68 protein-coding genes, 1 pseudogene and 1 riboswitch are annotated in these 82,697 nt (G+C 48.5%); of the genes and pseudogenes, 29 read left to right on the forward strand and 40 right to left on the reverse strand.

The window, feature by feature from the left end; translation table 11 throughout:
* Nucleotides 1–132: 132 nt before the first annotated feature.
* From JUF10_RS10690 to adhE, 5 genes are all read right to left on the reverse strand, one after another.
* A complete protein-coding gene (locus JUF10_RS10690; RefSeq protein WP_203642156.1) occupies nucleotides 133–480 on the reverse strand; it encodes an aggregation-promoting factor C-terminal-like domain-containing protein in 348 nt (115 codons plus the stop codon).
* A 223-nt stretch (nucleotides 481–703) separates the two neighbouring features.
* Entirely contained in the window at nucleotides 704–1,339 is a 636-nt protein-coding gene (gene apf / locus JUF10_RS10695) for an aggregation-promoting factor (protein WP_203642157.1), read from the reverse strand.
* An 828-nt stretch (nucleotides 1,340–2,167) separates the two neighbouring features.
* On the reverse strand, nucleotides 2,168–2,791 hold the full coding sequence (apf, locus tag JUF10_RS10700) for an aggregation-promoting factor (RefSeq protein WP_203642158.1): 624 nt from the start codon (nucleotides 2,789–2,791) through the stop codon (nucleotides 2,168–2,170).
* 567 nt (nucleotides 2,792–3,358) lie between these two features.
* Nucleotides 3,359–4,096, reverse strand: a complete 738-nt coding sequence (locus tag JUF10_RS10705) for an SDR family oxidoreductase (RefSeq protein ID WP_203642159.1) — start codon at nucleotides 4,094–4,096, stop codon at nucleotides 3,359–3,361.
* Nucleotides 4,097–4,243: 147 nt separating this feature from the next.
* Nucleotides 4,244–6,862: a bifunctional acetaldehyde-CoA/alcohol dehydrogenase gene (gene adhE / locus JUF10_RS10710; RefSeq protein ID WP_203642160.1), complete on the reverse strand. Its 2,619-nt coding sequence runs from the start codon at nucleotides 6,860–6,862 to the stop codon at nucleotides 4,244–4,246.
* Between the two features lie 408 nt (nucleotides 6,863–7,270).
* Between adhE and JUF10_RS10715 the strand changes: the two genes are divergently transcribed.
* Nucleotides 7,271–9,064 (forward strand): glycerophosphoryl diester phosphodiesterase membrane domain-containing protein, encoded by a 1,794-nt coding sequence (locus tag JUF10_RS10715; protein WP_203642161.1) that lies wholly within the window; start codon nucleotides 7,271–7,273, stop codon nucleotides 9,062–9,064.
* Between the two features lie 71 nt (nucleotides 9,065–9,135).
* Here JUF10_RS10715 and JUF10_RS10720 read toward each other — a convergent pair whose 3' ends face one another.
* The gene (locus JUF10_RS10720) at nucleotides 9,136–9,660 is read right to left on the reverse strand and encodes a DUF1836 domain-containing protein (protein WP_203642162.1); all 525 of its coding nucleotides are present in this window, start codon (nucleotides 9,658–9,660) and stop codon (nucleotides 9,136–9,138) included.
* Nucleotides 9,661–9,772: 112 nt separating this feature from the next.
* A complete protein-coding gene (locus JUF10_RS10725; RefSeq protein WP_203642163.1) occupies nucleotides 9,773–12,112 on the reverse strand; it encodes a cation-translocating P-type ATPase in 2,340 nt (779 codons plus the stop codon).
* 269 nt (nucleotides 12,113–12,381) lie between these two features.
* On the opposite strand from JUF10_RS10725, the gene JUF10_RS10730 reads away from it, so the two are divergent.
* Together JUF10_RS10730 and JUF10_RS10735 are read left to right on the forward strand one after the other, a co-directional pair.
* Nucleotides 12,382–12,540: a hypothetical protein gene (locus JUF10_RS10730; protein ID WP_203642164.1), complete on the forward strand. Its 159-nt coding sequence runs from the start codon at nucleotides 12,382–12,384 to the stop codon at nucleotides 12,538–12,540.
* A gap of 80 nt (nucleotides 12,541–12,620) precedes the next feature.
* Nucleotides 12,621–13,469 carry an aldo/keto reductase gene (locus tag JUF10_RS10735; RefSeq protein ID WP_203642165.1) on the forward strand — a complete coding sequence of 283 codons (849 nt, stop codon included), beginning with the start codon at nucleotides 12,621–12,623 and terminating at the stop codon, nucleotides 13,467–13,469.
* A 69-nt stretch (nucleotides 13,470–13,538) separates the two neighbouring features.
* On the opposite strand, the gene JUF10_RS10740 is transcribed toward JUF10_RS10735, so the two are convergent.
* The 8 genes from JUF10_RS10740 to JUF10_RS10775 all read right to left on the reverse strand — a co-directional run bounded on the left by JUF10_RS10740 (nucleotide 13,539) and on the right by JUF10_RS10775 (nucleotide 22,629).
* Nucleotides 13,539–13,916 carry a type II toxin-antitoxin system PemK/MazF family toxin gene (locus JUF10_RS10740; RefSeq protein ID WP_203642166.1) on the reverse strand — a complete coding sequence of 126 codons (378 nt, stop codon included), beginning with the start codon at nucleotides 13,914–13,916 and terminating at the stop codon, nucleotides 13,539–13,541.
* Nucleotides 13,916–14,137 carry a type II toxin-antitoxin system PemI/MazE family antitoxin gene (mazE, locus tag JUF10_RS10745; protein ID WP_203642167.1) on the reverse strand — a complete coding sequence of 74 codons (222 nt, stop codon included), beginning with the start codon at nucleotides 14,135–14,137 and terminating at the stop codon, nucleotides 13,916–13,918. The genes JUF10_RS10740 and mazE overlap by 1 nt, the downstream gene beginning before the upstream one ends.
* 140 nt (nucleotides 14,138–14,277) lie before the next feature.
* Entirely contained in the window at nucleotides 14,278–14,703 is a 426-nt protein-coding gene (locus JUF10_RS10750; RefSeq protein WP_203642168.1) for an Hsp20/alpha crystallin family protein, read from the reverse strand.
* A gap of 339 nt (nucleotides 14,704–15,042) precedes the next feature.
* Nucleotides 15,043–16,881, reverse strand: a complete 1,839-nt coding sequence (locus JUF10_RS10755) for an ABC transporter permease (protein ID WP_203642169.1) — start codon at nucleotides 16,879–16,881, stop codon at nucleotides 15,043–15,045.
* Nucleotides 16,882–16,911: 30 nt separating this feature from the next.
* Nucleotides 16,912–18,750 carry an ABC transporter permease gene (locus JUF10_RS10760; RefSeq protein ID WP_203642170.1) on the reverse strand — a complete coding sequence of 613 codons (1,839 nt, stop codon included), beginning with the start codon at nucleotides 18,748–18,750 and terminating at the stop codon, nucleotides 16,912–16,914.
* A 27-nt stretch (nucleotides 18,751–18,777) separates the two neighbouring features.
* Nucleotides 18,778–20,763, reverse strand: coding sequence for a glycosyltransferase family 2 protein (locus JUF10_RS10765; protein ID WP_203642171.1), 1,986 nt, complete (start codon nucleotides 20,761–20,763; stop codon nucleotides 18,778–18,780).
* Complete coding sequence (locus JUF10_RS10770; protein WP_203642172.1) at nucleotides 20,756–21,829, reverse strand: bifunctional glycosyltransferase family 2/GtrA family protein; 1,074 nt, start codon at nucleotides 21,827–21,829, stop codon at nucleotides 20,756–20,758. The genes JUF10_RS10765 and JUF10_RS10770 overlap by 8 nt, the downstream gene beginning before the upstream one ends.
* Before the next feature lie 437 nt (nucleotides 21,830–22,266).
* Nucleotides 22,267–22,629: a hypothetical protein gene (locus tag JUF10_RS10775; RefSeq protein WP_203642173.1), complete on the reverse strand. Its 363-nt coding sequence runs from the start codon at nucleotides 22,627–22,629 to the stop codon at nucleotides 22,267–22,269.
* A 210-nt stretch (nucleotides 22,630–22,839) separates the two neighbouring features.
* Between JUF10_RS10775 and JUF10_RS10780 the strand changes: the two genes are divergently transcribed.
* The gene (locus tag JUF10_RS10780) at nucleotides 22,840–24,213 is read left to right on the forward strand and encodes a hemolysin family protein (protein ID WP_203642174.1); all 1,374 of its coding nucleotides are present in this window, start codon (nucleotides 22,840–22,842) and stop codon (nucleotides 24,211–24,213) included.
* A 236-nt stretch (nucleotides 24,214–24,449) separates the two neighbouring features.
* Here JUF10_RS10780 and JUF10_RS10785 read toward each other — a convergent pair whose 3' ends face one another.
* Together JUF10_RS10785 and JUF10_RS10790 are read right to left on the reverse strand one after the other, a co-directional pair.
* Complete coding sequence (locus tag JUF10_RS10785; protein ID WP_203642175.1) at nucleotides 24,450–24,641, reverse strand: hypothetical protein; 192 nt, start codon at nucleotides 24,639–24,641, stop codon at nucleotides 24,450–24,452.
* Nucleotides 24,631–24,846 (reverse strand): hypothetical protein, encoded by a 216-nt coding sequence (locus tag JUF10_RS10790; protein ID WP_203642176.1) that lies wholly within the window; start codon nucleotides 24,844–24,846, stop codon nucleotides 24,631–24,633. The genes JUF10_RS10785 and JUF10_RS10790 overlap by 11 nt, the downstream gene beginning before the upstream one ends.
* Nucleotides 24,847–25,051: 205 nt before the next feature.
* On the opposite strand from JUF10_RS10790, the gene JUF10_RS10795 reads away from it, so the two are divergent.
* Both JUF10_RS10795 and JUF10_RS10800 read left to right on the forward strand, forming a co-directional pair.
* Entirely contained in the window at nucleotides 25,052–25,981 is a 930-nt protein-coding gene (locus tag JUF10_RS10795) for an AEC family transporter (protein ID WP_203642177.1), read from the forward strand.
* 192 nt (nucleotides 25,982–26,173) lie between these two features.
* Nucleotides 26,174–26,686, forward strand: coding sequence for a hypothetical protein (locus JUF10_RS10800; RefSeq protein ID WP_203642178.1), 513 nt, complete (start codon nucleotides 26,174–26,176; stop codon nucleotides 26,684–26,686).
* A gap of 148 nt (nucleotides 26,687–26,834) precedes the next feature.
* On the opposite strand, the gene JUF10_RS10805 is transcribed toward JUF10_RS10800, so the two are convergent.
* Complete coding sequence (locus JUF10_RS10805; protein ID WP_203642179.1) at nucleotides 26,835–28,268, reverse strand: DHA2 family efflux MFS transporter permease subunit; 1,434 nt, start codon at nucleotides 28,266–28,268, stop codon at nucleotides 26,835–26,837.
* A gap of 129 nt (nucleotides 28,269–28,397) precedes the next feature.
* Nucleotides 28,398–29,915 (reverse strand): ABC-F family ATP-binding cassette domain-containing protein, encoded by a 1,518-nt coding sequence (locus JUF10_RS10810; protein ID WP_203642180.1) that lies wholly within the window; start codon nucleotides 29,913–29,915, stop codon nucleotides 28,398–28,400.
* A gap of 369 nt (nucleotides 29,916–30,284) precedes the next feature.
* On the opposite strand from JUF10_RS10810, the gene nrdI reads away from it, so the two are divergent.
* Together nrdI and JUF10_RS10820 are read left to right on the forward strand one after the other, a co-directional pair.
* Nucleotides 30,285–30,755, forward strand: coding sequence for a class Ib ribonucleoside-diphosphate reductase assembly flavoprotein NrdI (gene nrdI, locus JUF10_RS10815; protein WP_203642181.1), 471 nt, complete (start codon nucleotides 30,285–30,287; stop codon nucleotides 30,753–30,755).
* A complete protein-coding gene (locus JUF10_RS10820) occupies nucleotides 30,752–31,498 on the forward strand; it encodes an NADPH-dependent oxidoreductase (RefSeq protein ID WP_203642182.1) in 747 nt (248 codons plus the stop codon). Before nrdI ends, JUF10_RS10820 begins: the two co-directional genes overlap by 4 nt.
* Before the next feature lie 11 nt (nucleotides 31,499–31,509).
* On the opposite strand, the gene JUF10_RS10825 is transcribed toward JUF10_RS10820, so the two are convergent.
* Both JUF10_RS10825 and JUF10_RS10830 read right to left on the reverse strand, forming a co-directional pair.
* Nucleotides 31,510–32,703, reverse strand: a complete 1,194-nt coding sequence (locus JUF10_RS10825; RefSeq protein ID WP_203642183.1) for an AAA family ATPase — start codon at nucleotides 32,701–32,703, stop codon at nucleotides 31,510–31,512.
* A gap of 200 nt (nucleotides 32,704–32,903) precedes the next feature.
* Entirely contained in the window at nucleotides 32,904–34,070 is a 1,167-nt protein-coding gene (locus JUF10_RS10830) for an MDR family MFS transporter (protein ID WP_203642184.1), read from the reverse strand.
* 241 nt (nucleotides 34,071–34,311) lie between these two features.
* On the opposite strand from JUF10_RS10830, the gene JUF10_RS10835 reads away from it, so the two are divergent.
* The 3 genes from JUF10_RS10835 (at nucleotide 34,312) to JUF10_RS10845 (ending at nucleotide 35,401) form a co-directional block, all read left to right on the forward strand.
* Nucleotides 34,312–34,539 carry a heavy-metal-associated domain-containing protein gene (locus tag JUF10_RS10835; protein ID WP_048733911.1) on the forward strand — a complete coding sequence of 76 codons (228 nt, stop codon included), beginning with the start codon at nucleotides 34,312–34,314 and terminating at the stop codon, nucleotides 34,537–34,539.
* Nucleotides 34,540–34,570: 31 nt separating this feature from the next.
* The gene (locus JUF10_RS10840) at nucleotides 34,571–35,134 is read left to right on the forward strand and encodes a Dps family protein (protein ID WP_203642185.1); all 564 of its coding nucleotides are present in this window, start codon (nucleotides 34,571–34,573) and stop codon (nucleotides 35,132–35,134) included.
* Between the two features lie 87 nt (nucleotides 35,135–35,221).
* Nucleotides 35,222–35,401, forward strand: coding sequence for a hypothetical protein (locus tag JUF10_RS10845; RefSeq protein WP_203642186.1), 180 nt, complete (start codon nucleotides 35,222–35,224; stop codon nucleotides 35,399–35,401).
* A gap of 267 nt (nucleotides 35,402–35,668) precedes the next feature.
* On the opposite strand, the gene JUF10_RS10850 is transcribed toward JUF10_RS10845, so the two are convergent.
* Nucleotides 35,669–36,652 (reverse strand): LacI family DNA-binding transcriptional regulator, encoded by a 984-nt coding sequence (locus JUF10_RS10850; RefSeq protein WP_203642187.1) that lies wholly within the window; start codon nucleotides 36,650–36,652, stop codon nucleotides 35,669–35,671.
* A 179-nt stretch (nucleotides 36,653–36,831) separates the two neighbouring features.
* Here JUF10_RS10850 and JUF10_RS10855 point away from each other — a divergent pair.
* The 3 genes and pseudogenes from JUF10_RS10855 (at nucleotide 36,832) to JUF10_RS10865 (ending at nucleotide 42,217) form a co-directional block, all read left to right on the forward strand.
* Nucleotides 36,832–38,255: pseudogene (locus JUF10_RS10855) on the forward strand (SLC45 family MFS transporter).
* A gap of 454 nt (nucleotides 38,256–38,709) precedes the next feature.
* Nucleotides 38,710–41,013: a glycoside hydrolase family 31 protein gene (locus tag JUF10_RS10860; protein ID WP_203642188.1), complete on the forward strand. Its 2,304-nt coding sequence runs from the start codon at nucleotides 38,710–38,712 to the stop codon at nucleotides 41,011–41,013.
* A 703-nt stretch (nucleotides 41,014–41,716) separates the two neighbouring features.
* The gene (locus tag JUF10_RS10865; protein ID WP_203642189.1) at nucleotides 41,717–42,217 is read left to right on the forward strand and encodes a hypothetical protein; all 501 of its coding nucleotides are present in this window, start codon (nucleotides 41,717–41,719) and stop codon (nucleotides 42,215–42,217) included.
* Here JUF10_RS10865 and JUF10_RS10870 read toward each other — a convergent pair.
* Nucleotides 42,102–42,920, reverse strand: coding sequence for a hypothetical protein (locus JUF10_RS10870; RefSeq protein WP_203642190.1), 819 nt, complete (start codon nucleotides 42,918–42,920; stop codon nucleotides 42,102–42,104). The genes JUF10_RS10865 and JUF10_RS10870 overlap by 116 nt on opposite strands.
* A gap of 582 nt (nucleotides 42,921–43,502) precedes the next feature.
* On the opposite strand from JUF10_RS10870, the gene JUF10_RS10875 reads away from it, so the two are divergent.
* Nucleotides 43,503–45,404: a heavy metal translocating P-type ATPase gene (locus tag JUF10_RS10875; RefSeq protein ID WP_203642191.1), complete on the forward strand. Its 1,902-nt coding sequence runs from the start codon at nucleotides 43,503–43,505 to the stop codon at nucleotides 45,402–45,404.
* A gap of 507 nt (nucleotides 45,405–45,911) precedes the next feature.
* Here the strand turns inward: JUF10_RS10875 and JUF10_RS10880 are convergent.
* The 3 genes from JUF10_RS10880 to JUF10_RS10890 are packed head-to-tail and all read right to left on the reverse strand — an operon-like array spanning nucleotide 45,912 to nucleotide 48,131.
* Nucleotides 45,912–46,628 (reverse strand): antibiotic transporter permease, encoded by a 717-nt coding sequence (locus JUF10_RS10880; protein WP_203642192.1) that lies wholly within the window; start codon nucleotides 46,626–46,628, stop codon nucleotides 45,912–45,914.
* A gap of 1 nt (nucleotide 46,629) precedes the next feature.
* Nucleotides 46,630–47,364: a multidrug ABC transporter permease gene (locus JUF10_RS10885; RefSeq protein ID WP_203642193.1), complete on the reverse strand. Its 735-nt coding sequence runs from the start codon at nucleotides 47,362–47,364 to the stop codon at nucleotides 46,630–46,632.
* A 2-nt stretch (nucleotides 47,365–47,366) separates the two neighbouring features.
* On the reverse strand, nucleotides 47,367–48,131 hold the full coding sequence (locus JUF10_RS10890) for an ABC transporter ATP-binding protein (protein ID WP_203642194.1): 765 nt from the start codon (nucleotides 48,129–48,131) through the stop codon (nucleotides 47,367–47,369).
* A gap of 378 nt (nucleotides 48,132–48,509) precedes the next feature.
* Here JUF10_RS10890 and JUF10_RS10895 point away from each other — a divergent pair, with 378 nt between their 5' ends.
* Together JUF10_RS10895 and JUF10_RS10900 are read left to right on the forward strand one after the other, a co-directional pair.
* Nucleotides 48,510–50,159 (forward strand): ABC transporter transmembrane domain-containing protein, encoded by a 1,650-nt coding sequence (locus JUF10_RS10895; RefSeq protein WP_203642195.1) that lies wholly within the window; start codon nucleotides 48,510–48,512, stop codon nucleotides 50,157–50,159.
* A gap of 227 nt (nucleotides 50,160–50,386) precedes the next feature.
* Nucleotides 50,387–51,655 (forward strand): MFS transporter, encoded by a 1,269-nt coding sequence (locus tag JUF10_RS10900; protein WP_203642196.1) that lies wholly within the window; start codon nucleotides 50,387–50,389, stop codon nucleotides 51,653–51,655.
* Between the two features lie 123 nt (nucleotides 51,656–51,778).
* Here JUF10_RS10900 and JUF10_RS10905 read toward each other — a convergent pair whose 3' ends face one another.
* From JUF10_RS10905 to JUF10_RS10915, 3 genes are read right to left on the reverse strand one after another with little or no spacing between them, the layout of a single operon-like run.
* Nucleotides 51,779–51,955, reverse strand: coding sequence for a hypothetical protein (locus JUF10_RS10905; RefSeq protein ID WP_156166918.1), 177 nt, complete (start codon nucleotides 51,953–51,955; stop codon nucleotides 51,779–51,781).
* Nucleotides 51,956–51,991: 36 nt separating this feature from the next.
* On the reverse strand, nucleotides 51,992–53,245 hold the full coding sequence (locus JUF10_RS10910; protein ID WP_203642197.1) for an MFS transporter: 1,254 nt from the start codon (nucleotides 53,243–53,245) through the stop codon (nucleotides 51,992–51,994).
* A gap of 10 nt (nucleotides 53,246–53,255) precedes the next feature.
* Nucleotides 53,256–53,684 carry a ribbon-helix-helix domain-containing protein gene (locus JUF10_RS10915; RefSeq protein WP_203642198.1) on the reverse strand — a complete coding sequence of 143 codons (429 nt, stop codon included), beginning with the start codon at nucleotides 53,682–53,684 and terminating at the stop codon, nucleotides 53,256–53,258.
* Nucleotides 53,685–53,909: 225 nt separating this feature from the next.
* Here JUF10_RS10915 and JUF10_RS10920 point away from each other — a divergent pair, with 225 nt between their 5' ends.
* From JUF10_RS10920 to JUF10_RS10935, 4 genes are read left to right on the forward strand one after another with little or no spacing between them, the layout of a single operon-like run.
* Entirely contained in the window at nucleotides 53,910–54,056 is a 147-nt protein-coding gene (locus JUF10_RS10920; RefSeq protein WP_203642199.1) for a hypothetical protein, read from the forward strand.
* A 6-nt stretch (nucleotides 54,057–54,062) separates the two neighbouring features.
* A complete protein-coding gene (locus tag JUF10_RS10925; protein WP_203642200.1) occupies nucleotides 54,063–54,884 on the forward strand; it encodes a DUF6895 family protein in 822 nt (273 codons plus the stop codon).
* Nucleotides 54,881–55,516: a hypothetical protein gene (locus JUF10_RS10930; RefSeq protein WP_203642201.1), complete on the forward strand. Its 636-nt coding sequence runs from the start codon at nucleotides 54,881–54,883 to the stop codon at nucleotides 55,514–55,516. Before JUF10_RS10925 ends, JUF10_RS10930 begins: the two co-directional genes overlap by 4 nt.
* 8 nt (nucleotides 55,517–55,524) lie before the next feature.
* Entirely contained in the window at nucleotides 55,525–56,091 is a 567-nt protein-coding gene (locus tag JUF10_RS10935; protein WP_203642202.1) for a hypothetical protein, read from the forward strand.
* Nucleotides 56,092–56,252: 161 nt separating this feature from the next.
* Here JUF10_RS10935 and JUF10_RS10940 read toward each other — a convergent pair whose 3' ends face one another.
* From JUF10_RS10940 to JUF10_RS10955, 4 genes are all read right to left on the reverse strand, one after another.
* Nucleotides 56,253–56,429, reverse strand: coding sequence for a hypothetical protein (locus tag JUF10_RS10940; RefSeq protein ID WP_203642203.1), 177 nt, complete (start codon nucleotides 56,427–56,429; stop codon nucleotides 56,253–56,255).
* 283 nt (nucleotides 56,430–56,712) lie between these two features.
* Nucleotides 56,713–58,500, reverse strand: coding sequence for an ATP-binding cassette domain-containing protein (locus JUF10_RS10945; protein WP_203642204.1), 1,788 nt, complete (start codon nucleotides 58,498–58,500; stop codon nucleotides 56,713–56,715).
* 6 nt (nucleotides 58,501–58,506) lie between these two features.
* Entirely contained in the window at nucleotides 58,507–60,258 is a 1,752-nt protein-coding gene (locus JUF10_RS10950; RefSeq protein ID WP_203642205.1) for an ABC transporter ATP-binding protein, read from the reverse strand.
* A 456-nt stretch (nucleotides 60,259–60,714) separates the two neighbouring features.
* Entirely contained in the window at nucleotides 60,715–61,554 is an 840-nt protein-coding gene (locus tag JUF10_RS10955; RefSeq protein WP_203642206.1) for an Ig-like domain-containing protein, read from the reverse strand.
* Nucleotides 61,555–61,840: 286 nt separating this feature from the next.
* On the opposite strand from JUF10_RS10955, the gene JUF10_RS10960 reads away from it, so the two are divergent.
* Nucleotides 61,841–63,568 carry an ABC transporter ATP-binding protein gene (locus JUF10_RS10960; protein WP_203642207.1) on the forward strand — a complete coding sequence of 576 codons (1,728 nt, stop codon included), beginning with the start codon at nucleotides 61,841–61,843 and terminating at the stop codon, nucleotides 63,566–63,568.
* Between the two features lie 192 nt (nucleotides 63,569–63,760).
* On the opposite strand, the gene JUF10_RS10965 is transcribed toward JUF10_RS10960, so the two are convergent.
* Nucleotides 63,761–64,597 (reverse strand): AAC(3) family N-acetyltransferase, encoded by an 837-nt coding sequence (locus tag JUF10_RS10965; RefSeq protein WP_203642208.1) that lies wholly within the window; start codon nucleotides 64,595–64,597, stop codon nucleotides 63,761–63,763.
* 231 nt (nucleotides 64,598–64,828) lie between these two features.
* On the opposite strand from JUF10_RS10965, the gene JUF10_RS10970 reads away from it, so the two are divergent.
* Nucleotides 64,829–66,952: a MucBP domain-containing protein gene (locus tag JUF10_RS10970; RefSeq protein ID WP_203642209.1), complete on the forward strand. Its 2,124-nt coding sequence runs from the start codon at nucleotides 64,829–64,831 to the stop codon at nucleotides 66,950–66,952.
* An 840-nt stretch (nucleotides 66,953–67,792) separates the two neighbouring features.
* Nucleotides 67,793–69,280: a glucose-6-phosphate dehydrogenase gene (gene zwf, locus JUF10_RS10975; protein WP_203642210.1), complete on the forward strand. Its 1,488-nt coding sequence runs from the start codon at nucleotides 67,793–67,795 to the stop codon at nucleotides 69,278–69,280.
* A gap of 122 nt (nucleotides 69,281–69,402) precedes the next feature.
* On the opposite strand, the gene JUF10_RS14225 is transcribed toward zwf, so the two are convergent.
* Nucleotides 69,403–72,474, reverse strand: a complete 3,072-nt coding sequence (locus tag JUF10_RS14225; RefSeq protein ID WP_203642211.1) for a MucBP domain-containing protein — start codon at nucleotides 72,472–72,474, stop codon at nucleotides 69,403–69,405.
* Nucleotides 72,475–72,666: 192 nt separating this feature from the next.
* Nucleotides 72,667–73,107, reverse strand: coding sequence for a GNAT family N-acetyltransferase (locus JUF10_RS10985; protein WP_203642212.1), 441 nt, complete (start codon nucleotides 73,105–73,107; stop codon nucleotides 72,667–72,669).
* 81 nt (nucleotides 73,108–73,188) lie between these two features.
* Here JUF10_RS10985 and JUF10_RS10990 point away from each other — a divergent pair, with 81 nt between their 5' ends.
* The 4 genes from JUF10_RS10990 (at nucleotide 73,189) to JUF10_RS11005 (ending at nucleotide 77,009) form a co-directional block, all read left to right on the forward strand.
* Nucleotides 73,189–73,617, forward strand: a complete 429-nt coding sequence (locus JUF10_RS10990; protein ID WP_203642213.1) for a MarR family winged helix-turn-helix transcriptional regulator — start codon at nucleotides 73,189–73,191, stop codon at nucleotides 73,615–73,617.
* A gap of 142 nt (nucleotides 73,618–73,759) precedes the next feature.
* Nucleotides 73,760–75,202 carry an NADP-dependent phosphogluconate dehydrogenase gene (gene gnd / locus JUF10_RS10995; RefSeq protein WP_203642214.1) on the forward strand — a complete coding sequence of 481 codons (1,443 nt, stop codon included), beginning with the start codon at nucleotides 73,760–73,762 and terminating at the stop codon, nucleotides 75,200–75,202.
* 160 nt (nucleotides 75,203–75,362) lie between these two features.
* The gene (locus JUF10_RS11000; RefSeq protein WP_203642215.1) at nucleotides 75,363–76,007 is read left to right on the forward strand and encodes a helix-turn-helix transcriptional regulator; all 645 of its coding nucleotides are present in this window, start codon (nucleotides 75,363–75,365) and stop codon (nucleotides 76,005–76,007) included.
* 378 nt (nucleotides 76,008–76,385) lie between these two features.
* The gene (locus JUF10_RS11005) at nucleotides 76,386–77,009 is read left to right on the forward strand and encodes a helix-turn-helix domain-containing protein (protein WP_203642216.1); all 624 of its coding nucleotides are present in this window, start codon (nucleotides 76,386–76,388) and stop codon (nucleotides 77,007–77,009) included.
* Nucleotides 77,010–77,207: 198 nt separating this feature from the next.
* Here JUF10_RS11005 and JUF10_RS11010 read toward each other — a convergent pair whose 3' ends face one another.
* Both JUF10_RS11010 and JUF10_RS11015 read right to left on the reverse strand, forming a co-directional pair.
* On the reverse strand, nucleotides 77,208–77,471 hold the full coding sequence (locus JUF10_RS11010) for a hypothetical protein (protein ID WP_048733847.1): 264 nt from the start codon (nucleotides 77,469–77,471) through the stop codon (nucleotides 77,208–77,210).
* Nucleotides 77,472–77,561: 90 nt separating this feature from the next.
* Complete coding sequence (locus tag JUF10_RS11015) at nucleotides 77,562–78,203, reverse strand: SDR family oxidoreductase (RefSeq protein ID WP_203642217.1); 642 nt, start codon at nucleotides 78,201–78,203, stop codon at nucleotides 77,562–77,564.
* Between the two features lie 207 nt (nucleotides 78,204–78,410).
* On the opposite strand from JUF10_RS11015, the gene JUF10_RS11020 reads away from it, so the two are divergent.
* Nucleotides 78,411–78,758: a hypothetical protein gene (locus JUF10_RS11020; protein WP_203642218.1), complete on the forward strand. Its 348-nt coding sequence runs from the start codon at nucleotides 78,411–78,413 to the stop codon at nucleotides 78,756–78,758.
* A gap of 367 nt (nucleotides 78,759–79,125) precedes the next feature.
* Here JUF10_RS11020 and JUF10_RS11025 read toward each other — a convergent pair whose 3' ends face one another.
* Both JUF10_RS11025 and JUF10_RS11030 read right to left on the reverse strand, forming a co-directional pair.
* On the reverse strand, nucleotides 79,126–79,707 hold the full coding sequence (locus JUF10_RS11025) for a peroxiredoxin (RefSeq protein ID WP_373301339.1): 582 nt from the start codon (nucleotides 79,705–79,707) through the stop codon (nucleotides 79,126–79,128).
* Nucleotides 79,708–79,901: 194 nt separating this feature from the next.
* Nucleotides 79,902–80,067, forward strand: a riboswitch (M-box (ykoK) riboswitch).
* A gap of 794 nt (nucleotides 80,068–80,861) precedes the next feature.
* Entirely contained in the window at nucleotides 80,862–82,151 is a 1,290-nt protein-coding gene (locus JUF10_RS11030) for a cation:dicarboxylate symporter family transporter (RefSeq protein WP_203642220.1), read from the reverse strand.
* Nucleotides 82,152–82,697 lie beyond the last annotated feature (546 nt).

Below are 82,697 nucleotides of genomic sequence, written 5' to 3' on the forward strand. Positions count from 1 at the left end.
TCAAAAAAGAGGCCCAATTCGAAAATGAATTGAACCTCTCAAATTCCCCTCATCAACACCCGTTGACAAAGAGCCGTTATAAACAACAAAAAAGGCCCGAGAATTTTCATCACAGACCTGTCAGTTTTAAATTTAGAACCAGCCGTAGCCGAGCCAATGACTCTTAGCTCGTTGCCATGACCCATAACGATTGTGGGCATAGTTGTCAGCCGTTTTTTCTTGGTTCGACTTGCTGTAGTCACCGTGCAACATCGAAACGGTCAGTTGATACTTACCGTAATAGCGACCGTTACGTGCGCGGTAGTTGCCACCAGACTCTTTTCTGGCGATCCAAGCCTTGGCGCGCTTTTCTTTCTTAGTCAACGTGCAAACGTACTTCACGCTGGCATCTGCTGTCGTAGTGCTAATCACACCGGTGGCGCTAGGTAGAGCCATGGAAACAACCATGACGATAACCATAAAGAATGTCTTGAGCTTCAACGTGGTTCCCCCTAACGGATTTATTAAGAATATCATAACCTTTCCAGGTTACAGTCTAGTTGTCCGAATGTTACAGAACCGTGACAGCCCACCCCACTTCTTCCTGAATGGGGTCAAAAAGCGCTTTAAACCAGCAAAAAACGACGGTCCTCCGCAGAGGAAACACCGTCGTTTCATTATTATATTTTTTAGCTAACTTGCCAAACCGGTTAAACTAGTCGGTTTAGTACCAGCCGTTTGCTTGCCAGAAGGACTTAGCAGCGGCCCATGACCCGTAACGTGAGGTCACGTAGTTGTTGGCAACCTTTTCCTGATTAGCAGCTGAATAGTCCCCATTCAAAAGAGACTTGGTCAGTTGATACTTACCGTAGTAATTCCCGTTAGAGGCCGTGTAAGAGCCGCCAGATTCCTTGTTGGCAATCCATGACTTCGCTGAAGAAGTTGAGCTAGACGTCGCTGCTGACGTGGTAGCGCTCGTTGAGGTCCCAGTAGACGCAGAAGTGGATTGACCACTGTACGTGCTCATCCCGGTGCTCTTTTGGCTGCTGTAATTGTTCGTTGTCTGCGTTGAGCTAGTCGTTGCTGAGTTGTTCGTAGTAGCGGCAGTCGCCGTTGACGTGGTTGAATCTGGAATCGTCAATGATTCGCCGACATAGATTAAGTTAACATTCTTTAAGCTGTTGGCCTTTTCAATGGCCGAAACACTTGATTTGTATTGGTTAGCAATTTTAGCGACTGTGTCTCCCGACTTCACCGTTACCCGGACGTCGGCGTTAGCGGAAGTGGTGTTGGCAAAGAACCCAGCACCTAACACAGCGGCAGTACCTAACGTAGAAACTAAAACTTTTTTGATATTCATAAAAATGAACGTCCTCCTTTTGATTAGTGAAGCTTTTTTGTCTATCAATTACTTAACGAGACCTATCATAACCTGTGGACGTTACATCAGAGTTGTCAGGACGTTACACCCTGATTAAGAAAAACTGGCTTAAATGACAAACCGTAATGTGGTTAATAACACTGAAACATTTACCGCCTAATCTATTCACGACTGCGGGTAAAGAAGAGATTACTCGAATGATTTGGCTAAAATTGCCTTCTTTGGGGAGTGATTAATTTTTCAAAAGTTAGTGGGGACTTACCGATTTTATTGGGATTTGAGGATTTAGGCTTGTTTAGTAGGTGCTTTTGCGTGAAAATTTTTGTTCTTTTGAGTGGTAGAAACTAGGAGAATTTGCTAGATCAATGGCCTCACGCTGCGTGGTTCTTACTATATTGGTAGGTAAACTGGACCATCATGCTCGACCACTTTGCTTCCCTTGGGCTTGCTCTCGCCCTGAAATCCCGATACTGGCAACCGCCGAAACGTGCTCCACAGGGCAACTCCCTCCGCTTAACCCCAATAAGCACCGGGACTTTGTTCTTCAAAACTATTCTGACTCAAACCTTGGTCTTGCTCTCGCCTTTAGGTCCCGATACTGGCAACTTCTGAAACGAGTTCCGCAGGGCAGGTTCCTGCGCTTAACAAGAACAAATCTCCTGCTCGGCACAGCCGAACAGAAGAATTGTTCCCGTTAATGCTCAGAACCTAAGCGCCCCGCTCCACTCTCTATACAAAAAACGCCCCCAGACCTGCATCCGGAGGCGTTACTTGAATTTAAACGTAAATTGGCTTTACTAAACTAGTTTAGTACCAGCCGTTTGCTTGCCAGAAGGATTGTGCTGCTGACCATGAACCGTAACGGGAAGCTACGTATGCGTTAGCAACCTTTTCTTGGTTGGCGGCTGAGTAGTCACCATTCAAGTAGGAAGAGCTCAATTGGTACTTACCAACGTATTGGCCGTTGGTAGCAGAGTATGAACCGCCAGATTCCTTGTTGGCGATCCATGCCTTGGCACTGGCTTCAGAACCAGAAACGCCAGTAGAAGCAGTGGTGTTACTGCTGGTATAGTTAGAAGTCGTGTTGTAGTTAGTGTTGTTGCTGCTTTGACTAGTCGTTGACTGGCTAGCAGAGTTGCTGTAGTTTTGCTTAGCAACTGAAGCAGATGAAGAGCTGTACTGAGTAGCTTGGGTGCTGTTCGGCACGTTCAACGTTTGACCGACAAAGATTAAGCTAGCGTTGCTCAAGTTGTTAGACTTTTCGATAGCCTTAACGGATGAGTCGTACTTGTTAGCTAATGACCAAACAGAATCCCCCTGCTTGACCGTAACCTTAACATCGGCGTTTGCCGTTTCGTTCGTGGCGAAGAGACCGGCACCGACAACGGCAACCGTCCCAAGAGTCGTAACTAAAGCTTTTTTGATATTCATAGAAATGAATGTCCTCCTTTGTTTGCTTAACGGCTATTAGAATAACCGATGGGTATGTCATTCAGATTGATGTTAGGTTACGCCAGTATTAAGAAAAATATTACAGTATGACATTCCGTAATATTTGTTACGCTGTTGTCATATAAAACGCTTTTTTAGCCCCATTTTTACCCTTTTTAGCGAAAATGCGGGGTCAATTTCCGTGTGTTTTGCACCGAATATGCTGTAAAATTTGTCATATTTAATGAAAATTCGATGATAATTTGACCTTTTTGTGCCAAATTTACTGAAAACAACGTCAAAAAATCCGCCATCGCTCTCGATGACGGATCATTTTTAATCAATTTTAGGGATTAAATCAGCCTAAATTTCAACTCCTCTTGAGGTGGATTGTCCCCCGAATTCCCAAAATAGTCGCCTAGCTTCGTTCGGAAATTGGCGATTATCCAGTCAGGCTAAACGGGTTCCTAATTTCCGGTCAATCAAAACGTGTCTATACTATAGTAGAAACCCATTTGTTTTTACCCTCAATAATCGTCAAAACCATTGTCCAGGCTGAAATACAGCCTACTTTTGACTCGTTGGCCGGATAACCAGTTCGTTCATGCTGGTATTTTCTGGTAAGTTCACGGCAAATAAGATGGAATCCGCAACTTCTTCGGGGCTGATGGCGTTATCGGCCCAAGCATGTTCCAAACGATCCTTGGTGGCTGCGTCCGTGATGTGGTTGGTCAATTCGGTAGCGACCATCCCCGGTGAAACGACCGTGACCCGCACGTTACTGCCGGCAATGGCTTCTTCTTGACGTAAGCCTTCGCTAATCGCCCGGACCGCGTACTTCGTGGCGCTGTAGACGCTACTTGCTGGGTGCACGGCATGACCCGCAACGGAAGCCGTATTGATAAATTGACCGCTCTTCTGCGCCCGCATGATTGGTAAGGCCGCAGCGATCCCATACAAGACACCCTTGATGTTGACGTCGATCATTCGATCCCAGTCTTCAGTCCGGCCTTGGATCAATTCGGATTGGGGCATCAACCCAGCATTGCTCATCCACACGTCGATACGACCGTAAGTGTCCACAGCCTTTTGGGCTAAAGCCTTCACGCTGTCGCTAGACGTCACGTCAGTTACCGCATAAACGGCTTCGCCACCGGCCTGTTCAATAGCCGCAACAATTTCTTGTAGCCGTGATTCACGCCGCGCGCCTAAAACCAATTGGTTCCCGGCAGCAGCCAATTTCTTCGCCGTAGCTTCACCAATTCCACTGGAAGCACCCGTGATAACAACAACCTTTTTCGTCATTTTGAAATTTCCTCCAATTCAGTTCTGATACCTTCTATGATACCCCTTGATTCTTATTTGGCAACTTGTTTTCCATATAGGTAATATTTTCCGTTTACCCACAAAAAAGCGACCCCCCATCCCTGAGCGGTCGCTTCCGGTCAAACGTTATTTTTCAACGTTCTTCCCGTCGTATTCATCTAACATGATCTGCTTCAATTCTGAAACTAATGGTTCCTTGGGGTTAGCCGTCGTGCATTGATCTTCGAAGGCTAATTCGGCTAAGTGGTCAACGACCTTGTCGAAGTGGGCCTTGTCGACACCGTTGGCCTTCAAGCTCAACGTCACGTCAACGGAGTGAGCCAAGTCAATGATCTTCTTGACGAGAGCTTCCTTCAGCTCTTCCTTAGTCGTCCCTGGCAAACCGAGGTACCGCGCGATTTGGGCGTAGTCTTCATCGGCTCTGAAGGATTCGTACTTAGGCCACATGGACAGCTTCGTTGGTTCCTTGAAGTTGTACCGGATAACGTGTGGCAAGGTGATGGCAATGGCTAAACCATGAGGCAAGCCGAATTCCCCACCCAGTTTGTGGGCGATCGAGTGGTCGACCCCGAGGAAGGCGTTGGCAAATGCCATCCCGGCTAACGTCGAGGCGTTGTGCATCTCTTCGCGGGCAGTAATGTCGCCGTTGTAAGAGTTCGTCAGGTTGTCCATAACCAATTTAATCGCTTGTAACGACCATGGCCGCGTGTAATCGGAAGCCATGTTGGACACGTAGGATTCGATGGCATGGGTTAAAACGTCCAGGCCAGAGTAAGCAACCGTGCGCTTCGGAACCGTTTCGATAAATTGTGAGTCCACGATAGCCACATCAGGCGTCAAAGCGTAGTCGGCCAGTGGGTACTTCACGTGGGTCTTGGAATCCGTGATAACAGCGAATGGGGTAACTTCGGAACCAGTCCCAGACGTCGTTGGAATGGCAACGAATTGTGCCTTGTGTGGCTTGTTGAACTTGTAAGCCCGCTTCCGAATGTCCAAGAACTTCTGCTTGGCGCCAAAGAAGCTAGCTTCAGGATCTTCGTAGAATAACCACATGTTCTTGGCGGCGTCCATCGCAGAACCCCCACCTAAGGCCACAATGGTATCTGGCTTGAAGGTCCGCATCTGAGCGACACCCCGGTTGACCGTATCAGTCGTTGGGTCAGGCTCAACGTCGGAGAACAGGGAGTATTCGATCCCGTTTGGTTGACGCTTCAATTCGTTCAAGACCGTATCGATGTAGCCCAATTCAACCATGGCTGGATCGGTGACCAGGAAGACCCGCTTAACGCCAGGCATATCGTCTAAGTAACGGACAGATGTCTTTTCAAAGTAAACTCGAGGTAATTTAATCCACTGCATGTTATTTCGCCGCTTTGCAATCGTTTTGATGTTCAACAGGTCAAATGAGGAAACGTTGTGGGACACGGAGTTCTTACCCCATGAACCAGTTCCCAACGTCAATGATGGCACCATTTCGTTGTAGATGTTCCCAATCCCACCGATAGCGGAAGGGGTATTGACTAAGACCCGGCTGGCCTTCATCTTGATCCCAAATTCGGTTGCCAAGTCGTCGTTCATGGTGTGAATGCCGGCCGTATGACCCAGACCACCAAAGTGAAGCAGTTCATCACAAAGCTTGAACGCGTCTTCTTGGCTCTTAGCCTTGTAGACGGACAGAACTGGTGATAACTTTTCACGAGAGAGTGGGTACTTTGGCCCAACACCAGTGATTTCGGCAGCCAAGACCTTGGTCGTTTCTGGGACCTTGATGCCAGCTAAGTCAGCAATCTTTTGAGCGGACATCCCGGCGATTGGTCCCTTGACCCCGCCATTTGGCACGAACATAGCATCGGCTAAGGCCTTTTCGTCGCTCTTCTTAATAAAGAAGACGCCGCGGGCTTCCATTTCTTTCTTCACGTCAGCGTAGATTTCGTGGTCGATAACGGCACTGTTTTCTGAAGCGCAGACCATCCCGTTATCAAACGTCTTGGAAAGCACGATGTCGTAAACGGCCCGCTTGATGTTGGCCGTCTTTTCAATGTAAGCTGGACCGTTACCAGGACCAACACCCAAGGCTGGCTTCCCAGTTGAGTAAGCGGCCTTGACCATGCCAGGACCACCGGTAGCCAAGACACTGGCAACCATTGGGTGGTTCATCAACGCAGTCGTGGCTTCTAGGCTAGGCTTTTCGATCCATTGGATGACCCCTTCAGGCGCACCGGCAGCAATCGCAGCGTCGCGAACAACCTTAGCGGCCATCACGGATGACTTTTGTGCTTGTGGATGGAAGGCAAAGATGATTGGGTTCCGCGTCTTCACAGCGATCAAGGACTTGAACAGCGTGGTTGACGTTGGGTTCGTCACTGGGGTGACCCCGGCCAAGATACCCAGAGGTTCGGCTACCGTGATCAATTGACGTTCACGGTCATCTTTAATGATACCAACCGTTTTATCCTTCTTGATGGTGTGCCAAATTTCTTCGGTCGCAAACATGTTCTTGATGGCTTTATCTTCCATAACACCCCGACCAGTTTCTTCGAAAGCGGCCTTGGCTAATGCCATGTGTTGGTCCAAACCAGCAATGGCCATCTGGTGGACGATGTGATCAACTTTTTCTTGGTTAAAATCATCCATGGCGCAAAGGGCGTCGTGGGCTTTAGCCGTTAACCGGTCGATCATTTGGTCAACGGTTTCTGTCGTTTCTTTGGGAGTTGCTTTTGAATTTTCTTTCACGTTCTTTAACATTCTTATGCCTCCATTTTTTGAAAACACTCTTGTTAACTTCTTCACGAGTTTCATATTATCATATTTGAAAAAGTTTGCAAGCCGTAAATGTTAAAAACATCACAATTGGTTAGCTTGGTAGTTAAACTCAATAATAGCACAACTTACAGCCACCCTTGTTGTAAGCGCTAACACAAATTCAAAAACTTTTTAAAATTATTTTTCTAGTGTGAATACTATCACTAACGAACGCTTTCATTTTCATAATCCTCCTAAACTATTTTCAGGAAGTGAAATTTAGTTCACCGATTATCTCCCCACAAGTATTTTTTCAAAATTAAGCGCGAGATTATGCTAAAGTAAGGTATGGATTTCTCAAGCGACACTAAACCCTACATATCAACCTTACTTTGAGAGGAGTTGAGAACTGTGCAGACTTGGCAGTTCTGGCGGGAATCGACTCGCCACTTTTTCCAACACTGGGGGAGTTACGTCACCCTAGTCTTCGTCACCAACCTTGTCATCAGCTATCTCGCGGTCCCCGTCTTCACCTGGCTCACCGCCGAACTCATGGCTTGGCAACACGTGCCTTACGTGTCCTACACCAATATCGGTAGCATCATCGTGAGTCATCCCCTGGCCATCATCGGGCTACTCCTGATCCTGTTAGCCGTGATCACCCTGATCTACTGGCAATTCGCTTACCTCCTATTAGGAATCACGAATATCAAACGGGGCCGGCCGCAAACTTCCCGCGATGTTCTAGGCGACACCTTCCGTAGTATCGCCGGGGCCTCACCCAGTACGTTTCTCTTCTTTATTGGCTACTTTATTGTCATCATGCCATTTGGCAGCATCCTGTTCACCACGCCACTGCTCAACAAGGCGCGGATTCCCTCATTCATTGTCAGCTACCTAACGGATAATAACCTGTTCGCCGTATTGCTCGGGCTCTTCTACGTTGGCGCGGCCTACTTGGGGATTCGCTTGATTGCGGTACTTCCACTCATGATGATCGACCACCTGCATAGTCGCGAGGCGATTCGCTTGAGTTGGCAACGTACGCGCCGGCATTTCTGGCGCTACCTGAGTCGTATCTTGCTCACGCTGGTCATGGTCAGCATTGCGATTGCCGTCATCTATGCCGCCCTCTACCTCGGCCAAGTGCTTTTCGATAAGACGGGGATCGCATTGGCGGCCGCGACCGTCAACCTGTTTCTCATGGAAGTCATTACGGAATTTATCGTGTGCTACTCCACTGTCATCTTCATGATGATCATCCTGAGTAGCCACGATACCCATCGACTGGCGCCATCCATGCTCTTTAGCTTCCGTGAACCGGCGAAAACGCGCTTGCGGACCCGCATCCTGATCATCGGCGGGTTGACCGTCATCAGCGCCGCACTGGTTGGGTTCAACCTGGTCTTTCTAAATGGTCTCGCCATGAGCAAGCCGCTCACCATCGCCCACCGTGGTGTGGATAACGGCAATGGCGTTCAAAATACCATTCCCGCCATGATCAAGACCAGCAGGGAAAAGCCCGACTACGTTGAAATGGATATCCGCATGACCAAGGACCACCAATTTGTCGTGATGCACGATGCCACGCTGAAGACTCTGGCGAACCTGAAACGGAGCGTCTCCAAGATGACCCTAGCGCAATTGACCAAGGTCACCGTCACGGAGAACGGCTACCAGGCGAAGATTCCTAGCTTTAATCAGTACCTCAATACGGCCATTGCCCATCATCAAAAACTGCTGATTGAAATCAAGACTGGTGGGGCCGACACCAAGGACCTCCCCGAACGGTTCTACCGGCAGTTCGGCCAGCGAATCATCGACAACCACGAACAGGTCCACACCCTGAGCTATTCCATCATGAATCGGCTGAAAAAGGAGCACCCAAACTTGTTCGTCAGCTACATCTTGCCGTATAACCTGACGTTCCCGCACACCCGCGCTAACGCCTATACCATGGAGTCGACGACCCTCAACGATTCATTTATCAACCAAGCCGACCGCGAACACAAGAAGGTCTACGCTTGGGACATCGATGACATTACAACCATGGACCAAATGATGTTCATGGGGGTCAATGGCGTCATCACGAACAATCTGCACCTGATTCAACAGGAAATCAAGGACAACACGGATCATCCGAGCTATGCCAACTTACTGCTGACGTTTATGAATGATTTGTCGCTGGAGACTCAAACCCAATAAACATATGAAAACGACGACACAAATTTAATTGTGCCGCCGTTTTTTGGTGCTCTCTAAAATTTTCAATAACGTTATTTCTTTTCGATTTTTCGTAATGGCCGCTTGATCAAATGCAGCAGTTTCTCCGACTGTAGCCGGGCAACCACCGCGTCAACAGCCACCTGCATCAACTTTTCGTTTAAGTCCTTCGCCGCCGGTTGGACCTGTTCCTCGCCGAGATGGTGGAGGCGGTCCTCTAACTGACTGACAAAGTTGTCATAGGCCTGCTTCGGATAGTCGCCAGCCGTGATCTGGTCGATTCCCGAACGGACCGTATCCGTTTGGAACATGGGCTTGAGAAGGCTGATCATCAAAATATCCGTCAGCTGCATGGTCTGATATTTCTTCTTAACGGGTGCCAAAATGACGTTGTGTTTCACATAATTATTGATCATTGCCGGTGTAATCGTGTCGATTCCCAGCGGTCCCAGCACATCGTTGATCAGCGCCGTGACCTGGTCCATGTAGAGGTCAAACTTCGGTAAGTCGTCCCAACGTGGGAGTCTGACGCCATGCATCTGATGTTCCCAGCGGGTGTATTGATTAAAATCAGCCATGTTACTTCCCTACCCTTCCGTTTCTACCTCCGATTATAGCATAGAATCTAGTCTTAGTGACTAGCTAAGAAATAATTCTGGGAATTCACCTAGTGAAAAGACCAGTAACGGGTTAACGCCAACGAATTCGACTGAGGATTCGGTGCCCCAAGATGTCCTGCACCACGATAAAGACGGGCACGACGCTTGCCATCAGTGGTAGATATAACAACGCTAATTTCCAATTCAGCAGGTTGACCAAAGAGAAAATCGGACCAAAAAACAGGAAAATAACGGCAAACAGCCCCGCCATAACGGCCACCAACGCAATCTTAAAGCGGTTCAGTGGCCGCGCAACCATCAGCAACGCATTTAAACTGATCATCCCGGTCAGCAGAACGCTCAACGTCGATGTCGTTGCAAAGCTCAGGCTAAACTGCGTCCCCAACGCCATGATAACTAGGATGTAGCCGACTACGCAGACCGCGGCCGGCGCGGCGATCTCCATGACTTGTTGCATGAACCGCCCCGTAATACGGGCGTAGTTGGGCTGCAGGGCCAGGAAGAACGTGGGGATTCCGACCATTAGCGATGAGATGGGCGTCAGTTGAATTGGCTCGAACGGATAACTCCGCGTCATGAAGATAAAGATCAGCGTCAAAACGACCGAATACATCGTCTTGATCAGAAATAGGGACGCGACCCGCTCGATGTTATTGATGACCCGGCGCCCCTCATTAAGGACGTTAATCATCGCATCGAAGTTCGAGTCGACCAGCACGAAATCGGCCAGACTCTTGGTCGCCTCACTCCCGGACGCCATGGCAATGCTACAGTCGGCTTGGCGCAGGGCCAGCAGGTCGTTGACCCCGTCTCCGGTCATTGCCACCGTATGACCGGCGCGCTGATAGGCTTTAATGAGTTGTTCCTTCTGTTGGGGTGTGACCCGACCAAACACGTTATTCTCACTGACAAGGCGGTCGTAGTTCGGTTCAGCGCCCACCTGACTCATGTCGACCAACTGCTTGGCACCGGCGATTCCGGCACGCTCGGCAATGCTGGCGACCGTGACGGGGTTATCCCCGGAGATGACCTTCAACGCGACGTCCTGATTGGCAAAGAAACTAAACGTATCCTTGGCCCGCGGCCGCAACTCGTCGGTAATCAACAGCAGTCCGATTGCTCGCGGATTCGTCGGCCGTGGTGTCGTCAGCTCATCGACTTCGGCCAGGAGCAGTACCCGGTAACCTTGCGCTGCCAGCGTTTGGATTCGCTGTTTAACATCGGTTGGCACCGTATCAAAGATGAACTCCGGCGCGCCCATGACGTACGCATGCTGGTCAAAGGCCGCCCCGCTCCATTTACGACCAGAAGAAAATGGCAAAATGGTGTCGGCGACAACCGTTGGCGTGCCGAGCGCCGTCTGGACGGCCTGGGCCGTTTCGTTGTCATCACCCGTTGCAGCTACCAGTTCGGCCAGAATGGCATTGAGCTGGTCGGTCGACTGCTGGGCGAGCGGTTCAACGCGTTCCAATTGGAGGAGGCCGTTGGTGATAGTCCCCGTTTTATCTAGGCACAACACATCGACTCGAGCGAGCGCTTCAATGGCCGGCAGTTCCCGCACGAGGACGTGTCGCCGCCCTAAGGTAAATGCCCCCGCCGCCAGTGCCACAGATGTCAGCAGGACTAACCCCTCTGGAATCATCCCGACCATCGAGGCTACGGTCCCCAGAATCGCGCGGTTTTGGCTCTGACCGCGCATCATCGCCGAGATAAATAGTGCGGCACCTAGTGGAATGATGGCAAACGTGAGCACTTTAATAATTCGATTGATAATCGTCAGCAGTTGACTGGCCGTCCGGCGTTTCTGCTTGGCTGAGTGCGCCAACTGTTTGACGAAACTCCCGCTCCCAACCGCCGTTGTCTGTACAACGGCGCGGCCGCCGAGAATGACGCTCCCGGAGACCAGCTCGTCACCGGTCTGCTTGATGATGGGCGTTGACTCCCCGGTAATCTGGGATTCATCGACCTCCATCCCCTGCGTATCGCGAATCAGGCCGTCCACGGGCAACTGGTCACCCCGGCCAATTTCCAGCAGGTCATCCATGACGATGGCGTCTTGATGGTGCGGCTCGACCTGGCCCTCACGGAGCACGTTAATGTTGGCTTCCGAGAGTAAGGCCAGTTTGTCGACTTGGCGTTTGGACCGAATTTCCTGAAAAATACCGATTCCCGTGTTGACCACGACGACGCCCAAAAAGAGTAAGTTTTTGTAGCTTCCAGTGAACAAGACCAGTCCACCCAGAAGTAAGTTGATCAAGTTAAATAGGGTTAATAAATTATCCCGAAATATTTGTTTGACACTTCGAGTCAGCGGCGGTAACGGGTCATTCTGTTGGCCCGCAGCGATTCGTTCTTTGACCTCAGCGGCCGTCAATCCGCTAGTAATCGGTGGTAAATAACGGTCTGCCATCACACCAGCCTCCTTTACCGTTTCGTTACCCCCATTGTACTAGATATTTTGGTAGCGCTCCCTTAATCCGTTCAGATTTTCTTTATCCTTAAGCGAATCGCTACCGATTTAACGGTCACCGCTGAAACGGCTATACTAAAATGAGGAAGACTGTAGAAACCAGCTCACGTCCGCATCGTGGAGGTGCGTTGATTTTCACAATCTGCCAGCCGAAAGTCTGTCGATCTCGACTGATAAATCGGCCAAACTAATCCATGGGAGGAATCATCATGAATCACAAATCATCAGCTGTTATTCTATTTATCCTCTATTTAGTTCTGCTTGGGTGTATGTTAGCCCACCAAGATATGCTCGCCATGTGGCTCATGACGTTTGGCATGTTGATCGAAGCTTCTGTTAACCTCTACGACCAATTCAAACGCCGGTAGAAAGCGTTGTCATTTTAGCGGATTTAGCCTAAACTAGACTTATTATGCTGACGACATTTGCCGTCAAGGAGGAACACACGATGACACCCACCAAGATTACGGATACGATTGAACTCGCCGACGGCAACCGCATGCCCGTTATGGGTTTCGGCACCTATTTAATCGGCGACCAAGACACCATGAACACCACCATTGACGCCGCTTGGAACGCTGGCTACCGGATGTTCGACACGGCCATGATGTACCGCAACGAAGACATTCTCGGACCAACCCTGCATCAACTCGGCTTACCCCGCGAAGGCCTCTTTTTGACCAGTAAGGTGGCCGAAGTGGTCCAGGGCTATGACCGGACGATGAAGGCCGTTGAAGGCTCGCTGAAACGGCTCCAGACGGACTATTTGGACCTCTTATTGGTTCATTGGCCAGTCCATGAATACTTCTTCGACACCTGGCGCGCCATGGAACAACTGAAGGCCGATGGCAAGGTGAAGTCGATTGGCGTGTCCAATTACACCATGGCTCACCTAGAGTTACTCGCCACGCAGGCCAAGGAGATGCCGGTCGTTAACCAAGTCGAATACCACCCCTACTTGAACCAGCAGGCGCTACTCGACTTCGACCGCGACCAAAAAATCGTCACGGAAGCCTGGAGTCCTCTAGGTCGGCGTGTCGTTTTGGACAACCCGATGCTGGCTAAGATTGCTAAGCACCAAGGCAAAACGGTTGCCCAAGTCATCTTACGTTGGGAGCTCCAGCACGGTTTGTTACCAATTCCGAAGTCGACTCACGTGGAACGGATTCAGGAGAACGCCGATATTTTTGACTTCTCCTTAGCCGAAGACGAAATGACCATGATCGACCTGTTGAATAAGAATGAGCGGACTGGGAACGAACCGGAAATCGTTTATGAGACTGGGAAACAGTACTAGTTGTCAATAAAAAGCCATGTGAGCATCTCAAATTGGATGCTCACATGGCTTTTTTGTGTTTACTGTGTTTTAAATATTGCCAATAACTCTATCGAAACCTAAGCCATCATTGACTATCTTCGCCACTCTCATAAAATCAACGGCGTTAGCTTTCTCAACAAACTGGATTGCATGATCTTTAGCAATAAAATCAATCGTTCGAAATTGAATTGCATTTATTTGACCTTTAATCTGATTAGCATGAAGATCAACATATCCAGCCTGTGTCCGTATTTTACTCGTGATTGGGCATACAGTGACATAACCGGTTCTTTGATTAAATACCGTAGAACTAATTACAATTGCAGGTCGACGCTTCTGAATTTCACGGCCAACGGATGGATCAAACGTTACAAAGATTAAATCACCTTGGTGTGGTGTATAGCCATGAAAATCATAAGTAAACATTAGATATCCTCCCGCCCAATACGACTTCCCAACAAATCATCATTTTCTGGACGCAAATCATCTTTCTTAATTAGCCTAGATGTAAATATATTGGGCTCCTTTGGCGTGAAGATCAGACTACCATCAGCCTCTTTCATAACCATATAGTCCGTCCCCTCTTTTACATCAAGTTTAGCTGGAATGCTTAATACTAAAGCATTTCCTTGTTTTCTAGCCTTCATATTAAGTTCCTCCCTAATAAGTAATTACATAGTAACACCTATAAATGACAAAAGCCATTACCAGCTCTCAACACCAAAAAATACACAGAAACGCCCACCCAAGAACACATCTCGGGTGGGCGTTTCGTTACCTATTAAGGTTAGTCAATGCTGATTTCATGGTTATCGTCAACTTTGGTTTGTTTTGGCAAGGTCAGCGTTAAAACCCCGGCGTCATACTTTGCCTGAACGTTCTTCAAATCAATGTCTGGGAGATAGAAGGAACGCGCAACGTTTTGGCTGCTCCGCTCTTGACGGAGGACCCGGCCATCGTCGTCCTTAGCAGATTGGTTGACCTCAGCCTTACCAGAAATACGTAACGTGTCATCGCGGTAGTCGACGTGAATGTCGTCCTTCTTAAAGCCCGGCAATTCGGCCGTGACCACGTAGTCTTTGTCGTGTTCGACCACGTCCGTCTTCATACTGCTATCGCCACTAAACATATCGTGACCCAAGTTACCCACTTCATTGAAGAAATTCATTGGATCAAATAAATCAAAGTTCCGGTTCATAACATCATTAGCCATAATTCATAACCCCTTTCTGCTTGATTACATTATCTATAATAGTCAGCGTTGGTCAGAAATGCAAGCAATTAGCACTCACTATTTCAGAGTGCTAATTCGTGGATATAAACGCTATCATTACAGCATTTATATCTAGATGTGTACAATCAGTATCGAATATAAATTGAGTTTTTACATTAAAGGTCAAATAAAATCAAAATATATCAAACGCGTAAAGGTTGTGTTCAGCCTTTGTAAAGATGAACATTTGTTCGATTTTCTATGGTAAACTTCTACTTGTCATTATTCAGTCACTAAAAATAGCCACTGCAGACTATCTCCACAGTGACCAAATTACGCTTAATGTTTACGTTCCAAGCCGTCCCGTTCCACCTTATATAATCCGGTGCGGACGTGCTGATGGAAGACCTTCCGCACCATGACCGTAAAGGTATGATGGTACTCAGGAATCACGACGTACTGATAACGGAGAACATTTTTCTTGAAGTCTGACTTCGACTCCATAAAGTTCTCCTGACCGACCGCTTTGTCCGTGAAGTAATAGTAATTAGCCAAGTAACCCGCATAATAACTATCCACATCTCCCGGGTGCGGATCAACAATCAGAATTTTCGTATGGCTTAGCTTCGTCCACGGCTTCGACGTCTTATCCAGCTGAATGGGTAGCGTCCCTCGATTATAAATGTTGGTATACTTCGTCCCGTTGATTTCCGAGTACATCATGATAATCGCAAAGAAAATCATCAGGAAGGTTCCCAATTGATAAGCATTTTTCGTCACAATTGACTTAAAAGCCCGCAGATCACGTTTGCTAAAGTCCTGCTCGTAAAAGGTTCGATCCAGCGCGCGCACAAGGACCATTGCCCCAATAAAGAGGTTCAGGATCACCGTACTACTCATGTACCGTTCGAAACCATCCAGCACGATTGCTTCCGCATACGGCATAGACAAGATATACATACCAAACAGACTACCGTAATAGAGGATAAAGACAAAGTCCAGTAAAATCAGCATCCCCAGTAACTGGTTACGCTGGTGATTGCGATGACGAATAATAAACCAGGCAACAAACAGAATAACATTGATTAAAATGATTCCCTGCGTCGATAGCGAGTTAAGACTCAGAATCTGATGTATAAACTTCTCACCGATCTTAACAATGTGCGAGGTTCCTTCACCTGATAACTGGTGGGAATAGGCCTGTGCGCTGATTTCATGCTTAGACTCCGTAAAGGTCGTTTTGACATGCCGCTCCCACCAAAGGAACGGTGCCAAAGCCGCCACCAAGGTCACTATAAAGCGAGCAGAGATACTGAACAGCTTCCAGTACCAGTGTCCTTGAGCATTCGTAATCAATTCATATAAGAAATAAACGGCCAAAACAGCCACGAAAAATGCCGCCGAATTCTTAACTAGCAAAAGGCTCGCACTGAAGATCGCCACGTGAGCACTAAGATGCCACGGTTGTTTTCGATAGACATAGATACCGACTAACCCGGCCACCGTAATGATTGGCAACACATAATCAACCAGTAAATTGTTCAACCGAATATTGATGTTAAAGACGTAGGAGACCGCGATAGTCAGGCACAAGATAAATGACGTCAGTCCCCGGGTCCGGTCCCGTAAAACATTGAAAACCGCATAGGAAGCCGCCCAGATCAAGCCAAACTGGGCAACCAGCATGGCCCCTTCACTATATCCCGTCCACGTCACCATCTGAGTAATCCACAGCGCCGTTGCCGGTGGGTACGACGTAAACGAAATAATCGCGTCGTGCGCACCGGGAAGCCGTCCCGTAAACGTTAGAAACTTGACGATAACCGCCCAATGGGAAAAATTATCGTAGTGCACCAACGGACTATGGTACAGCTCATACGCCATAACTAGTCCCAGACTGACCATCCAGAAATCAAAGCTATGAACCCCTTCAAACTTTAAAGCACCCTTGCCATAGTGACCCAGTATCAGTCGAATGACTAATAGCAACACACCAAATAGGGTTACTAGTCGGAGCCCTAAATGCAGTAGTCCTAGCATCGCAAAAACATAATCCAGGAGAATCTGCACTAAGATACTCGTAATCCACGCGAGGTAGGGGCTAACCCCTAGTCGGCGAATACTGCCGTTATACCCCATCAACGATAAAATAATTAGTAGTAGTCCTAACCAGGACAAGCTGGCACCTCTCTCCTAGCGACTGTGCTTCTAGTGTAGTCGCTGCAAATAATGCTTATGGACCTTGAACAGCCCTGTCTTGATCTTTTGGTGATAAACCCGTTTCGTCAGTTTCGTAAATGTCCGGTGATATTCCGGAATAACCACGTATTGATAGCTTTGGACGGTCTGCTTAAAGACAGCTGGCGTGACCATAAAGTTTTCTTGCCCCACTGCCTTGTCCGTAAAATAGTAATACCGTGCCGCATACCCGGCATAGTAATCGGCAACATCGCCGGCATGCGGATCGACAACCAAAATCTTTTTATGATTTAAATGCGTCCATGGCTTCGAGTCCTGCTGCAGTTGCAAGGGCAACGTATTATGGTTCATTTCATTGGTAAACTTGGTCCCAGTGATTTCCGAATACATCATGGTAATCGCGAAAAAGCCAACGATCAACGTCCCAATCTGATAGGCATTCTTGGTCACAATTGTCGCAAACGACCGTGAATCTCGCTTTTGAAAGTTCTGCTCGTACATGGCGCCATCCATGGCTCGTACCAGGAACATCGCCCCAATGTAGAGGTTTAGAATCACCGTACTCCCCATGTAACGCTCAAATCCATCCAACAAAATGGCTTCAGCGTAAGGCATGGACAGAATGTACATGCCAAACAGGCTCCCATAGTACAGTAAGAAAATAACATCGAGCATGATAGCAACCCAGAAAAGATTATTTTTCTGCCGACTGCCAAAGTGAATCATGACCCAGGCCCCGATTAGAATCACGTTGATCAGTAAAATCCCCTGCGTCGATAATGATCCTAGGTTCAGAATCTGACTAAGGAATTTGTGAAAAATCTTCATAATCGTCTTAGCACTTTCACCCGACAACTGGCTCGCATAGGCCTGCGAACTAATTTCATGCTTGGAGACGGTAAAAGTCGTCTTCACGTGCCAGTTCCAAACGAGAAACGGCACTGCCGCCAGTCCTAACGTCAATGCAGCCTGAATCGGTATCCGGAGCGTTGCCACGTACCAGTGTTCCCGATTATTCTGAATCAAGGTGACCAAGAAGTAGACGCCGATAACCACTACGAAGAATGTTGCCGAGTTTTTGACCAGCAATAACACCGCTACAAAGAGTGCCACGTGCCCGCTCAGTACCCACGGATGTTTGCGATAAGCCCAGATACCGGCAATCGCAGCCACTGCCAAAATTGGCAATACATAATCCACTAGGAGGTTGTTCAAGCGAATAGCGATGTTAAAAACAAACGAAATGGCAATCGTCAGACAGAGCAGCATTCCCATGAGTGCTCGCGACCGGTCTCGCAACACAGCAAAGACCGAATAGGCCGCGGCCCAGATCAACGCGAACTGTGCGAGTAACATCGCTCCTTCACTGAAGCCAGTCCAATGTAGAACCTGGGTGATGTACAAGGCAGTTGCTGGTGGGTAGGAGGTAAAGGAAATTAGTTTATCCGCGGCTCCTGGTAATCGGCCACTGAAAAACATGAATTTGACCATGACGGCCCAGTGAGAAAAGTTGTCGTAATGGACTAAGGGACTGTGATAAAGCACCTGACCCATGGCCAATCCTAGCGCAACCATCCAGAAATCAAACAAGTGAATTCCTTCGAATTGTAGTTGGGCTTTACGCCAAAAACTCAAAATGGTCCATAACCCAAACAGCGCAATACCGACATAGGTGACCCACTGAATGCCTGTGTTTAGGACCCCCACCATGGCGCAACCATATAACACCAAAATCTGAAACAGCATGGCTGTGATCCAGGAGAGGTAGGGACTAACCCCTAATCGGCGAAAGGTTCCCCCATAGCCGACCAATCCCAACACGTATAGTCCTAATCCCAGCCAAGACACGGTTGGCCACCCACTCTCTTCTCAAATTTAGAACCGGTTGAATCGCCGGCCAAAGTTACGTTCGAACGCTTGCGCCCGGACGATGAAGTTCATATAGAGCTCATCAAATGGGGTGATCCAAGTGTCCTGAACCCGCGGCAAGGTCTGGTTCGCCCCGTCGTAGATCAGTTGCAGATAATAATCCCGGTTTCGATCTGGCTCAACGGAAACCATGGCACTGTAGATGGCTTGTTTGCCGCGATGACTGATCCGCGCAATCTTACCATGCAAGATGATTTTTTCGTGACGATACTCGAGTTGCAAGTCAGTCTTGTCGCCTTCCTTAAGCTCAATTCCGCTATCTTCTGGCATGGTGAAGGCAATCCCACCTTCGGAAACATCTTCCGTGGTAAATGGATGCCACGTCTTGTCACGACGGACTTGACCAGGGATCTGCCGCGTAAACCGTTCGTTTTTCCGGTAGACCCGGCGCCCCATAGCAATAAATAAACACATGCTCAAATTGATAAAGTGCATTAACAGCCAGAATGTGATGACACTTCCAACCAGGATTTCCGAACCGTACTTCCCATAGTTGAATTTAATAATGGAAATCAAGGTAATCCCCCAAAGGAAAAGGTACGGGAGCATGTACAATCGGTCCTTAAAAGAAATCGTCACGTTCTTTGACGTCACCTTAAACTTCTTAGCTTTAATCCCCAGCGTTTCTAGTAAGACTGGAATAAAGAGGTACGGTGCAAAGAAGGTTTCTTGCACTTCACCCCAACGTTCATTCCGAATCTTCCCGTTCGTTTCATGCATGCCTGAGGTATCTCCCATCACATAATGTAAGAGAAAGTACCCTGGCGCCCACACAACCATTAGGACCCAGAAATTGGCATTAACCACTTGGATCTTAAAGAGCGCGTAGAGAATTGGCGCGGTAATGTACACCATCCGCCGGAAGAACGCCCACCAGTAAAAGTAGGTGTTGATCAAAATTAGCCGGTTGATCCAAGAAAGTTTGGGGTTCGTAAAGATATGCAGGTTCCGACAGCTTTGAATAACCCCTCGTGCCCACCGGGTCCGCTGCTTAATGACCCCTTTTAAGTCAATTGGTGTAATTCCACTAGATTCAGGCACTTTCGTGGCTAGGCTAATATAGCCTTCCATGTTCAACATGGTTCCCAGCTCAAAGTCCTCGGTAATGGTATCGGTGGGAAAGCCCCCGACCTCATCGACGGCCTTCCGTAAGAAGACCGCGTTAGACCCCGTAAATAAGGCCCGCTTATTGCCTCCATTGAGGACATTAACGTCGCGGGAGAAGAAGTCTTGTTCGTTAGGAATCACTTTTTCAGAGAACAAATTGAATTGAAAAATGTCCGCGTTGTAAAAGCTTTGTGGGGTCTGCACGAAACCCAATGGCTCTGTATTGTCCGGATCTTCCTCTAATTCCCGGAAATTTTTCTGAAACAACGGAACAGTGGCATTTAAGAAGCCAGAAAAAGGAATCATATCCGTATCAAAAATCACAAATAAAGGGGAATCCAATTTATCCATCGTGCTGTTGATATTACCTGATTTTGCTTGTTTGTTATCGACCACGCCAGAGTAAGTCACGTGATAATGCTCAGCCAAAGCCTTAACCTCTGGCCGATTCCCGTCATCCGAGATTACGACGTGTACCTTGCTCTTATCTGGATAATCAATAAACGTGGCAGCATTCACCGTCTTACGCAGGAGTTCGACATCTTCATTATGCGTCACAATAATCAAATCCACATCGGGCACCGTTTGCTCCGGATCGTAGTCTGGAATGGTAATGTCTTGCTTCTTCCGGGTGGCTAACATCCGGAAAAAAATCAGAATGAACCCGGTAAAGTTCGATAAAATTTCGCTAATAACCAGAAGCAACGCAAAAATTAGCGTAAAAATATTAGCATGCCACGGGATGGTGAAGAACACCCGCCACAATAAATAAATCACCGATAAAACGATGGCTAAAATGTAAACTGCTCGACGCTTATTAGACATGCTGTCCCTCTTTGAAAATCAAATTCTTTTGAATGTAGTAACTGATCAGGAATAAACAGAAGTCCCCTAACATTTTCGCCACTGTTGGGGCCCAGTGTGCTGAACCGAATGGTAGTAAAACGGTTAATGCGTGCGTCAGATAACCGGACGCGACCGTCTGAACGGCCAGCAACGCCCCATACTTTAACAGTGTCTGCTCGCCAGCATTGCCGAACACCATATGGCGATTCAACAGATAATTGACGATTGCCGACAACAATCGGGCAATCACCGTGGCCACCATGATGGTCCGTAAAGAATGATTGCCAATCAGGCTCATTAGCAAAGTGAACAAACCAATGTCCACTAAAAACGACATCAAGCCACTCGCTGAAAACTTCAGGAACCGTGAGTAAATGGCAACCGAATCCCGAATCACCCGAAAATGAGACGACGAATTACCATCGAGATAAATCGTCGGAATCGGCCGTTCGCTAATGGTCACGTGATACTTCTTGGCTTCAAGTAACATATCAAATTCAAATTCAAATCGTTCACCGGGAAAACTAACTAACTGGTGAACGTAGCTCATTGGAATAACCCGTAAGCCCGTCTGCGTATCGCTGATTGTTTGGTGCGTAATCAGCCGGACCAGTCCATCCGTCAACAGGTTACCAAACCGGCTCCGAAACGGAATGTCCTCCGTAAACTTACGGGCACCAATAACCAAATCTCCGGGCCGTTGTTCGGCTAACGCTAAACATTTTTCCAGAGCGCCTACCGTATGCTGACCATCGGAATCCATGGTCGCAATCCCCGTTACCGGCGTGGCTTGATCGAGATAAAATTGAAAGCCAGTCTTTAAGGCTGCGCCCTTCCCCCGATTATGGTCATGGTGTAACACATGTAATCGTGGGTCGCGCATGCTTTCAATCTGTTTAAAAATGAGTTGATGCGCTGCGCTACTCCCATCATCAACTATGAGAATCGTTGAAATTGGCCCGTTGCTAACCAGTAACTGGCGCAACAGGTCGATTAATTTTTGATCCGGATTAAGTGCCGGAATGAGTACACCAAAGGTTTGCATATCTATTTCCCCTGAAAGCCGAGGCGCCATATAAACACTCAACCTCGTTAATTAATTCTAAATAAAAATAGAATTGTTTTTCATATATAAGTCTACATACATGTTATAACAAAATATTAAAAGCGCCTAACGTTTCTAGACACTCTCGGCAGACTGGGTAGGTAAGTAATCCTCTATAATTAATACCGAATCATCGGTTAATTAGCTAGTTTTAACCTCGTTATTGGGGACAACGGTTTCATGCACAAACGATGCTTGGTCCCGTGTTGTTACTTCATCCACACTCCTAATCTTGACCCCTCGTCCCAAAACATAATTACCGCTATATTATCTGTGGTGTTTATCATTGACTGGGGTACTATTATCCATTACCCGTTGAAACCAAAAAGTGAGCCCGAGATATTATCTCCGACTCACTCTTATTTCCAAGTAACGAATTAATAGGTTGTTTGTTGAACGTCGTTGTTCACGATTTTTTCGTCTAGAGCGTCAGCCAGGTCGTGCAAAGCTTCGTCTCTAGTCTTGATGACATCCATGTTGAAGATAACGGAATCGATATCCCCACCAGCAAAGTCAAATTGTTCGAAGTAAACGTACGGGTCATGGTCATCGTCGTCGTTTAAGAAATGCTTAGTTACAGCATCAGATAGCGCGGTTGCCCAGGCTAAATCTGCCATCTTTGGTAGGTCTTTTTTCGTCACATACCCCGGATCCAGAATCAACTTCGCTGCCTTTTCCACATCTTCTGCTGGAATATCAACGGTTGCTGTTGCTGCTTTTTCCTTTGGTGTATCTGCCATAATCAAAATCTCCTTTGATGTTACTAAAATCAAGTCTAGTCCTTTTTGGTCAAAACGTTAAGCAATCCATTCTTTCTATGACTTTTTTCGTCTGTTCGGTTGCTAAGCGAACTTAGAAAGGGTAGAATTTGCTACAATTCACCCCCTGTGAAAAGGCGGTGAGACGCGCTATAATAAAGAGATAGAACGATATGAAATGAGGAATGATGTGTGGATAGCGGTCAGATAGTTGTGAATCTAATTATTATTTTAATTACCTTCTTTTTTGCAGCTTTCTTTGTTGCCTGCGAGTTTGCTTTAGTTCAGACGCGTCCAAGTGCCTTGGAAGAAAAGATTGCGGCATTGGACAAGCCATCGACTAAGCTTAATCGGGCCATGAAAATGGTCACCAATTTAAATGAATATTTATCAACGACACAAGTGGGGGTTTCCCTCGCCGGAATTATCTTAGGGTGGATCGGGGAAACGTTCTTCGTTGACCTGTTACTTGGCGGAATCGCGCCTGCCCACCTGAACACGGCCACGGCACACACGCTCAGTGTGATTGTCGGGGTACTGTTGTTAACTTATTTAGAAGTTGTCTTTACCGAAATCGTGCCCAAGAACATCTCCATCGACATGCCAATGAAGGTGTTGATGCTCATCGTCACGCCACTACACTATTGTCACGTTTTGTTCTACCCGTTCGTCTGGTTGCTCAACACCAGCGCCTCCGGAGTCGTCAAAATGATGGGCCTGAAGGTTGCCAACGAAAGCGACGAAGTCTTCTCCCAAGCTGAAATCCTAAACCTTTCACGGAGTGCCGTGGAGGGTGGCGAGCTGGAAAAGAACGACTTGGTCTACATGCAACGGGCCTTCGAGTTAAACGACAAGGTCGCCAAGGATATCATGATCGACCGGACCCAACTGATTGTCATCGACATCACGTCCAACGTCAAAGAAGCGTTGACCGTTTACTTGCAGGAACGTTTCAGTCGTCTGCCCGTGGTTGCCGATAATGACAAGGATAAGATCCTCGGTTACGTTTACAACTACGACCTGATTCGCCAACAGCAAGTCGACTCCCACGTCCGCGTGGACAAGTTGATTCGTGACATCTCGACGACGCCAGAAACGACGCCGATTACCCAAGTCTTACAACAAATGATTAAGAAACGGACGCCTATTGTGGTCGTCGTCGACGAATACGGTGGAACTTCCGGGATCATTACCGACAAGGATATTTACGAAGAGTTGTTCGGAACTGTCCGGGATGAAATTGATGATGCCAATGACCAATACATCTTCAAGCAACCTAGTGGCACGTTCCAGGTCAACGGGAAGATGACGACTTATGATTTCGAACGGTACTTCAACGTTGATATCAAAGAGTTTGAATCAACCGAAACCGTCACGATGGCCGGTTACATCATCGATAATTATCCTGAGGTGAAGGTCAACGATGTGATTCATTTGGAAAACTTCGACCTGAAGATTCTCGATTACGAAAACTCGTTCATCAACTGGTTGGAAGTCACGGTCAATCCGCCACAAAAGCAGATTGAGTTCCATGACGCCAACGACAAGGATGACAAAGATAACTGAAGATAAACGAATGGGTCTGGGACAAAAGTCTCAGACCCTTTTTGCGCTCCGAACGTATATTGCGGAAACGTGCGCCAAAAGGCAGTCAACTCCGCTTAACCCCGATAGACAAACAATCCAAAACCGGGATTATTCGTCTATCGACGTTAATGCTCATTGACTAACCGCCTTCTGTCCCACTCTCTTTTTGGTAAAAAAAGACGCAACGTTTAGCGTTCACGCCGCGTCTCTAAGTTTTACTTCGTTACTTTCTTTGCGCCGAACAAGCCCTTGAACACGTAGTAAATCCCACCAACGACTAAAGCTAGTGAAACCCACCAGAAAACGCTAGTCAACCGAACCGGCATGATATCCCACATCATCAACAATAGGATCAACACACCGCTCCAGAAATCAACGGATTTATAAAAATGGCTATTAAACGTCATGCTTTTTACGCTCCTTGTCAGCCGTTGACTGATTGTTGGTCAACCCACGAAACAGCTCGTAGATGCCAACCATCAGTAGTGCAACGGAAAATATCCAATAAAAGAAATCGGTCGCAATCGGTAATAATCCCCCAAAACCAACAATCAACGCTACCAAGCCCGCCCAAAAATCGCCGGCACGATAAAAATATCGGTTAATGTGCATCTAACCTGTCCTCCTACCCCTGTGTGAATCGGTGGCCCCGCACCACCCTTGCTCATTATATGACTAATTTTGGCCGAACAACAACCCGTGCCGAATTAATTTTCAGCCTGACTATTGCAGGGCCAACTCAACTTAGCATTGACACTTTACTGAAAGCAACCGCATAATAATCCTGGTTGGTCATTTTCAGAAAGAAGGGTGCCCAATGGATATGGGACAATTAACCAGCCAGATTACGCTAATGTTTATTTTGATGGCTATCGGCTTACTCATCAACAAGCTCGGCTTCATGCACGGTCAGACCGCCACCGACCTCACGAACATCTTACTTTACGTGGTGTCACCTTGCCTGATCATTAATGCCTTTGAACAACGTTTCTCCGCGAGTCGCCTCCAGGCCTTGGCCTGGGTCATGCTCGGTATTTTTATCACCTATGGCATCATGGTCATCGTCACCAATCTCGTTTTCAAGCGGGTCGCTGACGTCAATTTACAACGCATCGCCCGTTTTGGCTCCGTCTACTCCAACGCCGGATTCATGGGCGTTCCCCTTGCCAGCGCCCTCTTCGGTAGCACCGGCGTTTTCTTCGCGGTCGCTTCACTAGCGGGCTTCAACATTTTCTGTTGGACACACGGCATCGCCCTATTCACACCGCACCAAGCGAACGACCACCACATTAACTGGCGGCAGATTCTCCTAAATCCCAACATCATTGCCATCGCCGTCGGGCTACTTATCTTCGTCAGCGGTATTCACCTGCCCAGCCTGCTCAATCAGACCATCACCTACGTCAGCTCGATCAACACGCCGTTGTCCATGATTGTCATCGGGAACAGCCTGGCCGCGGTTAAATTAAATCGCCACACGCTCGACCCCAGACTGTGGCAGCCGCTTCTACTCCGCAACCTACTCTTTCCCATCGTCATGCTCTTAATTCTAAGACTATTCGGTGTTCAAGGCGTCCCGCTCTACACGACAGTACTGATGGGTGCCTGTCCGGTTGCGGGCAACGTGGTGCTCTTTACCTTGCAAGCTCATGGCGATACAAGTCCAGCCGTTACACTAATGAGCCTGTCAACGATTCTTTGTCTGGTCACAATCCCGTTGATTTTTACTTTGAGCAATCTAATCTGAACACGGGTTAGGTCTCAGATTAGAACGAAAAAGAGCCTATCTGCGCCTAAATTTCCGGCTCAGCTCATTTGAAATCAACTTGTCTTCACCCGTGATTTCAATCAATTATAAATAGTATAATGGCGACTTTTTTTATAGTGTTGAATAGTTGCCATTTAATTGTATAATTGTGCTAAAGGGGTGATTCAGATTATGAAGGTCAAACTTAATCTACTATTGGGACTCGTCGCACTGTTACTCGTTGTCGCTGGCGGATCGACCGCCCGGGCTAAACAAACAGCCACGGCAGTTCCGACAGCACTACGGGGAACTTGGACACAGTACCATCCATCGGAAAAAATCTACACGGTCGTTCAAATTAAGCCACACAGCATCAGCTACCACTTGGAAAAGAATGGTAAACGGGTGGGGGGAAAGCCCGCTGTTTTTACTTTCAAATCTAAAGGTTATCACCAGCTCGTCGTCAAGCGCTTCAATCATCCGCATGCCCAACCGAGTTATCAGTTCAACACTGCCCATCACTACTATGACCAACTGCCACAAATGTGGATCGGTTACCAAACCATCAAGGGTCACCGTTACCGCGTCCTCAAGACCTATGAAAAACGGGGTCATCGGGTAGGTATCTTTACACCGAAAAAGATGACGGTCGATGCGACTTACGACTACGGGACACAACGGCCAGGGTCATTCATTGGTCATTAGGTCAGTAACCGCGAAATCGGGTTGCTGTTCTCAACCTGATAACCAGTTTTGAATTTCTACAAGAAAAGACGGTATCACCAGTTCTCATTGAGATTCCGGTAATACCGTCTTTTAATACCCCCTGCATAATCCCGGGTGCCGTTATTAGTTATTTTTCAGCCTTTGGCAACCGCAGAGCCAGTAAGAACCCAGCTAATGCCAAGATGAACGTGAAGTAGAACCCATAGTGCGTCCCGTTAACGAACGCGCCAGCGGCATGGTTCGCGCCATTGGCAATGTACGCTGCTTGGCCAATGCCCAACAGACTCGTGGCAATCGCCGTGGAGATGGCCCCCACGATCTGTTGCAACGTGTTCATGATGGCACTCCCATCAGCAGCGATTGGACCAGTCAACGCATTCAACCCGTGTGTCTGTGAAGGTGACATCGCAAGCGGTGCCCCAATCATCAAAATCACGTGGGCCAAAATGATGTACCAGATTGCCGTCGACGTTGATGTTAAGGCCAACATCAAGGCACCAACCATCGAAATGATAAACCCAATTCGAGCGGGCTTTTGGGCGCCTACTTGGTCATACAACCGACCAGCAACCGCTGAAACCACGGCGTTCATCACCCCACCAGGGAACATGATGACCCCAGTTAACGCAACTGGCACCAGCAATCCCTTTTGGATGTACATTGGCAACAGGTACATCGCGGACAAAATAATTCCGAAGTTGATCATGACCAAAACGGCCCCAATCCGGAACCCCGGAATGGCAAAGGCGCGCAGGTTTAAGATTGGCTTCTCCATCGTCAATTGACGATGCGTATACCAAGCTAAGACCAAGATTCCAAGAACCAAGGCACCAATCACAGCAGCGGAACCCCAGCCCCGTTCACTCGCCATGCTAACGCCGAGCACTAAGCTCCCAAAACCAATCGTGGAGAGGATAATGGACAAGAAATCGACCTTTGGCCGTGTCACTTCAGCAATGTTCTTCAGTGACGTAACGGCAAACCCAAAGGCAATAACCAAGAATGGCACGAACAACCAGAAAATCCACCGCCAAGAAGCAACTCCTAAGACGATTCCGGCTAAGGTTGGCCCCACGGCTGGCGCGAACATAATGACCAAACCGACCATTCCCATGGCAGCCCCCAACTTGTAAGGGGGGAAGATCTGCATGGCAACCGTAAACATCAGCGGCAAAATCAGCCCGGTCGCGATTCCTTGAATCATTCGACCGAAGAGGAGCACGCCAAATCCAGGTGCGGAGGCCGAAATAATGGCCCCGACCGTAAAATCAATCAACGCGAACAGAATCACTTGTCGTGTCGTAAACCATTTCGTTAAAATACTTGATAGTGGTAGAACGATCCCCACCATTAACATATATCCGGTGACTAACCACTGAACCGTGGCCGTTGACACGTTTAATTGCGCCATTAATTGGGGGAGCGCAATGTTTAGGGACGTTTCGGAAAACATGCCGACAAAGCCCCCGATTAGCATCCCCATCATGGCCAGCATCGGATGTTCAACTTCTACCCGTGCTTTTTTCGCCATTTCGGGTTGGCTACTTTGTACTGAATCCATTCGTTTTCACACTCACTTTCATTTTAAACACAATGGATTACTCTACCAGAAAAAAATTTTTTTCGTAAGTACAAATTTAGAAAAACTTAAAAGTAAACGTTTTCTTGTGAAATTTCCACCCGAAATGCCTTATTTTGCCGATTTAATTGCCGCAATCTGTTCACGAAGTTCCTTTAACCGTTGCGTATCCAATTCCGGAGCCATCATCGCCTGATCGTATTCAAACTGCAACCGTGGCAGGTCAGTGACTGGGGTGCCCGTTGCCGTTTGTTCCGGATCCGTTAGCTGCCGGTCAGCGAGTTCCAACGTCCGTGTCGCGACGTGTTGCCGGAACGTCTGATCATGCGCGACAAACAGGACAGTCCCGGGATAGCCCTGCAGAAAGTCTTCCAACGCCCGTAACGCTGGCAAGTCCAAATAGTTCGTCGGTTCGTCTAAAATCAACAGGTTGCTGGCACTGACCAAAGTCGTCAGCAATTGGAGTTTGACCTGCTCGCCACCACTGAGATCGCCCACTAGGCGGTCATAAAACTTCGCCGTCAACCCAAACGCCCCCATGATCTGCCGCGTCCGGTTCTGGTCCAATGCCGTCTCGTCCTGGATCACTTGCCAGACCGTCTTATCCAACGGCAGCTCCGTCATATCCTGATGGAAGTAGCCGACCCGGGCGCTTGGTGCCAATCGGGTCTGCGGCGCGTGCGCCAAAATGGCATCGATCAAGGTCGATTTACCACTCCCATTTGGTCCTGCCAAGGCAACTCGCTCGCCGGGCTTGATGCGCAACTTAACGTGGTGGAGCAAATCATGCTTCCCGCGCGTTAAATGCAAATCATCCACCGTGACCAAATACTTTCCCGTCACCGGTGGCAGATCCGTTGCGACTAGCTTCAACGCGGCCGTTTCGTGCGGTTTCACCGTCGTTGTCTGCCGGTTGGCCCGTTCTTGCAACGACTTGGCGCCACGTTCCATTTTTCCCGCGTTTTGTTCCCGCACGGATTTACTATTGGCGCGCTCCATGGCACTCATGCTCTTACTGCCCTTACGAACCCGGGCAGCCTTCTCATGACGCGCCTGCACAGCCTGCTGTAACTCGCGGCGTTCTCGCTGTTCATGCTGATACTGCGACAACGTGTTCTGCCGTCGCTGCTCACGATAAGCCTCAAAGTTCGCGAAACTCCCGTTGTACTGCGTGTAGGTGTTCTCTTCAAGTGACCAGATCTGAGTCGCAACGTTGGCCAACAGATCCCGGTCATGCGAAATCATAATCAATAAGCCGTTGAAATGACTCAGTTGTTCCGTCAGCCAACGCTGATGATCGTCATCTAGGTTGGCTGAGGGTTCATCTAAAATCAAGATTTCTGGCCGTTGCGCTAACGCTGCGCGAATTCGGTCCAGCATACTCTGTCCACCAGACCGTCCCGCCGTTGGGGCAATCTGCGGCACCAAGGTTGCCGGCGCCGTCACATTACGTTGCCCTGCAAAATCTGTATCTTGGCCGCTGATAATGCGCGCTAAGGTTGTTTTCCCGGTTCCGTTAGCACCGATAATCCCGACCCGGTCACCCGTTTGGGCGGTTAAATGGTCAACGGTAAATAATGTGACTCCCGCGACCGTTTTCGTTAAATTCGTTAATGTTAATTGTGTCAAAAAGTCGTCCCCCTTTTGTAAGCAGGGATTGTGGGTCTAAACGCCCATTTTTAAGCATGAAAAAAGTGGCCGCATTCCGTTCGGAAATGGCGCCCACTGGTTGCTTTGGCAACTCAGTCGGCGTAACCCATCAATCCCAATTGCAGGCCCACTCCACCCCTTGAAGGTGATGAAGCTGACTAACATTTGTGGATTGAATTAGTTACGCATCGGCTGAATACCTCGTTCTTTCTTAAAGTAGCTACAGAATAGCATATCGTTTAAAAATTGACAAGTCCCGAATTTTTCTTCGTAAAATTTCAAGAGCACTCTCGCCAAAATCCGTGTACACTAGGACTAACGAATTTGGCAAAAAACGGAGGGAAAAATATGCAACCTTTACGACTATTATTCATTTCAATCGAGGGCAATACCCGCAGTTTCGTTGAACATCTGACCGCTTATGCCGCGAAGCAACACGCTGCTGACGCTAGTCTTCCTGAGATTGAATCCAAAGAAATCAGTGAAGCCAGCGACTTTGAGGACGAGACGCAGCCCTATTTTTGCTTCGTGCCGACCTACCTCGATGGTGGCAACGGCATTGACAACGGCGTGAAGGAACTGATGACCAACGTCATGGGCGAATATATCGCTTATGATAACAATGCCCGGCAATTACTTGGCGTTGTCGGTAGTGGCAACCGTAATTTCAACGAACAGTACTGCTTAACCGCCAAACGTTATGCGCAAAAGTTTAACGCGCCATTCGTTGCCAACTATGAATTGCGCGGCGTCCCCCGCGACGAAACCCGGGTCTATGATGCACTGGTCGCACGAGCTAAGGCGGTGGCCGACGCATGAATCCGACATTGACCACCCTCATGGCACACCGGAGTATTCGTCAGTTCACCGACCAACCGCTGACGGCAACCGAGGTCGACACGCTCGTCACCGCCGCGCAACACGCGCCCACCAGTACCTTTTCTCAACAGTACAGTATTATCAGCGTGACTGATCCAGCAAAGTTGGCTGTTTTAAGTGACGTGACCGGCCACCACTGGTTGGAACAGGCGGGTCACTACTTTATCATGGTGGTGGACCAATACCGCAACCAGCAGTTGGTGCCGGCGACCGCCACGACCACGGCTAACCTACACAGTCTCGACAAACTGTTGGCCGGAATCTTCGACGCCACCATCGCCACGGAGGCCATCGTGACTGCCGGCGAGAGCATGGGCCTCGGAAGTACCATTATGGGCAGCATCCTCAACGACGCCCAACGCGTGATCGACCTATTGGATTTGCCGCCGCTGACCTTTCCCCTTTTAGGCCTCGCCATTGGTCATCCTGACGAACAGCCGGAACAAAAACCGCGGTTGCCACAACCACTCATGCACTTCACGAACGGTTACCAGCGCTTGACCGCTGACGACCCAACGTTAGTGGCTTACGACCGCCTCATCACGGACTATTACCATGCCCGCGGCAGCCATCAACGCGAGGAGACTTTTACCCACCATATCATTAGCGAAATGAATCGTGACCCGCAGAACCGAGCCACCATTTTAACCACTTTGCAGCATCAAGGATTTTTAGTTGATTAGTTAGGCGTATGTCAGCTCCGAAATGGGCTGATCGACGCCTTTTTATTTTGCAGTAAATGCGGGTCTAGGGCCACCTGCAAGCCGGCCACATCTACCGGTCGCGTTAACGGAAGTTCCGTGACCGTTGTCAGTGGGAGTAACTGGCTCTCACCCCGATAATTTTTTTCTGCCAGATAGATCTGGTCGGGACTCAACGTCTCTTCAATTAGGAGCGGCTGGTTGGTGACCAAAATCAGCTGGCTGCAATTAGCCGCCGAATTCAACAACTCCAGTAAGGCCTCAACCACGATGGGCTGCACGGCGAGGGCAAATTCGTCGGCTAACACCGTCTGGGGATACGGGGCCCGCTGAATCGCAATCATGGTCAGACCCAGCGTCACCAGCTCCTGAATGCCCAACGAAGCTTGTTGCAGCGGGAGCTCATCCGTGCCGATGACTTCTCCCTCCTCATTGTACTTTTCATAAATGAGATATAGGTCTGGCCGCGTAAAGGCCGAACCATCCAGAAACTGCACCGCCACCTGGTGTTGTGCGATTCCTGCGACCTCACTATCGACGGCTTGGAGGTACTGCATCAGCTGGTTCGTGACCCAGTCGTCCACGACCAACCCTGAATTCGGCCGCTTTTCCAGCACCAGTAAGTCTTCATTAAACCAGCGAAAGGCGGCAATGGCTGGCCCGTAATTCCAATTCTGCAACGTGTACAGCAGGAGCATATTGGGCCGCGTATTGGCCACCGCGACGGCTTGATCAGCCGGAAACTGGGTGACCTCGCCATTTTCGCGGACAAAGAGTACCTCATAGTCTTCACCGGTCGACTGGGCCAGCGATTCATTGATCACATGCGCCGCGTCATAGCTGAGCACGTAGCGGTAGCGGCGATCGCCACGGGTAAAATTAACGACGAAATCGGTCTGCCCGTTTTTGGACTCCTCGTCGAAGCGGAAGGGGTCGAAGGGCAAGTCATCGGCAATCTGTTCGGTCGGCGTCACCACTAGCCGCTGAAGGACCGCTAATCCGGCTAGAATCGTACTTTTCCCGGCACCGGCCGCACCAAAAACAGCCGCACATTTCAACAGGCTTAATTGATCATCTACGGTGAGCGTCTTTTGCGGCCGCTGTAACGTCCCACCCGTTGCTACCAATGAAAGCGTCGCGGAGTCCTTGAACGAGCGAAAATTAGTCAACGTGAAATCAATTAGCATGATGAAAACCTCCCTTATGTACTTTCGAATGTTACGCCAGTTATGCCGATTCACAACTACTTGCATTCGATTTAGGGAAATCAGCTATAACGGGATTAATAATCCGTCCGTATTTGACTTCGAGACGATTAAACCGCCCTTTTGCGCAGATTACTTGGGTCTTTAAAAGGGCCGCCTCCACCAGAAGACGACCCCACCTATCATTTATTTAATTTAGCTAAGTTCAAGTTGTTCCGCACCATCACTGCCGCCAACGCCAGCAACATAAATGCCGTGACTGACCAGAACAACGATTGGTAATTACCGTATTCAATAATCAGCCCACCATACAGTGGTCCGACTGCCCGACCAAAGGAAATCGCCATGTTATAGATACCTTGGAATTTTCCCTTATCGTTGTCGCCCGCCAGCGAGTCGATCCACGCTGGAATACCTGGGAAACCGGTCATTTCACCGACCGTCAGGATAATCATCGTAATGACAAACATCGCATAACTCTTGGCGAAGACCAACAGCAAGAACGACAGAATAAAAATCAACGACCCCACTGCAATCTGTGAACTCATTTTAAAGTAAGTCCCAATGCGGTTAGCCAGCGGTTGGCCGAACACGATCAATAACCCGTTCAGTGTCCAAAGTAGGCTGTAGTGCTCAAATGAAATCCCCAAATTGGTCATGTGGACCGAAATTACACTTTCCCACAACGAGTAACTGAGGTACATGCAAAATACCAATAACGCAATCAACCAGATTAAATTTAATTGAGCTGGCTTGGCCGGTCCCTTTTCGCGGTGCTTGGTCTCCTGCACAATGTCCATGCGGAAGTCGGCGATGAAGATAATCAGCAGGGCTGCGTAGCAGATGCTGGCCGCAATGAAGACCAACTGCACGCCGTGGTCCATCAAATAGCCGACCATCAGCGTCCCCACGACGACCCCTAAATTCATCCCAATATAGAGCCAGTTGAATACCCGGCGGCTACTGATCTGCGTCACATTCGCCGCGAACGAATTCACCACGGTCATGACGATGCCGTCGCCCAAACCAATAAAGAGGAGCATGATTCCAAATATCGGCCACCCATGAAAGAAAATCAGCAGGAGCATCGGAATAAAGGAACACAACGTGCCCACGACGCCCGACATAAACGGCGACCATTTATCAAATAGCACGCCCCCTAGCCAATTTCCAAGAATCATACAGAGTGACATCCCCAACAGGGCCACCCCGGCTAACGCCAACGTTTGATGAAGCTGATTATGCATATAAACAGTCGTTAACGGCCACATGCACGCGGCAGCGGCGTTAAGCAGCAACGTTGCCGAGAGAATCCCCGCTAAACTGACTTCCTTTCTGGTCTTCCACATTTAATGTCCCTCACTTTTTCTAGATTCCACCCCTCATTGTCGCATATTCTAGAAAAATCTGAAATGGTTAACTGACTAAAAAGACTGTCAAATCGGCATTTATGGGCAACTTCTCATAATTATTTCAATAAAAAGGAAAAAAGTTTGCCCGACTTGATTTGAGTCAAGTTCTTTTCGACCGGTGCCCCGTATACTAGGTCTTGTAATCAAGACAAACGAAAAACCCGAGGAGGTTTTAATTATGAGTAAAGTAACCATGAAGTTAGACGATCTGACCTGCCCATCTTGCATGACCAAGATCGAAGGCGCCCTCAGTAAAAAGGACGGTGTGAAGGATGTTAAGGTCCTGTTCAACGCCAGCAAGATCAAAGCCGAATTCGATGACGCCACCGTCACCGCTGAAAGCTTAGCCGACACGGTCACTGACCTCGGCTACACCGTTAAGAGTTCTAAAGTCAAAGCCCTCTAAGCCATTTAAAATCTGAAAGGAAGTTCATCCAATGACTACAACTACCGCTACTATCGAAGACCGTTACGCTGCCGAACAAGCCCAAACCGAGCACGACCACCACGTCCCAACAGCCGGTGCCATGACCAACCACATTCTGGCTAACCTACACATCTCCATCGTGAAGTTCCACCAGGTTCGCTGGTCCGTCAAAGGCCCCTTAGCTTTGAGTGTGCGTAGCTTACTCAACGACTACATTGCCACTTACCGCGACCAATTCGACGCCTTAGGTGAACTCCTCTTGGACGAGGGCGAAACGGTCTCCACAACAACTAAGGAATTCCACGACTACAACATGCTTCAAGAAGGCGGCGACAAGAAGTATCTCAGCGCCGAAGACCAAGTCAGCGAGCTGGTTCGTGACGCGGATACCCACAATCTCTTTATCGACCGGGCCATCAAGCTCGCCGATAAGGAAGAACGCCCAGCCTTAGCCAGCTTCCTGGTTAGCCTGCGGGGGACGAACAACCATATCATCCGTGAGCTCCAAGCGGTTCTGGGCAACGATGCCCGCGACGGTCTGGATGAAGAAGACGATGACGATGATGAAGACTAATCTTTAACTTTGAGGGAACGTCAGCGCACTGCGAGGTGCTAGCGTTTCCTTTTTATATCCCCTATACTAGGTTTAGGGGTGATTCTAATGAACACACATCTTCGCCGAATCGGAGTCGGCTGTTTATTTATTTTTTCATTATTACTGGCCACTGTGGCCGCCAAGTTACTACCAGCGTATACGCTTCTGCTGTACATTTTAGCTGGAATCTTCTTTGTCAGTGCCATTGTTTTGATCTTCAATCGGAAGGCACCGGACGACAAGTGACCCGGCGACGAGACTTATTTCTCGTTTGCCGTTTTCTTAGTTTAGCATACAAAAGCAAACGGATGTTCGATAGAGTTAAACCTGTACTTACTCTTTACAATCTTTACACAACAAAGGACCGCGGCGGAATTGTCGCGGTCCTTGTTTATTTAGCTTTCATTTTAAATGGCCGAAACGTGTTTCACGGGGCAGCCGGCTCCGCTTAACACTGATAACCAAATAATCCAAGCCCGGGATTATCCGGTTATCACCGTTAATGCTCACCGGCTAACCGCCCCTTGAAACACTCTTTACGCTGTCCCGCTCCACCATCTCAACCGGCACAAACGTCGCCGCCTTTTCCCCCATCACGCGGTCCACACTCTGCGCACCAATCTGATAGAAGTCCTGCGTCAGGCTGGTCAGTGCTGGCGTGGTGATGCGACAAATGTCGGTGCCATCAATGCTGACCAACGACAGCTGTTCCGGCACCGCGATGCCCGCTTCCTGGGCCGCATTCAGCAGGCCCGCCGCGACCATGTCACTGGCCGCAATGATGGCCGTGACCTTCAATGGGAGAAATTCCGCCAACAACTGCCGGCCCGATTCGTAACTGTAATCGCCGTATTTGATCGTCGTTTCCTGAATGCCGCGCGCCGCCAATGCCCTTTGGTAACCGGCAATTCGCTGACTCCCGGTATGGTAGGTGTCGACCCCGGCGAGGCCAATGCGCGTGTGACCGTGGTCGAGCAGATAGTCCGTCGTGGTCGCCGCCAATTTTTCATTATCCGAGCTGACCGACAGGACCTTGTCCGTGCCCAAGTAGACCGAGACGAAACAGAACGGCACGTGCGACTCCTTCAGCAGCGTCAAATCCTCCGCATCCGGTTCGATTGCCGCCAGCAAGATCCCCGACACCGCGCGTTCCAACGCCGTCACGATGGCTTGGTGCTGCAGCTCAGCGTTCCGGTTACCCGCGTACAAAATAATCACGCCCTGCCCCAATTCGCTGGCCCGGCGTTGAATCCCGTCGATGATCTGCGTGGAAAAGTTGGTTGGCGTGGCGTTGATGATCAGCGCAATGACCGCGGCCTTTTTCTTGACCAGCTCCACGGCGGTCGAATTTTTACGGTAGCCCAACCGCTTGGCCACGGCTAGAATCTTAGCCTGTGTTTTCTCACTATACGTTCCCGTTTTATGGCTCAGCACTCGTGAAACGGTGGCGATCGACACGCCTGATTCGGCAGCGATATCCTTAATCGTTGGTTTCATACGTCCCCCACCTCACTTCAATATAGTCCCATTATAGCCTTAATGCCGCTATTTTCCTAGCTAAAAGAGTAAACGTTTACATTCCTTTTAAATAGGCATTGTAAACGTTTACGTAACGTGCTAGTATGAAGGCGTTGAAAGAAATAGCCATTATTTAAATTCAAGGAGATGTCCTGATCATGAATCAACCAGCAACGAACTCGCTGGGAAATCACAAAGTCACTGCGGCCGCCCCATCCAAGACCAAACGACTTGCGAACTCCCTGCCAAATTTACCGTTGAAAACACTATTTGCCATTACGTTCGGTTTCTGTGGGGTCAACATGGCCTTCTCACTGCAATCTTCACAGATGAGCCGAATCTTCCAGACCATCGGCGCCAACCCGACCAACCTGGGACTGTTCTTCATCCTGCCCCCACTGGCCGGCTTGATTGTCCAACCGTTAGTCGGAAAATATTCCGACCGGACCTGGAACCGCTTCGGTCGCCGGATGCCTTACCTCTTATTCAGTGCACCCGTTGCCGCTTTAGTCATGATTTTACTGCCTAACGCCGGGTCATTTGGCTTCGGCTACGCCTCCATGGCGGCCTTGGTCTTCGGGGCCATCGCCATTCTATTCATGGACCTGTCCAGCAATATCTGTATGCAACCATTCCGAATGATCATCGGGGACATGGTCAACGAAAAGCAAAAGGATAAAGCTTGGTCTTGGCAACAAGCCTTCAGTAACCTCGGTGGTGTCCTCGCCACGTTGTTACCATTCATTCTGACCTTCTTCGGTGTCGCCAACACGGCTAAAAAGGGTGTCGTTCCTCTGTCCGTTCGCCTCGCCTTCTACATCGGCGCGGCCATTCTGTTAGGCATTTCCGCCTACACCATTCACACGGTCAAGGAATACGACCCCGACACTTACGCGCTCTATCACCACATCGACCCGCAAGCCACAAGAACACCAAACCGCTCTGGAAATTAATTAAGGATGCACCTAAAGCCTTATGGGAAGTCGCCGTTGTTCAAATGTTCGCTTGGATCGGGATTCAGTACATGTGGACCTACACGACTGGTGCCATCGCCCAAAACGTTTGGCACACCGCCAACGCTGCTTCCGCTGGGTATCAAGCCGCCGGTAACTGGTACGGGATCTTAACCTTCATCCAGTCCATGGCCGCCGTGCTCTATGGTTTCTTGGTCTTGTCACACACCAACCCGCTCAAACGGAAATTCTGGTACCGCTTCGGGATCGCCTGCTTCGCCGTTGGCTTGATCTGGGTCTTCTTCATTCACAATCAGTACCTTTTGATCTTGCCATTCTGCCTGATCGGTATCGGCTTCTTCACGGTTCACGTGGAACCCTTCAACATCTTCACGTCATCTTTGGACGGGTCAAATGAAGGGTCTTACATCGGCATCTTCAATGGGACCATCTGCTTGCCACAAATCATCGCCTCCGTTGCCAGCTTCCTGGTCTTCCGGATGGTCGGTAAGTCCATGCCCGGCATGATGTTAGTTGCCGGCATCTCCATGTTGATCGCCGTCATCGCCATCAGCGTTATCAAGTCAGACAAGCCGCAAAAGGATCTGTCAGATAAGGCCGCTGCCTAGTTATATTGATTAAATATGGTCGCGCTCCGGATTCCAGGGATTCCGCCGGCTCAGATTGATCACTACCGTAATGGGCGTTGAAACCCACATGGTATACGGATTTTCTGACTGGACTCACGGCAGACTTCCTGTGACGTACAGCGACATCACTAGTGACATCAACCTTTGACCTCACTATTTAATTTTACTGTTGCCCCACAGCCACCACGTAAGCCGAGAGGCCGGCAGATATGGGCTCAGGCGCGTCGTTCTGCTTAGTTGGCGTCCTTGGCCGGCTTAGCAGAAAACCAATCTTGAAGACTCGGCACTTGCGAGGCTTCAAGTTGCGTTCGCACCGTTCCAGCCCATATCTGCCGGCCGGTAAGGCGAAAACACCGACCATCGTCGCCAAAAACAAAATTTCAAAGCTAGTTCTATAATAGAGAAGAGTAAGAGAAAAAGGAGATACCTTGTTATGACTGCTTTACCAACCTATGAACAAAAAGATCAAACCATTACGTTTCACTATCCCGACCACGATCTGCAGCTGACCGTCCTGACGCCTGCTATCGTCCGCGTGTTCGAATACCGCGGCAACGACGGTCATTCCTACGCCATCGAGGGCAACAAACAGACCGCGACCGACTTCAAATTGACCGCTGCCGGTGACCACTACGAACTGACCACCAGCGCCCTGACCATCGACCTTGACGCCGAACGCCACGTCGACGTTTACGACGCCAATGGCAACGCCCTCGTCACCGATTTCCGCGGCGAACGGACCCTGCTCGACAAAGGGGTCGACAAGGTGCACCAACGGTTAGTCGAAGCCGAAGGACACAGCGTCACCAAGTCCACCGTCAAGGCCAACTCCAGCTACTATGAAGTCGTCAAGACGTTGGCTCCCGATGAACACCTCTACGGCCTGGGTGACAAGACCGGTTACCTCGACAAACGGGGCTTCGAATACGACAACTGGAACGTGGACAACCCATCTCCCCAGTTGGAAATTTTACCGAACATTTACAAGTCCATCCCCGTCATGTTGGGCTTAAAGAACGGTCATCCTTATGGCCTATTCTTCGATAACACCTACAAGAGCCACTTCGACATGGGCAAGGAAAGCGACAACTACTACTTCTACTCCGCCGTTGACGGGAACCTTGACTACTACATCATTGGCGGTCAAACGTTGAAGGATGTCGTCACCAACTACACCTACCTGACCGGTCGCACGCCATTGCCGCAAAAGTGGACGTTGGGTTACCAACAATCTCGTTGGGGCTACAGTGCCAGCGAGGATGAAGTCCAAGAGATCGCCGACAACATGAAGAAAAACGACCTCCCCTGCGACGCCATCCACTTTGACGTTGACTACATGCGCGGCTACCGCGTCTTCACCTGGGACAAGGCCAAGTATGCCGATCCCAAGAAATTCGTCAGCAGCCTAAAGGGCCAAGGCATCAAGGTCATCCCCATCATCGACCCCGGTGTTAAGCAGGACCCCGACTACGACAAGTACACCGAGGGCATCAAGAACAACTACTTTGTCAAAACGCCAGCGGGCAAGGTCTACATCAACAAGGTTTGGCCCGGCGACTCCGCCTTCCCTGACTTTGGTCGGCCCGATGTTCGCAAATGGTGGGCCAATAACAACAAATTCTTGACCGACATGGGCGTTGGCGGTGTCTGGATCGACATGAACGAACCCGCAACGTTTGAGGGCGAGATCCCAGACGATGTGGTCTTCAACGACCAGGACACCCCGTCCACGCACAAGAAGATGCACAATGTCTACGGCCACAACATGGCCAAGGCGACCTACGCTGGTTTGAAGGCCCAGCAAGGCAAACGGCCCTACGTCATCACCCGGGCAGCCTACGCCGGCACGCAGAAGTACTCGACCGTTTGGACCGGGGATAACCGCAGCATGTGGCCCCACATTCAAATGATGATTCCACAACTTTGCAACCTCGGTCTGAGTGGCTTTAGCTTCGTGGGGACCGACATCGGTGGATTTGCCTCCGATACCTCGGCCGAACTCTTGACCCGTTGGATCGAAGCCGCCATCTTCAGTCCTTTGCTACGGAACCACGCGGCCATGGGCACTCGGCACCAGGAACCTTGGAGTTTCGGCGAACCGACCCTCTCCATTTACCGGAAGTACCTGAAGCTGCGCTACCGCTTCATTCCGTACCTCTACGACCTGTTTGCCCAAGAATCGACGAACGGCCTGCCAATCATGCGGCCACTGGTCTTAAACTACCCAGAAGATGCCCGCGTACGGGACCTGGACGATGAATTCATGGTCGGCGACAACGTCTTAGTCGCCCCCATCGTTCAAAAATCCAAGCTCAACCGGACCGTTTACCTGCCAGCCGGCGACTGGATCGACTTCTGGAACAACCGCGAATATCCTGGCAACCAAGACATCTTAGTCGACGCGCCACTGGATAAATTACCGCTGTTCATCAAGAAGGACACCCTGTTGCCATGGGGCCAAGAAGTCAGCCACGTTGCCGAAACACCCGACACGACCATGACCTTCAAGGCATTTGGCCAAAACGCCAGCTACGAGCACTACCAAGACAACGGTAGCGACTTCAACTACGAAGACGGCGAGTTCAACCGCTACTTGATCACGGTCAAAGATGGTGACGTCAACGTCGCCTTGACCCACAGCGGCTTCAAGCCGGTCTACCAGACGATTACGGTCGACCTGCCCGCCAAGTCCGTCACCTTGACTTACGACGCGGCTAGTCAGAGTTACCATGCTTAGTTAGTGCCTAGACCTAGTGTTAACACGAATCAGTGCTGCTAAATTGGCCGCACTGCGGATGCCAGGGATTCCGCCTGCTGTGGGGACGCTTCAGACTGGAAGACCACCAGTCTTCTCGCTCGCTTTGAAGCCGCGAAATTCGCGCGTCTCCAAAGTCACCCATCTTGTTAGCTAGCCAGCGGCCAGCTAACAAGATTACCACGGCTGGCTGCATCCCTGGCCTCCTCCGGCTCTGATTGTGCTCTACCATAACAACGGCCGAAAGCCGCACGTACACTCTAAATTTTCTGGTCCGACTGATAACGGGTTTTACGCTTATCCTCTCAATCGCCAAAAAATCACTGTGTGAGCCGAGAGGTCGCCAGCTATGGGCTCAGGCGCGTCGTTCTACTTGGTCGGCGTTTCTTGCCGGCTTAGTAGAAGACCAAGCTTGAAGACTCGGGTCTTACGAGGCTTCAAGTTGCGTCCGCACCGTTCCAGCCCATATCTGGCGGCCGGTAAGGCGTAAGTCTTCACCCGGTTGTCCAATGTACACGCTAATATCGTTGTTGTACCAGGCTTGAACAACATTTAGTCACTTAACAACTTAACCAGCAATCAAAAAATCCCGTAAAGGCAGTGAAAATTAACGCTGTCTTTACGGGATTTTTACATCCATTTGCTATGCTGTTAAGAATCACTATTTACCGAAAGGAAGCCGATTATGCCAACGCCCGATTTCCAGCTACTTCAAAACTACCTGTCCTTCAAGTTGTTTGCCTTCAATCCCTTGGCTAATGGCCTCGACTTCTATGACATCAGTCCAACCGATACCGCTCTGGCCGTCGATGTCCGCGGCTACAGTGTGATTCTTCAAGTCGCCGCCGCGCTGGGCCGGATTTCCGCCCAATTTTCCCTTCAACCAGCCTACGAACATGAAATATCTCTGGCCAAAATGGTCAAGCCAGATGCGCTACCGGACCTCGTCACCTTTACGATCTATCGCTGGGACGCGGCGAAGTTGGCCCGGTTTCTACCGATTATGCACGACTTTCAAACCGCTCAAGCCAACCCCGAACGCTACGCACCAGTCAAATTTCACCGGCCAACTACTTCGTCGGCGTCGCCAGCACCATCCCATAAGAAGTCATTTGCCCCTCTGACTCGTCGCGCGTTGGCAGACCGTCCTTGGAATAGTCCCCATCGTTGGCCTCGTCCGCAATAAAGATCCCAATGTTACCGGTAAACGATGCCCGTTTCTCCGCCGTGTATCCCATCGCATCCAGTTGCGCCGTCATCTTCTTGATTCGGGGCACCACGGGCTGGCCCATGGTGCTCCAGAGGTCACTGGACGGTTGGTAATTTTGAATATAGCTGATATTCGTCACGTCCTTAAACCCAGCCGGCTTCTGAAGATAACTGTAAGCGCCCGTGTTCGCGTACGCCGACAATTTCGCACTCACCGTAACATTCGGATATAACTTTAAAATGGCCCGGGTCAGGCGTTGCGACGGGTCCATTTGGATGTATTTCAGATACGCCGCGTCCGAACTGAACGACGCGGGATTCTGCGCAATGATCTTAGTGAAGTACTTGCTCCAGGCGATGCCCTTCACCTTAGGGTTGGTCTGACTGACCAGCTCGTAGTAATAGCTAACGGCCTTCCCATTCTGCCGCTTCGTGACAATGTTGGACACGTTCCACCGCGTGTACGGGTAATTCTTCAGGTTATGCAGCTTCTTCGTATGGCCGGCATTCCAAATGACCCCGTTGGATTTCACCTTCGCCATATTCGTGGTGTAGGGTACGCTGTCAACAAACTTCGATGTAATCTGATACGTCGTCTTGGCCTGCGCCGTGACGGGTAATGCGACCGCCCCGACGGCAACCAAGGCCAGCGTCAATAGCAGTTTAAGTGGCTTTTTCATATTCAACTCTCCCCCTCTAATTGAGATAGGATAGCATGAATCGGTCGTTCATAGGCGATTAAATGACTAATACTTAGAAAATCCACTGGTTATGACCGTTATTGGTCAGATTATAAAGACTACCCGATGAATCATGCGCGCCATCTTTGGTATTATTCCACAACAAGTGTCAAAATCCACACGCCACCCTGCCAGCTAAATCCATAACGCCAATTCAACCCTAAACAAATATTACCATCTCCACCAACGTAAGCCGAGAGGCCGCCAGCTATGGGCTCAGGCGCGTCGTTCTACTTGGTCGGTGTTTCTTGCCGGCCTAGTAGAAGACCAATCTTGAAGACTCGGGTCTTACGAGGCTTCAAGTTGCGTCCGCACCGTTTCAGCCCATAGCTGGCGGCCGGTAAGGCGCAAGCCCCACCAGGTTGCCAGCTTATCTGCAACTTAATTTCAAAAAAATAACGTTAATTTCGCCAACTTGATTCGCATCAAGTTAATTCCCGCTGGTCCAAGGCATAATGGGTACATAAACAAGGACACAAGAACTCGTAGCCAAAGAACAGTATAGAAAGGAACGTACATCATATGGCATTTCAACGTTATATCTACTCACACACCAATCCAATCACCTTCTGGTCAGCCGGCCTCATCATCGTCGGCTTTCTCAACACCTGGTTCACCCACATCAGTTATGTGACCGACGTGGCCTGGATCATCGCTTCCGTCATCGCCGCTGCCCCCATCATCCTGCGGGCCATCAGCGCGCTCAAAGCCAAAGTCTTCAGTATTGAATTATTAGTCGGCATCGCCGTTATCGGGGCGTTTGCCATCGGGGAATTTGAAGAATCTGCCATTGTGACTTTCCTCTTTCTCTTTGGATCTTACCTCGAACAAAAGACGCTGGCCAAGACGCGGGGGGCCATCCAATCCCTGACCGAAATGGCCCCAACGACCGCCCTTCTCGTCGGTGACGACGGCACGACCGAAGAAGTCGACGTGGACGATCTGGAAGAAGGCAACGTGGTCTTAGTCAAGGCCGGTGGTCAAGTTCCCGTCGATGGTAAAGTCATCGATGGCACGGGTTACGTCAACGAAGCCTCCATTACCGGTGAATCCCGGCCCGTCAACAAGGCTAACGGCGACGGCGTCTTCTCTGGCGCCATGGTTGAAAGTGGGTCCTTACAGATCGAAGCCACCCAAGTTGGGGACGAGACGACCTTCTCTAAGATTATCGAGCTGGTCGAAGAAGCCCAAGATACCAAGTCACCTGCCGAAAAGTTTATTGATAAATTTGCCCAATACTACACGCCAGCCGTCTTGATTATCGCCATTCTGGTCTTCGTCTTCTCCCGTGACCTGAAGCTGGCCATCACCGTTCTGGTCCTCGGTTGCCCTGGGGCCCTGGTCATTGGTGCACCCGTCTCTAACGTTGCCGGGATCGGTAACGGCGCCAAGAACGGTATCCTGATCAAGGGTGGCGACGTGGTGGAAAGTCTCGCCAAGGTCGACACCATCGTCTTTGACAAGACCGGGACCTTGACCACGGGTAAAATGACCGTTGCCGACATGCAGGCGTACACCGACGACCGTAGCTTGTTAGCCGGTGTTGCCCAAGTTGAAAAGACTTCCGATCACCCCTTAGCTCAAGCCATCACTACCAATCTCGCCGCTCATATGAAAGACGACGCGGCCACCATCGAAACGGAAACCATCAAGGGCCGCGGCATGGTCGGCAAATGGGCTGGCCATGACCTCTACGTTGGGAATGCCGCCTTACTGAAGGATAACGGCATCGATTTGACCGCCGAACAACTCGCTGACCTGCACCACATGCAAGACGAGGGCCAATCCACCGTCCTAGTTGGGTACCAAGGCGCCTTAGCCTTTATCCTGGGCGTTGCAGATACGGTACGGACAGAAGTTCCGGGCGCTTTAGCCGCTTTGAAACGTCAAGGCATCAAGCACCTCGTCATGTTAACGGGTGACAACCAAGCCACCGCCCAAGCCGTTGCCGAATCACTGGGCATCGATGAGGTCCACGCCGACTTATTGCCAGCCGACAAGGTCACCTTCGTCAAGAAGTTCCAAGATATGGGTCGCAAAGTTGCCTTCGTTGGGGACGGCATCAACGATAGTCCTTCCCTTGCCACTGCCAGCGTTGGTATCGCTATGGGTGGTGGGACCGACGTCGCCATCGAAACGGCCGACGTGGTCCTGATGCAATCCAGCTTTACCGCCTTGAATCACGCGGTCGGCCTGGCGAAAAAGACCTCCGCGAACACCAAGGAAAACATCACCATCGCCATTGGCGTCGTTGTCTTCTTACTGATTGGCCTGGTCTACGGTTACATCTACATGGCCAGCGGGATGTTCGTCCACGAAGCCTCTATCCTGGTCGTCATCTTCAACGCCATGCGTCTGATCGGTTACCATCCCAGTGTTGCCAAGAGTCCTAAGCCAGTCGCTCAACAATTGGCGACGAACTAAACTATTCTCCAAATTAAACTAGCTTGTCTACAAACCAAGGTCGCAACCCCTCACCACGAAGGATTGCGACCTTGGTTTTTTGCATCGCCTTACCGGTTGAAATGTGGTCGCACTACGGCTGCCAGGGATTCCGCCTGCTGTGGGGGACGCTTCAGACTGGAAGACCACCCGACTAACGCCATTACCACGGCTGGCTACATCCCTGTCCTCCTCCGGCTCAGATTGAACGCTTACGCAACAACCGCGACTCATCATGCTCTGAATTTCAGGCTAAGCGTACAACTATCCTACAGCTTCCTGTTCACACTGCTATTGGCCACCAACGTAAGCCGAGAGGTCGCCAGATATGGGCTCAGGCGCGTCGTTCTACTTGGTCGGCGTTTCTTGCCGGCCTAGTAGAAGACCAAGCTTGAAGACTCGGCACTTGCGAGGCTTCAAGTTGTGTCCGCACCGTTCCAGCCCATATCTGGCGGCCGGTAAGGCGCAGGCTCACACTAGGTCGCCCGATTACCACACATGCACCGAATTCTTTAGCGTTGCGCGCAGTTGGAACAGGTAGATCAGACCGGCCGCAATACCCCACAGCCCGTCGATGACCAGGTCCAGATACCACGGGGATTGCCCGGTGATGACGAAGCCAATCGTCTGGGAGAACGGGAATAGCCGGCTGAATAGCCGCAACCATACGGGATACTTGGTGATGACGACCAGCGCGCCCGACACGATGGTCGTTAGCGTCCCAATCAGATTCAGGTAAAAATAAGGATTGTTATTCTTCCAAGCCGCCACGCCACAGAAGAAGCCTAGCACGACGCCCGAAAGAATCATCAACGGGACCATCGCGACCGCTCGCAGCAACAACTGCACCGGCGCGCCGAATGCCAGCAAGACCAACAGGTTCACGCTGACCGCGAGTAGGCTGGTAAGTGCCGCGGCCGCAACCTTCGCGCCCCAATAGGCCAACGAGAATGGCCGCTGGACCAATAGTTCGCGGTCAATGCCCAAGTCACGGTCCATCACGAACAGCCCCGTCATATTTTCCATCGCCAATCCACCGCTCGCAATCACGATGGCGGCAACGGCCACCGACCAGTTGAAGGCGTTCGTGTACTGCGAATCGATCAGCACCAGCAATGCTAGGTTGATAAAGGGAATCAGCATGAAATTAACGAAGCCCGTGCGCCAATTTTGCAGGTAAGGTAATGACGATAATTGTAGCCACATGTCACATCACCCCCGCACTACCGGTTTGCTTGGTGATGCGCATGATGCGGCCGGACAAGACTAAGGTCAATCCCGTCCACAGCGCCAAACTACACAGGAAGCCCACCCAGTTGACGGTGGCCTGCTCATTTAGCAACCGGTTCACCGGCACCGCAATCGGGATGACCCACTCGCCCGCATTGAGCAGCGGCCGCACCAGTGGCGACGACCCGAACAGCCCCGACAAGAGGAGGAGTGGAATCGTGATCAACTCCTCGTAAACGATCGCGTTGACCGTCAGCACGAAGAACGTCGCAATCAGCTGGTCCATCAGCGCGGCCGCCACCCACAGCAGGCCCATGACCAGCACCAAATGCCATGACAGGTTGGCGTGCCCCGTTTTCAGGAGCACCGCTAACCCGTAAGCCACCGGAAAGGCCAGCAAGCCAAAACTAGCCGCCGGAAGCAGGAGCGCCGCCAGCGAAAGTCGATTGTCGATGCGGGTGTTCGTAATGTAACGGAGCGTCCCCTGATACCGCTGAAAGCCGATGGCCCCGGCCGCCGTGGTCGCCGAGGACCACAGGCCAAAGACGCCACTGCGGACCCACAGGTTGGGGTCGCTCAAGTTGTGCGTCGCGTAGGCCATGACGTATTGCAGGAGGAAAATCGACGCCGTACTCGAGAGCGTTAACCAGAAGAAGTATTGGTTGGACGCGTAGAGTTTCAAATGGAACCAAAACAAGCGAAGAAAGCGCATGGTTAGGGCCTCCTTAGCATGGGGGCCAGTGCCAGATAGGACTCCTCTAAGGTGGCGGCCCGGTCAATATGGTGAACCTTTGACTGGGCAACAATTTCGGCAACCGTTCCGGTCGTAAAGATTTTCCCGGCCCCGAATAGGAGCACCCGGTCAGCCAGCATTTCGATCTCGCTCATCGTGTGACTGGTCAGGAGCACCGCCACGCCGGCATCCGCCAACTGCCGAATCGTTTGGTGAAGTTCATTGGCGATTTCAACATCTAACCCACTCGTTGGTTCATCCAGTAACAATAACGTTGGATTTCCCAGGAGCGCCCGCGCAATGTGTAAGCGTTGGCGCATCCCCTTAGAGAAGAATTGGACCTTCTTCCCCGCCACATTTGCCAAGTCCACGACCTGTAAGACGCGCTGAACTTCCTGGCGTTGCTCACGCCGCGGAATCCGCGCCAGGTCCGCGAAAAACAACAGGTTGGCTTGGGCACTCGCGCGACCGTAGAATCCCAGGTCACCGCCCAACACCACGCCGACCTTGGGTTTCTCACGCGTTTTGTAGCGGTCGATACCATTGATCAAAACGGTCCCACTGGTCGGCAGAAGATAGCCGCCCACCATGGACACGATGGTCGTTTTGCCCGCGCCGTTAGGGCCTAGCAAGGAGACGATTTCGCCCGGCCGAATTCCAAAGGAAACATCGGTGACCGCGTGAAAGCTGTCCTTGTGCGTCACGAAGGTCTTGCTAAGATGCTGGACCTCTAAAACATTTTCCATAATCAAATAAACCCCGATTCATTTGTCGCCTGTGTCTGACTCTTCCCTTCATTTTTAAGATCACAACCATCGTTAAATGGCTGGCAAAACTAGCTTCACGCATAACGCATTTCCTACTTTCATTTTAAAATTTAGTGGATGGAACCGCCGTCAAATTGACCGTTCCACTGGCAGAATACAACCCGTCAGATTCAAGCACAACTTAATCGCCGCAAATTCTGAGTGTAATTAAAGTTGGTTAGCTTAACTTCTACGCCTCTAAAATCACACCGTAACAACTGGCACAATCAAAAACATTGTCGTATACTTAAAACATTATATTTTTCACATCATAATTTCATTTATTTTTAATTTTATACATACAAAGAAGGCCTGTAATTGTTCAACTACATGTTCCGCAACAAGTTGCTCCCAATCATTCTCCTCGTCCTAGCGTTCCTCTTTTCTCTCGCCAACGTCGGCTATGCCAAGATGCTTGAATTAATCACCGATACTGCTACCGGCAAGACGGGGTGGTCATTTGCAACCCTAGCCACTGTTGTCATCGTTTACTTGCTTGCAACAGCATTTATTAACTTCGGTTTTAGCTATTTTAAGAAATGGTACCGACTCCATATCATGAAGCAGGTTCGTGATGACCTCTACTCGTCTATCTTGAAAGAGGAGATTTTCGATTTTGAGAACCGACCACGCGACTTCTATTTATCAAAATTCACCACTGATTTGGAAATGCTCGAGGAAGATTACTACGGTAATATTATGTATGCAACTGGCCTAAGCTTAAACCTGATCTTAGCCGTAGCGATGACCCTAGAAATGCAATGGCAGATCACCATTGCCATTCTGCTGCTAAGTCTTCCTTCCCTACTGCTCCCCTTCTTCGGCCGTAACTTACTTAAAAGCCTAAGAACGCCCGTACTGGCATCTATTCAGCAAGTGACGACCACCGTCAACGACACGCTATCCGGCTTTCGGTTACTAAAATTTAACCAGGCCGAACAAAAATTCATTAAAAATATGGCTGGTGAAACAAAGACGCTCAAACAAACTAGCCGCAATGAAGCCCTCATTCAACAGATTATCTCCGCTGGTAGCGACCTGTTCGGTAATGTCATGTACTTAGGGACTTGGGTAGTTGGCACCTACTTCGTCATAAAAAAACAGATTTCCTTGGGACAACTGGTTTCGTTGTCGCAGTTGGTCGTATTTATCACTATTCCCCTGGGAGAAATCACCCCCGTTCTCACTGAATTCTTTGGTGGCGAAAAAGTCGGCCAAAATATTTCTAAACTTATCAACTACCAGCCTGGAGCCACTAACACAGAGCCTTCAGCATATCTCATCAGCTATCAAGATGTGAGCGTGCAGATTGAAAAGAAGCAGGTTCTCACACATATCACCACTCAGATTCCGTTCAATCAAAAGACCATCATCGTTGGTGAAAGCGGTGCTGGTAAGAGTTCTTTGATCAACGTCCTACTGGGCACGATTCCTATCTCCAGTGGATCATTTTGCATCTTAGATAAGAAAAATCAGCCACTGACCACTCCTAACTTTGAAGAAATTGGCTTTCTACCGCAAGAATCAGTAATTCTCAATGGAACTCTCCTCGATAACGTCCGTTTATTTGACGAAAATATTTCCGGACAGGCCGTGGAACAGGCACTTAAGGATGTTTCCCTAGAAAAGCTCATCCCGCGCCTCACGGATGATATGCCAAATATTGCTAAGAAATTATCTGGTGGCGAGAAGCGACGGATTGATTTAGCCCGAATGCTACTCCGTAAACGGCTATTTTATGTGTTCGATGAACCCACAACAGGGCTTGACCCTAAGACGGCGGAAGAACTAGAAACCAAGATTTTCCACCTGTACGACGGCTTCCTACTTATTACACACCGTTTCAATCAAGACTTGTTCAGTCAGTCCGACAATATTATCGTCGTTAAAAATGGATCCATTTCTGCCGAGGGTCAATTGACCGACGAACGCATCCAATCGGCACTCTCCTCGCTTAAACTAGTTTAAGCGTCCTGCCAACGACTCTGTGCCGATCATTTATTTTATCTTTTGAACCAACCAACATTTATACATCCAATTGTTTTGCCATTAATTTAGTTTGGATATATATTCAGGCGTAGTCTACTGTAACTCTAGTCTTGCTTCTATTACTGGCATTCATCCCTTACCTGAAAGGAATTCTGCCCAATGCCTGCTAAAAATAACTGTCAAGTCTGAGAGATGGAGGAAATGCTATGGAAGTCTTTCTTCGCAATTTTCACTACCGCATCTTCATGCTAGCCAATATCATCAGTGCCATCGGCTCCTCGCTATTTAGCATTGTCTTCGTGATCTACGCGCGGCACATGCCCCATCCGACCCTAGCAATCAGTATTGCCTCCGTTGTTGGTAGCTTACCCCTCATATTTGACATTTTAATGGGTTATCTGGCCGATCAAACACACAATCACTATCGCCAGCAACTGCGGAATCGGGTGATTCAAGGGAGCCTATACGTGATTATCAGTGGCTTAATGGTTAGTCGCGCGCAGTGGCCCGGCTTTATTGTGATTTTGGGATTTAGTATGCTTGTCAGCCTAATCAGTAGTTACAATACATTCGGTGCAATCCCCATTATCAAAGATATCGTGGCCTCACAGGACATCTCCGAAGCAGAAGGGTTTGAAGCCGGCATCAACGCCACAATTTCGCTCACCGGGGGTCTCATTGGTGCCGCATTGCTGACCGCCTTTCACTACAATTACAGTTTATTTGCGCTCGTCAATGCTGCCTCCTTCTTTGTCGCCTTTGCTCTGCTCTTCCACGTCCGCCAACATTTTTCGACATTGGCCAGCAGTCAGGTGACGATTCAGAAAACGACCGGCCTACTGGCGAACATCACCCATTTCTTTCGGCAGACCAAGGCTAACTTTGGTTTACTCAAAAGCCAATCGACAATCATGCAGTACGTCGGCGTCTTTATGGCGATCAACCTGTTTGACGCCGGTCAGGGTGTTCTGTTGAACCTATCATTCGCGCATCAACGGCAGCTCCTGATCGGTAACTACGGGTACACCGTTGCTTTGGTCGGCATGATTGGCTCAGTCGGTAGTATTATTGGGTCACTCCTCCCCGGCCGGATAACCAAGCACGTTAGTATTTCCAAAAGTATTCTTTTGATTTACACTGCGTACGCGCTGATGCCACTAAACATCCTCCTTCTGAAAAGCCGCGGTCTCTTACTCGCGGTCGTTATCGTTGCCAATGTTCTCATCGGCATTCTTAACCCCCAAGTACAGGGAAAAATGATAAACGATCTGCCCAAGAAATCTATCGGATCCATTATTAGTGCCTTTTACACGGTCATCCAACTGACAGTTCCCCTGGGGTCATTCGTTTTCGCCATTTTAGCCAACACACTCTCACTGGAAATATCCTGGGTGGGATTATTAGCGTTCGATGCCATCACATTAGTGCTTTGGCTGGGCCAACGACATCATCAGAATAGTAAGCTGGCGAGTTAGTGAGTACCCACGCCACTTAATATCACGACAAAAAATAGCCCGCGAAATCCATTCAGATTTCACGAGCCATTTTCCGTTTCAACGACCAGTAGTCGCCGTCACGGTTTATTTAAATTTTTATGCTTAAGCCTTAGTGAAGGTCCACTTAGCAGCTGGCGCAACGCCGGCCTTGGTTGAGATCACTTGGTTCTTGCTGCTGATGAGCTTAACTGTTTCTACGGTAACCATCGATGAATCACCATTTAATGCGGCAGTGGCTTGGCGAATGCTTCTTTGCAATGCAGTTACTTTATCAGTCATTTTGCCTTCTTTTCATACGGCGAGAAGATTTTTTACCTAGTCAACGTTATTTTTGGGAATACTAAAACTCAAAGCGCGATAGAATCGAACACTGATAGTAAACAATATTACTGTAACCACCGCAAAAATTACGGTTGGTTGGAATTTGCCAAAAAGGAATCCAAAAAGGAGTACTCCCACTGAAATCGACAGATTGGCTGTAGCATTGACTGTAATATTTACGCGTCCTTGTAAGTTTTCTGGCGTATTTTTACGAATAAATGTGGCAAAAGGAATGTTGATAACGATTAGTATGAGACCAACAAATGCCAAGATGATGATGTACAAGGCAACGCTGATGCTTACTGAAAAAATGTTAAAAGAGATGAAGGAGAGGGCGGCTAATAAAGTACAGAATGTTAATCCAATATTTGAAATTTTAGGGAGCTTTTGTGTAATTGTATTGGATAACGATAAAAGCAAGCTTCCAAGAATCATACCAAAACTAATGGCAGCTTGGATCATCCCATATTGCGTATTAGATACATTTAAGACCTTGACCGTAATGTAGGGAAGTCCAATTGAAATTGATGAGAAGGCAAGATCCATTATAACTATAAAAAGAAGAAGCGGACGCAGTATTGTAGAAGTTGTAATGTATGTAAGTCCCTGCTTAAATGACTGCCAAATACTATCATCACTTTTCTTCTCAGGTTGAGTTTTAAGTGCGAAGTAGCGGAACCGCAAGGCCATAATGAACAGTAAAACAATAGTCTCTCCAATTAGTTCAATTAATGAAAATATTCGTAATGACAAGTAACTATAAAGAACTCCGCCTAGAATTGGTGCGGCTAAGGTCGTAATAGTACTTCCTAATTGTTCTAAAGAAACGAGCTTTTGTAAGTCCTCGGCCATGACCATTTGATTTGATGACGCCTTGTAAGCCGTACTTTGGAATCCATCGCAGACGTTTAATAAGGTTACCAATAAAATAATGGATAATGCTGGGCGTTGTAACGCCGTTTTTATGTTGAAAACAAAAATAGCCATCACAATGACGCTTGTTATCTGCGCCGAAAGTGCAACTCCTTTGTGGGGAAACCTATCAACTAAGTATCCAATCAATGGTGTAAGTAAAGTTTGTGCTGCAGGACCTACAAATGCAATTATAGAAAATAGTAGCGATGAGCCCGTCGTTTTTAAGATATAAAGTCCAAGTGCAAAAGAAAAGAACTCACTGGTGGCATTCCCAACGAAGAGGCTAATCGTGGCCAGCGTCATTTGAAATTTAGATATAGTACGATTGGACATTCACAGGGCCTCACTTTCCTACATAATGGTTGTAGATACTATCACTGGCGTATAGTTTACCAAATACTTTAACGGACTTAACTATTTTAAAAAGTCTGTCTTCATGCTGGATGCCGTTAAAATGAAGCTGGCCAATTACATAATAATTAACAACAGTTTGCTTTAGCCACAATTTGTTGACGAAAGAATCGTCAATATCATATCGACCAATGAGAACTTCAAAACCACTAACAGAGTGATCATCAGTTAGCATGGTTTGAGAATCAGCTGCAATGATTTTTTTGAGATCGGATCGGTGATTGTCGATTTCCTTTTTTGCAGCGTAGTGAAGAAAATCCGTTCTTGAGGAAAAAATCCCCTTCTGAATAAGAATATCAATATAACCAACATCTACTGAACTGAGGTTCGCTGAAATTTTAATAGTATTAGGTTCCTTCATTTGCACACCTTCTTTTAATCGAATTATAATCTTAGTCTTGACTTAAGTATATACCTATATGTGATATTACATTGATAATACTTACAAAATTGCCGTTTTTACATTGAATTAGCTTTCAAATCGAATTGTAATCAACTTATCAATTCAGGGGGCGCCCCATTAGAATTTGATGATTATTATTTTAACTTTGTTGTGAATGACCATATACCCTAGGAGGTACTTAATATGAAATTAACAATTCGTAAGAGTAACGCAGATGCAAATGAGGAGAACAATCGTGTTATCGTAATGCGTGGTTGGGTATTAACGATTAAAGTTGCAAGTACTGTCGTCGCTATTGAAAAAACTGCGCCGAAGCTTAGTTTAGTATAGTTGATTATGGATAAAAAATTTTTACTTAATAGTAAAATTCAAAAGGAGACAAGTCTTTTAATTAATGAGAACTTGCCTTTTTTTGATATTAATCAGAAAAATATAACTTTCAGTCTAAAGAAGATAGCTGAACTGGCATTGGTAGTTGTTGGTTTTCCAAACACAGACATTGATACAGAAGCTAATACTTTTATGGGAAAAGTGAGAGCCGAATTAGTGAATGCTGAAACTGTTAGACGGATGCCTGCTACTGTTGACGTATTTCTCCTATTATCTAGGGTGACTAACCATAAACTGTCAGATACTACACTTAACCAGGTAGAATATTTGTGGCAAAGCTATTACTTAGTTCCATATGAGCGTCTACAACATTTTTATTGTTTGAACCAATTCGGTGTCAATCTGAACGATTCACGGAAAAAGTTATGGAAGTACACAGAGGTGTATCGACATTATCCAATTCTGAACGCAGACTACATCAATTTATATAATGTAACTCATGATATTTTTTTCTATACTAACATGGGAAAAACGGTGGATATGCCCGATAAATCGGCCATCATTCAAAGATTATTTGAATCACTGGGATTTTCATTAAAGAGTGGACATTATGATCTATCCGTAGAATTATTACTCTGTTTATGTTTTTTTCATAAGTTTCTTACTTCTGCGGAATTAAAGATGTATGATTCCTTGTATGAAGTTCAGTTTACACAGTTCTACAAGCCGTTAATTTCCAATAATCTAAAATCTGTTAGTTTTGGAAAATATTATCATTACTTGCTTGTTTCAAATATGCTAAGTTCCTGTCTGGAGGTAAGTATTTGATAGATAATGAATTACAAAACCGGTTATCTGAAAAAATGACACCGATGGCTTATATAAACGTCATTTCTGATTTAGCATATTCGGATCTTTTTTTGCTCAAATTGGATGAGACAAGAGAAAATTCAATTTTTTTTAAAGTATTTACAAAATTCGCTCGAAATTTTAATGTGAATGAATTAATGGTCACCAATCCTAAAATGCAAGTTGACATTTATGCTATAGGACTAGTTCTAAATAAGTACAACTTAGGAACACCATTGATTAGATTTGATAATGCCTTGTCAAATTATGAAATGCAATATGAAACATTTTTGAAGCTTAAACTATTACACAGTTTAAGCAAAGAAGTACGTGTTCCGCTAACAATTTATGATTTTGATATCAACAGAGTTAACCCAAAATCAATGTTTAACGAGTACCAGTTAACTTGGGCGTTGTATGAACATATACTTGGGTTACGTCCAGCTTTAAATTTATCCGAGGTGATGGCTTTACTGTGTAAGCAGAAAAAATGGAATGCGTTAGCCAAATATCAGATGGTGTTAAACAATGATTTTTGGCTAAATATTATTGACAGGAAAAAACTAAATCTTTCAAACTTAATTAGTTTAGACAGACTCCAGTTAAGGTGAGGTTCTAGATGAGACGACATAAAAATGAACTTTATGAGGCGCTAAAGGCAAACGATACGGAAGCTATTCAACACCTTAGACCTAAGAAACTATCTGAATCTGTTGTAATTTTATTACATTATTGGCAACCGGCTATTTTTGCCGATTCATTTTCTAAAATTGAGGATCACTATAATCTCGGGCTAACAACTTCCCAGGTAATACCAGAAGTCTTGAAAGAAGATAATAGTGATAATCTAAAAAAATTAATCTTTTCAAGGGGATTTGACAGAACTGATGCTTCACTAACAAATGGGGTAGCTGCTTATTATGCTCAGATCTACGACTTTGAGAACTTTTCGTTAGCCTGCCTAGTTTTGATGCTTCGTGCTCCTAAAGAGTTCAATAAATCTAATATTGAGTTTCTTCATCAACAACTACGCGACGATAAAGAATATTATGGTTTTCAAAATAAGCTTATCGCAAATGATTTTGATGAAAACTCCGAAAAATTTTTAAATGACTTCTTGTTTCCAATCAGTATCTATTCAAAACTAATCTTGTTAGTTAATGAAGCTACTCTAGAAAATAATTAAATAGTAGTTGACGACAAATCGCCATCGTCGTAAGCAATTACCCCACTTCATAAAGAGCTTCTACATGACAAAAATGGCCCGCGAAATCCATCCAGATTTCACGAGCCATTCCCCGTTCCAACGACCAGTAGTCGCCGTCACGGTTTATTTAAATTTTAAGCTTAAGCCTTAGTGAAAGTCAACTTAGCAGCTGGCGCAACACCGGCCTTGGTTGAAATCACTTGGTTCTTGCTGCTGATGAGCTTAACTGTTTCTACGGTAACCATCGATGAATCACCATTTAATGCGGCAGTGGCTTGGCGAATGCTTCTTTGCAATGCAGTTACTTTATCAGTCATTTTTATCTTCCTTACTCTGTTGGCAGTTCCTTGCTACTACGGTAACATCATATCCGATACTATCGTCGTAAGCAATTACTCCACTTCATAGAGAGCTTCTACATGACAAAAATGGCCCGTGAAATCCATTCAGATTTCACGAGCCATTTTCCGTTCCAACGACCAGTAGTCGCCGTCACGGTTTATTTAAATTTCTTATTGCCACATAATACCGGTCAGGGCCATCTATCACATGACTCATTGGTACCCTCATCATTGACTTACGATTCACACGACATGACAGCTACCGATAAATCCTAGCTTGTGCTGCCCATAAGGTTCTAAATTCAGGCGACACCTGTTTCAACTCTTCAGGTGTGCCATCCGCAATCAGCTGACCACTTTTCATGAGCAAGACACGATCTGCAATCTTCGCCGCTCCCAGTCGATGCGTGATAAAAATCGTCGGCTGCTGTAACGAAAAACGCTTGATATTCTGAAATGTGGTTAACTCCTTCAACGGATCAAGACTCGCTGTTGGTTCATCCAATAATGCTAGTTTTCCAGCTTGATATCCTCCCCGAACCAACGCTATTTGCTGCTTCTGCCCCCCACTTGGCTGGAAGTTCTCGCTACTATAACTTCCGACAATCGTCTCCAGTTGCTTGGGAAGCTTTTGAATCCACGGTCGTAATTGCCATCGCCGTAATAATGTATCAAGCATTGCTGGATCTTCTACGTGATTAGCAATCATATTCTCTTTTAAACTAAAATCAAAGACTGCATAATCTTGAAATACAGGACTAAACAATTTAAGGTAATCTTCTCGATTGAGCGCTTGGATATCCACACCGTCTAGCGTCACCCTACCACTGGTTGGGTGATATAAACCCAACAATAGCTTGACTAAAGTTGTCTTGCCACTTCCGTTTTCCCCAATAATGGCGGTCGTTCCTTGGATTGGCAACACAAGATTCACGTGGTTCAGAGCTAGTTTCCCACTGGCATAACGAAAAGAAACATTTTCAAATGTAATGACCCTTCCTGCTGTCACCCTTTGTTTCTTCTTTAGCACATTCGGCTTCAATAACTGATGATGAATAAATTCCGTTTGCTGCTCAAATCGCTCTAAATTTTGATAGGCCGTCACTAATGCTGTACTAGACGCCGCAACTTGGACTAAGCTGCCAAATAAATTGTTCAGGCTACCAATTTTTAGGATTTTCAGTCGAATTTTAACGATTAACAACGCAACTAATACGCTAATTGGTAACCCGGTCATCACTGTCGTTACGACTCGCGATTGAAATTGGTTTCCAATATAAGCTTCATTGGTTTTTTGCGACGTCGCCCACTGTTCACGGTAATGTTTCATAATGACCGTTGTGAACTGATTCAGCTTAATCGACTTTATAATTTCGTAGCGGTTAATCACTTCCAACAGAAAATAATTCAAAACCCGTTCTTGCTTCATTAAAATACGAAATATTTTTAAATTTTGCACCGTTAGCCGACGATACCAGATAAGCCCCAACCATTCGCCAAATAAAATCAAGCCTAAACTCGCGATCGATAAGAGTGCCATCAACTTCGACTGGTTAATTCCGAGAACAATTAATGTGACCGTCACACCAATCCCCACGGATAAACTCGTCACACTCTGAATAGTCTGATTTAATTGTTGCATGAACACCGCGAACCCACCGGAGTATCTAAATGATGTCTCGCTTTGATTCATTTGAGCAAAAAAATCATCCGTTTCCAACTGTTCAAAATCAACCATCATCCACGACCGCCGTAAGCGTAATTTCAGTCGCTCATCCACATTTACCATCTGCACATCTAGATAGCGTTGACCAACGTTAACTGCAACCTGCCCTAAAATATAAATGGCATACGTTAACCCCAACTGTTGCCACACTTGTTGATAGCTTGCTTGCATCAAACTATTCAGGATCTCCGAGTTTCCCAAAATAATTACAAACGGCAAAATTCCATTAATTAAGCTAACACAGACTGCAACCCCAACAATGTAACGATTTTCTTGGGCTAAAAGTTTAAGCGTTGGTATGATTCTCAGCTTCACATGCATCCCCAGTCACTCTTTCCCCTGATACAGCTGTTTTTGTGCTAACCATAATTTTTGATACAGGCCCTTTTGTTTGACTAGCATTTGATGATTTCCCTGTTGAACAATCCTTCCCGCTTGCATGACCAATATTTGATTGGCGCGTAATGTCGACCCCAAACGATGCGAAATTAAGACATTCAACTGGTTGTTAAATGTTGCCATAAACTTATCGTAAAAGTTTTGCTCTGCCAAAGGATCCAGCGCAGCCGTTGGTTCATCGAAAATAACGATTTCCGCTTTTCGATAAAGTACGCGAGCAAAAAGCAAAGATTGCTGTTGCCCACCAGATAGTGAAATTCCTTTCGGATCTAGTTCATTGCCAATAATTGTGTCTGGGCTCAAATTCGCAAGACCGCTTTGACGCAAGGCCCAAACAACCCGTTTGCTATCAGTACTCGCTAAGGGTTTCCCGGAAACATTTTCCGAAACCGTAACGTGTAAGAGAATATCGTCTTGAAATTCCACCGCAACTCGGCGCCAGTAATCGGCCATGTCAAGCTCACGTAATGGTTGATTGTTAACTCGTATTTCGCCTTGCGTTGGTTGATATAAGCCACACATCAACTTTATTAGGGTCGTCTTTCCTGCGCCATTTTCACCAACTATTGCGACCGTCTCCCCCTTTCCAATAGAGAAGGAAACATCATGAATCACCTCAGTCTCATTTACTGAATAGCTAACTCGATCAAAGGTTATCCGCTCAATAGCAGCTACCTGTTTTTTCCCAGAATGCTTTTGTTGATCGGCCACAGCTAGAAATTTTTCCAAGTCTGCGACATAGACCTGATTTCTGCCAATTTCAGTTAGATCTTGAAATAGCGCTATTAGTCGACCGTTGAATGCTTGAATGGCCACCATAAAAGTTATGATAACGTCAACGTTAGATTTCGTAAAAATAAGCCAACCGAGCGCGCCAACAATTCCTAATGTGTTCAACATCACCTGAATCCCATTAACGTTGGCAGAAATTCTAACGTACTTGCGTTGCCAATCAACAAGCTGTCGAATGAATCTTTGAAAGTACTTGGTAAATACCGAATCGAAATGAAATAGACGGATATCTTTGCCATTTTGACGCTGCATTAATGTTCGGACAAGATTACTAACTTGCGTATTAATCCGATTGCGTTCCGGTTTATGCTTAATAAACCAGTTATTGCGCCACCTTTGCAGGAGTAACGCCAAAGCGTTCAAGCCCAGAAGCCAGATGACGCTCCCAATATTCGCCCATCCCATAATGAACAGCAAAGCCATGCCCTGAACCAAGTTACGGCTAAAATCAAACGTGCGATTCAGAATTGCTTCAAGTCCAGTATTTCCGCCATTGTAGATTGCCTCATACCCCTGATCAATCAACGTCTTTCCTTCAACCGAATCTAAAGTTTCCTGCGGCCATTGGAAGATGTCTTGAGCAAACTTAGGTAGGTATTGATAGCGAAATAAAAACGTTTTTTTCGCCAAATGACTCTGAATTTGCGTATCCAGACCGGCCAATCCATAAGCAACGGCCGCCATTCCCCCAATAAATATTGCTATTATCCAAGTTGACAGACTGCTAGTCGTTAGGCGAATGATAATGGCCGGCAATAATGTAAAGAGGGTTAGAAAAAGCGTACTACACCCGATATCACCTAGCCAAAGTCCAAAGACAACCAACTTCTTAATGGTCATCACAAATAATCGAAAGACACTTTTCCAATTTCTAAAAGTTTCCATCATTCGTCACCTACTATCATTCACTTCTCGACTAGGGACTTCTGTAATAGCCAACTGACGCTCTATAAGTCTCCCCATAGCTGACCTTATCTGCTGGTCACCACTTATTTTCAAATAATATTTCTTCAAAATTATTCTTGCACCAAATTTTCTTCTAAGTTTCCTTAGTAATGACAAAATTGTACCGCCATCTGCTCTAAAGGCACTAATTTCTTTCTGCGTTTCTATTTGATAGTTATGCTTCCATAATGAACATCATTCTAGATAGCCATTGGTAACTATTTCTGCTCAGAAGCTCTGCTTTTTCAGGGGATACATTACCCCCTGTGGCCATTCCACAAGTACCCACGCCACTTAATATCCGACAAAAATGGCTCGCGAAATCCATCCAGATTTCACGAGCCATTTTCCGTTCCAACGACCAGTAGTCGCCGTCACGGTTTATTTAAATTTTTAAGCTTAAGCCTTAGTGAAAGTCCACTTAGCAGCTGGCGCAACGCCGGCCTTGGTTGAGATCACTTGGTTCTTGCTGTTAACGATCTTGAACTTCTTTGCGGAAGTAAAGCGCATGTAGAAGGTTTCAGCCGTCTTAGAACCCTTAGGCGTGTAAGTAATCTTCCAGAAAGTAGGCGTCTTAGCATCTACGCTGTACTTCGCGTAAGAAACTAAAGTCTTAACCTTCTTGCCGTTCTTGTAAAGGGTTTGGTTAAAACCAGTCTTTTGACTGAAGACGAACTTTTGGGAGTACTTGTTGGCCGTGTTAGAAGCCCAAGTCCCAGTTGGCGTCTTAACGGAGAAGCTAGCAGCCGTACTCTTCTTGGTAGCAGTCTTGGTTGCGGTCGTCTTCTTCGTGGTGGTCTTCTTGGTCGTAGTCGTCTTAGCTGCGGTCTTCTTCGTGGTCGTTGCGGCCTTCGTTGAAGCAGCTTGGACGCGGATGATCCGGTAGAAGTAAGCCTTAGTCTTCGCATTCGTTGCGTACACGTAGACGTTAGCGTCCTTCTTTAGCTTGTTGGACAACTTGATGGTGTATTTTCCAGTCGTCTTAGAAGCCGTGCCACTTGCCAAGTTCTTCTTAGCATTCTTCGTGGCCTTGACCGTGATCTTAGAGCCCTTCGTAGCAGTCCCTGAAATCGTCGTTGACGTCGTGTAAATGGCGTTGACCTTCAAGCTTGGGCTAACGTAAGTTGACTTCGTTGCCGCGTGAGCCGTCGTTGCGGAGGTAACTGCAGTAGCTGGGACCGTTGCGCCAACAGTGGCTAACGTGACTAACCCAGTCAAAGCAACCATAAATTTCTTCATTATATTCTGACCCCTTAGTCTACCGGCAGTTACCCACCGGCATATTTTTTAAACCGACTTGTAGTATAACAGATTTTTTACAAAATCGTTACATAATCGAACAAGAGTTTAGGGTTTTTTAAGCACCCTTAAACTAGTCTTAATCTTCAATTAGTAATTGGGTTAACTGATTCCGCGAGTAAGTTAATGTGAGGCTTCTAACATTCAGCGTACGAACATTAGAATATGATGACAAGTTTTTTTACTTAGTGCTACAATTGTTAGATATAAAAGGAGCGCGATACTGATGACACAGGCAAAGCGACGCAATAACGTTATGACTTTATTTAGTCAAATAAAATTTCCTAAACTCTTATTTTTCGGTGGTATTTTACTAACGATCGGTGGTGTGGCCTTCTCACTGATTTTACCTTTGGAGGTCCGAACGTTTGTCGATAGTTTTAAGACGGGTTTTTCAGCTCGTAGTTTAACCTTAATCATCATCATGCTCGTAGGGTCCACCGTTTTTGATATGGGTGGCGGCTACCTCTTGGGTGTGTCTGGTCTACGTATCGTTAGTCAATTGCGGCACAAAATTTCAGCCCATATCATCACGTTACCGGTCCCGTTCTTTGACACGCACCGGTCAGCTGAAGTCGCTAGTCACGTCAGCAGTGACACTGAAAAAATCAACAACTTAATTAGCGGTAACGTGAGCACCTTAGTCTCTGGGCTGCTACTAACCGTTGGCTCAGTAATTATCCTGTTTACCATTAGCCCCTTATTGACGGCCATTATCATTGGGGCCTTGGCCTTAATGTCAGCCATCATCGCGCCGATCTCTAAAAAGGAAGTCAAATTGTATCACGAAACGCAGGACCAATTAGGCAAATACAACGCCGACCTCCAGCAAAGCATTGCTGAAATCCGCTTGATCAAGACCTCGGATGCCGAACCTGGTATGATTCGTATTCTGGGGAAACGTATTCAGCAGCTTTACCGGACTAATTTGCACATTACCCTGCTAAACGCGCTCATCAACCCAATTGATTTTGCTATTTTAATGGGGACGATTTTCTTCGTCTTCATTGCCGGTGGTGCCATGGTTTCCCGCGGCATCATTACGATTGGGACTTTGACCTCATTTCTCATCTACGTTTTCCAGATTCTCACGCCAGTCGCTAACGTTGGAACAACGCTGACTGAATTCAGAGCCGCTAACGGTGCCGCCGAAACGCTGACCGAGCTGCTCAATCACCCTGGTGAGGCGACGACCACGCTCAGTGACGACGTGCCGACCACCTCTTCGGCCATCACCTTTGACCACGTGAACTTTAGCTACCAGACCGGCGACGGCCCAACCATCAACGACCTGTCCCTGACGATTGCACCGCAGAAGACGACCGCGTTCGTTGGCCCCAGTGGTGGCGGGAAGTCCACAATTCTTAGCCTGATCGAACGCTTCTACCATTTGGACAGCGGGACCATCACCTACGCCGGACGCAACGTGCAGGACATCCCCTTGCCGCAGTGGCGCGCGTCAATCTCCTACGTCTCGCAGGAAACGTCGATGCTGTTCGGCACAATTCGCGACAACCTGGTCTTCGGGCTAACGACTAAACCGGACGATGACACGATCAAAAGGGCGCTACAATCCGCGGCGGCACTGGATTTCGTCAACGATTTGCCAGCTGGCTTGGACACGGAACTCGCTGAACAGGCCCAAAACCTCTCTGGCGGTCAGATTCAACGGTTGATGATTGCCCGCGCCTTCCTTCGACCAGCGCCGATCATCATCCTCGATGAAGCCACGGCCAGCCTGGACAGCGCGTCGGAACAGTCGATTGAAGACGCCATCGAACGCCTCCAACAGACCAAGACCATCATCATCGTTGCCCACCGCCTCGCCACGGTCAAGAACGCCAACACCATCTTCTTCATCGAAAAGGGCGCCGTCACCGGTTCCGGCACGCACCAGAGCCTGATTGCGACGCACCCGCTGTACCGGCAGTATGTGGAGGAGCAATTGGTTTAAATTGGCCGCGCTCCGGCTCAGACTAAATTTTTCCATTACACTGCTTGTGGACGTGTCGTACCAATCTCATTAGAACTATATTTAAACTACAAAGGACTCAGAACGCATGATACTCCGCGTTCTGAGTCCTTTTGTCACTGTTATAATTTCCACATAACAATCTAAATAGAGATACGGCCACTTCAAGCTAACTTATTTTCCAGCAAACGTCCCCGTCTCCGCATCTTTTTGCCGGTAGTAATCCAACGCAAAGTCAACGATGGCGCGAAATGAGAAGGTCCGCAGCAGCGTGCCATTGGCTAACGTCAGGTCGTGCACGGCGCCTCTATTAGCCGCCACGAACTTGGCCCCCATCTCGTTGAAGTCGTCATAGGGTTCCAGCTCAATGGCCGCATAGTCGACCCATTTTGTCTGGCCATCGACCAACACCGGCGCCGACTCTTGGAAACGGGGCCGATCCAGCTGCGACTCCGCCAAGTGAATGGCCGTACAGCTCTCAAAGTCCGTGCCCAGGCACACGACCTTGGCGTCCAAGTCGTAAAGTTTCTGGAGCGGGCTGTTCACGCCAAATGGCAGGTCGTAGGTCATCGTTTCGCAAATGCTCTCGGCATCCTTACCCCATGCCGTTAGCGAGCAGGTCGGGTGGCCGCTACGATGAACGCCCGGTTGATTGCGGAAATATTCCGGCGTCAGCCCAATGTAGTGAATCGGCGTGGTCTGGGGGTCATACCCCGGTAACCCGGCGATCACCTTGGATTGAAGCGATTTTTCAACCGGCGGATAGAGCCATTCCTTCGGGTCCGAATAGTCCGCCGACTGGGCTGGCATGGCGATGTTGCCTTGGTTCAAAACGCTCTGGAGCGTACTGACCACCGTCTGTTCCCCACCCGGGATGAAGCCGAATGCGCTTAATTTTGTATGGACCAAGCACGAATCCGTGGCGGTCAAACCGAGCTGGCGTAAATCAGCCGCCAGTTCATCACCAGTCGTCACGGTCGTAATGGTCTTTGCTTTCCAATCTGTCGTCATCTATTTTCCTCTTTTCGTTGTCTTTCTCATTTTATCATTATTTTCTCATTTTTCCAGAACTATCGTAACCGTTGCCCTATCTCATTTTCCAGTGACCGCCAACGCAGCCAATCGCCAAAACGTCATGGACCCCATTTTTTGCGGGACATAAACACAGCTTTAAGCTAGTTTAAAGGATATAATGTCTATAGAGAGAGAAATCTGACCTGCCAATCAAAGGAGGCGTTCATGATGTCCCACAACCTGACCCGGGCACCCTTAGTTCTAGCACTTATCGCGGGCGGACTGCTCGCTAGCGGCGAAGTCACCGCCCAAGCCGATGACACACCGGCTGCCGCAGCAACCACCCAGAATCAAAAAAGTGTGGCACTCGCTGACCAGTCTAGCGTGACCCTGACACCGGCCGCTCAACCTGCCGAAGACGCAACGATTAACGAGTCGGCTGCCCCCACTACTGATGAGACGACCCCACCGACAACGACCACTGACGAGTCCGAGCCACCAGCTGTGGACTCAGCGACGCCAGACCCAGTGGACGATTCAACAACCGGTTCTATGAAAGCGGTAACAAACGACGAAACGACCGATTCAACTGCCACGAATCCTGATACAATTACCGCTAAAGAAACAGCTAAGACAATAGATAAACAAAAATCACCCGAGAAACCCGTCGTCGACCCGACCACACCTAAAGATGGCACGACCACCGCGGTCCGGTCCACGACTGCCACACCCACGGGCTTAGCGAAGACCGCCGCCAAGGTCACGCCGCAGAGTGACCCCGCCGACGACGAGCTAGTCATGATTGCCGACCCGACCTTGGAACAGGCCGTGCGCGACAGTTTCTCCTTAAAGGGCGATGCCCCGCTGACCTATGGCGTTATTCGCCGCTACGGGACCAACGGCTTCGATGGCCAGGTGCCGCTAAATATCAAGATCATCAATGGTAAAACGATTACCAGTTTTGAAGGCCTAGACGCGCTGAAATACCTGCCGCAGAATAAAATGATCACTTTCTACGCGACGATTGCGGACGACAAACAGGTTGCGGCCAATTTAGACTTTTCGCCATTAGTTAACCTGCGTTTCAAACAGTTCGAAGTCTCATCCAACTACTTCGGGGCCATGTCCGACACGGCCCTCCAGACGATCATGCAGATCGACCCGACCATCATCGACTCGGTCAGCCTGTCGGGTAGCCTCTACATGAAGAACAAGAACGGCATGACGAACCGCCAGTTGGCCATACTGGGGCCGTGGTTGACCACCGTTGCCAATAACGGCCACGGTGCGTACGGGTTTAACCACCTTACGCTGACCAACAACTGTCTGACGGACTTCACGCCCCTCAGCGGCATTACGACCAAGGACGCCTGGATCACGGCCATCGGGCAGTACTACGACAACCCTGATCCCATCAACATCGTCATTGGTCAGCCCGCTATCTTTAGTGCGACCGAATCCATCGGCTTTTTGGGCGAACCACTGATTTTTAACGCGCCCTACTCCTTTAACGCTAACGATGAAGGCACCTACGCGCCCATCACCAATCTCGGCAATGGCAAGCTACAGATCGACACGCCATTCATCTACGACAATGACCCCATCAACAACTGGATCACGTATGGACCGTATGGCTTCATTTTCGCTGGCGGGCCCTCCGAAAAATACGTCGACGTCATCTACCCGAACAATATCGAACTCCAATACGACGTCCGGATCTACCGGCAGGTCAACTGGCTGGAACATCCCCAATTGACCATCAAGCTCATGACGACCGATGGGCAAGAGCTGGCGACCGTGGACCGCGATGGCAAATTGATCGGCGACGCCTTTGACGTGACCGACCTGACCAAACGCGACGGCTATACCTTCGTGGCCGACAAGAGTGACGACCTGACCGGAACTTACCAGCAGGACCCGCAGACACTCACGTTAGTCTTTAAGAAAACACCGCCAACGGTGACCCCACCTGGCGGCCCGGACCCCGAAACACCGGAAACGCCAGATCCGGGTAATCCAGAAGTCCCGGAAACACCTGACCCCGGCAATCCCGGGACACCGGGAGAACCGGGCAACCCCGGTAATGTCGTGACCCCTGGCGGTGATGGCGACTTGGTGACGCCAGACAAACCGGGTAGTGGTAACAACGTTCAGACCGGTGGCGCGGGTGCCGGTTCGACCGCAACCGTGATGCCAACGGCAACGGGTACTCTGAACCATGACCAAGCTCAGCAACAACAAGCCGCCCTGCCACAGACCGATGAGAGTTCTCAGACTTTTCTTGCGACATTGGGTGCTGCCTGCCTAGCCCTGTTGAGTGGTTTGGGTTTGGCACTGTTTAAGCGGCGGTAGAGAGCCTCTGTATTTGCTAAATACAGCCGACATTTAGTGACTAGTCGTTACTTTTTCTACTACTAATGATTGAACCACTCACTTCAATTTGAAGAAGCCCCACCGAGTAAGATGATCGGTGGGGCTTTTTGGGCGTGGTGAATTGTCTGCTTGGAGATTAACAGAAAGTACGGGCAATGTTGGTTTCTTAGTTACGGACAAGCTCAATCTAAGCCGGAGGCGGCCAGGGATGTAGCCAGCCGTGGAGGTGGTGTTAACTGACGATTTTTGCCAGTTTACAGCACGGGCGACTTTGAAGACGCGTGACCTTCGCGGCTTCAAATCGAGTCGGAGGACCGTTCCTCAGTCCGGAGCGTCCCCACAGCAGGCGGAATCCCTGGCAGCCGGAGTGCGGCCACTTTTCACCAATATCAGCAGCCATTACTTAAAATCCAAAACAAATTTGCCTAGACCGATTCCTCTAACGTTACTTTCGCGCCAATATTTGGTAGACTGTCCGTGATAGCGATTTCAGTTTTTGGGCACTAAGAAAGGCGTTTCCATGACCATTTCGCGAAAATATAAATGCTTTCATGAAAACGAATTTTGACTGAAAACGTTGATTTCATAGCATTGCAACCGGTTGTCCTAAATTTAAATTCTTGCTTTAAAAAGGTCGCGTTTCATGGAGAAGTAGCGTATAATAACTTTCGAAGTGGTCTAGACATACTTGCTAGACACTCGCGGACCCAGGATGGTTGCCCCCATCTTTGGATAACCGGATTGCATCGTTGGATTCTCATTTTTTGTAGACACAACGCATATAACTAAGGTACTTAAACTTTAAGGAGTGACGATCTCGTGGCAACTGAACGTAAAGCTTTATTCTTGTTCTTCGGTGGTACTGGTGACTTGGCTTACCGGAAACTTTACCCAAGTCTTTTCAACCTTTATAAGAAAGGTAACTTGCGGTCCCATTTCGCAGTTATCGGGACTTCTCGTCAAGCAATGGACGACGACAAGTTCCGGGAAGCCGTTCGTAAGTCTTTGGCCGACAGCGGTAACCGCGCCGACTCAAAGGAAGCAACGGACTTCTCATCTCATTTCTACTACCAAGCACACGACGTAACCAACACGGCGCACTACTCCGTCTTGAAGGAAGCCGCTGACAAGCTGGACAAGAAGTACAAGCTGGAAGGTAACCGGATTTTCTACCTGTCCATGGCCCCACAATTCTTCGGCACGATTGCCCAAGACCTGAAGAGCCAAGGCTTGATGTCCACCAACAAGGACGCCTTCAACCGCTTAGTCATTGAAAAGCCATTCGGCCGTGACTACGACTCCGCTAAACAATTAAACGACGCCTTAAGCAAGTCCTTCGATGAAGAACAAATCTTCCGGATCGACCACTACTTAGGTAAGGAAATGATCCAAAACATCGAAGCTTTGCGTTTTGGCAACACGCTGGTTGAATCCCTCTGGAACAACCGGTACATCGACAACATCCAAGTGACCCTTTCCGAAAAATTAGGGGTTGAAGAACGGGCTTCTTACTACGACAACAGTGGTGCCTTACGTGACATGGTCCAAAACCATATCATGCAAATCGTTTCCCTGTTGGCTATGGAACAACCTGTTGCCTTCACGGATACTGACATCCGGGCTGAAAAGGTCAAGGCTTTACGGAGCTTACGTGTTTACAACGTCGCCGACGCCGCAACCAACTTTGTTCGTGGCCAATATGGCTCGATCAACGACCAACCCGACTACCGTCACGAAGACAATGTTCCAGAAGACTCTACGACTGAAACGTTCGTTGCCGGCAAGTTGTTATTTGACAACTACCGCTGGTCAGGTACCCCATTCTACGTCCGGACTGGGAAGATGCTGGCTGACAAGTTCACCCGCGTTGACGTGGTCTTCAAGCGTCCACTGGTTGATATCTTTGCCTTCCCACAATCTCAAAATACGCCATTGGCTGCCAACGTTTTGACCATCTTCGTTGAACCACACGCAGGGTTCTCTCTGCAATTGAACGCCAAGACCAACGACGCTGGCTTCTCAACGGAACCAATCAAGTTGGACTACTTGGTCGATGCTGAAAAGTCTAAGGAAACGCCAGAACCTTACGAACGTCTCTTGCATGACGTCTTGAAGGGTGACGGGACCAACTTCTCTAGCTGGCCAGAAGTTTCCTACGCTTGGAAGTTTGTTGACCAAATCCGCCGCGTTTGGGACTTACAAGAACCACAATTCCCTAACTACACGCCACATTCAATGGGACCAGCCGCCGCTGAAGAACTCATTCAACGCGACCACCGTGAATGGATCTACCGTTTAAACAAGTAATTTAAAACCTTAGATTGTAAAAACCACCGACTCCGATTTGGAGTTGGTGGTTTTTTCGTATACTCATAATTTTTGGGGGTTACCATAGCTGACGAGCATTATGGAATCCTCGAAAGGCTACCTTACCGTATTTTCCGTTTGACCCCTAACAGGCCGAGAACGCCCCACGTGACCGAAAGACAGATGAAGCCCCAAACTGATAATTGCGTTGGCTTTTCGCCCGTTTGCGGGAGCATTGAGGCCGTCTGCGGTTTGGGTTTCGTCGACGTTGGCCGGTTGGGTGTTGCGAGATTTATCGTTGCCGGCGACGTAGCCGAAACCGTTGATGTTGGTGCAACGGCTGGCTTGCTAGGCGGCGTGGTTAAATCGGCACCATCCCCAGCCCCTTCAGTACTTGTATCGGGAGCCGGATTGGAACCATTACTTCCCGGTGTCTGGCCGGGGTTGTCGGTCCCAGGACCCGGCTGACTCGTGCCCGGAATTTCATTGCCATTCCCATGGTTGCCGGTGTCTGGGTTACTAGGACCTGGGGTTTGACCGCCACCATTGTTCCCACCGCCAGGGGTTCCAGGAGTCGGTTTTTCACCGCCACCGGGATTGCCTGGATTGGGCTTCTCACTCCCACCAGTATTACCATCACCTGGATTACCTGGCTCTGGTTTTTCACCGCTGCCACCAGGATTTCCGGGACCCGGCGTCTCGCCACCGCCCGTTTCCACTGGTGCGTAGAAGTAAGTGATCTCAAAATCTTTCTCACCAAATGTCCCAGTGGCATTCTCCGGAGTTATCTTCAACTTATAGCCTGCTGGATTGGCTGCGTGGGTGACATACGCCGTCCCCACTTTACCGGATTGCACAGCATCAGGAGCAACCGTCTTCCCGTCTACCGTTCGATGATGGACCGTCACCGTCGTCTGTTTAGCGGGCGGCGCCACAGGTGGTTTCACTTCGTCCTTAGCATAAACGTAAGTCACCGTTACGGGGATTGCGCTATATTTACCAGACGCATTGTCTGGATGCCCCATCAGTGTATAGCCCGGAACATCAATTGGCGTGGTTGTGTAGTCCGCACCCACTAAACCTGCTGGTAACACTTTGTCAGCCGCGAGCTGATGACCGTCCTTATCTTGATAGTGAGCAGTAACCGAACCCGCTATTTGCGTGTAAGTGTACGTAACCACAATATCTTTATCACCAAGTTTTCCAGTTGCATTCGCTGACTGATCTGTCAGCTTGTAGCCCGGAACATCAACGGGAGTGGTTGCATAATCCGCACCCACTAAACCTGCTGGCAACACTTTATCGGCTGCGAGCTGATGGCCGTCCTTATCCTGATAGTGAACAGTAACCGAGCCCGCTATTTGCGTGTAAGTGTACGTAACTACGATATCGTTCTCACCAAGTTTTCCAGTTGCATTCGCTGACTGATCTGTCAGCTTGTAGCCCGGAACATCAACAGGAGTGGTTTTATAATCCTCACCTACTAAGCCTCCTGGTAACACTTTATCCGCCGCAAGCTGATGACCGTCCTTATCCTGATAGTGAGCAGTAACCAAGCCCGCTATTTTCGTGTAAACGTATGTGACATCGATTTTATCCTTGCTATATTTTCCAGTTGTATTTGCTGACTGATCTGTCAGCTTATAGCCCGGAATATCAGCGGGTGTGGTTTTATAATCCTCACCCACTAAACCACCCGATAACACCTTGTCATCCGCAAGCTTACCGCCGTTTTTGTCTTGATAATGAACAATAACATTCGCCGCATCGTCAGCGATGATGTAAGGCTGAACAACGTTAAAGCCTTCACCCTGCCCGGTCAAATAAAAGGCGTCTGGTAAGGCAATTGCGTTCAAACCAGGGATTGGCGAAGCTGTTGGACCTGGTTGTTGATCCCGAAGACCGCTAAAGTAAATTCCACCCTTCCCATCTGATTTGGACTCTCCCTTAGTATAGTAAAAATGATAGTCTGGATTATCTTTTTCCGGATTCGCAAAAACCGGTTCTACAAGTCCTCCTTTAGCAGTCAACTGAACGACTTCTCCATCAATCGTTATACACTGAATCTGCATGTGTCCGGTACGGTCCTTATCGCTGACCAAAAGTGGGTCCAGTATGATAAATTGACCAAGACTATTCATATCACCTTTGAATCCCTTTAATGGTGAGAAATCTCGAATGTGGTTATAGGCTAAGTAGAGACCATCTAAATTTTTCAAGTTTGCTAGCGGCGATATATCCGTAATTTTATTGCCTTGTAAATCAAGGTGCGTCAGTTTCTGCAGATTAGCTAGTGGCGTAACATCCACAATGTCCCCAAAGACAGCTCCCGGCTCAATATTGAGACTGCCCCCCATGCTCAGCCACCAGAGATTTTTCGCGTACTGTAGCCCTTCCACTGAAAAAGGTGTCTTACCGTCGATATAAGTATCGTACCCCTTACCATCCTTCACATCGAGCGTGGTCAGGAGCGCCAGGTCGTCTTGCGTAATATCAGCCACACTATTCCAGGTCTTATCGGTACCCTCGACCTCCTGTAATGTCAGCAAAATAACCTTCTGCAACGTCTTGTTCGGCATCCACTGATCAATGTTGGTCGTGGCCGGAGCGGGCGTCACTACTGGCGCAGACATTTTTGCAACCTGTTTCTTAACTAACGGTACTGCCGCTAAAACTGGCTCAGCATGGACCTTGGTACTGGTGTCTGGAACCGCTGGCTGAGTCTCCGGCATGGTAACCTCAGGAACGTCCGATGCACTTGGCACCTCTGACGTTACCCTTGGAACTGACGGTGTCTTTGACATTGTGACATCTGCCACATTATCGGGTGATTTTTGAGGTACAGCGTTAACCGTTGAACCTTCACCGCTAGCCTTTTGGTCGATAACCGGTGTCGGTGCTTCACTTGCGTCAGTCGTCACCTCTGGTTCAGCCGACTCATCGGGCACGCCAATCGCCTCACCCGCTGCTGACTCTTCCATTGAACTACCAGTCGGTGTCGTAAGTACTACTTTATCCGTCGGTTCCCCTGACCCCGATTCATCGTCTACCACGGACAGTCCCACGTCGGCAGACGCCCCCGTGTCCGCCTGGGCCGTAACATTACCGACACCTAATACTACGGCACCGCTTACAATTCCTGTAATAATCCAATGTTTACCTTTTTTATACATCTTATAACGCGTCTTCGACATGAGATTCTCCCCTTCAACAGTCAGATTAGAATTAAAACTTTTCCCCGTAGAACAGTTACAGGCTTCAGTATAGACAATCCAATTGTACACATGGTAGTTTATTCAAAAATCAAACTAAAATTAAGCTAAAATTGACTTTTCAATCCAATTAATCTAATCAACTTCATTAAAAAAGAACGTCGCTAAACGTCCTTACAATACTGCCTTATTCATTTGAATGTGTGGGGTGCTATGGAACAAGAAGACATCCCCCGCCGCTTCGTAGCCGAATTTTTCGTAAAACTGCTGCTTATCAATCTGGGCCTCAATACTGATGGGCATCCCCGCAAAGTTCGCGTGAATCTCCGCTTCAATCTGCATGACTAATTGTCGGCCTAGTCCCTGACCGCGGCGTTCTGGAATCGTCAGTACCCGGCCAAACGTGACGTGATCGCGCTCCGTGAAGACCCGCGCGTAGGCCACCAGCCGGCCATCCTGATACCCCAGAATGTGGCGAGCCACCTTATCCGTCTCATCAATTTCTTGGTAAATTCGTTCTTGGGCGATCACAAACGTTCGAATACGTTCAAACGCAATATCGTAAAATTCATTAGGAGTCAGTTCGTCCATGGACTTAACCCGCCATTCAAGCATCACATAATCTTCTTTCATGTTATAATATGGTATCTAGTATCGTTCATTTTAATTGCAAATGCAACTATAAAAGGAGAAAATATGCCAAATTCATTTCGCAGTATCGGCCTCATCGCCCGGGTCACGGCCACCATGGGGAACCAACTTTTTCAGGCCAACGACCTGCAGAACAATCAATTCATTTACTTGATGCGGATCAACGAGACCCCCGGCATCACCCAGACCGAATTGGCCGACCAACTCCACGTCGACCCTTCGACCTGCCTGCGCACGGTGCGCAAGCTAATTGCCAACCACTACGTGACCCGGTTGACCGACGCCACCAACAAGAAACGCCGGCCACTACAGGCTACCGCTAAGGGCCAGGCCATGTACCCCGCTCTCCAGGACTACGAACAACACGTTTTAGCCGTGGGCACCCAGGAGCTTTCGGCCGGTGAACAAGCCCTGCTGGAAGAATTATTGGCAAAAGTCGCCCGGAATATGAAATCCTACCAACGGGGCCATTGATTAAGCGTTTTGACCACTCGCAGGTGAAAAATTTTAATGATTTTCAAAAAAGTGAGACAAATGATTGTCCTTTCACATTGTTCAATGCTACACTAATGAGTGGAACGTCGTTACTAATTTTGAACGCAAAGGAAGGTTACTAATGGCAGATCAAAAAGCAAATATTGGTGTTGTTGGTATGGCTGTTATGGGCAAGAACTTAGCCCTGAACATTGAAAGTCGCGGTTACACGGTAGGTATCTTTAACCGTTCCGCAAGCAAGACTGAACAAGTCATGAAAGACCACAGCGAAAAGAAACTGATTCCTAGTTACAAGATTGAAGACTTCGTAAGCTCATTGGAAACGCCACGGCGGATTCTTTTGATGGTTAAGGCTGGTAAGCCAACCGATGCCGTCATTCACGAACTGCTCCCGCTGCTCGACAAGGGTGACGTGCTGATTGATGGTGGGAACACGAACTTCCACGACACGATGGCTCGTAACGCTGAACTCGACAAGTCCGGGATCAACTTTATTGGTATGGGTGTTTCCGGTGGTGAACTGGGTGCCTTACAAGGTCCTTCTTTGATGCCAGGTGGCCAAAAAGAAGCCTACGATCTCGTTGAACCTATCTTGACCAAGATTGCTGCTAAGGCGCCTCAAGACGGCAAGCCATGTGTAACTTACATTGGGCCTAACGGTGCTGGTCACTACGTTAAGATGGTCCACAACGGTATCGAATACGGTGATGAAGAGCTGATCGACGAAAGCTACAACATCATGCGTAACGTTGCCGGGATCTCAGTTGACGATATGGCTGACATCTTTAAAGAATGGAACAAGGGTGAATTGGACAGCTACTTAGTCGAAATCACCGCTGACATTTTGACGCGTAAGGATGACTTAGGCGATGACAAGAACTTGCCAATCGTTGACGCCATCAAGGACCGTGGGAACAACAAAGGGACTGGTAAGTGGAGTTCCGAAGATGCTCTCGACGTTCAAGTCCCTCAATCCGTCATCACTGAAGCCGTTTACGCCCGTTACATTTCTATGTTGAAGGACGAACGGGTCAAGGCTTCTAAGGTATTGCCATCTGCTGAAAAGCAAGGCAAGGCTGAAATTGCTGACAAGGACAAGTTTGTTGAAGAAGTTCGTCAAGCGCTCTTCTTTGGTAAGCTGATGAGTTACGCGCAAGGGTTCGAACAACTTCGCTTTGCTTCCGAAGCTAACGATTGGGACCTTAAGTTTGGTGAATTAGCACAAATCTGGCGTGGCGGTTGCATTATCCGTGCCCAATTCCTGCAAAACATCACCGACGCCTTCGACAAGGATCCTAAGTTGACCAACTTGCTGTTCGATAGCTACTTCAAGGATATCGCTGGTAAGTATCAACAATCCATCCGTGACGTGGTTGCTATGGCTGTTCAAGCTGGCATCCCCGTTCCTAGTTTGTCCGCTGCTATCACTTACTACGATAGCTTCCGTGCAGAAGTTCTGCCTGCTAACTTGTTACAAGCACAACGGGACTACTTCGGTGCCCACACGTACGAACGGAACGACCGCGATGGGAACTTCCACTACACTTGGTACGAAGAACAATAAATTTAATTTTAAATTGATGTTGAAAACTCACGGTCGTTTGGGCCGTGAGTTTTTTTGTTGTCTGAATAGAAACCGCATCAAATCAACGATGCAAGCAAACTTAGCTGGTCAATTTCAGCGGTGTTTGATAAGCTTAACCCATATTCAGGGAGGAATTTCTATGACACTCGGGGAAAAATTACAGCAAGCCCGCCACGACCATCAGCTCACGCAGAGCGACGTGGCGAAACACGTGACCGTCTCGCGCCAGACCATTTCGAGCTGGGAGACCGGCAAGAGTTATCCGGACATCGACAGTCTAGTCACCCTCAGCAACCTGTACGGGCTATCGCTGGACGTGCTGATCAAGGACGACACGGGCATGATGGACTACCTGCGCAAACCGGAGATTCTCAAACGGCTACGACCCATTCACCAAACTATGCTGGTTTTAAATGAATTATTTATCGTGATTCTCTTGTTCTTTATGCCCAACCCAATCGGTGCTTGGATTTTAATTGCGGCTTTTTTAGCGAGTGGTTGTGGTTTCCTCTATCTACAAAAATTCGAGGAACAACTCAGTCCCCTGCCCATTTCCGAACAGCGCTGGCGCAATGGCTGGCTACCGAGCGGCTTGAATATCCTAATTTCAACTGGCGCGCTAGTTATGACCTATTGGTGGCCTATCGCTGCTAAAGCGGTGACGAACAACCTGGAGACACTGGTCACGATATCCTGCCTGACGCTGTTCGGACTCTGGCTTGGTCATGGCATTCAGCGGCTCAAGGATCGGGAGAATGCGACGGCTAAGCAAGAAAAATATTAAGTTTGTTACACACTTGCTCAGGTTGACCACTTTCAAGACGGGCATGGAGATTATGTATTTGTAGGTCAACTTCTAATCGACTCGTAAGACACCTGTGTAAGCCGAGAGGTCGCCAGATATGGGCTCAGGCGCGTCGTTCTGCTTGGTCGGCGTTTTGTGCCGGCTTAGCAGAAAACCAACCTTGAAGACTCGTGTTTTTCGAGGCTGCAAGTTGTGTTCGCACCGTTCCAGCCCATATCTGGCGACCGGTAAGGCGAAGTTTCCGTACAAACGCGATTGGGCATAATCCCCGTCATACCAGCATTGCAGAGAACCTTTGCTGGACGTTTTACACCGAACATGCGTATACTAGGTCCATCAGCTAGAGGAGGAATCATTATGGAATTCGGGGAGAGAATCAAACACGCACGGCAACATCAAAATCTGACACAGGAAACCGTCGCGGCGGAATTACACGTCACGCGCCAAACAATTTCCAGTTGGGAACGGGGCAAGAGCTATCCAGATATCGACAGCTTAATTCGGTTAAGCGACTACTATCAGCTTTCACTAGACACACTGCTCAAGAAGGACCCCGGGCTCACTGAAACACTCCGTAAACCTGTCGTTCTCAAATCAATTCAACCAATCATTAAAAACTTAACCATTGTGGATGTCCTCTTCGTCCTGGGACTGGTCTTCGCTCACCAACTCTTCATTGTGAAGGACCTGCTCTATTTGATGGGTATGGTCAACATTTTGGCGCTCAACAAGTTAAATAGTTTTGCTCGTGTGCTGGACGACACCACCCCTTATATGGCTTGGACAAAACGCCGGCCATGGGTGCTACTGATTGCTATCGGTAGCGCACTCGCCGCACTCGGGGCAATGGTCATTCACGCGCCGTCGCTCACCAACGACTTTACGTTCCTAGCCCTTGGCGCCAGCATCGCCCTGGTTTACGCCGAGATCACTTACTCCCGGCAACGGCGCCACGCGGAACAAGCGGGTCAATTACCTTAAATCGACAGAAAAGAGAGTGCGACAAAAGGCGGTTAGTCAATGAGCATTAACGTCGATAGACAACTAATCCTGGTCTTGGATTGTTTGTCTATCGGGGTTAAGCGGAGTTGATTGCCTTTTGTCACACGTTTCGACCATGGACGTTCGGCGCGCAAAAATGGCCTGAGACTTTTGTCCCAGGCCATTTTATAATCCATTTTATTGCCGTGTGTGGCCGCCGGCGGTCATCCCCACTAAGTTATCCTGCAATGCCATTTGAATCGCGTGGAGGTTCTCCCAATGCTCAATTTCGGTTGCTAAGCCGGCTTGCCACTCTGCTTTCTCGCGGCTATTTTCAATGAATCGGTCCCAATCCATATCGGCTGTGGTTCGATCGGTCGTTTGCCGCCATTTCGCCCACTCATCGAGATGTTTCGCTAACTCTAGGGCTTCCGGTGGGGCTAATACTAAGTTCTCAGTCATAATGATGGCCTCCTTAGCAAAAATCGGACGGACAGTCTCTTAACTTGCTATTACTTTACCAGAAAATATCAGCCGGCGCGACTAATATGCTCATAACTGGTCAAGCACCTGTTCGATTGGTGTCTCCCCGCTCAGTAACGGAATGGTCTTGCGACTCGCCCGTGGGGAATGCAAGGCGGCGACCAGAAATGCCGCGAGGTCGGCCCGTGAAATGCTACCAACCGCCAGCGGATCACTCTTCACCTTGCCCGTTCCGGCGTGAAAGGACAGCGCCCCCGGCTGCACGATCGTATAGTTCAGATTCGTTTGATTGACCAACCAGTTATCGGCGTAAAATTTCGCCACGTACAATGACTTCAACGGGTCAGCCCAACGGTTGCGGTCCTCAGCAAATAACATGCTGATCATCAAGAAGCGGTCGACACCGGCAATCTCAGCGGCCTGCATGGTCTTCACGGCCCCATCGAGGTCGACCAGTAACGTCATGTCGTCCTTGGTACGACCACCGGACCCGGCCGCAAAGATGACGGCGTCCACGTCGAGCATGACGTTGGCTAGCTGCTCTGGCTTAGTGAGGAGATCCATTTGCCGGACCGTGACGCCCTGATCCTCCCAGTCTTCGCCATCTTCGCTAAAACGTAAGCCGGCGATAGGGTCATCCCCTCTGGCTAATAAATCTGCTATCAATAGGCGACCGACTTGGCCGTTGGCACCCACGACTAAAACTCGCATAACCTAACAAACTCCCTTCAACACTCTCATCGTTTCATTATACAACGCCATGAGAGCGTTTTAATTCGTTAACTGTAAAAAAAATTGACGCTGTCTGCTTTACCCCACGTCATTTTGTGCCATAATGAAATTGAAGCTAAAAATATATTGCACGGGAATCACTTAACCGCTAGATTGTTGCTTACGATTTTTGAGGAGGTCTGCACTTTGCAGAATCAAGATTTAACCATTAACGACTTAGACGAACACGCACAACAGACGGCTTTGACCGACTTTGTCAAGTTTTACTTACGGCACTACAAGACCAACGACTTGGAAATTTTGTCCCAATACAAGGTTGATTACGCCATGAACGATATCAACATGTACTTGTACGCTAACAAAAACTTCCACCCGGATGAATTGGTTGCCGGTGTATTAGGTTTGAAGCACGACTTATTCGTCTCCATCCTATCCACGATGGACATCGCGTTCAACGAAAACGGTTCTCTCAAGGACACCACTTGGGAAGGCTGGTACCAACAAGAATACGCTAAGGTCGTCGAAGGTAAGTAACGATTGACCCGTTAAAAAGGCGGTCACCGTCAGCAGAAATGCTGATGGGGGCCGCCTTTTTTGATATTGTTGTAAATTGATGTGAACTGGACGTATTGCAGCTGCCAAACAGCTACAGTGAAACCACTTCGACGTTAAACGCAGCTGCTCCGCTCCACCTTCCGCTTAAATTGAAACTACCACCATTTAAGCCGAGAGGTCGCCAGATATGGGCTCAGGCGCGTCGTTCTACTTGGTCGGCGTTTCTTGCCGTCCTAGTAGAAGACCAAGCTTGAAGACTCGTGCTTTTCGAGGCTTCAAGTTGTGTCCGCACCGTTCCAGCCCATATCTGGCGACCGGTAAGGCGACATAACCGCCAAATTATTAGTTAGATTTTACCCACAAGGTCCGTGCCGGGCTTCAGGGTTTCTTCGCCGGGATGCCAGTTGGCGGGGCAGACACGGTCGCCGTGTTCCGCAACGAATTGCGCCGCAGTCAGCGTCCGCAGGATTTCACCGGCGTTGCGCCCGATGCCCATATCATTGATCGTATAGGACCGAACTTCGCCTTGAGGGTCCAGAATGAAGACACCACGGTAAGCTTGCCCGGCCGCTTCGTCGAGAACCCCGTAGTGCCGCGCCAAATCACCAGCAGGGTCCGCAATCATTGGGTAGTCGACCTGACCGACCTCTTCACTCTGTTCGTGCCAAGCCTGATGAACAAACTCGGTATCCTCAGAAACACTGTAGATCTCCGCATTTTGTTGCTGAAATGCTGCGTAATGGGCAGCTAAGTCGCCGAGTTCCGTGGGACAAACGAACGAAAAGTCTGCTGGGTAAAAGAACAGAATTGACCAGTGACCGCGTAAGTCGTCCGCCGTTAAGGCTTTGACCTCGCCGTCCTGATACGCATTGACTTGAAAATCGGGTAACGCTGAACCAATATAATTCACGATAATTTCTCCCCTCATTTTCTGAATTCTGAATCATCTTTAGCATAACCGTTTTTACAGCTTAAATCAAGAATGATTCTAAACTAGAGTCAGAAATGCCGATTTTACTATAATTATTTTTATAGTAAGTTATTATAATTATTATTCACTAGAACTTGAGTGTTTTGCTTGCACTTGCTTTGAAAATGATATACACTATTTACATAGGATAAATCAGAAGCTGTTAGGTGAGGCTCCTATACGGAAAATGCTACTGCTCAGAAACGTCGAGAAACGCCAATGAGTCAGCTGTTCAGGTCAATTTAAGGCCTGATCTAATGTAGCTGTTATGAACTAACTACGCCGTATAGTGCTAAAACTCAACGACTAGCCAAAACTCACACACTTTTTGTGGTGCGCTTAGCTAGTTGTGGCTAAGCGCTTTTCTTTTATCCCCGTCCGTCCCTGTCGACTATCCACCTTGGAGGTGATTGAACATGACATTGCAACTTTTAGATGATCCCGGAGCGTGTTATAACTCGCCGGTGGGAAAGTTACCGCCTGTTCAAGCCTCTTGGTTGACGCTTTGAGGAGGACAGCTCTCTAGCTTTCCCGTTCCCGGACCCCGTAGCTTGATGCGGAGGGTTCGACTGGCAGATTTTAAACAGAATCGACTGACCACATTATTTCAGACGCTGTCGGCGTTGCAACCGACCGTAACTCGTCTGAACTTCCCGAATTCGTTCGTGGATCAGTTGGATTCAAGCCACTTAATGGATAACGCAAGCTAGAGTTACGCCCTTTTTCTCGGTACTATTTCGACATCGATGCATTGACGTGCTAGTCAGAATAGCGTTACGAACTCGTAACTGCACTTCACCGCTGGGGGAACCCGGTGGGGAGAAGAAGATTAGTAACTGACGCCGTTTCAACTAGGCTGGTTTTTAATCTCTGAATGGTCGATACAATAAACGTAATACCAAACCGATTCCGGTTAACCACGTGAATTGGCGGCGCCCATGGGCTGATGGGAATCACCCCGCAAGTGTGTTACCGCCACGCAACGTGATTGAGCTGGTATTCATTTGAAGACATTGCTCCAATAAAGTAAAGCAGGTCACCATTCGCGAAGGATGGTGACCTGCTTTTTGGCATAAAAAAAGGAACCGGCCCACGCCAGTCCCCTTCAGCAATTATGCTTTCGCCTTCGCTCGCCGCATCTCCTGCAGGTAAGCTTGACTCTTTTCTTCACTAAATTCGTGTTCTGATTTCCCGATGATGACCGTTGCTAAGGAGTTCCCGACCACGTTGACCGCGGTCCGCCCCATGTCGACTAATCGGTCGATCCCAGCGATAAAGGTCAACCCACTCATGGGAACCCCAATCGTCGAAACGGTCGCCAGCAGGACCACGAAGGACGCCCCAGGCACCCCAGCCATCCCTTTACTAGTGATCATCAAGACCACTAAGAGGGTAATCTGTTGACCTAAGCTTAAATGAATATGGTAAGCCTGCGCCAAGAACAACGCTGCCAAAGATTGATAGATGGCGGACCCATCCAGGTTAAACGTGTAGCCGGTGGGAATCACGAAGGAAACGATCCCTTGGCTGACCCCAAACTTGTCCATTTTATCGATCAACCGTGGCAGAGTCGCTTCAGAACTAGCCGTAGAGAACGCCAGAACGGCTTCGTCTTTGATCACGTATAAGAGGTCCCACAATTTGAAATGGAACATCCGGGCAACGATGCCCATGAAGACCACGATGAAGACGGCCATCGTCCCGTAGGCCAACACGATAAAGTAGCCTAGGGGTGCTAACGCCGAGATCCCCATTTGAGCAATCGTGACCCCAATCAGGGCACAAACCCCGATTGGTGCGGTGTGCATGACCCAGTTGGTAACGCGGAACATGACTTGTGACACGGCATCCAGCACGTCAATGATGACCTGATCCTGTTTGCCGATCGCCGCAGTCCCTAAACCAAAGAAGACGGAGAAGAAGATGACCGGCATCATATCGCCTTCACCCAGCGACTTGAAGATGTTGGTGGGAATGATCCCCATCAGTGTCGACCAGATACCCGTATTCTGCGCTGATTTAGCCGAGGAGACGTACTGACTGATATCCGTACTATGTAGTTGGTGAATGTCGATAAAGTCCCCAGGATGGAAGATATTGCCGACCAGCAGCCCTAAGGCAATCGCAATGGTCGTCATGATTTCAAAGTAGATGATGGTCTTCCCACCGACCCGGCCTAGTTGCTTGATGTCCCCCATGTTCGCGATCCCAACGGTCAAACAAGACACTACGATTGGTAGAACGATCATTTGAATCAAGCCAATAAACATGTTCCCAATGTTTTGCATGGCGGTAATGGCCACTTTGTTTTGATAGAAGACCGCTCCCAGGATAATTCCGAGAACCAGCCCAATCAAAATCTGCCACCCCAGACTCAGGCGGTAGTTACGATACTTTTTCATGTGTGTGTCACCCATTCTCTCTTTTTTAAAGGTTAGTCGTGCGCGTTTGATTGTTCGGGTAACCGGGGTCACCCACAACAATAACTATGATAGCACACCACGGCGATTAGGCCAAAGTTGTCTTGAATGTTTGTGGTCCATAAAATCGGTAATATATGGCCCATAGGCAAACTTAATCATGATGATTATAAATAACATTCGGATACGCGTTTACGAGTTGTACGCAACGCCTGTAGGAAACTATGGGAAGATCCAGGACGTTCATTGGCTATACAATGGACCCGTTTATAACCTGTTTTGCGTAAATCCTCTGTTCATCTGGCCAGCTGTTGTCAGAAGGGGCACGGCCCTCTTGAAGTCAGTATTTTGTTTCTGACGCGACTGCGGTGCCAGACGCACTGGCGCCGCGGTCATGCGCTCGGTCTTCTTTTATTTTTTGCACAAAAAAAGAACCCAATCACTGGGTTCTTTCGTTCGCGTGGCAACGTCCTATCCTCGCAGGGGGCGATCCCCCAACTACTATCGGCGTGCTAAAGCTTAACTTCC

Origin of the sequence: Levilactobacillus andaensis (genome assembly GCF_016861695.1) — a bacterium.
Taxonomy (GTDB): domain Bacteria; phylum Bacillota; class Bacilli; order Lactobacillales; family Lactobacillaceae; genus Levilactobacillus; species Levilactobacillus andaensis.

Excerpts from the sequence above, each read along its gene's own strand:
- apf (WP_203642157.1), bottom strand. The coding sequence starts at position 1,339 with ATGAATATCAAAAAAGTTTTAGTTTCTACGTTAGGTACTGCCGCTGTG.
- apf (WP_203642158.1), bottom strand. The coding sequence starts at position 2,791 with ATGAATATCAAAAAAGCTTTAGTTACGACTCTTGGGACGGTTGCCGTT.
- JUF10_RS10705 (WP_203642159.1), bottom strand. The coding sequence starts at position 4,096 with ATGACGAAAAAGGTTGTTGTTATCACGGGTGCTTCCAGTGGAATTGGT.
- adhE (WP_203642160.1), bottom strand. The coding sequence starts at position 6,862 with ATGTTAAAGAACGTGAAAGAAAATTCAAAAGCAACTCCCAAAGAAACG.
- JUF10_RS10720 (WP_203642162.1), bottom strand. The coding sequence starts at position 9,660 with ATGGCTGATTTTAATCAATACACCCGCTGGGAACATCAGATGCATGGC.
- JUF10_RS10725 (WP_203642163.1), bottom strand. The coding sequence starts at position 12,112 with ATGGCAGACCGTTATTTACCACCGATTACTAGCGGATTGACGGCCGCT.
- JUF10_RS10730 (WP_203642164.1), top strand. The coding sequence starts at position 12,382 with ATGAATCACAAATCATCAGCTGTTATTCTATTTATCCTCTATTTAGTT.
- JUF10_RS10735 (WP_203642165.1), top strand. The coding sequence starts at position 12,621 with ATGACACCCACCAAGATTACGGATACGATTGAACTCGCCGACGGCAAC.
- JUF10_RS10740 (WP_203642166.1), bottom strand. The coding sequence starts at position 13,916 with ATGTTTACTTATGATTTTCATGGCTATACACCACACCAAGGTGATTTA.
- mazE (WP_203642167.1), bottom strand. The coding sequence starts at position 14,137 with ATGAAGGCTAGAAAACAAGGAAATGCTTTAGTATTAAGCATTCCAGCT.
- JUF10_RS10750 (WP_203642168.1), bottom strand. The coding sequence starts at position 14,703 with ATGGCTAATGATGTTATGAACCGGAACTTTGATTTATTTGATCCAATG.
- JUF10_RS10765 (WP_203642171.1), bottom strand. The coding sequence starts at position 20,763 with ATGTCTAATAAGCGTCGAGCAGTTTACATTTTAGCCATCGTTTTATCG.
- JUF10_RS10770 (WP_203642172.1), bottom strand. The coding sequence starts at position 21,829 with ATGCAAACCTTTGGTGTACTCATTCCGGCACTTAATCCGGATCAAAAA.
- JUF10_RS10775 (WP_203642173.1), bottom strand. The coding sequence starts at position 22,629 with ATGGCAGATACACCAAAGGAAAAAGCAGCAACAGCAACCGTTGATATT.
- JUF10_RS10785 (WP_203642175.1), bottom strand. The coding sequence starts at position 24,641 with ATGACGTTTAATAGCCATTTTTATAAATCCGTTGATTTCTGGAGCGGT.
- JUF10_RS10790 (WP_203642176.1), bottom strand. The coding sequence starts at position 24,846 with ATGCACATTAACCGATATTTTTATCGTGCCGGCGATTTTTGGGCGGGC.
- JUF10_RS10795 (WP_203642177.1), top strand. The coding sequence starts at position 25,052 with ATGGATATGGGACAATTAACCAGCCAGATTACGCTAATGTTTATTTTG.
- JUF10_RS10800 (WP_203642178.1), top strand. The coding sequence starts at position 26,174 with ATGAAGGTCAAACTTAATCTACTATTGGGACTCGTCGCACTGTTACTC.
- JUF10_RS10805 (WP_203642179.1), bottom strand. The coding sequence starts at position 28,268 with ATGGATTCAGTACAAAGTAGCCAACCCGAAATGGCGAAAAAAGCACGG.
- nrdI (WP_203642181.1), top strand. The coding sequence starts at position 30,285 with ATGCAACCTTTACGACTATTATTCATTTCAATCGAGGGCAATACCCGC.
- JUF10_RS10820 (WP_203642182.1), top strand. The coding sequence starts at position 30,752 with ATGAATCCGACATTGACCACCCTCATGGCACACCGGAGTATTCGTCAG.
- JUF10_RS10825 (WP_203642183.1), bottom strand. The coding sequence starts at position 32,703 with ATGCTAATTGATTTCACGTTGACTAATTTTCGCTCGTTCAAGGACTCC.
- JUF10_RS10830 (WP_203642184.1), bottom strand. The coding sequence starts at position 34,070 with ATGTGGAAGACCAGAAAGGAAGTCAGTTTAGCGGGGATTCTCTCGGCA.
- JUF10_RS10835 (WP_048733911.1), top strand. The coding sequence starts at position 34,312 with ATGAGTAAAGTAACCATGAAGTTAGACGATCTGACCTGCCCATCTTGC.
- JUF10_RS10840 (WP_203642185.1), top strand. The coding sequence starts at position 34,571 with ATGACTACAACTACCGCTACTATCGAAGACCGTTACGCTGCCGAACAA.
- JUF10_RS10845 (WP_203642186.1), top strand. The coding sequence starts at position 35,222 with ATGAACACACATCTTCGCCGAATCGGAGTCGGCTGTTTATTTATTTTT.
- JUF10_RS10850 (WP_203642187.1), bottom strand. The coding sequence starts at position 36,652 with ATGAAACCAACGATTAAGGATATCGCTGCCGAATCAGGCGTGTCGATC.
- JUF10_RS10860 (WP_203642188.1), top strand. The coding sequence starts at position 38,710 with ATGACTGCTTTACCAACCTATGAACAAAAAGATCAAACCATTACGTTT.
- JUF10_RS10865 (WP_203642189.1), top strand. The coding sequence starts at position 41,717 with ATGCCAACGCCCGATTTCCAGCTACTTCAAAACTACCTGTCCTTCAAG.
- JUF10_RS10870 (WP_203642190.1), bottom strand. The coding sequence starts at position 42,920 with ATGAAAAAGCCACTTAAACTGCTATTGACGCTGGCCTTGGTTGCCGTC.
- JUF10_RS10875 (WP_203642191.1), top strand. The coding sequence starts at position 43,503 with ATGGCATTTCAACGTTATATCTACTCACACACCAATCCAATCACCTTC.
- JUF10_RS10880 (WP_203642192.1), bottom strand. The coding sequence starts at position 46,628 with ATGTGGCTACAATTATCGTCATTACCTTACCTGCAAAATTGGCGCACG.
- JUF10_RS10885 (WP_203642193.1), bottom strand. The coding sequence starts at position 47,364 with ATGCGCTTTCTTCGCTTGTTTTGGTTCCATTTGAAACTCTACGCGTCC.
- JUF10_RS10890 (WP_203642194.1), bottom strand. The coding sequence starts at position 48,131 with ATGGAAAATGTTTTAGAGGTCCAGCATCTTAGCAAGACCTTCGTGACG.
- JUF10_RS10900 (WP_203642196.1), top strand. The coding sequence starts at position 50,387 with ATGGAAGTCTTTCTTCGCAATTTTCACTACCGCATCTTCATGCTAGCC.
- JUF10_RS10905 (WP_156166918.1), bottom strand. The coding sequence starts at position 51,955 with ATGACTGATAAAGTAACTGCATTGCAAAGAAGCATTCGCCAAGCCACT.
- JUF10_RS10910 (WP_203642197.1), bottom strand. The coding sequence starts at position 53,245 with ATGTCCAATCGTACTATATCTAAATTTCAAATGACGCTGGCCACGATT.
- JUF10_RS10915 (WP_203642198.1), bottom strand. The coding sequence starts at position 53,684 with ATGAAGGAACCTAATACTATTAAAATTTCAGCGAACCTCAGTTCAGTA.
- JUF10_RS10920 (WP_203642199.1), top strand. The coding sequence starts at position 53,910 with ATGAAATTAACAATTCGTAAGAGTAACGCAGATGCAAATGAGGAGAAC.
- JUF10_RS10925 (WP_203642200.1), top strand. The coding sequence starts at position 54,063 with ATGGATAAAAAATTTTTACTTAATAGTAAAATTCAAAAGGAGACAAGT.
- JUF10_RS10935 (WP_203642202.1), top strand. The coding sequence starts at position 55,525 with ATGAGACGACATAAAAATGAACTTTATGAGGCGCTAAAGGCAAACGAT.
- JUF10_RS10940 (WP_203642203.1), bottom strand. The coding sequence starts at position 56,429 with ATGACTGATAAAGTAACTGCATTGCAAAGAAGCATTCGCCAAGCCACT.
- JUF10_RS10945 (WP_203642204.1), bottom strand. The coding sequence starts at position 58,500 with ATGCATGTGAAGCTGAGAATCATACCAACGCTTAAACTTTTAGCCCAA.
- JUF10_RS10950 (WP_203642205.1), bottom strand. The coding sequence starts at position 60,258 with ATGATGGAAACTTTTAGAAATTGGAAAAGTGTCTTTCGATTATTTGTG.
- JUF10_RS10955 (WP_203642206.1), bottom strand. The coding sequence starts at position 61,554 with ATGAAGAAATTTATGGTTGCTTTGACTGGGTTAGTCACGTTAGCCACT.
- JUF10_RS10960 (WP_203642207.1), top strand. The coding sequence starts at position 61,841 with ATGACACAGGCAAAGCGACGCAATAACGTTATGACTTTATTTAGTCAA.
- JUF10_RS10965 (WP_203642208.1), bottom strand. The coding sequence starts at position 64,597 with ATGACGACAGATTGGAAAGCAAAGACCATTACGACCGTGACGACTGGT.
- JUF10_RS10970 (WP_203642209.1), top strand. The coding sequence starts at position 64,829 with ATGTCCCACAACCTGACCCGGGCACCCTTAGTTCTAGCACTTATCGCG.
- JUF10_RS14225 (WP_203642211.1), bottom strand. The coding sequence starts at position 72,474 with ATGTCGAAGACGCGTTATAAGATGTATAAAAAAGGTAAACATTGGATT.
- JUF10_RS10985 (WP_203642212.1), bottom strand. The coding sequence starts at position 73,107 with ATGCTTGAATGGCGGGTTAAGTCCATGGACGAACTGACTCCTAATGAA.
- JUF10_RS10990 (WP_203642213.1), top strand. The coding sequence starts at position 73,189 with ATGCCAAATTCATTTCGCAGTATCGGCCTCATCGCCCGGGTCACGGCC.
- gnd (WP_203642214.1), top strand. The coding sequence starts at position 73,760 with ATGGCAGATCAAAAAGCAAATATTGGTGTTGTTGGTATGGCTGTTATG.
- JUF10_RS11000 (WP_203642215.1), top strand. The coding sequence starts at position 75,363 with ATGACACTCGGGGAAAAATTACAGCAAGCCCGCCACGACCATCAGCTC.
- JUF10_RS11005 (WP_203642216.1), top strand. The coding sequence starts at position 76,386 with ATGGAATTCGGGGAGAGAATCAAACACGCACGGCAACATCAAAATCTG.
- JUF10_RS11010 (WP_048733847.1), bottom strand. The coding sequence starts at position 77,471 with ATGACTGAGAACTTAGTATTAGCCCCACCGGAAGCCCTAGAGTTAGCG.
- JUF10_RS11015 (WP_203642217.1), bottom strand. The coding sequence starts at position 78,203 with ATGCGAGTTTTAGTCGTGGGTGCCAACGGCCAAGTCGGTCGCCTATTG.
- JUF10_RS11025 (WP_373301339.1), bottom strand. The coding sequence starts at position 79,707 with ATGAGGGGAGAAATTATCGTGAATTATATTGGTTCAGCGTTACCCGAT.
- JUF10_RS11030 (WP_203642220.1), bottom strand. The coding sequence starts at position 82,151 with ATGAAAAAGTATCGTAACTACCGCCTGAGTCTGGGGTGGCAGATTTTG.